Annotated in this window: 109 protein-coding genes, 1 pseudogene and 1 riboswitch (2 of these 111 running past the window's edge); of the genes and pseudogenes, 46 read left to right on the forward strand and 64 right to left on the reverse strand. The window is 65.3% G+C overall.

Annotated features, from left to right (window positions below):
- Positions 1–183: the end of a threonine aldolase family protein gene (locus NGK62_RS11705; protein WP_251878398.1), read on the forward strand. Its footprint begins 873 nt before the window's first position; 183 of the gene's 1,056 nt are visible here — the last part of the coding sequence; its start codon lies off the left edge, out of view; it ends in the stop codon at positions 181–183.
- A gap of 42 nt (positions 184–225) precedes the next feature.
- Positions 226–1,131: an EamA family transporter gene (locus NGK62_RS11710; protein WP_059376407.1), complete on the forward strand. Its 906-nt coding sequence runs from the start codon at positions 226–228 to the stop codon at positions 1,129–1,131.
- 83 nt (positions 1,132–1,214) lie between these two features.
- Here the strand turns inward: NGK62_RS11710 and NGK62_RS11715 are convergent, their stop codons facing one another.
- Complete coding sequence (locus NGK62_RS11715) at positions 1,215–1,511, reverse strand: acylphosphatase (protein ID WP_059376413.1); 297 nt, start codon at positions 1,509–1,511, stop codon at positions 1,215–1,217.
- A 161-nt stretch (positions 1,512–1,672) separates the two neighbouring features.
- Here NGK62_RS11715 and NGK62_RS11720 point away from each other — a divergent pair, with 161 nt between their 5' ends.
- The 4 genes from NGK62_RS11720 (at position 1,673) to NGK62_RS11735 (ending at position 6,026) form a co-directional block, all read left to right on the forward strand.
- On the forward strand, positions 1,673–2,569 hold the full coding sequence (locus NGK62_RS11720) for a phytanoyl-CoA dioxygenase family protein (RefSeq protein WP_054455751.1): 897 nt from the start codon (positions 1,673–1,675) through the stop codon (positions 2,567–2,569).
- Between the two features lie 210 nt (positions 2,570–2,779).
- The gene (locus NGK62_RS11725; protein ID WP_118932747.1) at positions 2,780–3,943 is read left to right on the forward strand and encodes an alpha-hydroxy acid oxidase; all 1,164 of its coding nucleotides are present in this window, start codon (positions 2,780–2,782) and stop codon (positions 3,941–3,943) included.
- Between the two features lie 105 nt (positions 3,944–4,048).
- Entirely contained in the window at positions 4,049–5,113 is a 1,065-nt protein-coding gene (locus NGK62_RS11730; protein WP_059376429.1) for an extracellular solute-binding protein, read from the forward strand.
- A 79-nt stretch (positions 5,114–5,192) separates the two neighbouring features.
- The gene (locus tag NGK62_RS11735; protein WP_118932748.1) at positions 5,193–6,026 is read left to right on the forward strand and encodes an AraC family transcriptional regulator; all 834 of its coding nucleotides are present in this window, start codon (positions 5,193–5,195) and stop codon (positions 6,024–6,026) included.
- A gap of 33 nt (positions 6,027–6,059) precedes the next feature.
- Here NGK62_RS11735 and NGK62_RS11740 read toward each other — a convergent pair whose 3' ends face one another.
- The 5 genes from NGK62_RS11740 to NGK62_RS11760 form a co-directional block, all read right to left on the reverse strand.
- A complete protein-coding gene (locus NGK62_RS11740) occupies positions 6,060–7,340 on the reverse strand; it encodes an amidohydrolase family protein (RefSeq protein WP_059376437.1) in 1,281 nt (426 codons plus the stop codon).
- Positions 7,341–7,503: 163 nt separating this feature from the next.
- Positions 7,504–8,454 carry an ABC transporter permease gene (locus NGK62_RS11745; RefSeq protein ID WP_054455740.1) on the reverse strand — a complete coding sequence of 317 codons (951 nt, stop codon included), beginning with the start codon at positions 8,452–8,454 and terminating at the stop codon, positions 7,504–7,506.
- Positions 8,455–8,464: 10 nt separating this feature from the next.
- Complete coding sequence (locus NGK62_RS11750; protein WP_251878401.1) at positions 8,465–9,538, reverse strand: ABC transporter permease; 1,074 nt, start codon at positions 9,536–9,538, stop codon at positions 8,465–8,467.
- A gap of 49 nt (positions 9,539–9,587) precedes the next feature.
- Positions 9,588–11,117, reverse strand: a complete 1,530-nt coding sequence (locus tag NGK62_RS11755) for an ABC transporter ATP-binding protein (RefSeq protein WP_118932750.1) — start codon at positions 11,115–11,117, stop codon at positions 9,588–9,590.
- On the reverse strand, positions 11,114–12,145 hold the full coding sequence (locus NGK62_RS11760) for a BMP family protein (RefSeq protein WP_059376449.1): 1,032 nt from the start codon (positions 12,143–12,145) through the stop codon (positions 11,114–11,116). Before NGK62_RS11760 ends, NGK62_RS11755 begins: the two co-directional genes overlap by 4 nt.
- A gap of 476 nt (positions 12,146–12,621) precedes the next feature.
- Between NGK62_RS11760 and NGK62_RS11765 the strand changes: the two genes are divergently transcribed.
- The 6 genes from NGK62_RS11765 (at position 12,622) to NGK62_RS11790 (ending at position 17,095) form a co-directional block, all read left to right on the forward strand.
- Entirely contained in the window at positions 12,622–13,551 is a 930-nt protein-coding gene (locus NGK62_RS11765) for a DedA family protein/thiosulfate sulfurtransferase GlpE (protein ID WP_059376452.1), read from the forward strand.
- A 51-nt stretch (positions 13,552–13,602) separates the two neighbouring features.
- Positions 13,603–14,529 (forward strand): 2-dehydropantoate 2-reductase, encoded by a 927-nt coding sequence (gene panE, locus NGK62_RS11770; protein ID WP_251878403.1) that lies wholly within the window; start codon positions 13,603–13,605, stop codon positions 14,527–14,529.
- A 265-nt stretch (positions 14,530–14,794) separates the two neighbouring features.
- Complete coding sequence (locus NGK62_RS11775) at positions 14,795–15,406, forward strand: NAD(P)-dependent oxidoreductase (RefSeq protein WP_251878406.1); 612 nt, start codon at positions 14,795–14,797, stop codon at positions 15,404–15,406.
- Between the two features lie 135 nt (positions 15,407–15,541).
- Positions 15,542–16,000: a nuclear transport factor 2 family protein gene (locus NGK62_RS11780; protein ID WP_118932751.1), complete on the forward strand. Its 459-nt coding sequence runs from the start codon at positions 15,542–15,544 to the stop codon at positions 15,998–16,000.
- A 10-nt stretch (positions 16,001–16,010) separates the two neighbouring features.
- A complete protein-coding gene (locus NGK62_RS11785; RefSeq protein ID WP_054455727.1) occupies positions 16,011–16,580 on the forward strand; it encodes a flavin reductase family protein in 570 nt (189 codons plus the stop codon).
- 5 nt (positions 16,581–16,585) lie between these two features.
- Positions 16,586–17,095, forward strand: coding sequence for a nucleoside 2-deoxyribosyltransferase (locus NGK62_RS11790; RefSeq protein WP_251878408.1), 510 nt, complete (start codon positions 16,586–16,588; stop codon positions 17,093–17,095).
- Positions 17,096–17,116: 21 nt separating this feature from the next.
- Here the strand turns inward: NGK62_RS11790 and NGK62_RS11795 are convergent, their stop codons facing one another.
- Positions 17,117–17,776 (reverse strand): TetR/AcrR family transcriptional regulator, encoded by a 660-nt coding sequence (locus tag NGK62_RS11795; RefSeq protein WP_059376463.1) that lies wholly within the window; start codon positions 17,774–17,776, stop codon positions 17,117–17,119.
- Between the two features lie 149 nt (positions 17,777–17,925).
- Between NGK62_RS11795 and NGK62_RS11800 the strand changes: the two genes are divergently transcribed.
- A complete protein-coding gene (locus NGK62_RS11800) occupies positions 17,926–19,125 on the forward strand; it encodes an arabinose transporter (protein ID WP_059376468.1) in 1,200 nt (399 codons plus the stop codon).
- Positions 19,126–19,164: 39 nt separating this feature from the next.
- On the opposite strand, the gene ribB is transcribed toward NGK62_RS11800, so the two are convergent.
- Both ribB and NGK62_RS11810 read right to left on the reverse strand, forming a co-directional pair.
- Entirely contained in the window at positions 19,165–19,884 is a 720-nt protein-coding gene (gene ribB, locus NGK62_RS11805) for a 3,4-dihydroxy-2-butanone-4-phosphate synthase (protein WP_088143601.1), read from the reverse strand.
- Positions 19,885–19,995: 111 nt separating this feature from the next.
- Positions 19,996–20,150: riboswitch (FMN riboswitch) on the reverse strand.
- Between the two features lie 112 nt (positions 20,151–20,262).
- Positions 20,263–20,784, reverse strand: a complete 522-nt coding sequence (locus tag NGK62_RS11810; RefSeq protein ID WP_118932755.1) for an SET domain-containing protein — start codon at positions 20,782–20,784, stop codon at positions 20,263–20,265.
- A gap of 104 nt (positions 20,785–20,888) precedes the next feature.
- Between NGK62_RS11810 and NGK62_RS11815 the strand changes: the two genes are divergently transcribed.
- Positions 20,889–21,809, forward strand: a complete 921-nt coding sequence (locus tag NGK62_RS11815) for a bestrophin family protein (protein ID WP_059376476.1) — start codon at positions 20,889–20,891, stop codon at positions 21,807–21,809.
- Positions 21,810–21,816: 7 nt separating this feature from the next.
- Here NGK62_RS11815 and NGK62_RS11820 read toward each other — a convergent pair whose 3' ends face one another.
- The gene (locus tag NGK62_RS11820) at positions 21,817–22,287 is read right to left on the reverse strand and encodes an Lrp/AsnC family transcriptional regulator (RefSeq protein ID WP_013390823.1); all 471 of its coding nucleotides are present in this window, start codon (positions 22,285–22,287) and stop codon (positions 21,817–21,819) included.
- 93 nt (positions 22,288–22,380) lie between these two features.
- Between NGK62_RS11820 and ilvB the strand changes: the two genes are divergently transcribed.
- The gene (gene ilvB, locus NGK62_RS11825; RefSeq protein ID WP_251879580.1) at positions 22,381–24,201 is read left to right on the forward strand and encodes a biosynthetic-type acetolactate synthase large subunit; all 1,821 of its coding nucleotides are present in this window, start codon (positions 22,381–22,383) and stop codon (positions 24,199–24,201) included.
- A 37-nt stretch (positions 24,202–24,238) separates the two neighbouring features.
- Here ilvB and NGK62_RS11830 read toward each other — a convergent pair whose 3' ends face one another.
- The 5 genes from NGK62_RS11830 to NGK62_RS11850 form a co-directional block, all read right to left on the reverse strand.
- Positions 24,239–25,018, reverse strand: a complete 780-nt coding sequence (locus NGK62_RS11830; protein WP_059376484.1) for an SDR family oxidoreductase — start codon at positions 25,016–25,018, stop codon at positions 24,239–24,241.
- A 107-nt stretch (positions 25,019–25,125) separates the two neighbouring features.
- Positions 25,126–25,980, reverse strand: coding sequence for an ABC transporter permease (locus NGK62_RS11835; protein WP_059376487.1), 855 nt, complete (start codon positions 25,978–25,980; stop codon positions 25,126–25,128).
- Positions 25,981–25,993: 13 nt separating this feature from the next.
- On the reverse strand, positions 25,994–26,764 hold the full coding sequence (locus NGK62_RS11840) for an ABC transporter ATP-binding protein (protein WP_251878411.1): 771 nt from the start codon (positions 26,762–26,764) through the stop codon (positions 25,994–25,996).
- On the reverse strand, positions 26,764–27,822 hold the full coding sequence (locus NGK62_RS11845) for an ABC transporter substrate-binding protein (RefSeq protein ID WP_118932757.1): 1,059 nt from the start codon (positions 27,820–27,822) through the stop codon (positions 26,764–26,766). Before NGK62_RS11845 ends, NGK62_RS11840 begins: the two co-directional genes overlap by 1 nt.
- Before the next feature lie 141 nt (positions 27,823–27,963).
- Positions 27,964–30,588, reverse strand: a complete 2,625-nt coding sequence (locus NGK62_RS11850; protein ID WP_251878413.1) for a DNA topoisomerase III — start codon at positions 30,586–30,588, stop codon at positions 27,964–27,966.
- Between the two features lie 62 nt (positions 30,589–30,650).
- Here NGK62_RS11850 and NGK62_RS11855 point away from each other — a divergent pair, with 62 nt between their 5' ends.
- Positions 30,651–33,281: a GDYXXLXY domain-containing protein gene (locus tag NGK62_RS11855; protein ID WP_059376505.1), complete on the forward strand. Its 2,631-nt coding sequence runs from the start codon at positions 30,651–30,653 to the stop codon at positions 33,279–33,281.
- Here NGK62_RS11855 and gluQRS read toward each other — a convergent pair.
- From gluQRS to NGK62_RS11875, 4 genes are all read right to left on the reverse strand, one after another.
- Positions 33,268–34,164, reverse strand: a complete 897-nt coding sequence (gene gluQRS, locus NGK62_RS11860; RefSeq protein ID WP_251878415.1) for a tRNA glutamyl-Q(34) synthetase GluQRS — start codon at positions 34,162–34,164, stop codon at positions 33,268–33,270. The genes NGK62_RS11855 and gluQRS overlap by 14 nt on opposite strands.
- A 66-nt stretch (positions 34,165–34,230) precedes the next feature.
- Positions 34,231–34,689, reverse strand: a complete 459-nt coding sequence (locus tag NGK62_RS11865) for a Smg family protein (RefSeq protein ID WP_042795808.1) — start codon at positions 34,687–34,689, stop codon at positions 34,231–34,233.
- 239 nt (positions 34,690–34,928) lie between these two features.
- The gene (locus NGK62_RS11870; RefSeq protein ID WP_059376509.1) at positions 34,929–36,953 is read right to left on the reverse strand and encodes a TRAP transporter permease; all 2,025 of its coding nucleotides are present in this window, start codon (positions 36,951–36,953) and stop codon (positions 34,929–34,931) included.
- A 110-nt stretch (positions 36,954–37,063) separates the two neighbouring features.
- Positions 37,064–38,023, reverse strand: a complete 960-nt coding sequence (locus NGK62_RS11875; protein WP_059376513.1) for a TAXI family TRAP transporter solute-binding subunit — start codon at positions 38,021–38,023, stop codon at positions 37,064–37,066.
- Between the two features lie 253 nt (positions 38,024–38,276).
- On the opposite strand from NGK62_RS11875, the gene NGK62_RS11880 reads away from it, so the two are divergent.
- On the forward strand, positions 38,277–39,416 hold the full coding sequence (locus NGK62_RS11880) for a DSD1 family PLP-dependent enzyme (RefSeq protein WP_251878417.1): 1,140 nt from the start codon (positions 38,277–38,279) through the stop codon (positions 39,414–39,416).
- 76 nt (positions 39,417–39,492) lie between these two features.
- On the opposite strand, the gene NGK62_RS11885 is transcribed toward NGK62_RS11880, so the two are convergent.
- The 3 genes from NGK62_RS11885 to NGK62_RS11895 form a co-directional block, all read right to left on the reverse strand.
- Positions 39,493–39,621: an entericidin A/B family lipoprotein gene (locus NGK62_RS11885; RefSeq protein ID WP_013390837.1), complete on the reverse strand. Its 129-nt coding sequence runs from the start codon at positions 39,619–39,621 to the stop codon at positions 39,493–39,495.
- Between the two features lie 56 nt (positions 39,622–39,677).
- Positions 39,678–39,863, reverse strand: coding sequence for a CsbD family protein (locus NGK62_RS11890; RefSeq protein ID WP_059376519.1), 186 nt, complete (start codon positions 39,861–39,863; stop codon positions 39,678–39,680).
- Positions 39,864–40,003: 140 nt separating this feature from the next.
- The gene (locus NGK62_RS11895) at positions 40,004–41,545 is read right to left on the reverse strand and encodes a PAS domain S-box protein (protein WP_251878419.1); all 1,542 of its coding nucleotides are present in this window, start codon (positions 41,543–41,545) and stop codon (positions 40,004–40,006) included.
- 154 nt (positions 41,546–41,699) lie between these two features.
- On the opposite strand from NGK62_RS11895, the gene NGK62_RS11900 reads away from it, so the two are divergent.
- Positions 41,700–41,951, forward strand: a complete 252-nt coding sequence (locus NGK62_RS11900) for a hypothetical protein (RefSeq protein WP_251878421.1) — start codon at positions 41,700–41,702, stop codon at positions 41,949–41,951.
- A gap of 87 nt (positions 41,952–42,038) precedes the next feature.
- On the opposite strand, the gene NGK62_RS11905 is transcribed toward NGK62_RS11900, so the two are convergent.
- Entirely contained in the window at positions 42,039–43,004 is a 966-nt protein-coding gene (locus tag NGK62_RS11905; protein ID WP_059376525.1) for a Bug family tripartite tricarboxylate transporter substrate binding protein, read from the reverse strand.
- Between the two features lie 210 nt (positions 43,005–43,214).
- On the opposite strand from NGK62_RS11905, the gene NGK62_RS11910 reads away from it, so the two are divergent.
- The 4 genes from NGK62_RS11910 (at position 43,215) to NGK62_RS11925 (ending at position 46,064) form a co-directional block, all read left to right on the forward strand.
- The gene (locus tag NGK62_RS11910) at positions 43,215–44,408 is read left to right on the forward strand and encodes an acetylornithine transaminase (protein ID WP_175163036.1); all 1,194 of its coding nucleotides are present in this window, start codon (positions 43,215–43,217) and stop codon (positions 44,406–44,408) included.
- A 96-nt stretch (positions 44,409–44,504) separates the two neighbouring features.
- Complete coding sequence (locus tag NGK62_RS11915; protein ID WP_251878423.1) at positions 44,505–44,903, forward strand: hypothetical protein; 399 nt, start codon at positions 44,505–44,507, stop codon at positions 44,901–44,903.
- Positions 44,904–44,983: 80 nt separating this feature from the next.
- The gene (locus NGK62_RS11920) at positions 44,984–45,628 is read left to right on the forward strand and encodes a hypothetical protein (protein ID WP_251878425.1); all 645 of its coding nucleotides are present in this window, start codon (positions 44,984–44,986) and stop codon (positions 45,626–45,628) included.
- A 106-nt stretch (positions 45,629–45,734) separates the two neighbouring features.
- Entirely contained in the window at positions 45,735–46,064 is a 330-nt protein-coding gene (locus tag NGK62_RS11925; RefSeq protein ID WP_251878428.1) for a YegP family protein, read from the forward strand.
- A gap of 94 nt (positions 46,065–46,158) precedes the next feature.
- Here the strand turns inward: NGK62_RS11925 and NGK62_RS11930 are convergent, their stop codons facing one another.
- Positions 46,159–47,526, reverse strand: a complete 1,368-nt coding sequence (locus NGK62_RS11930; RefSeq protein WP_251878430.1) for a Fic family protein — start codon at positions 47,524–47,526, stop codon at positions 46,159–46,161.
- Between the two features lie 363 nt (positions 47,527–47,889).
- Between NGK62_RS11930 and NGK62_RS11935 the strand changes: the two are divergent.
- Positions 47,890–48,252 (forward strand): annotated as a pseudogene (locus tag NGK62_RS11935) (tyrosine-type recombinase/integrase); the annotation flags it as partial.
- A 119-nt stretch (positions 48,253–48,371) separates the two neighbouring features.
- On the opposite strand, the gene NGK62_RS11940 reads toward NGK62_RS11935, so the two are convergent.
- A complete protein-coding gene (locus tag NGK62_RS11940) occupies positions 48,372–48,806 on the reverse strand; it encodes a hypothetical protein (protein WP_251878432.1) in 435 nt (144 codons plus the stop codon).
- Between the two features lie 696 nt (positions 48,807–49,502).
- On the opposite strand from NGK62_RS11940, the gene NGK62_RS11945 reads away from it, so the two are divergent.
- The 4 genes from NGK62_RS11945 (at position 49,503) to NGK62_RS11960 (ending at position 52,760) form a co-directional block, all read left to right on the forward strand.
- On the forward strand, positions 49,503–50,312 hold the full coding sequence (locus NGK62_RS11945) for a DNA adenine methylase (RefSeq protein WP_251878434.1): 810 nt from the start codon (positions 49,503–49,505) through the stop codon (positions 50,310–50,312).
- The gene (locus NGK62_RS11950) at positions 50,305–50,931 is read left to right on the forward strand and encodes a hypothetical protein (RefSeq protein ID WP_251878436.1); all 627 of its coding nucleotides are present in this window, start codon (positions 50,305–50,307) and stop codon (positions 50,929–50,931) included. Before NGK62_RS11945 ends, NGK62_RS11950 begins: the two co-directional genes overlap by 8 nt.
- On the forward strand, positions 50,931–52,088 hold the full coding sequence (locus tag NGK62_RS11955; protein WP_251878438.1) for a DGQHR domain-containing protein: 1,158 nt from the start codon (positions 50,931–50,933) through the stop codon (positions 52,086–52,088). Before NGK62_RS11950 ends, NGK62_RS11955 begins: the two co-directional genes overlap by 1 nt.
- Positions 52,089–52,427: 339 nt before the next feature.
- Positions 52,428–52,760: a hypothetical protein gene (locus tag NGK62_RS11960; RefSeq protein ID WP_251878440.1), complete on the forward strand. Its 333-nt coding sequence runs from the start codon at positions 52,428–52,430 to the stop codon at positions 52,758–52,760.
- Between the two features lie 41 nt (positions 52,761–52,801).
- Here the strand turns inward: NGK62_RS11960 and NGK62_RS11965 are convergent, their stop codons facing one another.
- From NGK62_RS11965 to NGK62_RS11980, 4 genes are all read right to left on the reverse strand, one after another.
- Complete coding sequence (locus tag NGK62_RS11965; protein WP_059376551.1) at positions 52,802–53,359, reverse strand: sugar O-acetyltransferase; 558 nt, start codon at positions 53,357–53,359, stop codon at positions 52,802–52,804.
- 57 nt (positions 53,360–53,416) lie between these two features.
- A complete protein-coding gene (locus NGK62_RS11970; RefSeq protein ID WP_251878442.1) occupies positions 53,417–53,842 on the reverse strand; it encodes a hypothetical protein in 426 nt (141 codons plus the stop codon).
- Positions 53,843–53,857: 15 nt separating this feature from the next.
- Positions 53,858–54,232, reverse strand: a complete 375-nt coding sequence (locus NGK62_RS11975) for a glutaredoxin family protein (protein WP_059376553.1) — start codon at positions 54,230–54,232, stop codon at positions 53,858–53,860.
- 157 nt (positions 54,233–54,389) lie between these two features.
- Positions 54,390–54,926, reverse strand: a complete 537-nt coding sequence (locus NGK62_RS11980; RefSeq protein WP_118934036.1) for a DUF4189 domain-containing protein — start codon at positions 54,924–54,926, stop codon at positions 54,390–54,392.
- A 156-nt stretch (positions 54,927–55,082) separates the two neighbouring features.
- On the opposite strand from NGK62_RS11980, the gene NGK62_RS11985 reads away from it, so the two are divergent.
- Together NGK62_RS11985 and NGK62_RS11990 are read left to right on the forward strand one after the other, a co-directional pair.
- Entirely contained in the window at positions 55,083–55,274 is a 192-nt protein-coding gene (locus NGK62_RS11985) for a hypothetical protein (RefSeq protein ID WP_251878444.1), read from the forward strand.
- Between the two features lie 67 nt (positions 55,275–55,341).
- Entirely contained in the window at positions 55,342–55,737 is a 396-nt protein-coding gene (locus NGK62_RS11990) for a YkvA family protein (RefSeq protein WP_251878446.1), read from the forward strand.
- Positions 55,738–55,762: 25 nt separating this feature from the next.
- Here the strand turns inward: NGK62_RS11990 and NGK62_RS11995 are convergent, their stop codons facing one another.
- The gene (locus NGK62_RS11995) at positions 55,763–56,473 is read right to left on the reverse strand and encodes a hypothetical protein (protein WP_251878448.1); all 711 of its coding nucleotides are present in this window, start codon (positions 56,471–56,473) and stop codon (positions 55,763–55,765) included.
- Positions 56,474–56,672: 199 nt separating this feature from the next.
- Between NGK62_RS11995 and NGK62_RS12000 the strand changes: the two genes are divergently transcribed.
- From NGK62_RS12000 to NGK62_RS12005, 3 genes are all read left to right on the forward strand, one after another.
- Positions 56,673–57,146, forward strand: coding sequence for a DUF2846 domain-containing protein (locus tag NGK62_RS12000; protein ID WP_251878450.1), 474 nt, complete (start codon positions 56,673–56,675; stop codon positions 57,144–57,146).
- A gap of 50 nt (positions 57,147–57,196) precedes the next feature.
- Positions 57,197–57,511, forward strand: coding sequence for a YdcA family protein (locus NGK62_RS32420; RefSeq protein WP_082401093.1), 315 nt, complete (start codon positions 57,197–57,199; stop codon positions 57,509–57,511).
- 368 nt (positions 57,512–57,879) lie between these two features.
- Positions 57,880–58,836 carry a hypothetical protein gene (locus tag NGK62_RS12005; protein WP_251878452.1) on the forward strand — a complete coding sequence of 319 codons (957 nt, stop codon included), beginning with the start codon at positions 57,880–57,882 and terminating at the stop codon, positions 58,834–58,836.
- An 81-nt stretch (positions 58,837–58,917) separates the two neighbouring features.
- On the opposite strand, the gene NGK62_RS12010 is transcribed toward NGK62_RS12005, so the two are convergent.
- From NGK62_RS12010 to NGK62_RS12020, 3 genes are all read right to left on the reverse strand, one after another.
- A complete protein-coding gene (locus NGK62_RS12010; protein ID WP_251878454.1) occupies positions 58,918–59,403 on the reverse strand; it encodes a hypothetical protein in 486 nt (161 codons plus the stop codon).
- A gap of 60 nt (positions 59,404–59,463) precedes the next feature.
- The gene (locus NGK62_RS12015; protein WP_118934042.1) at positions 59,464–60,039 is read right to left on the reverse strand and encodes a cysteine hydrolase family protein; all 576 of its coding nucleotides are present in this window, start codon (positions 60,037–60,039) and stop codon (positions 59,464–59,466) included.
- Between the two features lie 201 nt (positions 60,040–60,240).
- The gene (locus NGK62_RS12020) at positions 60,241–61,365 is read right to left on the reverse strand and encodes an agmatine deiminase family protein (protein ID WP_251878457.1); all 1,125 of its coding nucleotides are present in this window, start codon (positions 61,363–61,365) and stop codon (positions 60,241–60,243) included.
- Positions 61,366–61,513: 148 nt separating this feature from the next.
- Here NGK62_RS12020 and NGK62_RS12025 point away from each other — a divergent pair, with 148 nt between their 5' ends.
- Together NGK62_RS12025 and NGK62_RS12030 are read left to right on the forward strand one after the other, a co-directional pair.
- A complete protein-coding gene (locus NGK62_RS12025; RefSeq protein ID WP_059376583.1) occupies positions 61,514–62,392 on the forward strand; it encodes a LysR family transcriptional regulator in 879 nt (292 codons plus the stop codon).
- 90 nt (positions 62,393–62,482) lie between these two features.
- Complete coding sequence (locus tag NGK62_RS12030) at positions 62,483–63,235, forward strand: SDR family NAD(P)-dependent oxidoreductase (protein ID WP_251878459.1); 753 nt, start codon at positions 62,483–62,485, stop codon at positions 63,233–63,235.
- Between the two features lie 72 nt (positions 63,236–63,307).
- On the opposite strand, the gene NGK62_RS12035 is transcribed toward NGK62_RS12030, so the two are convergent.
- The 11 genes from NGK62_RS12035 to NGK62_RS12085 form a co-directional block, all read right to left on the reverse strand.
- Positions 63,308–64,201, reverse strand: coding sequence for a hypothetical protein (locus NGK62_RS12035; protein WP_251878461.1), 894 nt, complete (start codon positions 64,199–64,201; stop codon positions 63,308–63,310).
- Positions 64,202–64,496: 295 nt separating this feature from the next.
- Positions 64,497–66,923 (reverse strand): TonB-dependent siderophore receptor, encoded by a 2,427-nt coding sequence (locus NGK62_RS12040; RefSeq protein WP_251878463.1) that lies wholly within the window; start codon positions 66,921–66,923, stop codon positions 64,497–64,499.
- Positions 66,924–67,023: 100 nt separating this feature from the next.
- A complete protein-coding gene (locus NGK62_RS12045; RefSeq protein ID WP_251878465.1) occupies positions 67,024–68,040 on the reverse strand; it encodes a FecR family protein in 1,017 nt (338 codons plus the stop codon).
- The gene (locus tag NGK62_RS12050) at positions 68,037–68,582 is read right to left on the reverse strand and encodes an RNA polymerase sigma factor (RefSeq protein ID WP_251878467.1); all 546 of its coding nucleotides are present in this window, start codon (positions 68,580–68,582) and stop codon (positions 68,037–68,039) included. Before NGK62_RS12050 ends, NGK62_RS12045 begins: the two co-directional genes overlap by 4 nt.
- Before the next feature lie 129 nt (positions 68,583–68,711).
- The gene (locus NGK62_RS12055) at positions 68,712–69,932 is read right to left on the reverse strand and encodes an MFS transporter (protein ID WP_251878469.1); all 1,221 of its coding nucleotides are present in this window, start codon (positions 69,930–69,932) and stop codon (positions 68,712–68,714) included.
- A gap of 107 nt (positions 69,933–70,039) precedes the next feature.
- Entirely contained in the window at positions 70,040–70,459 is a 420-nt protein-coding gene (locus tag NGK62_RS12060) for a VOC family protein (RefSeq protein ID WP_118934050.1), read from the reverse strand.
- 84 nt (positions 70,460–70,543) lie between these two features.
- On the reverse strand, positions 70,544–72,568 hold the full coding sequence (locus NGK62_RS12065; protein ID WP_251878471.1) for an acetyl/propionyl/methylcrotonyl-CoA carboxylase subunit alpha: 2,025 nt from the start codon (positions 72,566–72,568) through the stop codon (positions 70,544–70,546).
- 56 nt (positions 72,569–72,624) lie between these two features.
- Positions 72,625–74,232 carry a carboxyl transferase domain-containing protein gene (locus NGK62_RS12070; protein WP_059376622.1) on the reverse strand — a complete coding sequence of 536 codons (1,608 nt, stop codon included), beginning with the start codon at positions 74,230–74,232 and terminating at the stop codon, positions 72,625–72,627.
- Between the two features lie 225 nt (positions 74,233–74,457).
- Positions 74,458–75,639 (reverse strand): acetyl-CoA C-acetyltransferase, encoded by a 1,182-nt coding sequence (locus NGK62_RS12075; protein ID WP_059376625.1) that lies wholly within the window; start codon positions 75,637–75,639, stop codon positions 74,458–74,460.
- Between the two features lie 35 nt (positions 75,640–75,674).
- The gene (gene aceK / locus NGK62_RS12080) at positions 75,675–77,531 is read right to left on the reverse strand and encodes a bifunctional isocitrate dehydrogenase kinase/phosphatase (RefSeq protein WP_251878473.1); all 1,857 of its coding nucleotides are present in this window, start codon (positions 77,529–77,531) and stop codon (positions 75,675–75,677) included.
- Positions 77,532–77,542: 11 nt separating this feature from the next.
- Positions 77,543–78,721 (reverse strand): isovaleryl-CoA dehydrogenase, encoded by a 1,179-nt coding sequence (locus tag NGK62_RS12085; RefSeq protein WP_059376629.1) that lies wholly within the window; start codon positions 78,719–78,721, stop codon positions 77,543–77,545.
- A 246-nt stretch (positions 78,722–78,967) separates the two neighbouring features.
- Between NGK62_RS12085 and NGK62_RS12090 the strand changes: the two genes are divergently transcribed.
- Positions 78,968–80,143, forward strand: coding sequence for a M20 aminoacylase family protein (locus NGK62_RS12090; RefSeq protein WP_118934069.1), 1,176 nt, complete (start codon positions 78,968–78,970; stop codon positions 80,141–80,143).
- Positions 80,144–80,201: 58 nt separating this feature from the next.
- Positions 80,202–81,173 carry a Bug family tripartite tricarboxylate transporter substrate binding protein gene (locus NGK62_RS12095; RefSeq protein WP_059376634.1) on the forward strand — a complete coding sequence of 324 codons (972 nt, stop codon included), beginning with the start codon at positions 80,202–80,204 and terminating at the stop codon, positions 81,171–81,173.
- A 112-nt stretch (positions 81,174–81,285) separates the two neighbouring features.
- On the opposite strand, the gene NGK62_RS12100 is transcribed toward NGK62_RS12095, so the two are convergent.
- The gene (locus NGK62_RS12100; RefSeq protein ID WP_118934054.1) at positions 81,286–81,618 is read right to left on the reverse strand and encodes a YnfA family protein; all 333 of its coding nucleotides are present in this window, start codon (positions 81,616–81,618) and stop codon (positions 81,286–81,288) included.
- Positions 81,619–81,628: 10 nt separating this feature from the next.
- Positions 81,629–82,009, reverse strand: coding sequence for a MerR family transcriptional regulator (locus tag NGK62_RS12105; protein WP_059376638.1), 381 nt, complete (start codon positions 82,007–82,009; stop codon positions 81,629–81,631).
- A gap of 72 nt (positions 82,010–82,081) precedes the next feature.
- On the opposite strand from NGK62_RS12105, the gene NGK62_RS12110 reads away from it, so the two are divergent.
- Positions 82,082–83,149, forward strand: coding sequence for an MBL fold metallo-hydrolase (locus NGK62_RS12110; protein ID WP_059376642.1), 1,068 nt, complete (start codon positions 82,082–82,084; stop codon positions 83,147–83,149).
- Positions 83,150–83,157: 8 nt separating this feature from the next.
- On the opposite strand, the gene NGK62_RS12115 is transcribed toward NGK62_RS12110, so the two are convergent.
- Complete coding sequence (locus NGK62_RS12115) at positions 83,158–84,186, reverse strand: Bug family tripartite tricarboxylate transporter substrate binding protein (protein ID WP_251878476.1); 1,029 nt, start codon at positions 84,184–84,186, stop codon at positions 83,158–83,160.
- 181 nt (positions 84,187–84,367) lie between these two features.
- The gene (locus tag NGK62_RS12120; RefSeq protein ID WP_251878478.1) at positions 84,368–84,994 is read right to left on the reverse strand and encodes a LysE family translocator; all 627 of its coding nucleotides are present in this window, start codon (positions 84,992–84,994) and stop codon (positions 84,368–84,370) included.
- 134 nt (positions 84,995–85,128) lie between these two features.
- Here NGK62_RS12120 and NGK62_RS12125 point away from each other — a divergent pair, with 134 nt between their 5' ends.
- Positions 85,129–85,854 carry a nitroreductase gene (locus NGK62_RS12125; protein ID WP_251878481.1) on the forward strand — a complete coding sequence of 242 codons (726 nt, stop codon included), beginning with the start codon at positions 85,129–85,131 and terminating at the stop codon, positions 85,852–85,854.
- 82 nt (positions 85,855–85,936) lie between these two features.
- Complete coding sequence (gene metC / locus NGK62_RS12130) at positions 85,937–87,130, forward strand: cystathionine beta-lyase (RefSeq protein ID WP_059376655.1); 1,194 nt, start codon at positions 85,937–85,939, stop codon at positions 87,128–87,130.
- 21 nt (positions 87,131–87,151) lie between these two features.
- On the opposite strand, the gene NGK62_RS12135 is transcribed toward metC, so the two are convergent.
- The 5 genes from NGK62_RS12135 to argS all read right to left on the reverse strand — a co-directional run bounded on the left by NGK62_RS12135 (position 87,152) and on the right by argS (position 92,611).
- Positions 87,152–88,129, reverse strand: coding sequence for an alpha/beta hydrolase (locus tag NGK62_RS12135; RefSeq protein WP_251878483.1), 978 nt, complete (start codon positions 88,127–88,129; stop codon positions 87,152–87,154).
- On the reverse strand, positions 88,108–89,319 hold the full coding sequence (locus NGK62_RS12140) for an ABC transporter substrate-binding protein (protein WP_119449842.1): 1,212 nt from the start codon (positions 89,317–89,319) through the stop codon (positions 88,108–88,110). The genes NGK62_RS12135 and NGK62_RS12140 overlap by 22 nt, the downstream gene beginning before the upstream one ends.
- A gap of 136 nt (positions 89,320–89,455) precedes the next feature.
- Entirely contained in the window at positions 89,456–90,085 is a 630-nt protein-coding gene (locus NGK62_RS12145; RefSeq protein WP_054455603.1) for a thiol:disulfide interchange protein DsbA/DsbL, read from the reverse strand.
- Positions 90,086–90,166: 81 nt separating this feature from the next.
- On the reverse strand, positions 90,167–90,919 hold the full coding sequence (locus NGK62_RS12150; RefSeq protein WP_251878486.1) for an SPOR domain-containing protein: 753 nt from the start codon (positions 90,917–90,919) through the stop codon (positions 90,167–90,169).
- Between the two features lie 9 nt (positions 90,920–90,928).
- Positions 90,929–92,611, reverse strand: coding sequence for an arginine--tRNA ligase (gene argS, locus NGK62_RS12155; RefSeq protein ID WP_175181657.1), 1,683 nt, complete (start codon positions 92,609–92,611; stop codon positions 90,929–90,931).
- A 320-nt stretch (positions 92,612–92,931) separates the two neighbouring features.
- Here argS and NGK62_RS12160 point away from each other — a divergent pair, with 320 nt between their 5' ends.
- On the forward strand, positions 92,932–93,279 hold the full coding sequence (locus tag NGK62_RS12160; protein WP_059376669.1) for a DUF1840 domain-containing protein: 348 nt from the start codon (positions 92,932–92,934) through the stop codon (positions 93,277–93,279).
- Between the two features lie 89 nt (positions 93,280–93,368).
- A complete protein-coding gene (locus NGK62_RS12165) occupies positions 93,369–93,686 on the forward strand; it encodes a hypothetical protein (RefSeq protein WP_059376671.1) in 318 nt (105 codons plus the stop codon).
- A gap of 75 nt (positions 93,687–93,761) precedes the next feature.
- Here NGK62_RS12165 and NGK62_RS12170 read toward each other — a convergent pair whose 3' ends face one another.
- The 6 genes from NGK62_RS12170 to NGK62_RS12195 all read right to left on the reverse strand — a co-directional run bounded on the left by NGK62_RS12170 (position 93,762) and on the right by NGK62_RS12195 (position 99,797).
- A complete protein-coding gene (locus NGK62_RS12170; RefSeq protein WP_042795754.1) occupies positions 93,762–94,562 on the reverse strand; it encodes a carbohydrate ABC transporter permease in 801 nt (266 codons plus the stop codon).
- Positions 94,559–95,434, reverse strand: coding sequence for a carbohydrate ABC transporter permease (locus NGK62_RS12175; protein WP_059376674.1), 876 nt, complete (start codon positions 95,432–95,434; stop codon positions 94,559–94,561). Before NGK62_RS12175 ends, NGK62_RS12170 begins: the two co-directional genes overlap by 4 nt.
- A gap of 13 nt (positions 95,435–95,447) precedes the next feature.
- Positions 95,448–96,743: an ABC transporter substrate-binding protein gene (locus tag NGK62_RS12180; RefSeq protein WP_059376680.1), complete on the reverse strand. Its 1,296-nt coding sequence runs from the start codon at positions 96,741–96,743 to the stop codon at positions 95,448–95,450.
- Between the two features lie 27 nt (positions 96,744–96,770).
- A complete protein-coding gene (locus NGK62_RS12185) occupies positions 96,771–97,826 on the reverse strand; it encodes an ABC transporter ATP-binding protein (protein ID WP_059376689.1) in 1,056 nt (351 codons plus the stop codon).
- Positions 97,827–97,946: 120 nt separating this feature from the next.
- A complete protein-coding gene (locus NGK62_RS12190) occupies positions 97,947–98,744 on the reverse strand; it encodes a phosphodiesterase (protein ID WP_251878488.1) in 798 nt (265 codons plus the stop codon).
- A gap of 39 nt (positions 98,745–98,783) precedes the next feature.
- Positions 98,784–99,797 carry a LacI family DNA-binding transcriptional regulator gene (locus tag NGK62_RS12195; RefSeq protein WP_059376693.1) on the reverse strand — a complete coding sequence of 338 codons (1,014 nt, stop codon included), beginning with the start codon at positions 99,795–99,797 and terminating at the stop codon, positions 98,784–98,786.
- A 312-nt stretch (positions 99,798–100,109) separates the two neighbouring features.
- Here NGK62_RS12195 and NGK62_RS12200 point away from each other — a divergent pair, with 312 nt between their 5' ends.
- Entirely contained in the window at positions 100,110–101,438 is a 1,329-nt protein-coding gene (locus NGK62_RS12200) for an amidase (protein WP_118934766.1), read from the forward strand.
- A 66-nt stretch (positions 101,439–101,504) separates the two neighbouring features.
- Here NGK62_RS12200 and leuA read toward each other — a convergent pair whose 3' ends face one another.
- Together leuA and NGK62_RS12210 are read right to left on the reverse strand one after the other, a co-directional pair.
- Positions 101,505–103,217 (reverse strand): 2-isopropylmalate synthase, encoded by a 1,713-nt coding sequence (leuA, locus tag NGK62_RS12205; RefSeq protein ID WP_054455581.1) that lies wholly within the window; start codon positions 103,215–103,217, stop codon positions 101,505–101,507.
- 519 nt (positions 103,218–103,736) lie between these two features.
- A complete protein-coding gene (locus NGK62_RS12210; RefSeq protein ID WP_118934763.1) occupies positions 103,737–104,354 on the reverse strand; it encodes a hypothetical protein in 618 nt (205 codons plus the stop codon).
- A 16-nt stretch (positions 104,355–104,370) separates the two neighbouring features.
- Between NGK62_RS12210 and rpoN the strand changes: the two genes are divergently transcribed.
- Both rpoN and NGK62_RS12220 read left to right on the forward strand, forming a co-directional pair.
- Complete coding sequence (gene rpoN, locus NGK62_RS12215) at positions 104,371–105,798, forward strand: RNA polymerase factor sigma-54 (RefSeq protein WP_464091223.1); 1,428 nt, start codon at positions 104,371–104,373, stop codon at positions 105,796–105,798.
- 133 nt (positions 105,799–105,931) lie between these two features.
- Positions 105,932–106,213: a (2Fe-2S)-binding protein gene (locus tag NGK62_RS12220; RefSeq protein WP_054455575.1), complete on the forward strand. Its 282-nt coding sequence runs from the start codon at positions 105,932–105,934 to the stop codon at positions 106,211–106,213.
- A 30-nt stretch (positions 106,214–106,243) separates the two neighbouring features.
- On the opposite strand, the gene NGK62_RS12225 is transcribed toward NGK62_RS12220, so the two are convergent.
- Positions 106,244–107,101: a LysR substrate-binding domain-containing protein gene (locus NGK62_RS12225; protein ID WP_251878490.1), complete on the reverse strand. Its 858-nt coding sequence runs from the start codon at positions 107,099–107,101 to the stop codon at positions 106,244–106,246.
- A 128-nt stretch (positions 107,102–107,229) separates the two neighbouring features.
- Here NGK62_RS12225 and NGK62_RS12230 point away from each other — a divergent pair, with 128 nt between their 5' ends.
- A complete protein-coding gene (locus NGK62_RS12230) occupies positions 107,230–108,144 on the forward strand; it encodes a DMT family transporter (RefSeq protein WP_118934759.1) in 915 nt (304 codons plus the stop codon).
- A 366-nt stretch (positions 108,145–108,510) separates the two neighbouring features.
- Complete coding sequence (bfr, locus tag NGK62_RS12235; protein WP_013390908.1) at positions 108,511–108,987, forward strand: bacterioferritin; 477 nt, start codon at positions 108,511–108,513, stop codon at positions 108,985–108,987.
- 81 nt (positions 108,988–109,068) lie between these two features.
- On the opposite strand, the gene NGK62_RS12240 is transcribed toward bfr, so the two are convergent.
- Both NGK62_RS12240 and NGK62_RS12245 read right to left on the reverse strand, forming a co-directional pair.
- Positions 109,069–109,755: a hypothetical protein gene (locus NGK62_RS12240; RefSeq protein ID WP_187524009.1), complete on the reverse strand. Its 687-nt coding sequence runs from the start codon at positions 109,753–109,755 to the stop codon at positions 109,069–109,071.
- Between the two features lie 24 nt (positions 109,756–109,779).
- Positions 109,780–111,110 carry the 3' portion of a peptide chain release factor 3 gene (locus tag NGK62_RS12245; RefSeq protein WP_054455568.1) on the reverse strand. Its footprint extends 277 nt past the window's final position, so 1,331 of the gene's 1,608 nt are visible here — the last part of the coding sequence; its start codon lies beyond the right edge, outside the window — the gene reads right to left on this strand; the stop codon is at positions 109,780–109,782.

The following is a 111,110-nucleotide window of genomic DNA, read 5'->3' on the forward strand; positions in this document are numbered from 1 at the left end:
CAGGTGGAGACCGCCGGCACGGGCATGAGCAACACGGAGTGGGTGGCGGCCCTGCAGGCGGCGGGCCTGCTGGTGCGCCCCTGGGGCCGCACGCGGCTGCGCTGCGTGACCCACCGCCACATCGGCGATGCCGACATCGACGCGGCTGTGCAAGCCTTCGAAACGGTGCTGAACGCAGGCTGATCTGCTCCGTTCGGCGGCGGTGGCGCGATGCGATAATGCCGCATGACCACGACCCATCTTTCCCGAAAAGACTATTTCTGCGCATTGGCGGTCGTGGTCATCTGGGGCACCAACTTCGTCGCCATGAAGGTCGGCATGCGGGGCCTCTCTCCCATGCTGCTGGGCGCCCTGAGATTCGCGCTGGCGGCCTTCCCCCTGATTCTCTTCGTGCGTGCGCCCAGGCTGCCCTGGCGCTGGGTTGCGGCTTACGGGTTGGTGCAGGGCCTGGGCCAGTTCGGGCTGCTCTTTACCGCCTTGAAGTTCGGCATGCCGGCCGGCATGGCGTCGCTGGTGATCCAGACGCAGGCGTTCTTCACCCTGCTGCTGGCCGCGCCCATCCTGCATGAGCGCGCGCAGCGCCATCACTGGATCGGGCTGGGCGTGGCGGCGCTGGGGCTGGCGGTCATCGCCGGCGGCCGCGGCGAAGGGCCGGGCCAGATGACCATGGCGGGGTTCGTGCTGACGCTGGGCGGCGCGTTCATGTGGGCCGTGTCCAACATCATCGTGCGCCTGGCCAGCCGCAAGTCGCCGGGCTACGACCCGTTTGCCTTCATCGCCTGGAGCAGCGCCGCGCCGGTGCTGCCTTTCCTGCTGCTGGCCGTGCTGGTCGACGGCTGGCAGCCGGTGGTCGGCATGATCATGAACATAGGCTGGGGAGAGATCCTGTCGGTGTTGTACCTGGCGGTGCTGGCCACCTTGGTGGCCTACACGCTGTGGACGCAGTTGCTCACGCGCCACGCCGCCGCCAAGATCGCGCCGTTCTCGCTGCTGGTGCCCGTGGTGGGGCTATGGGCCGCTTCCGTTGCCTTCGGCGAACGCCTGGAGACGCTGCAATGGGTGGGCGTGGCCTGCGTGCTGGCCGGCCTGCTTTTCAACCAGCTCGGCGGGCGCTGGCTGCGCACGCGCTGAGTCTTTCGGCAGGCGCCTTTTTTCCTTTCGCGTCCGTATCGGCCGACCAGACTAGCCCATAACGGCGAGCAGAGGCGACGGCCTCACAGCTGCTCGAAACGGATGTAACGCTTATCGGTGTACTCCCGGCGGGTGGTGATCTCCTGCACGCTGGCGCCCGGGGGGCCGCGCCGCAGCCATTCCAGCATGTGGTCGACCTGGTCGGCGGTGCCCTGCACCATGGCTTCGACCGTGCCGTTCGGCAGGTTCTGCACCCAGCCCTTGGCGCCCAGCATGTGGGCGCGCCGGACCGTGGCGTGGCGGTAGCCCACGCCTTGCACGGTGCCAGTGACCGTGACGTGCACGGTCTCGATATGGGTATCGGCTTTAGGGTCTTGCATCGATTCTCTCTTGGATGAGGCGCCGCGCTCGGCGATGTACGTAGACGGTAGTGACTACGGCGGATGGTCTATAGGCCGGGGGGGGCGCCTGGCGATACGTTAGAGCTCATGTCAAAACGTGCCAGCGGGAACACCCGTTACCAGAGCTTGGAGAAGCCATTATGGAAGAGACCAGTTTGTTGTCGGAAGCCGAGACAGCGCGCTACAGGGAACAGGGCTACCTGGCCCTGAAGGACATGTGCCCGCAGGACGAGGTGGGTTACATCCGCAGGACGCTGCTCGACCTGTTCGCGAACAAGACCGGCTACAACGAGGGGGCGCAGTATGACTTTGTGAGCCGCGACGACCCGTCCAAACCTGCCAAGTTTCCCAGCTTGCACGATCCTCGCCATTATGCCCCGGGCCTCTTGAAGACCGAGTACCACGAGCGCACCCTGGAGCTGGCGCGCCAGTTGCTGGGCCCCGAGGCGGCCCTGTACGGCGAACACGCCCTGCTCAAGCCAGGGCCGCACGGACCGGAAACGCCGTGGCATCAGGACGAGGCTTTCCGCTCGCCGGACTTCATCTACAACGAACTCAGCATCTGGCTGGCGCTGCAGCCGGCCACCACGGAAAACGGCTGCATGCAGTTCATTCCGGGTTCCAACAAATGGGACGTGCTGGAGCACCGTTCGCCGGGCGGCGACAAGACCCTGCATCCGCTTGAATGCTGCGGCGATTTTCCGCGCGACCAGGCGGTGCCGGAGCCGCTGGACCCGGGCGGCATCACGGTGCATGACGCCCGCACGCTGCACTTCACCGGGCCGAATACCTCGCAGGCGCCGCGGCTGGCTTACATCCTGATCTACAACACGCCGCCGGTCTACAAGCCGGGCCGCCGCGAATTCCCGTGGCTGGAAGGCCGCTGGACCGACAGCCAGACCCGCAAGAAACAGTGGCACAAGCGCGGCGGACTGGCCGTGGACGTGATGCGCCGTCTGCCCGGCGCGCGGCTGACCAGCCCGCGCTGGGTGGCCTGGGCCACGATTCGGGCGGTGTCCAAGGTCTGGCCGCGATAACGGGGGCGCAGGGGCCGCAAGAGTCCCTGCGATAAAAGGGGGGGCGCGAACGAGGCCGGCAAGCGACGCTTGCCGGCCTCGGCGCGTATACTGGGCGGCGTTGCGGGGCCTGGGAGGCCCGCGCAATCGCTGGAGCTGCCCGCAGCTGGCGGCCCGGCGTCCAAGAATAACGAGCCGCAGCTGGCGCCCCAACACTCCATAGACCACTCCATGACCGCTAACCTTTCTACGATCACCTGCATCGAAGATCTGCGCGCCATCGCGCAGAAGCGCGTGCCGCGCATGTTCTACGACTACGCGGATTCCGGCGCCTGGACCGAAGGCACCTACCGCGCCAACGAAAGCGATTTTCAGAAGATCAAGCTGCGCCAGCGCGTGGCGGTCAATATGGAAGGCCGGTCGCTGCGCACCACCATGGTGGGCCACGACGTGATCATGCCGCTGGCGATCTCGCCCACGGGCCTGACCGGCATGCAGCACGCGGACGGCGAAATCCTGGCGGCCAAGGCAGCGGCGGACTTCGGCGTGCCCTTTACCCTGTCCACCATGAGCATCTGCTCGCTGGAAGATGTGGCCGCGGCCACCAAGAAGCCGTTCTGGTTCCAGCTCTACGTGATGCGCGACCGCGAGTTCGTCGCCAACCTGATCGACCGCGCCAAGGCCGCCGGCTGTTCGGCGCTGGTGCTGACGCTGGACCTGCAGATTTTGGGCCAGCGCCACAAGGACATCAAGAACGGCCTGTCCACCCCGCCCAAGCCCACCCTGCGCAATCTCATCAACCTGGCCACCAAGCCGCGCTGGTGCATGGGCATGCTGGGCACCAAGCGCCGCACCTTCGGCAACATCGTCGGCCACGCCAAGGGCGTGAGCGACCTGTCCTCGCTGGGGGCATGGACGGCCGAACAGTTCGACCCGAGCCTGAGCTGGAACGACGTCGAATGGATCAAGCAGCGCTGGGGCGGCAAGCTCATCATCAAGGGCATCCTGGATGTCGAGGACGCGCAATCGGCCGCCAATAGTGGCGCCGACGCGCTCATCGTCAGCAACCACGGCGGGCGCCAGCTGGACGGCGCCATGTCGTCCATCGCCGCCCTGCCCTCCATCGCCGACGCCGTGGGCTCGAAGATCGAAGTGTGGATGGACGGCGGCGTGCGTTCCGGCCAGGACATCCTGAAGGCCGTGGCGCTGGGCGCGCGCGGCGCCATGATCGGCCGCGCATTCCTGTACGGCCTGGGCGCCTATGGCCAGGCCGGCGTGACCCGCGTGCTGGAGATCCTGTACAAGGAAATGGATACGACGATGGCGCTGTGCGGCCGTCGCTCGATCGAGCCCGGCGACCGCAGCATCCTGCTGCCCGGAACCTACCCGAACTGAACGGTTCGGCAGCCCATGGGAAAAAGCCTGGATACGGTAGCGTGCCAGGCTTTTTTCGTTGGCGCGCCGATTCGGGAGGTCGCATGAGCCCATGCAGGAGCCAATATGACGCGTAACAAACAAAACGGGCGCCGCCGCGTGGGGGCGGTGCTCGGCGCGGCCCTGGCGGCGCTGTTGTCGGCCGGAGCCGCAGCGCAGCAGACCACACTGTACGTAGGCATGAACGGCGGCGACATGGCACGCGCGTTCTCGCAGTATGTGTTTCCGGATTTCGAGCGCGCCCACGACGTCAGGATCGTGGTGGTGCCGGGCATGTCGACCGAGGTGCTGGCGCGCGCTCAGGCCGACAAGGGCAAGCCGCGGCTGCACCTCATGTTCCTGGACGACGGCATCATGGCGCGCGCGATCTCCATGGGCTTGTGCACGCAGCTCAACGACGATCCGGTGCTGAAGGAGCTGTATCCCACCGCACTGAAGAAGGACCGCATGGCCGCGGGCATCGACATCGGCATGACGGGCCTGGGCTACAACACCAAGGTGTTCGCCGAGCGCGGCTGGGCGCCGCCGACGTCGTGGATGGACCTCGCCGATCCGAAGTACCGGGGCCAGGTCGTGGTGCAGTCGGCTTCCAGCAGCACCTTTGGCCTGCACGCATTCCTGATGATCAACCGCATCCTGGGCGGAGACGACCGGAACTACGGACCGGGCTTCGCGCACTGGCCGGCCGTGGTCGGTCCGAACGTGCGTGCATACCTGCCGGATTCGGCGCGCCTGGCCGATATGGTGCAGGCCGACGAGGCGGTGCTGTTTCCCTGGACGCCCACGGCCATCTCCCGCCTGAAGATGCGGGGCGTGCACGTGGAATACGCGCAGCCCAAGGAGGGTTCGATGATCCTGATGGTGGGTGAGTGCGTGGTCGCCGGCAATAGCGAGCCGGAGCTGTCGCAGAAGCTGGCGTTGTACCTGCTGTCCGAGCAGGCGCAGACGAAGGCGCTGGAGATGGGCGGACACTTCCCGTCCAACCGCAACGTGCTGGCGCCAGCGGGCCACGCGGACGCGTTGCAGCGCTTCCAGGGCTATATGTCGAACGCCAAGATACCGAACTGGGATCAGATCAACGAGACCCGGCCCGCATTCAACGCGCGCTGGAACCGGGAGATCGGGCGCTGACGGCCCCCTGCCCGCGGCCGGCCAAAAAGCGCAAAATCTGCAAAGGCCGGCCCGCTACATTGCTCTCCAAGGAGACCGCATGAAGCCCGCAACCCTGAACCTCTATGGCCAGCGCCTGGAACCCGTCCTGCGCTGGCTGGCAAGCCACCCCGACGCCGACCCGGACCTGTACCGGCTGGCCGAGCTGGCCTGCCTGTCGCCGTACCACTTCCATCGCGTCTACCGCGCCATGATGGGAGAGACGGTGAACGCCACCGTGCAGCGCATCCGCATGCACCGCGCGGCGGTGGCGCTGGGAAATTCCGAGGCTTCCTTGCGCGAGGTGGCGCAGCGCGCCGGCTATGAGTCGGACGCGGCGTTCAACCGGGCATTCGGCGCGACCTTCGGCATATCGCCGGGGCGTTACCGGGCTGTCCGCTCCCGTCCCTTCGACCCACAGGAGCTAGGCATGTATCCCATCAAGATCGAAACCTTTCCGGGCGCGACGCTGGCGGTCCTGCCGCATCGCGGCAGCTATCAGGAAATCGGCCCGCTGTTCACGCGCGCCTTCATGCTGGCCGTCAGCCGCGGCATTGCGCAGCCGGATTCCATCGGCTACGGCGTGTACCTGGACGACCCGGAGCAGGTACCGGCCAGCCAGCTGCGTTCCATGGCCGGCATGTCGGTGGCGCCGGATGCGGACCTGGGGGGCGAGCTGGAGCGCTTCGAGATTCCGGAAGGCCGTTGCGCCATCCTGACGTACACCGGGCCCTACAACGAGATGGACAAGGCCTACAACTGGATGTTCTCGCAATGGCTGCCGGCCAGCGGCGAGGTGCCGGCGGACTTTCCCATGTTCGAGCAGTATCTGAACGATCCGCGCACCACGCCGCCGGCGCAATTGCAGACGCGCATCTGCATGCCGCTGAAGTAAGGCGCGGCGGCGTGTGCGCCGCGCCAGACGTGCTCAGCGCGCCGGCGTCTGGAAGCTGACCTGGGCCGGACGGCCCGGCAGGTTCAGGGTGGCGGTGGCGGGCGGCGTGGTCGCCACCACCTGGCCCGCGCGCAGCACCATCAGGCGGGTGGCGCGCAGGCGCAGCGCTTCGACCGCGTCGCGCGCCTGCAGCAGCACCAGGTCGGCGCGCTTGCCGACCGCCAGGCCGGTTTCGTCCAGGCCCAGGATCTTGGCCGGCGTGGTGGTGACGGCTTCGAAACAGGCGCGCATGGCGTCCTGGCCCGTCATCTGGGCCACGTGCAGGCCCATGTGCGCCACTTCCAGCATGTCGCCCGAACCCAGGCTGTACCAGGGGTCCATCACGCAGTCATGGCCGAAAGCCACCGGCACGCCGGCGGCCAGTAGCTCGGGCACGCGCGTCATGCCGCGGCGCTTCGGATAGGTGTCGTGGCGGCCTTGCAGCGTGATGTTGATCAGCGGGTTGGCGATGGCGGACACGCCCGCTTCGCGCATCAGCGGAATCAGCTTGGAGACGTAGTAGTTATCCATGGAGTGCATGGACGTCAGGTGCGAACCCGTCACGCGGCCTTGCAGGCCCAGGCGCTGCGTGTGGTACGCCAGCGTCTCGATGTGGCGCGACAGCGGGTCGTCGCTTTCGTCGCAGTGCATGTCCACGCGCAGGCCGCGTTCGGCGGCCAGTTCGCACAGGATGCGCACCGATTCCGCGCCGTCCTGCATGGTGCGTTCGAAGTGCGGAATGCCGCCCACCACGTCCACGCCCATGTCCAGCGCGCGCTTGAGGTTGTCCAGGGCGCCGGGGGCGCGCAGCACGCCGTCCTGCGGGAAGGCCACCAGCTGCAGGTCCAGGTAGGGTTTGACCTTCTCGCGCACATGCAGCAGCGCTTCCGTGGCCAGGAGGCGCGGATCGCACACGTCCACATGCGAGCGAATCGCCAGCAGGCCGCGCGCCACGGCCCAGTCGCAATAGGCCAGCGCGCGTTCGACCAGCGCTTCCTGCGTCAGCAGCGGCTTGAGCTCGCCCCACAGCGCGATGCCTTCCAGCAGCGTGCCGGATTGGTTCACGCGCGGCAGTCCGAAGGACAGCGTGGAGTCCATATGGAAGTGCGCGTCGACGAAAGGCGGCGCCACCAGCTGGCCGGCCGCGTCCACGATCTGCGCGGCCTCGGCCTTCAGCGCCGGCTCCAAGGCCGCGATGCGGCCGCCGGCGATGCCGATGTCGATGTTCTGGCGGCCATCGGGCAGCGTGCAGTGTCTAAGAATCAGATCGAGCATGGAATTCCTTGCGGAAGGTTTCTGTTGTTCATGGTACTGCGGCCCCCGTTCTTCGCGTTGAGCTGGCGCATCCCATCCGGGGCGCACGGAGCCGGCTTTGCCGGTCCGTAGCGTCGCCCCCTTGAGGGGGAAGCGCGCAGCGCTTCGGGGGTGGGCCCCTCCGCTACCTCTCTCCTTTGCGGTAGGGCTTCATCAACGCCTGCGGGTAGGCGGCGCGACGCGCCATCACCACCAGGGCGAGGATGGACAGGACGTAGGGCAGCATCAGATAGACCTGGTACGGCAACTCCGGCAGGCCGGGCAGCGCTGCGCCGCCTTGCTGCATGCGCAATTGCAGCGCGTCGAAGAAGGCGAAGATCAGTGCGCCCAGCAGCGCCTTGCCGGGCCGCCACGACGCGAACACGACCAGCGCCACGCAGACCCAGCCGCGGCCGTTGACCATGTTGAAGAAGAAGGCATTGAACGCCGCCAGCGTCAGGAAGCTTCCTGCCACGCCCATCAGCGCGGAGCCGGCCACGATGGCGCCCATGCGCAGGCGCGTGACCGACAGGCCTTGCCCTTCGGCCGCGGCCGGGTTCTCGCCCACCATGCGGATCGCCAGGCCGACCGGCGTGCGGTTCAGCACCCAGGCCAGTATCGGCACCGCTGCCAGGGCCAGCAGGGTCATGGGCGTCTGCCCGGCCAGCACCGGGCCGATGAGCGGAATGCCGTCCAGGAACTTCATTTCTGCAAACGGCGTGATCGTGGGCGGCGTGTTCACGCTGGGGAACGTGACGCGGTAGGCGAAGTAGCTCAGGCTGGTGGCCAGCAGCGTCACGCCCAGGCCGGATACGTGCTGCGACAGGCCCAGCGGCACGGTCAGCACCGCGTGCAGCAGGCCGAACACCGCGCCCGCAAAAGCGGCCGCCAGCACGCCCACATACAGCGGCGCGCCCAGATACACCACCAGCCAGCCGGTGAAGGCGCCGGCGGCCATGATGCCTTCGATGCCCAGGTTCAGCACGCCCGCGCGCTCGCACAGCAGCACGCCCAGCGTGCCGAGTATCAGCGGCGTCGCCAGGCGCAGCACCGCCACCCAGAACGCCGACGAGCTCATCAGATCCATCCATTCCATGGCGCGCTCCTCAGGCCCGGTTGCAGCGCAGGCGGTACTGCGCAAATAGCGTCGCGACCAGCATGGCGAGCAACGAAGTGGCGACGATGACGTCGGCGATGTAGTTCGGCACCGCGATGGCGCGGCTCATGCTGTCCGCGCCCACCAGCATGCCAGCCACGAACAGGCTGGCCAGGATCACGCCCAGCGGATGCAGGCCGGCCAGCATGGCCACCACCACGCCGGTGTAGCCATAGCCCGGCGACATGTCGAGCGTGACGTAGCCGGTGCGGCCCGCCACTTCGATCGCGCCCGCCAGGCCGGCCAGCGCGCCTGACAGCATGGCGGTGCCCAGCATCACACGGTTCACCGGCAAGCCCAGGAAGCGCGAGGCGTGCGCGTTGGCGCCGACCGCGCGCATCTGGAAGCCGAATACGGTGTAGCGGTTCAGCAGCCACAGCCCCAGCGCCAGGCCGGCAGCCCACAAGAGGCCGGTATGGGCGCGGGTGCGCTCGATCAGCTTGCCGAGCTCCAGGTCGCCGTTGAGCGCCACGGACTGCGGCCAGCCCATGGCCATGGGGTCCTTCATGGGGCCGTCCAGCATCATCGACACGAACAGCAGCACGATGAAGTTGCCTAGCAGCGTGGTCACCACTTCATCCACGCCCAGCCGGGTCTTGAGGATGGCGGGGATCAACAGCAGCAAGGCGCCGGCCAGCGCCGCCGCCAGCATCATGCCGGCGAAGAGCGCAGGCACGGGCAGGTCGAAGCCGGTGCCGTCATGCAGGCCGCCGACTGCCACCGCGGCCAGAGCGCCCAGGTATAGCTGGCCCTCGGCGCCGATGTTGTAGAAGCGCGCGCGGAATGCCACCGCACAGGCCAGGCCGGTCAGCATCAACGGGGTCGCTCGGGTCAGGGTTTCGGACAGCGCGAAGCGCGAGCCGAATGCGCCTTCGAACAGCAACGCATAGGTGCGGCCTACGGGGGCGCCGGCCCAGGCCACCAGCAGGGTGCAGACCGCCAGCGTGAAGGCGATGGCCGCGAAGGGCGCCACGGCCAGCGCCAGGCGGCTGGGCTCCGGGCGGCGTTCCAGGATCAGTTTCATGCGAGTAATGCTCGGTAGGTAGTGGAGACGCGCGGGACGTGGCGGGCTTTCATCCCTGCGTGCCCGTCATGGCCAGGCCCACCGTGGCGGGCGTCCATTCGGACACCGGCTTCACGGCGATCAGCTTGCCGCCGCACAGCACGGCGATGCGGTCGGCCAGGGCGAAGATCTCTTCCAGGTCTTCGGACACCAGCAGCACGCCCGCGCCGCGCGTGCGCGCCGCCAGCAGCTGCTCACGCACATAGGCGACCGCGCCGATGTCCAGGCCCCAGGTGGGCTGGTCGGCCACGATGAAGCGCGGTTCGCGGGCCAGCGTGCGGCCCAGGATCAGCTTCTGCATATTGCCACCGGACAGGCTGCGGGTGCGCACGTCGAGCGATGCGGCGCGCACGTCGAACTGCTTGGCCAGGGCCTGCGCATAGGCTTTGCCCGCTCGCGCCCGGACCAGGCCCCAGCGCGCGAAGCGCGGGTCCTTCAGGTCTTCGACGATGGCGTTTTCCCACAAGGGACTGTCGCCGATCACGCCTTCGCCGTGGCGATCTTCGGGGATGCGGCCGACGTGGGCCGCGGTCCAGCCGGCCGGCGTGGTGGGCGCCGCCGCATGCTCGGGACCCAGGCGGATGGTGCCGTCGCTGGGCTGGCGCAAACCGGTCAGCACCGACACCAGCGCCTGCTGGCCGTTGCCGGCCACGCCCGCGATCGCCACGATTTCGTGCTTGTGGACAACCAGGTCCAGGCTGTCCAGGCGCGTCGCGCCGTCACGGCCGTCGCGCACCGTCACTTGCGACAAGGTCACCACGGGCGCGGCCTGCTCGGCCGCAGCCACGGCTTCGGCGTGCGGCATGACGACCTTGCGGCCCACCATCAGCTCGGCCAATTCGGCCGGACTGGTGCTGGCGGTTTCGCGCTCGGCCACCAGCTTGCCCTGGCGTAGCACCGCCACGCGGCCCGACACCGCCATGACTTCGTCGAGCTTGTGCGAGATGAAGATCACCGCGAGGCCTTCGTCGACAAAGCCGCGCAAGGTGGCAAAGAGGTCCTGCACTTCCTGCGGCGTGAGCACGGCGGTGGGCTCGTCCAGGATCAGGACGCGCGCGCCGCGATACAGCGCCTTCAAGATCTCGACCCGCTGCTTCTCGCCGACCGACAGCGTGCCGACGCGCGCGTCCGGATCCACGCCCAGGCCGAAGCGCTGGCCGAGTTCGACCAGGCGCTGGCGGGCCTTGCCGCGGCCGGACGCCAGCTTCCACAGCGATTCCGTGCCGACCATGATGTTGTCCAGCACGGTCAGGTTGTCGGCCAGCGTGAAGTGCTGATGCACCATGCCGACCCCGGCCGCCAATGCGGCGTCGGGCCGGCCGGCGGGCAAGGCCTGGCCGAAGACTTCGATGTTGCCGGCGTCGGCCACGTAATGGCCGAACAGGATCGACACCAAGGTCGATTTGCCGGCGCCGTTCTCGCCCAGCAAGGCCAACACTTCGCCCTGGCGCAGCGTGAGCGATATGTCGTCGTTGGCCGTGAGGCTGCCAAAGCGTTTGGTGATCCCCGACAGTTGCAGGGCGAGAGGCGCGTGGTTCATCGTGCCGAGGACTTGGGTTCTTTGTCGTTGACCTTGACGCTGAAGCTGCCGTCCAGGATGGCCTTCTGCTTGGCCTGGACCTTGGCCATCAGGTCGGCGGGAATCTTGCTTTCGAAGGTGCCCAGCGGCGCCAGCGACGAGCCCTTGTGCTTCATCAGCGAATACTGGCCGTAGTCATCGGCCTTGAACGTGCCGGCGCGCACCTGCTTGAGCGCTTCGTCGATGGTGGGTTCCATGCTCCACAGCGCCGAGGCGACCACGGTCTCCGGATACTGCTGCTGCGTGTCGATCACGTTGCCGATGGCCAGCTTGCCGCGCTCCTTGGCGGCGTCCGATACGCCGAAGCGCTCGGCATAGAGCACGTCCGCGCCCTTGTCGATCATGGCGAAGGCGGCTTCCTTGGCCTTCGGGGGATCGAACCAGGAGCCGATGAAGGTCACGGTGAATTCGGTCTGCGGGTTCACTTCCTTGGCGCCTTCGATGAAGGCGTGCATCAGGCGGTTCACTTCAGGAATGGGGTAGCCGCCCACCAGGCCGATCTTGCCCGTCTTGCTCATGCCGCCGGCAATCATGCCGGTCAGGTAGGCGGGTTCCTGGATGTAGTTGTCGAACACCGAGAAGTTGGGTTGCTGCGGCTTGCCCGAAGAACCCATCAGGAAAGCGGTCTGCGGATAGTCCTTGGCCACCTTGCGGGCGGCGGCTTCCACCGCGAAGGCCTCGCCCACCACCAGCTTGTTGCCTTGTTCCGCGTACTGACGCATCACGCGCTCGTAATCGGCGTTGGTGACGTTTTCCGAGAACGTGTATTCGATCTCGCCGCGATCGCGGGCCGCGACCAGCGCCTTGTGGATGCGCGACACCCATTGCTGTTCGACCGGCACCGTGTAGATGGCGGCGACCTTGGTCTTGGCGGGCGCCTGGGCCTGGGCGGCGCCCGAGAACAGCAGCGCGCCGGCGGCGGCGGCGGCCAGCTTGAGCAGGCCGCGGCGGGCGATGCCGGCGACGGACGGGGTGGAAAAGGCTTTCATGCGGGTGACTCCTGCGAAGGGAGGGAAAGGGATGGGGATTGGTGGCGATGCGCGCTGGGCACCGATCCGCGCGCTGCTGGAGCGCGCGCGCGGCCGCGGCCCGGTTCCATATGGCGGCCGCCGGCAGACGTGCCGGGACTAGCGTACGGAAACGAGGGCGTGGGATCGGTCATCGGATGGGGAGCGCCAGGCGACGCGTCCCATCCGAATGGTCGGGTTCGCTGCCAGCCCTGGCGAAGCAAGTTGTATGCCATGGGGCATTCCCGCGACAAGTCGGGGAAACCTGATGGCCGGGCAGGATTATAGGCACCCTGGCGGGGATTGGTGGCACCAGGACGGTGCGCGGCGTTTCAAGGGGTGGACAGAGCGGCCGTATGGAACGGGCCGTTGCGGCCGCCGATGCGCCGATCCCCGGTCTGCGCGCCTAAAATCGCAGGCATGAGCCGCGCGCGTGGCGCGGCAAGCTGGAAGACCCCATGCAAGATATACAACTGCTGCTGGAACAGTACGGCGGGTGGCTGGTGTTTGCCAACGTGCTGGTCGAGCAGGCCGGCTTGCCGGTACCCGCCTATCCCATGCTGATCGCTGCCGGCGCGCTGGCCGGCGCGGGCGGGTGGCTCGTGCCCTGGATGGCGGCTACGGTCGCCTGCCTGCTGGCCGACAGCCTTTGGTATGCCGCTGGCCAGCGCTACGGCTCGCGTCTTCTGGGCGTGATCTGCAAGATGTCGCTGTCGCAGGATTCCTGCATCCGGCAGACGCAGCGCCTGTACCTGCGCATAGGCGTGCGCGCGTTGCTGGTGTGCAAGTTCCTGCCGGGCGCGGGGGCGCTGTCCACCGTTATGGCGGGATTGACGGGCACGCCCTACCGGCGTTTCCTGGGCTACGACATCGTGGGCTCGCTGATCTGGTCGGGTTCGGCCCTGCTGTTGGGCGGCCTGTTCCACAACGTGATCAACGACGTGCTGGAGATCCTGGGCACCTACGGCGCCATGGGGCTGGGCGTGCTGGCGGCGGTGCTGGCGTTGTACATCCTGGCGCGTTTCCTGCGGCGCCGGATCCTGCTGCGCAGCCTGCGCGTGATTCCGCGGCTGTCGGTGGATGAACTGATGCAGTGGCGCCAGGACGGCCGCAACGCGCTGGTGTTCGACGTGCGCCCCGAAGCGCTGCGCGAAGAGCAGCGCATCCCCGGCGCCATCGCCGTGGACCTGAAAGCGCCCTTGCCTCGGCTGGACGCCCAGGCGCTGGAGTCCGACATCGTGGTGTACTGCGCTTGCCCCAACGAGGTGTCGGCGGCATTGCTGGCGTCGCGGCTGCGCGCTGCCGGTTATCCCAAGACCTGGGCGCTGCGCGGCGGATATCAAGCCTGGCAGGAGCACGAGCACCCGCTCCCCCCGCAAGGCGCATAATGCCGCCATGAGCCCGCGCAGACGGCGGGCAGCCTACAAGGAGAGACAGGCATGCGGATGTTGTTCTTGGGCGCCGGCGGCACCGGCGGATACTTCGGCGGACGGGCGGCTCAGGCGGGCGCGGACGTGACCTTCCTGGTGCGCGAGCCGCGCGCCGCGCGGATCCGCGAACAGGGCCTGCGCATCAAGAGCCCGTTGGGCGACGCCACGCTGCAGCCGCAGCTGGTCACGCAACAGACGCTGCAAGGCAGCTACGACGTGGTGGTGCTGAGCTGCAAGGCCTATGACCTGGCCAGCGCCATCGAGGCCATCCGCCCCGCGGTCGGACCCGATACCGCCGTGCTGCCCATCATGAACGGCGTGCTGCAGTACGACGTGCTGGACCGCGAGTTCGAGCCGCACCGGGTGCTGGGCGGACTGTGCCAGATCAACGCCACCCTGGGTCCCGAGGGCGAAGTGGTGCATCTGGGCAAGTACGCCAACATCGTCTTCGGCGAGCGCGCCGGCCCCGCCCGCAGCCAACGCTGCGTCGCGCTGGAACAGGCCCTGGCCGGCGGCGAATACGTCAGCCGCCTGAGTGCCGACATCTACCAGGACATCTGGGAGAAATACGTGTTCCTGACCACGATGGCCGCCGCCACCTGCCTGATGCGCGGCACGATCGGGCAGATTGCCTCTTCTGATGACGGCATCGACATCATGACCGGGCTGCTGCAGGAATCGCAAGCCGTTGCCGCCGCCTCGGGCCATGCGGTGCGGCCTGAGGCCGACGCCTCGGCGCGCAAGGTGATCGGGGACCGCACCCAGCCCGTGACCGCGTCGATGTTCCGCGACCTGAGCCAGGGCCTGCCGGTCGAGGCCGATCATATCGTCGGCGACATGGTGCGGCGCGCCCGCACCCTGGGCGTGGACGCGACCTACCTGCGCACGGCTTACGCGCATCTGCAGGTCTATCAGGCGCAGCGCGCCGCGGCCTGATCGCTGCGCTTCCCGGCGGCCCCCTGTTCAAGCGGGGCCGTCGGGAGCACACTGGTCTGACGGCGGCGAAAACGCCGGCAGGGCTGCCTCTTCGGTCCGTTGCGGGCGGGTTTGCCAAGTATTGGTGCATAAATTGCAAAAAACTCATCCGGTTTTACGGGTTTTTCGATCGGATTTGTACGAATAGTATGGCTTTGCCTGAGCCAAAACGTGTTGCGCCGCAAGTCGCGGCGGCCCTGGCTCCCCCTACCCAAGGAGCAAGACCATGAAAGTTGCATTGATCGGAATCACTGGCCGCGTGGGTTCGCGCGTGGCGGACGAATTGCTCAAGCGCGGCCACCAGGTCACGGGCATCGCCCGCAACCTGTCCGACGTGAATCCGCAGCTCGGCCTGACCATCAAGCAGGGCGACGCCACCGATCCCGAAGCGCTGACCTCGTTGCTGAAGGGCCACGACGCCGTGATCAGCGCGTCGCGCTTCGTGTCGTCGGACGCCAAGCCGCTCCTGAGCGCCGTCAAGGACGCGGGCGTGCCGCGCCTGCTGGTGGTCGGCGGCGCGGGCAGCCTGCTGGTCGCCCCCGGCAAGATGCTGATCGACACCGCCGAATTCCCCGACGCCTACAAGCCCGAAGCGCGCGCCGGCGTGGTGTTCCTGGACACGTTGCGCCATGAAAAAGTGCTGAACTGGACCTTCCTGTCGCCTTCGGCGCTGTTCGAGCCGGGCGAGCGCACCGGCACGTTCCGTTTGGGCGACGACACCCTGCTGGCCGACGACGAAGGCAAGAGCTGGATTTCGATGGAAGACTATGCCATTGCGCTGGTCGATGAACTCGAGACGCCCAAGCATTCGCGCCGCCGCTACACCGTCGGCTACTGAGTCCGGCCGTCGGCGGGACCACGAAGGGCCTCGGCAAGAGGCCCTTTTCATTGGGGGCCAAGGCCCGGGATCCATGTTTTTGTTTGTAAACTGGCGCACCGCCAGCCGGCGTTCCGATACCTGAGTTTGCCCCGTATGCGTATGAAGTTGAAATCGTTGGCCGTTTGCTTGCTGGTCGCCGCAACCTGTGTGGCTGCCGCGCCGGCAAGCGCGGCAGCGCCTCAGTCCAACAAGGACCTTGTGGTGGCGTTCTTCCGCATGATGTTCCAGGACCGCGATGTCGACGAGGCGGTGCGCCTGTACGTCAGCCCGAACTACGTCCAGCACAACCCCTATATGCAGGACGGCGTCGGTCCCCTGGTGGATTTCTTTCCCGCCTATTTCGAGCAGCATCCGCAGTCCATCGTCGAGATCAAGCGCGTGATCGCCGAGGGCGACCTGGTGCTTATCCACAACCTGTGGCGCGATTCGCCGGAAGACCGCGGCCAGGCCGTGATGGATATCTTCCGTGTGGAAGACGGCAAGATCGTGGAACACTGGGACGTTAGCCAGGAAATCCCCGAGAACCCCGCCAACAAGAACGGCATGTTCTAGGAAGCGCCGCATGTCCAGCATCGAACCCGTAGACCTGTCCCGCGCCTATCTGCTGCTGAACCACGGCCCCACGGTGCTGGTGACCAGCGCTCATGGCGATGCGCGCAACGTCATGGCGGCCGCCTGGGCCATGCCCCTGGATTTCAGTCCGCCCAAGATGCTGGTGGTGGTGGACAAGAACACCTACACGCGCGGATTGATCGAAGCTTCGGGCGAGTTCGCGCTGTGCATCCCGTCGCGTGCGCAGGCGCGCGCCACGCTGCGGGTGGGCACCGATTCCGGGCGCGACGAGGACAAGTTCCAGGCCAGCGGCCTGACGACGTTCCCCGCCAGCAAGATCGGCGCGCCGCTCATCAGCGGTTGCCTGGGCTGGCTGGAATGCCGCGTCGTGCCCGAGCCCCACAATCAGCAGGCCTACGATCTCTTCATCGGCGAAGTCGTGGCCGCGTGGGCCGCGCCGGAAGTGTTTTCCGGCAACCGCTGGCATTTCCCTGACGACGAGCGCCGTTCGGTGCATTACGTGGCCGGCGGCTCCTTCTTCGCCACTGGCGAAGCCTTCAACGTTTCCGATCCGGAGTAACCAACATGCGCAGCGTATATCTGGCGGGTTTCGACGTGTTCCTGCCCGATGCGGCGGCGCACGGAAAACGCTTGAAGGCGCTCTGCGCCACCTATGGGTTCGACGGCCTGTTCCCGCTGGACAACGAGGCGCCGCAGGATCTATCGGGTCCGTCGCTGGCGCAATGGATCTACCGCGAGAACGTCGCGCTGATACGGCGCGCCGACATGGTGATGGCCAACCTGAATCCGTTCCGCGGCGCCGAACCCGATTCCGGCACGGCCTTCGAAGTCGGCTACGCCATCGCCTGCGGCAAGCCGGTATGGGGCTATACCGGCCAGGCCGGTTCGCTGATCGATCAGGTGGCGGTGGGCGCGGCGGCAGACGACGGCGCATCGCGCATGGTCGATGCGCACGGCTACACCGTGGAAGACTTTGGCCTGAACCTGAATCTGATGCTGGCGTGCAGCGCCCGCATCGTCACGGGCAGCGCGGCCGACTGCCTGGCGCAGATGGCCCGCGAACCGGGGCGCTGACGGCCCCGAACCATTGCGCGGCTAGCGGCGCGCAGTCTTCGCCGTCTTGCGCGGCGCGGGACGCGCGGCCGGCTCGCCCAGATACCCCATCACCGCGTCGACCACCGCCTGTTCCAGCTGCCGCGTCGAGAATCCCGCGGGCGGCTCCAGCGCTGCGGCATGCACCAGCGACTCCATGATGCGCAACACCACATAGGTCGCCAGATCCCGGTCCTGCTGCGCGATTTCGGCACGATGCAGTTCCAGCAGATGACGCATGCGCCTGTGGATATCCTGATCCGCGCGGCTGTGCTCGTGCGGCTGGTCGAACAGCGGAAACTCCCTTTCCAGCACGCGGTGCAGCGCGGGCTCCAGCATGTGGGCGTGCAGCATCGCTTCGACAATGGCCGCGACGCGTTCGCGCAGCGTGGCCGCGGGATTGCTGTCCAGGACCGCGTCTATCACGTCCAGCATCTGGTTGTCGTGGCGGTTATGCAGCGCCGCGATCAGGGCGTTCTTGTTGGGGAAGTACTGATACAGCGAACCGACGCTGACGCCGGCCGTCTCCGCGATCAGATTGGTATTGGTGCCAGCATAGCCATGGGTCGCCAGAACGCGAGCCGTGGCTTGCAAAATTGTCTCTACGGTGTGCTGGGATCTGAGCTGACGCGGCGATTTCCGGGGCTGTGGGATGGCAGTCATGGGTACTGTGAAAGGCGAGTATCGAATATGAGCAACGGCTCATAAAATTTCCAGCAGGCAATCCGGTTCATCGCCCGCACACGGCGATTATGCCATCGGCGGTTTTCAAACTGGTTCCGGATTGCGCATCTCTCACTTAAGGAAATTCAATGTCGCATTCATCGACGGCCGGGGCCATGCCCGCGGCCCAGGGGCCCGTGCGCTCCGTTTTCGCGCAAGTGCTGCCGCTGGCGCTGGCGGTATTCGTCGGGTTCTTCATGATCGGCCTGCCCATGCCGGTGCTGCCTCTGTATGTAGACGGCACGCTGGCGTTGGGCGCGCTGGTGGTTGGCGTGGTGGCCGGCCTGCAGTTCGCCGCCGCCTTGCTGTCGCGCGCCTACGCGGGCTCGCTCGCTGACCGCCGCGGCGCCAAGCGCGCGGTGGTGGGCGGTTTTGTGCTGGGCTCCATCGCGGGCCTGTTCTATCTGTTGGCCGACGACCTGTCGGCGCGGCCGCAGGCGGCACTGGCCGCGCTGCTGGCCGGACGCGCGCTCATGGGCTGCGCCGAAAGTCTTATCGTCACTGGCGCGCTGAGCTGGGGCGTGGGCCGCGTGGGGCCGCAGAACGCGGGCCGCGTGATGGCCTGGGTCGGCGTGGCGATCTACGCCGCCTATGCGCTGGGCGCGCCCGCCGGCATGCGGCTCTACGGCGTCACGGGCTTTGCGGGCATTGCCTGGGCCACGGCGCTGATTCCGCTGGCGGCCCTGGCGCTGGTGCTGCCGCTGCGCGGGGTACGCGCGGCGGGGGGCGTGCGCACGCCTTTCTACAAAGTGCTGGGTCTGGTGCTGCTGCCCGGCGCGGGCCTGGCCCTGGCCAGCGTTGGTTTCGGCGTGATCACCGCGTTCGTGAGCCTGCTGTTTTCGCAGCGCGGTTGGGACGGCGCGGCGTGGATGTTCACCGCGTTCGGCGCGGGCTTCATTCTGGCGCGCGTGTTCTTTGCCGGCTTGCCGGACAAGCTGGGCGGCGCGCGCGTGGCGCTCGTCTGCGTGCTGATTGAAGCGGCGGGGCAGTGGCTGATCTGGACTGGAACCACGCCGGCATGGGCCTTTGCCGGTGCGCTGCTGACGGGCGCGGGCTACTCGCTGGCGTTTCCCGCCTTCGGCGTCGAGGCCGTGCGCCGCGTACCCGCGGCCAGCCGGGGCGCGGCCATGGGCGCGTATGTGGCCTTCCTGGACGTGGCTCTGGGTCTGAGCAGCCCGGCTGCCGGCTGGTTGGCCGGCGAGCAAGGTTATGGCGCGGTGTATGCGATGGGCGGCGCGTGCGCGCTGGCGGCGATGGTCGTGGCCATGGCGCTCAGGACGCGGAGGTAAAAAATGGCGGCGCCAGCTTCGGCGCCGCCTGCACAAAGATCAGACCGTCGCGGCCATCTCCAGCACTTCGTCGTCGATCGCTTCGGCCTGGCCGTCCTTCAGTTGTTGCAGATGGTCTGCCAGTTCGGCGATGGTCAGCGCCACCAGTCCGTGCTGCGCGGCATAGCGCTCAAGCGCGGCGCCGCGCATCATCGTGCCGTCGGCATTCATCAGTTCGCACAGTACGCCGGCCGGACGCAGGCCGGCCAGCACGGCCAGGTCCACCGAGCCTTCGGTGTGGCCGCGGCGGGTCAGCACGCCGCCCGGCTGGGCGCGCAGCGGGAACACATGGCCCGGGCTGACGATGTCTTCGCTCTGCGCCGACGGCGAGATGGCGGCGCGGATGGTGGTGACGCGATCCACGGCCGATACGCCGGTGCTGACCCCTTCGCGCGCTTCGATGGAAACGGTGAAGGCGGTGGCAAAGCGGCTCTGGTTGCGCTGGACCATGGGCGGCAGTTCCAGCCGGTCCAGGGTTTCGCCGGGCAGGCACAGGCAAACGATGCCGCTGCCGTCGCGGATCAGCTGCGCCATGACCGGCACGGTCAGCTTGTCGGCGGCCACGATCAGGTCGGCCTCGTTCTCGCGGTCGAAGTCGTCCATGAGAATGACGGGTCGGCCCAGGCGCAGATGATGCAGGGCGCGCTGCAGGCGAGCGGCGAAAGGCTGAGAAGCCAGGCTGGGGATGGGGGACTGCGGGGTAAGGGTAACGTTGGACATTTGAAACGCTCTCGCAAGTTGAAAGGGGCGAAAAACGTTTCAGGGCTACTCGACAGCCGAACGCAATACGGCAGTCCGGGCGCAGGTGCGCCCGGTGCTACCGTTGTGCCGGCACATCTTCTCTCATCCGGACTATGACCGTCGGCCCTGGCATCTCACCAGATCTGCTGACCCCGGTGTCCACAAAGGACGCCGGGCGCTCGCGGGCTCGCCACATTGCATGGCATACCGCCGGTGGGGAATTGCACCCCGCCCTGAAGACGTACTGCATGTCGTGTTAACGACCTGACGGATTGTACGCCTGTCCGGAGCGGGGCCTGGAATACGCTTGCCGCGTCTGGGGTCTTCGGCGTGAGCGGGGTCGGACCCCGCCGATGCTCAGGCGACGGTTTCGGCGGCCTCGGGCGCGTCCGCTTTCTTTTTCTTCTTGGCCGGCAGCGCCAGCATGGTGCCGCGGCACGGCGGCGTGCCACAGAGGCAGCGGTAGCCTTCCTTCAGCTTCTTGGTGATGCGGCCGTCCAGCACCAGGCCGTAGTCGTACGAGAGTTCGGTGCCGCGCGGGATGTCCTGCAGCGCGACGATGTAGACGCGCTTGCCGTGCTTGCCTTCCTGGGCCTCGCAGTTGGGCTGGCAGGAATGGTTGATCCAGCGCGCGTCGTTGCCCTGGTCGCCGCCGTCGATCACGCGGCCGGAGCTGAGCGCGAAGAAAAAGGTGTGGAAGGGATCGTCCGGATTGGTCGGATGACGGCGGTCGGCTTCCTTGGCGCTGATGCGCTCGCCGCCGTACTCGATGATGCGCGTGCCCGCGGGAATTTTGCGCGCGGCGAAGACGCCGTTGCCGTGCAGCTTGGAGCGGCGGACGACATGCCAGGGCTTGATCGGGGTGTCTTCGGTGGTCATTGCTCGGTGGAAGTGGCGGTGAGACGAAACAGAATTATATCGGCGCGTTTTTGACAGCTCGACAGGCGTATAGTGTGCGCCGCCTCGTTCCTTCGGTTAGCACCATGATTGTCCGTCCGCGTCCTTCCGCGCTGGCTTTGTTCTTTGTCTTGCGCGGGTCCATCATCCCGCGGATCCTCAGCCGCATCCTCGTCATCACGGCGCTGTCCTGCTTCGTGGTGTGGATGTACCACCAGGAATGGTTTTCGCCCGCGCATCTGTCGGCGGTGCCGTTTTCGTTGTTCGGACTGGCCCTGTCCGTGTTCATGGGCTTTCGCAACAACGTCTGCTACGACCGCTGGTGGGAAGCGCGCAAGCAATGGGGCGAGCTGATCGTGCAGGCGCGCAGCCTGGCGCGCGAAAGCGCGGTGCTGCTGGCGGCCAGCACCGCCAACCCGGTGCAGGAACGCATCGTGCGCCGTTGCATCGGCTTCGGCTACGCGCTGGCGGCGCGGCTGCGGCAGGAAGACATGGCCAGCGCCGCGCGCCCCTGGGTGCAGCAGGACGAGGCCGAGACCCTCAACGGCTGCCGCAACGTGCCCGACGCCCTGCTCATGGCCATCAACCGCGACCTGGCGGCCTGTTTGCGGCGCGGCGAGCTGAGCGACATTCTGTACCAGGCCCTGACCCAGCGCGTGGCTGCCTGCGCCGCCATCCAGGCGGCCTGCGAGCGCATCAAGTTCACGCCGTCGCCCTTCGCCTATTCGCTGCTGCTGCATCGCACGGCCTGGTTGTTCTGCCTGCTGCTGCCTTTCGGCCTGGTGGGGACGCTGGAATACATGATGCCGGCGGCCGTCACCATCGTGGCCTATACCTTCTTCGGCCTGGACGCGGTGGGCGACGAACTGGAAGATCCCTTCGGCTCCGACGAAAACGACCTGCCGCTGTCGGCGCTGGCCCGGGTGATCGAGATCGACCTCTTGGAAGGACTGGGCGTGCGGCCCCTGCCCGAGCCCGCCGTGCCGGTGGACTTCGTGCTGCGCTAACGCGCGCCTATTCCGCCAATCCGGTCAGCGGCAGCTTGGTTTCCTTCAACCGGCGCAGCACGAAGCAGGATTTGCTGTGCCGGATGCCCGGGATGCGGTAGAGCTGTTCGCGCAGCAGCCGCTCGTAGTCGCGGGTGTCGCGCACCGCGATGCGGATGTAATAGTCGTAGTCGCCCGAGACCAGGAAGGCCTCCAGCACCTCGGGGATCTGCGCCAGCGCCCGGCCGAACTCGTACAGCGTTTCCTCGCTGTGGCTTTCCAGGGTGACGTGCACGATCACCGTGTCCATGAAACCCAGGCTGGCCGGATCGATGTCGACGGTATAGCCGCGGATCACGCCGGCGCTTTCCATGCGTTTGATGCGGTTCCAGCACGGTGTGGACGACAGGCCCACGGCCGCGCCGATGTCGTTCAGGCTGGCGCGCGCGTTGTCCTGCAGCACCTTGAGTATGGCGAGATCAAACTTGTCCAGGTTCATTTTCTTTGATTCCTTAAAATCAAAGATAAATTTACTCCGTTCATCGGTTATCCGTGGAAAAGAAGATAAATATTCTTCCGATCTACGAATAAGATAGATAGCATGAACGATCGCCTGCACCCCACCGCCGCCGCCGCGCTTGCCGCCACTGAACGCCCCGCCGATAACGGGGCGAAAATTCTGCTCGATACGCTGATCGCGTGCGGCGTGGATACCATTTTCGGGTACCCCGGCGGCGCGGTGCTGCCGCTGTACGACGCCCTGTACGCCGAGCCGCGCCTGCGTCACGTGCTGGTGCGCCACGAGCAGGCTGCCGTGCACGCCGCCGAGGGCTACGCCCGCAGCACCGGCCGCACCGGCGTGGTCTTCGTCACGTCCGGCCCGGGCATGGCCAACACCACGTCCGGCCTGCTGGATGCCATGTGCGACTCGATCCCGGTGCTCTGCATCAGCGGCCAGGTCGCCACGGCCGCCATCGGCACGGACGCCTTCCAGGAATGCGACGCCATCGGCATCTCGCGCTCCGTGACCAAGTGGAATACGCAGGTCCGTTCGGTGGACGACGTGGCCGCGGTGACGGCCCGCGCCTTCGAGCTGACCCGCCAGGGCCGCCCCGGCCCGGTGCTGCTGGATTTCCCCAAGGACGTGCAGCTGGCCGTGCCGCGCGACGCGGACGACGATGCCGTGCCCTCGCAACAGAAGCTAGCCGCGCTGCGCGCGCGCCGCCAGGCGGGCAAGCTGGCTCCCAAGCTGCCGCAGTCGGCCGTGCGCCGCGCCGCCGCCTTGATCGCCCAGGCCAAGCGCCCCATCTTCTACGGCGGCGGCGGGCTGGTGAACGCCGGTCCCGAGGCTTGCGAGGCCTTTACGGATCTGGTGCGCCATACCGGCGCGCCCTGCACCCTGACCTTGATGGGCCTGGGCGCATTCCCCGCGTCCGACCCGCAGTTCGTCGGCATGCTGGGCATGCACGGCACGGTCGAGGCCAACCTCGCCATGCATAACGCGGACCTGGTGGTCTGCATCGGCGCCCGTTTCGACGACCGCATTACCGGCAAGCTGTCGGAGTTCTGCCCGCATGCGCGCAAGATCCACATCGACATCGACCCGGCTTCCATCAACAAGGTGGTGCGCGTGGACGTGGCGCTGGTGGGCGATTGCCTGCCGCTGGTGCGCGCCCTGCGCGCCGAACTCGGCGACGATCCCATGGACGCAGCGCGGCTGGCGCCCTGGTACAAGCGCATCGACGCCTGGCGCGCCCAGGACTGCCTGGGCTATACCCCGGCCGCCGACGCGATCCTGCCGCAGCATCTGATGTCGCGCCTGAATGCGGCGCTGGCGGACCGCGACGCCATTGTCTCCACCGACGTGGGCCAGCACCAGATGTGGGCCGCGCAGTATCTGCGCTTCGACAGGCCCAACCGCTGGCTGACCTCGGGCGGCGCCGGCACCATGGGCTACGGCGTGCCTGCCGCCATCGGCGCGCAGGTCGCCCATCCGGACAAGACCGTGGTCTGCGTCAGCGGCGACGCGTCGGTGCTGATGAACATCCAGGAACTGTCCACCGCCATGCAGCACCAGACGCCCGTCAAGGTCGTGCTGTGCAATAACGGCTACATGGGCATGGTGCGGCAATGGCAGGAGCTGATTCATGGCGGGCGCTACAGCCACAGCTACAACGCCTCGCTTCCCGACTTCGTGGCGCTGGCCCGCGCCTTTGGCTGGGGCGCCGCGCGCGTGGATGATCCGGCGCAGCTGGACGCCGCGCTGGCCGAGTGCCTGGCGCACGACGGCCCCTACTTCCTGGACGTGGCCGTGACGGCGCAGGAGAACTGCTTCCCGATGATGCCTGCGGGGCACGGGCATCAGAAGATGATGCTGGCCGAGGGCGTCTGGTATCAGGACGAGACGACCTGACCGCCGCTGGGCTGCCTGTGCAGCCCAGCACCCTGCATCAGAACTGGATCGACAAGCCTCCGTCCACCACCAGCACGTGTCCATTCACGTATGACGCCGCGGGCGACGCCAGGAACACGGCGGCGCCCGCGATTTCCTCCGGTTCGCCCCAACGTCCCATGGGGTTGCGTGTGGCGATGCGCGGTCCCACGTCGGGGTCGGCCACCATGGCGGCATTGGTCTCGGTGGCGAAGGTGCCAGGCGCGATGGCGTTGCTGGTGATGCCGTGACCGCCAAATTCCGCCGCCAGCGCGCGCACCATGCCCGTCAAACCTTGCTTGGCCGCGGGATAGACCGCATCGCCCGAGCGCGCCAGTTCGCCTACCACCGAAGTGATCGCGATCATGCGGCCGCTGCCCTGGCGCACCATGCGTTCGGCGGCGAACTTGGCCAGCAGCATGCCGGCGACCATGTCGGTGTCGATAAGCTCGCGGATTTCGGCGGGGCTGGTGTCGCGCAGCGTCTTGCGGTTGCGCGCGCCGACGTTGTTCACCAGGATGTCCAGGCGGCGGTGGTCGCGGTCTATGTCCTGGAAAGCGCGTTCCATCGCGGCGTCGTCGCTGATGTCGAATGGCAGCGGATGCGCGTCCAGGCCGGCGGCGGTCAATTCAGCCGCCGCGGCCGCGACGGCTTCGGCGTTGCGGCCGTTGATCAGCACGCGTGCGCCACAGCCGGCCAGCGCGCGTGCGATACAGAAGCCCAGCCCGCGGGCCGAGCCGGTCACCAGGGCGACTTGTCCCGTCAGGTCGAAGTTGCGCAGATACGGCAGCGTGTTCATGTCAGTCGTCCAAAGTGCTTGGTCTCAATCAGGGCCGCGCGGATCCGGCTCCGCCGGTCCGCAGCGGCGCTCCCCGGGGGAAGCGCGCAACGCTGCGGGAGATCTACCTATTCCCGGAACTCCGGCGCCCAATGCAGCAGCCGGCGTTCCAGCCAGGTCACACAATAAACCAGCGCGATGCCGACGATGGACAGCAGCGTCACCGCCGCGAACATGTCGGTGGCGTTCAGCGTCGCCAGCGCGGTGATCATCAGATAGCCCATGCCCGTCGTGGACCCCACGAACTCCGCCAGCACCACGCCGATCAGCGCGAAGCTGATGGCATTCGGCAAGGCGGCGAAGGTCCACGCGGCCGCGGTCGGGATGCGCACCCGCCACAGGATCTGGCGCGGCGAACCGCCCAGCGTGCGGCAGAAGTCCACCAGCTCGCGTTCCACGCTGCGTCCGCCCTTGTAGGTGTTGAAGAACACCAGGAAGAACACCACGAACCAGGACGTCACCACCTTGGAAGCCAGGCCCAGTCCGAAGAACATGGTGATGAGCGGCACGAACGCGATGCGCGGCATCGAGTTGAAGGCCACGATGAAGGGGTTGAACACGTCGGCCAGGAAGCGGCTGCGGCTGAGCGTCATGCCCACCACGAAGCCGCTGCCCACGCCCACCAGCAGTCCCACCATGGTGGCCTGCAAGGTCAGCCACAGGTGCGGCCAGACCGAACGCGGGCCGGGCTGCAGCCATTCCCACAGGCGCACGGCCACGCGCGAGGGTTGGCTGATGAAGAAGGGATCGAACAGCGTGTTCTGGGCGAACCAGGGGATGCGCGTGAGTATTTCCCAGGAACCCAGGATGATGGCAAGGATCAGCACCTGCCACATGGTGATGCGCAGCCGGCGCGCGATGCTGGCGCGGCGGTCCAGCCGCAGCTGGTCCTGCAGGGAATCGGCGGAGTAAGAGGTGGTCATGACGCGTAGGGATTCAGGCGGCGGCGCGGAACTGCTGTCCCAGCACGCTCCAGAGGCTTTGCACGTGGGTCACGAACTGCGGCGTTTCGCGCAGCGTGAACACATCGCGCGGATGCGGGATCTCGATGCGCTCGTCCAGCAGCACGCGGCTGGGCGGCCCGGACAGCACCACCACACGGTCCGACAGCAGGATGGCCTCGTCCAGGTCGTGCGTGACCATGACGATGGTCTGGCCCAGCTTGCGCCAGATCTCGATCAGCTCGCGGTGCAGGTGGGTCTTGGTGTGCGTGTCCAGCGCGCCGAAGGGCTCGTCCAGGAGCAGGATGCGCGGCTCGACCGCCAGGCTCATCAAGAGCGCCACGCGCCGCCGCATGCCGCCCGATAGCTGGTGCGGAAAGGCGTCGGCGAACTGGCTCAAGTGGCCCATTTCCAGCAGCTCGGCCACGCGGCGCTCGATCTTGTCGGCGGCCACGCCCTGGAACTTCAGACCCAGCGCCACGTTCTTCCTCACGTTGAACCAGGGCAGCAGCGTGTCCTTCTGGAAGATGTAGCCCAGGGCCGGCGGCACCTGTCCGTCCACGACGCGGCCGTCCACGCGGATCGTGCCGGTGGTCGGGCGCAGAAACCCCGCGATCATGTTCAGCAGCGTGCTCTTGCCGCAGCCGGACGGCCCGACGATGGAGACGAACTCGCCTTCCGGGATCGTCAGGCTGACCTCGCCTACCGCGTGCGTGATCGCCTGGCGGGTCTGGTAGGCCTTGCCTACCTTGTCCAGCGTGATCATCAGAGGCCCCGCGCGCGGCGCACGAAGCTCATGTTCACGCAACGGTCGTAGGGCACGGTCTTGATCTCGTCATTGGAGAACTGGCGGCCGTCGCCCATGATGGCCGTCATGCGGTCATAGGCGTCCTGGGTGATGATGTTGTCCTTCAGGAACACCGTTTCCTTGTAGACGCCCAGCGTCTTCTCGATGGCCGCGCGCGGGAAGGCGTTCAGGTAATCGTCGTAGATCGCGTCGGTGACGGCCGCGGCGCTGTTGGCGCTGATGAAGTCCTGCGCGCGGACCAGCGCCGTGACGAAGGCCTGCACCACTTCGGGGCGCTTCTGGATGGTGTCCTGCAAGGTCAGGGCCGCGATGCCGGGCACGTCGCCGCCCATGAATTCGTTCCACGAGCTTTCAGTCGTGGCGTCGAAGATGGGCACGCCCCAGCCTTCCTGCTGCGCCTGTTCCATCATGGACATGGTGGCCATGCTGGCCGACACGGAGCCGGTCTTGAGCGCGCCCAGCATGGTGGCCAGGTCGCCCAGCGGGCGGATGTCCACCTTGTCGGCCACGCCGGCCTTCTGCATCAGGTACAGCGCCATCAGCCAGGTGCTGGACTGCGGCTGGGTCGCGCCCACGCGCTTGCCGGCCAGGTCCTTCAACGATTTGATCTTGCCGCTTTCGAAGTCTTCGCGGCGCACGATGACGTTGGCGTAGGTGAGCTTGCGGTCAAAGCCGAACACCAGCGTGGCGGGCTTGCCGGCCAGCGTCAGCGCGGGGGCGGCCGTGGCGGCGGTGGCGCCGAACGCGATCTGGCCCGCGGCCAGCAGCTGGTTGGTGCGCGGACCGCTCTGCGAGTTCAGGTATTCGACTTCCAGCCCGCCCTCGCCGAAGTAGCCTTTCTTCAGCGCGACATAACCCGCGGCAAAGAACGGGTCGATGCTGCCCTGTCCGTAGACGACGCGGCCCAGCTTGGGCTGCGCGAACGCGACGCGGCCATTGACCAGGCTGATGCCGGCCAGCGCGCCAGCGGCGGCCAGCACGCGGCGGCGGGTGGTGAAGTCGGGGCTGTTGCTCATGTCGTCCTCGGTATAGGTCTGGTTGCAGCGGTTTGGCGTAGACAATACCCCAGCCACTGGCGTCCAACAATGGAAAACGCCCGGTTGCCCGGGCGTTGTGCGCGATGGTCGGGAGGCGGCGCGCCAGGCGCCGCGCCCGTTTTACGCGGCGGTTTTTTTCGGCGCCGCCTTCTTCACCGCTTTCTTGACGGCCGTCTTCGTGGCCGTCTTGGTCGCGGTCTTCTTCACCGCGGCCTTCTTGGCCGGCGCCTTTTTCGCAGCGGTCTTGGTCGCGGTTTTGGCAGCCGTCTTGGCCGGCGCACGGCCCGGTTTTTCAGGACGCGGCTCGAATTCGAAGCCGATCTTGCCGTCCGGCTGGCGGACGAGGAAGGCCTTGAACTTGCGATTGGTGCGGCTGGAGACGAAGCCGTCGAGCAGGTCGGTGCGGCCGTTGGTCAGCAGCTTTTCCATTTGTTCGCGCGAGATCTCCTGCTGCAGGATGACCTTGCCCGAACGGAAATCGCAGCTCTTTTCGGGGCCGACGGATTTCTCGCAGACGTAGCTCATGCCATGCTCAAAGACGCGCGACTGGCACTTGGGGCAGGAGCCCACCGGCGTATGGCCGGAGAAGTCCACGGCCTCGCTGTCGTCCTCGTCGTTCTGGCCGAAGTCGAATTCCAGTTTGTACTCGTCGCTGATGCGCAGGATGGCGGCGAACGGACGGCCCATCTTGCTGATGAAGCCTTGCAGCGGACCGATCTCGCGCTTGGCCAGCAGCTCTTCCACTTCGGGCAGCTCGAAGGTGCGGCCGCCCGGGTGCTTGCCGATGGAGAAGTCGCAGGCGGTGCAGGCAAAGCGGCGATAGTTTTCCTTCACCACGGCGCCGCACTTGGGGCACGGCGTCTGCAGCGTGGCGTAATCGCCCGGCACCGTGTCGCGCTCGTATTCCTTGGCGCGCTTGACGATGACCTGGGTCATCTGCGCGATCTCGCGCATGAAGGCCTCGCGGCCCAGCCCGCCCTGCTCGATCTGCTTGAGCTTGTGTTCCCATTCGCCGGTGAGTTCCGGCGAAGTCAGTTCGGTCACGTCCAGGCCGGACAAAAGCGTCATCAGCTGACGCGCCTTGGCGGTGGGCACCAGGTCGCGGCCTTCGCGGCGCAGGTAGCTTTCGTTGAGCAGGCCTTCGATGATGGCGGCGCGCGTGGCCGGCGTGCCCAGGCCGCGCTCGGACATGGCCTCGCGCAGTTCCTCGTCGTCCACCAGCTTGCCCGCGCCTTCCATGGCCGACAGCAGCGTGCCTTCGTTAAAGCGCGCCGGCGGCTTGGTGGTCAGGCCGACGGCTTCCACGTCCTCGGTGCGCACGGTCTCGCCGTCCGCCACAGGCACCAGGTTGGCGTCTTCGCCTTGGGCTTCCTTGCCGTAGACGGCCAGCCATCCCGGGCTGACCAGCACCTTGCCGTCGGTGCGGAAGCGGTGCCCCTGCACTTCGGTCATGCGGGTGGTGACGCGGTATTCCGCGGCGGGGAAGAACACGGCCAGGAAGCGCTTGAGCACCAGGTCGTACAGCTTGGCCTCGGCTTCGCTCAGATCGTGCGGGATCTGCAGCGTGGGGATGATGGCAAAGTGGTCCGACACCTTCTTGTTGTCGAAGATGCGGCGGTTGGGCTTGACCCAGTTTTCGCTGACCACCGTGCCGGCGTGGCGGGCCAGGCCGCCCACCGCATTGGAGCCGCCCTGCGCCAATGCGCGCATGGTCTCCTTGACGGTGTTGATGTAGTCCTCGGGCAGGTAGCGCGAATCGGTACGCGGGTAGGTCAGCGCCTTGTGCCGTTCGTACAGGGTCTGCGCCAGCGCCAGCGTGGTCTTGGCCGAAAAGCCGAAACGGCCGTTGGCCTCGCGCTGCAGCGAAGTCAGGTCGTAGAGGGCCGGCGACATCTGGGTCGACGGCTTGGATTCTTCCGTGACGCTGCCGGGCTGTTCGCGGCAGGCAGCCACCACGCTCTGGGCGGCAGCCTGCGACCACAGGCGCGATTCGCGCTTTTCGGGGTCGCGGTCGTCTTTCTTGAATTCCGGGTCGATCCAGCGGCCTTCGTACAGGCCGGCGGCCGCCACGAAGGTGGCGCGCACTTCCCAGTAGTCGCGCGGCACGAAGCGGCGGATGCGCTCCTCGCGCTCGGCCACGATGGCCAGCGTGGGCGTCTGCACCCGGCCGACCGGGGTCTTGAAGAAGCCGCCGTCCTTGCTGTTGAAGGCGGTCATTGCGCGGGTGCCGTTGATGCCCACCAGCCAGTCGGCTTCGGCGCGCGAGCGGGCGGCCGCTTCGAGCGGCTTGAGCTGGACGTCGTCGCGCAGGTTGGCGAAGGCTTCGCGGATGGCGGCCTGGGTCATCGACTGCAGCCAGAGGCGCTGGATCGGCTTCTTCACGCCCGCGTACTGAATGATGTAGCGGAAGATCAGTTCGCCTTCGCGCCCGGCGTCACAGGCGTTAATGATGGCGTCGACGTCCTTGCGCTTGGCCAGGCGGACCAGCAGCTTGAGCCGTTCGGCCGATTTCTTGTCGGTGGGGCCCAGTTCGAACTCGGGCGGAATCACGGGCAGGTGCGTGAAGCTCCATTTTCCCTTGACCGGATCGTTGGGCGCGACCAAGCTCAGCAAGTGGCCTATGCTGGACGCGAGGACGTAACGTTCGCTTTCAAAATAGTCGCCCTCGCGCGCAAAGCCTCCCAAGGCGCGTGATATATCGAGGGCTACCGAGGGCTTCTCGGCAATAATCAGCGTTTTATTCATGTGTATCCAGTGGCGGCAGTCCCGCCGTAGTAGCGCGGATAATAAGATCGGAGATTCGCCAGATGCAAGTCGGCACTGAAAGACAAGCGGGATCCGAACTACACGCCTGGCGTCAATTTCTGGCGCGCAGCACCCTCTGGCTAGGTGTTTTGCTGCTGGGCAGCGCGGCGGTTTGCTGGGTCGCGGCCAACTGGCAGGACATGACCAAAATCCAGCGTTTCGCCGGTATCCAGGGCCTCCTGGCGGTTTGCGCGCTGGCCGCTGCCTGGACCGGACTGCGCCTGCGGGCGAGTCCTGGCGTGCGCCGCACCATACCAGGCGCCCTGCTCGCCCTGGCCGGCATCCTCCTGGGCGCGCTGCTCGCATTACTAGGCCAAACTTACCAGACTGGCGCTGATACCTGGGAACTGTTCGCCTGGTGGGCGCTGCTGCTGCTGCCCTGGGCGCTGGCCGCCGGCAGCCAGGCCGTCTGGCTGCTATGGGCACTGGTGTTGAACGTGGCGGTGGCCTTGTGGCTGGGCGAGCGGGTGTTCTCCTGGGTGCTGATATTCGGCGGCCCGGGCGTGCCCGGCCTGATGATGGCCGGCCTGAACCTGGTGCTGCTGCTGGGCTGGGAGCTGGCTGCCCGCCGCTGGCGCGCCAGCACCCTGGTCGGTCCGCGGGTCCTGGCCGCCCTGGCAATCAGCGTGCTGGTGCTGACCCAGATGCTTGGCGACTTCCTGGGCCGCGGCCTGGGCCTCTATAACGGCATCGCCTGGGTCGCGGTGACCCTGGGCCTGGGCTTCTATTATCAGAAGGGCCGGCGCGACCTGATCATCCTGGCCATGCTGGCCGCCGGCGTCATCTGCGTGTCGCTGCGGGTGGCGGGCGAATGGCTGCTGCGCCTGGAGCCCGGCGTCTGGGCGGCCCTGCCGCTGGCGGCGCTGCTCATGGCCGAGGCCGTCTTGGCCGCGCGCTGGCTGCGCCGGCTTGCCGGCGACCCGCAGACGGCGGTGGCCGCGGCCGCCGATTCCGAACCGGCTGCGGCTTCGGCCGGCAACTCGGTGGACCCGGCCGACGCCAGCGCGCCGGTCGCGCAGCTGGCGCCCGCTCCGGCGCCGCAGGCGGATCCGCCCTGGTACGTGCAGTGCCTGCTGGGCCTGAGCGCCTGGCTTTCGACTGTGCTGCTACTGGTGTTCATCGCGTTCTCGGGCTTTATTACCTCTGAAAGCGGCGCGCTGGTGGCCGGGCTGGTGCTTTGCGCGGCCGGTGTGGCGGTGCTGCGCAGCGATGCTGGCCCGTTCTGGCGCCAGTGCGGCACGGCCATGGCCTTCGCAGGGCAAATCCTGATCATCTTCGGGCTATCCAGCTCGACCTCGTTCGCCAGCGCCTGCGTGTTCGTGCTGCTGATGGCGGCTACGGTCTATGCCGTCGGACCCGACGTCATCCTGCGCTTCCTGAGCGGCTTGCTGATTGCCGCGGCGGGGGCGGGCTTGATCTGGCGCGGCCTGTCGCCCGACCTGAGCGGCGAAGACCTGCTGGACGCATGGCTGGGCTTCGACGCCATGCGCGCGACCTTTGTGTGGCTGCCCATTGCCGTGACCGGCGCCTGGGCCACCGCCGTCATCTTCAGCCTGAGCCACCGCCTGGGCGGCAAGCGCGCCCATGCGCTGCAACCGCTGGCCTGGGCCTTCCTGCTGTCGGTGCAAGGGATGGTATGGCTGGCCGGGGGCATCTCCGCCCAGCAACTGCCCGCCATGTGGCAGCTGAATCCGCACACGGCCGTGCTGGTCATTGCGGGAGCGCTGTTGCCCGTCGCGGCCGCCTTCGCGGTGCTCTGGCCCCGCCGCCATGTACTGACTGCGGGCGTCACCTGGGGTGTCCCGATAGCTCTGCTGATCCTGTCCCTGTTCTGGCTGCCCAGTCCAGGCGTGGGTTTCGCGCTGGCCTGGCTGCTGCTGGGCTTCGGCTTGAACCAGTTCCGCCTGGTCGTGTTCGCGGTGATCAGCCTGCTGGCTTATCTGGGTGTCTATTACTACCAATTGGACGTGCCGCTGCTGCAAAAGGCCTTGTGGCTGGGCGGCGCCGCGGTGCTGCTGTTCGTGTTGCGCGCCCTGGTGTGGCTGGTGCCGCGCCTGATGCGCACCATCGCGCCCAGCCGACGCGGGGCCCTGCCGCCGGTGTCGGCGCCCTTGCGCTGGCGCACGCTGGCCATCCTGGGCGGCCTGGTGCTGGTGCTGGCGGTCGCCAACGGCGGCATCTGGCAGCGTGAAAAACTGCTGGCGTCGGGCAAGGTGGTCATCCTGGAACTGGCTCCGGTGGATCCCCGTTCGCTGATGCAAGGCGACTACATGGCGCTGAACTTCGCGGCCAGCCGGGAAGTCACGCGCCTGCGGCTGGGCGGCGAGCGTCCCGAAGCCGAGGACTCCGTCATGGGTTACGAGCCGGACGGCTATGTCATGCTGCAGACGGACGCTCGCGGCGTTGGGCAGCCGCTACGCATCCAGCCCGATACGCACCCGCATACCGATGCCGAAGTGCCGCTGCGTTACCGCATCCGCGACAACAGCGTGCGCATCGTGACCAACGCCTATTTCTTCCCGGAAGGCCAGGCCGAGCGCTATCAGGTCGCCAAGTACGGCGAGTTGCGCGTGGCGGAAAACGGCGAGGCCCTGCTCGTCCGGATGCTGGACCAGGACCTCAAGCCGCTGTAGCGGCGGGCAGCGGGAAGCGCCGCGCCCACCGCGCGGTGGCTTCCCGCAGGAAATGACCGCGGTCCGCGGCATCGATGGGGTCGAAGCCCAAGGCGCGCCAGGCGGCCATCAGCGCCGCCAGGGGCGCGCCGGTGTCGATGGGCGGGGCGCCGTTCTGCTTGGACAGTTTCAGGCCGCTGGAAGCGTCCAGGATCAGCGGCACGTGCAGGTAGCGCACCGGTGGCAGGCCCAGCAGCCGGCCCAGCACGCGCTGGCGCGCGGTGGAACTGAGCAGGTCCGCGCCGCGCACCACGTCGGTCACGCCTTGCGCGGCGTCGTCCACCACTACGGCGAGTTGGTACGCCCACAGGCCGTCAGCCCGCCTTAGCGCGATGTCGCCCACCGCCTGCGCCACGTCCTGTTCCTGCGGCCCCAGCCAGCGGTCGACGAAATGTTCCACGCCTTCCGGCATGATCACGCGCCAGGCGCGGGCCTCGCGGCCTGGTGGCAAGCCGTGGCGGCAGGTGCCGGGATACGGCCGTTCGCCGTCGGCCCCGGGCGCGGTCTGGCCGCGCAGCGCCGAATCCGCGATTTCGCGCCGGGTGCAGCCGCAGCCGTAGATCAGGCCGCGCGCGGCCAGCGAGTCGAAGGCGGCCTGGTAGGCGTCATTACGGCGCGACTGCCACATGATGTCGCCGTCCCAGTCCAGGCCCAGCGCCTTCAACTGGCCCATGATGACCTCGGCCGCGCCCGGCACCGTGCGCGGCGTGTCCACGTCTTCGATGCGCAGCAGCCAGCGTCCGCCATGGGCGCGCGCGTCCAGCCAGCTGGCCAGCGCGGCAACCAGCGAGCCCGCATGCAGCGGGCCGCTGGGACTGGGGGCGAAGCGGCCGACGTAATTCACGATGGGACGCCCGCGCGGCGCGGCGCGCGGGTAAGGAGTAACGGCATCAAGCGACGCGGATACCGTTCAATGCAGCAAGCGCGTGCCGTCCTCGTCCAGCAGCTCTTCCAGGACCAGATTGTCGATCTCGGCTTCCTGGCTCCAGAGAACCATGAGGGCGATGATCTTGATCTTGGACAGCGGCACGGGCGTTTCCGGCGACGCCAGACCCCGGTCGATGACGATCTCGCGCAAGGGCGCGGGCAGCACGCCGGCCGATTCCAGGAAGGCGATGAAGCCGATGGATTCGGTGCCGAGCTGCTGGTATTCGTTGTCGGTGTAGATCCGGGTGCCGGTGGCGGGGGCCTGGGCGAGATCGACGCAGCGTTCGGTGGTTTCGGCCAGGCCGTAGAGCCAGCCGAGGGCGTCGTCGATGTCTTCGTGCTCGAAACCGGCGGCGGCAAGCCGCTTTGCGAGCACGTCGGCCGCAGGACAGGCTTGCGGCGTGTAGTAATTCTCGTACAGATAAACCAGGATATCGAACATATGGCGCAGTTTTGTGCCTGTTTGCACAGTCGGCCCGCATATCGGCAGACCAGCAAACATGAATTTTACTTTACGCTGATTTATAGGGGTGGGCAACCGGCCGGAGGGTGGAATGTTGTATGGAGTCACCCTGCGCTAATGTGCACACATTTTCACCTTAAAAGCTGCCAATATTCATGATTCGGAGCAAAAAGGGGCGGACCCTGCAGATCCGCCCCTTTTTGTATCCGGGCCGCTGGTCAGGCGGCCTTGGGGGCGCTTTCCAGCTTCAGCTGAGCCAGCTGGCGCATGAATACCGGGATGCAGATCGCCAGCCCGATCAAGCCGCTGGTCAGGCCCGGCAGGATGGTCAGCAAGGCGCCGATGGTGCACAGCCAGCGCTCCCAGCTCTTCATGCCCACCAGCATGAACCGCGAGAACGCCGCCGACAGCAGCACCAGGCCGACCATGCAGCCGAACAGCGTCACGAAGAAGTCGTACCAGGTGAAACCCTGCACCGAAATCAGCAGCGACGGCGAGAACACGAACACAAACGGCACGATCAGCTTGGTGATGCCCAGCCTGAAGGCCGTGTTGCCGGTCTTGAATGGATCGCTGCCGGCCATCCCGGCCGCCGCATACGCCGCCAGCGCCACGGGCGGCGTAATGTCCGCCAGGATGCCGAAATAGAAGACGAAGAAGTGCGCCGCGATCGGCTGCACGCCCAGCTGCACCAGCGTCGGGGCGGCCACCGCCACCATGATCAGGTAGTTCGCCGTGGTGGGCACGCCGCAGCCCATCAGGATGCAGACGATGCCGGTCATGATGAGCGCCGCGATCAGCGTCAACGTCTGCATGTTGGCCAGCGCGTCCGGAATGATCATGGCCGCGCCGCCGGCGAGCGCCTGAGAGGCCGAGATCACGATGTACGAGATCTTGAAGCCCACGCCGGTCAGCGTCACCACCCCGATCACGATGCCCACGGTGCCCGCGGCCGCGCCCACTGCCAGCGCGTACTTGGCGCCGGTCTCGAAGGCTTCGTACAGGTCGCGCAGGCGCAGCCGCTGGAACGGATTCAGCAGGCCCACCACGATGCAGCCCGTGATGCCGGCGAACGCCGCCAGGTAGGGCGTGCGGCCGCTGGCCAGCACGCCGATCAGCAGGACCAGCGGGATCAGCGTCGGCCATCGCATCTTGAACGACTGCTTGAGCTTGGGCATTTCTTCTTCGGTCAGGCCGCGCAGCCCTTCACGCTTGGCCTCGAAGTGCACCTGCATGAACATGCCGAAGAAGTACAGGAAGGCCGGGAAGATGCCCGCGATGGCGATCTGCTGGTACGGAATGCCCAGGAATTCGATCATCAGGAAGGCGGCCGCGCCCATGATGGGCGGCGTGATCTGCCCGCCCGTGCTGCTGGCCGCTTCCACGCCCGCGGCGAAGTGCCGCGGATAGCCGATGCGGATCATCGCCGGAATGGTCAGCGAGCCGACCGTGACCGCGTTGGCCACCGACGACCCCGACAGCATGCCGAACATGGCCGAACCGAACACCGACACCTTGGCCGGCCCGCCGGCATAGCGTCCGGCGACCGTCGAGGCCACGTCCAGGAACAGCTGGCCCAGGCCGATGCGGGTGGCCAGCACGCCGAACAGCACGAAGTGGAAGACGTAGGTCGCGACCACGCCGACCGCCACCCCGTACACGCCCTGGCTGGTCAGGTACATGTGGTTGACGACCTGCGACCACGTGTTGCCGGCATGCTTGAGCAGGCCCGGGAAATACGGCCCGAACATGGCATACGCCATGAACACGATGGCGATGATGGGCAGCGGCCAGCCCATGGCGCGGCGCGTGGCTTCCAACAGGCCGATCAGCAGGATGGAACCCATCAGCACGTCCATCGGCATGGGATTGCCCACGCGGAACGCCAGATCCTCGAAGATGTAGGGGATGTACAGCACCGACAGCGCCAGCGCGATGGCGATGATCCAGTCGTACAGCGGAATGCCGCCGGGCGAGTACCAGGTGGACTTGGGCTGGCGCTGGTAGTGCGACTTGGAAAAACCGAACACCAGGAAGATCAGGCTGAGTACAAAGGCCAGGTGCACGCCGCGGTGCGTGGCTTCGCGCAACAGGCCGAAGCCGGCCGTGTAGTAATGAAAGAGGGACAAGGTGACGAGCAGGCCCGACACGATCCAGGTGGCCGTCTTGTCCAGCGGCCGGAAGCGGATTTCCGAGTCATACTTTTCCGCCAGCTGCTGGGTTTTCTCGTGGTCAATTTCCATCGCGGTGAGTCTCTGGTGATGCAGCAAGCAGGGCCGCTCGTGGCGGCCCTGCTCAAACACGGCGGGTCAGACTGCGCCGTGATCTATCCGTGAAAGAAGTCCCGGCTCGCTTACTTGAGCAGGCCGACTTCCTTGTAGAACTTCTCCGCGCCCGGGTGGAACGGGATGCCCGCGCCCTTGACGGCGTTTTCCTTGGTGATCAGCTTGCCCTTGGCGTGGCCGGCATCCAGCGTCTTGCGCGTGGCGTCGCTGTACAGCGCCTTGGTCACGTCGTACACCACCTGGTCGGGGATCTTGGCCGAGGTGACCATCTGTGCGTTGACCGAAATGGTCTTCACTTCAGGAATGTTCTGGTACGTGTTGGCGGCGATCACGTCAGGCGTGAAGAATTCCTGCTTGCCGCGCAGCGCGTCGATTTCCGGGCCGACCAGCGACACCAGTTCGATATTGCCGGTGGAGGCCAGTTCGGCGATCGCGCCGGCGGGGGCGCCGCCCACGAAGAAGAACGCGTCCAGGCCGCCGTCCTTGAGCTTGTCGCCAGCCTGGTTGGGCTTGAGGTATTCGGCCTTGATGTCCTTGTCGGTCAGGCCGTAGGCGCCCAGGATCAGGCGCACGTCCACCAGGGTGCCGGAGCCCGGCTCGTCCATGGACACGCGCTTGCCCTTCAGGTCGGCCACGCCCTTGATGCCCGAGCCCTTGCGCGTCACCAGGTGGATGCTTTCCGGGTACAGCGTGGCGATCAGGCGCAGGTCCTGGGCCTTGGGCTTGCCTTCGAAGGTGCCGGTGCCGCTATAGGCCCAGAAGGCCACGTCGGATTGCGTGAAGCCCGCTTCGAACGAGCCGCCCATGACGCCGTTGATGTTGGCGACCGAGCCGTTGGAGGCCACCGCGGTGGCGATGAGCTTGCCCGGTTGCGACACGGCGTTGCCGATGATGCCGCCCACGGGATAGTAGGTGCCGGCGGTGCCGCCGGTGCCGATGCGGAAGAACTGTTGGGCCTGCGCCGAACCGGCGGCGCCGACGGCGGCTGCCGCGATGGTCAGGGCGGTGATCCAGGTCTTGAGTTTCATGCGAGCTTCTCCGAATTCTTGCTGACGGGTATCAGTAATGTGATTTCTGCCGATGGGCGAATTCCCCCGGCAAAAATCTGCCTCCCCTCGGGGGCTTTCTTTATGATGAAATTCTGTCATGCCCACCCCCTGTAGCCAATGATTACAGGGCTATGGTTTTCCAGGGGGTCGCATCGCCCAAGGTTATGGGTGGTCCCGCTTTGGTTATGGTGTGCGGTTACATCCCTGCAGTGCTGATAACGGAGTTTCCAAGATGTCCCAGGAAGTCATACGCGGCATTGCGCTGCCCCCCGCCGCCCAGCCGGGCGATCCCCTAGCCCGCGTCGACACGCCCAGCCTGGCGCTCGACCTGACCGCCTTCGAAGCCAACCTGCGCGCCATGCAGGCCTGGGCTGATCGCCACGAAGTGGCGCTGCGGCCGCATGCCAAGGCCCACAAGTGCCCGCAGATTGCATTGCGGCAGGTGGCATTGGGGGCGCGCGGCATCTGCTGCCAGAAGGTGAGCGAAGCCCTGCCCTTCGTGGCCGCCGGCATCCGCGACATCCACATCAGCAACGAAGTCGTCGGCGCGGCCAAGATGACGCTGTTGGGCCAGTTGGCGCGCGCCGCCAAGATCAGCGTCTGCGTGGACAACGCCCAGAACCTGGCGCAGTTGTCGGCCGCCATGGTGCAGGCTGGCGCCGAGATCGACGTGCTGGTGGAAGTGGACGTGGGCCAGGGCCGCTGCGGCGTGTCCGACGACGCCACCGTCCTGGCGCTGGCGCAGCAGGCGCGCGCGCTGCCCGGTTTGAACTTCGCGGGCCTGCAGGCCTATCACGGGTCGGTGCAGCACTACCGCACGCGCGAAGAACGCGCCACCGTCTCCCGCCAGGCCGCGCGCATCGCAGCTTCCTACGCGCAGCTACTGCGTGAAAGCGGCATCGCCTGCGACACCATTACCGGCGGCGGCACCGGCAGCGTGGAGTTCGACGCCGCCAGCGGCGTCTACACCGAATTGCAGGCCGGATCCTATGCCTTCATGGATGGCGACTACGGCGCCAACGAATGGGGCGGCCCGCTCAATTTCCAGAATAGCCTGTTCCTGTTGTCCACCGTGATGAGCACGCCCACGCCCGACCGTGTAGTGCTGGACGCCGGCCTCAAATCGGCCTCCGCCGAGTGCGGCCCGCCCGCGGTTTACGGCGAGTCCGGCCTGACCTGCACCGCCATCAACGACGAGCACAGCGTGGTGCGTGTGGAACCCGGTGCCACGGCGCCCGTATTGGGCAGCGTGCTGCGTCTGGTGCCTGCGCACGTGGACCCGACCTTTAACCTGCACGACGGACTGGTCGTGTTCGAGGACGGCGTGGTGCAGGACATCTGGGAGATTTCGGCGCGCGGCTTCTCGCGCTGAATTGCGGCGCCCAAACGCAAAAAGGCTGGCGCGCGGTTAGCGCGCCGGCCGATAAAGCAGGCTACCGGTTCAGGACTTACTGGGCTTTCTGCTGGATCTTCTCCCCGCCACGTTCGATGTCCTTGCCGGCGCCTTCCATCGTGTTGCAACCGGCCGTGATGGCGGTGATTGCCAGCAGCAGCGCAAGCCAGATTCGATGCGTCATTTTTTTCTCCTTTCGGCGTTCATGGGCGTAGCGGGTCATGCCGACAGGCAGCCGCGCTATTTCTTGTTCAGCAAGTCCCGTGCCTGATCCTTGGCCTCGCCGACGTTGCGCTGCACCTTGCCCACGGTTTTTTCCGCCTTCCCTTCAAGCTCGGTCTCGCGGTTGCCGGTCAACTTGCCTGCCGTTTCCTTGATCGAGCCTTTGACTTCCTTGGCTGCGCCCTTGATGCGGTCGTTATCCATGTTGTCGCTCCTAATTCCAGGTTGCGTGAAACCGCGCGGGAGAGGCCTTCGAAGCCTGGCTCCGGCTGCGGACGAACCCACTATAGGAAGCGCATGGCGCGCGTGTAAGAAGCGCGCGCATCAGATCGACTGGTACTTTTCTACCGAATCCTGTGGACCTGCTTTGTAGTCTGCTTGCCGGGCTGTTTCTGTGCCTGTTTGCGTGCCGGCTTTTCATATCCCACGATGCCGCGCTGCCGCGCCCAGATGATGGCGGCGCTGCGCCGGTGCACGTCCAGCTTGCTGTATAGCGCCGCCACATGATTGCGCACCGTGTTGCGCGACAGATGCAGGCTGGCCGCGATCTCCGGGTCCGTGTGGCCTTGGCACATCAGTCCCAGGATCTCGCGTTCGCGCGGCGTCAGGTCGGCCAATTCGCTCTGCCCCTGCGGGGCGCCCTGGGGCGTGCGGATCTGCGCCAGCTTCTCGATGACGGTGCGGCTGAACCACGAGGTGTCCTGCATCACCGTCTCGATCGCCTCCATCAGCTCGACCTCGTTGCGCTTGCGTTCGGTAATGTCCTGGATCGCCGCCAGCACGCAGGGCTGGTCCTGGATGGACACCGGCGCGGCCGACACCAGGCAGTCCAGCAATGCGCCGTCGCGCGTGCGCAGCGCCATCTCCTGGCTGCGTACGCTGGCGCCCTGCTCCAGCGAGGCCATGGCGCGGTCATAGGCCTGCGGGTCCGTCCATAGCTGCGCCAGCGCATCCTCGTCGCGCGCCAAGGTCTTGGCGTCGTAGCCGGTGGTCGCGACGAAGGCATCGTTGACCTCCAGCAGCTTGCCTGCCGTGGTGCTCAGCGTCATGGGCACGGGCGCAAGACGGAACGCCGTGGCGAAGCGCTGTTCGCTATCGCGCAGCGCCGTCTCGGCCTTGCGGCGCGGCTCCAGGTCGTTGAAGGTGAACAGCATGCAGGGCTGCTCCGCGACCTCGATGGGCTGGCCCGCCACGATCACCAGCTTGTCGCTGCCGCCCTGCACCGCGATGATGGTTTCCGTCTGCGGAATGGTCGTTCCTTCCGCCAGCCGGTGCAGCGCATCCTCGCGCTGCGGCGTGTCGCCCAGCACGTCCAGCTGGCGCAGCGTCTTGCCCAGCACCTGTTCGCGCGTGTAGCCCGTCATGGCCAGAAAACCGTCATTGACCTTGATGTGCCGCAGATCCGCCAGCGAGCAGATCACCGCCGGCGCGGGATTGGCGTTGAAGGTGCGTTCAAAGCGCTCTTCCGCGCTGTATTGCTCGGTCACGTCCAGCAGCACCAGCACCATGCCTTCGGCCGCGCCCTGCGCATCGCGTAGCACCAGATTGCGCACCTGGTGCATGCGGCCGAATTCCGGATCGCGGCGGCTGGTCACTTCCACCACCACATCCTTGAAAGCCTCGCCCGCCAGCGCGCGGTCCAGCGGATACTGCGCCGCGCGCAAGGCGCGACGGTTGCGGTAACGCAGCGCAAATGCCTTGCGGTAGCCGACGGCGGTGCCGCCCAGCGCGGCAAGATCCGTCACGCCGTGCATGGCCAGCGCCGTGTCGTTGGCCCAGACGATACGGCGGTCCTGGTCCAGCAGGATGATGCCCTCGATCAGGCCGTCGATGATTTCCAGCAGATGGCGGCGTTCCGTGGTGAACGCCGTGGCAGTCTTCTTCATTCTGGCTCCTGGTTGAGCAAGAGATAAGAAGAAAGTACTAGATAAAGTCGTCCCGCGTGATCTGGGCGAACGCGAACATGGCTTCTATCGTGGGCTTGCACGATACGCGTGCCGCTGCGCGTGAGCGCTACACGTGAATCTTCAGGAGACATCCATGAACACGAACCAGAAGCCCGGCGATCCCGCCTACCAACCCGGCATCGACCCGTCCCAGCGCCCCGGACAGGAACCCGGCGACGCACCGGAAAAGCAGGCACCCGGCCAGGTGCCGGGCAAGCCTGGTCCGGATGATATTGATCCGGGCCGCATGCCGCCGGAAGTACCCGGCAATCCGGGGCAACCTGCGGAAGAACCCAGGCAACCGGGCGAGCCCGGACGGCCGGGCCAGCCGGGTGATCCGGCTTAAGCCGTCATCGCTTTACCTCAGCCCATCATGCAAACCGCCCCGTAGGTGCGGGGCGGTTTGCTGTGGGCAAGTCGTCTTGCGCGTCCGTCAGTCGACCTGCGCGCCCGACTGCTTCACCGCCTCGCCCCACTTCTTCACTTCGCCGGTGATGAAAGTGCCGGTCGCGTCAGGCGTCAGCGGCATCGGCTCCGCACCGCGGTCGCGGAAAAACTTCTGCATGTCCGGCGAATTCAGCACCTGGCCGATCTGCTTGCTCAGATAGCCCGTCACCTCGGCCGGCGTATCGCGCGGCGCCAGCACCGCCGCCCAGCCGATGGCCTCGAAACCCGGATAACCCGATTCCGCCACGGTCGGCACGTCCGGCAGCTGCGGCAGGCGCTTGGCCGTCGTCACCGCCAGCGCCACCGCCTTCTTGCTCTGCACATGCGGCAGGCCGGCGGTCACCGAGTCCACCATCAACGGCACCTGGTGCCCCAGGAAATCCGCCTGCGCCGGGCCGCTGCCCTTGTACGGAATGTGGCGGATGTCGATGTTCGCCGCCGCCTTGAACATCTCGGCCGACAAATGCTGCGTGCCGCCGATGCCCGCGCTGGCATAGGCCAGCTCGCCCGGATTCGCGCGCGCCTGCGTCACCAGCTGCTTGAGCGAGGTAATCCCCGAAGCCGGCGTTGCCAGGAACATCAGCGGCACCGAGAACACCCCCGATACCGGCGCGAAGTCCTTGGTCAGGCTGTAGTTGATGGTCTTGTACAGCGTCTGGTTCACGGCGGCGGCGCTGCCCGCGATCACTAGCGTGTAGCCGTCCGGCGTCGCGCGCGCCGCCTGCTCCATCCCGATATTGCTGCCCGCGCCCGCGCGGTTCTCCACCACGATGGGTTGCTTGACCGCCGCGCCCAGCTTTTCGGCCAGCGCGCGGGCAAAGATATCGGTCGCCTGCCCGGGCGGGAACGGCACGATCAGGCGGATGGGGCGCTCGGGATAATCGGCATGCGCGGTCGCCGCGGCCGTCGCCAGCGCCAGGCCGGCGGCAAGACTGGAAAGAATACGTTTCATGATTGGTCAGTAAAAAGCGACAAAAGGGCTGCGCGCGGGGTCGCGCCTGTTGCATAAAATAGAGCGCCCGCGTTGTCTGCCCTTTTGAGGCGGCCCGGGCGGATCGGCTGGGGGTGCGTCACGATAGCATCCCCCCGTCGGTGCTAAATTCGCCTATTGGCATCGTCCAATTACTTTTAATCCCTGTTCTCTCATTCCGCAGGAACCGCCATGGAATTCAGCCAGTTCAAGACCAACGCCCTCATGGAGATCACCTCCCGCCCGGACCTCGTGTTCGTGCGCGGCCAGGGATCCTGGCTGGAGGATCACGCGGGCAAGCGATACCTGGACTTCGTCCAGGGCTGGGCCGTCAACACCCTGGGCCACTGCGCCCCGGAAATGCAAAAGGCCCTGCTGGACCAGTCCAAGCTGCTGATGAACCCCTCGCCGGCGTTCTACAACCTGCCCTCCATCGAACTGGCCGAGCGCCTCACCGGCGCCTCGGTCTTCGACCGCGTCTTCTTCGCCAACAGCGGCGGCGAAGCCAACGAAGGCGCCATCAAGCTGGCGCGCAAATGGGGCCAGGTCAATAAGAACGGCGCCTACAAGATCATCACCATGAACCACGGCTTCCACGGCCGCACGCTGGCCACCATGTCCGCGTCCGGCAAGCCGGGCTGGGACAAGATGTTCGCCCCGCAGGTCGAAGGTTTCCCCAAGGCCGAAATCAACGACCTGGAATCCGTGCGCAAGCTGATCGACGACCAGACCGTCGCCATCATGCTTGAACCCGTGCAAGGCGAAGCCGGCGTCATCCCCGCCACCAAGGAATTCATGCAAGGCCTGCGCAAGCTGGCCGACGAGCACAAGCTGCTGTTCATCGTTGATGAAGTGCAGACGGGCATGGGCCGTACGGGCACCATGTTCGCCTACCAGCAATCGGATGTGGTGCCGGACATCATGACGCTGGCCAAGGGTATTGGCGGCGGCGTGCCGCTGGCTGCGCTGCTGGCTCGTCAGGAAGTTTGCGTGTTCTCGCATGGCGACCAGGGCGGTACGTACAACGGCAATCCGCTGATGGCTGCTGTTGGCGTTGCTGTGTTCGACGCGCTGGCTGCGCCGGGCTTCATGGAGTCGGTCAATGCTCGCGCCAAGCAGCTGTCCGAAGGTTTGCTGGCTCTGTCGGCCAAGTGGGGCATGAAGGGTGAACGTGGGATGGGTCTGCTGCGTGCGCTGGTGATGGATCGGGATGATGGTCCTGCCATCGTTGAAGCTGCGCGCAATCTGGCGCCTAATGGCCTGCTGCTGAATGCACCGCGTGGGAATCTGCTGCGGTTCATGCCGGCGTTGAATGTGACGGCTGAGGAAATCGATACGATGCTGGCGCAGTTGGATGGGCTGATTGCTCAGGTGCGTAAGGCGTAATCGGGTAGTCCGATAGCCAGTAGCAAGGGCCGCGTACAGCGGCCCTTGTCTTTTGAACGCCCGCGTACCTATACAGCGACCGAAGAAGCCATGCCCATGAAAACAATCACAGTCATATCGGTTGAGCCGTTCACACCCGGCGACGAAAGCGCCTCCGTGACCTTGCGCAGCCAGGAAGGCGCGGTCGTCACGGCATTCTGCTGGCCCTGCACAGTCAAGGCCGGGGACTCCATCACGAACCGGCTGTCGATCCTGGACGGCGAGATTCGTGCAGCATTCGGTTCCGACTGGCCCCAGCAAGAGCAGGAAGCCCTGTCAGTGGAAAGCCTGGAACGGATTGGCCACTTCAAATACCGAGGAACGGGGCGTGTGATCGATCAGGATGCCGGATTGGTGGCGGTCAACGGCTACGTCATTGAATTTGGAAGTGTGCCGTGTGATGGGTATGCTCAATTCGAAATTGTCCGATTGGATATCGGAGACATCGGCGATTGAACCGTCATGGCGTTGACGAATCGACGTGCTCTGCGCGGCATGTAGCGCACCCATAACCGCACGGCACCCAAGAATTTGAAATGAAGCAAAGCAAACGTAGAACGCCAAGCCCTCAGATAGCCCCAATTCCCACAGTGTTGAAGCGGCCCACCGTCATACGGGCTTGGCGCCTGTTCTTCTGGTTCTATGTTCTTGTCGCGGCGCCATTCGCAATATTGCTGTCCGTCTATCTCTTGTTCGAGATGGCTCATGACCAATGGAATGGCTGGCTTCTGCTGGTTTGCTTGCTGCTGTTTGCAGGGGTGCCCCTGTCTGTGTACGGCCTGATGCCGGCCCTGCGCGCGCAACGCAAGGTACTGCTGGAGATCAGCAACGAAGGCCTCTGGTCACCCCAGACCGGCGCGGTGCCTTGGCCGAAGGTCAGATTCGTGGGCTTTCGCAGTCGTGGCGCCACCGTGACCAGCACATGGCTGGAAGTGTTCGTTTCCAACGAGTCCGAGCCGGACTGCGCCTTTGACCTCGACGATACCAATATCTATCTGACCCGACGCTTGAGGCTGCGGCTCCAGCGGCTGACTACGGTCAAGGTATTTCGCCATGAGCTGCGGAGTTATCAATTGGTGGAGCCATCACGGGCGGCAACTGGAAAGGCCTTGCCGCGTGGTGCCTCGTCGAAGACCAAGGCGGGCGCTTCCTCCACTCCTGTTCGCCCGAAGAACAAGTAGGCAGAAATTTCCTGAACGCGGGACATGGACTATCATCAACCGGCATTCATGCGTGTGCATCGCAGTATCGACCCATTGTTGAACTAGCCAGATATTGGAGGTTTCTATGAGCGGTTACTACGAGTTGAAGCGCAGCGGCGATCAGTACATGTTCAATCTGAAAGCCGGGAATCATGAAGTCATTCTTACGAGCGAGCGCTACACCACTAAAACCAGCGCTCAGGACGGTATTGCATCTGTTCGCCAGAATTCGCCGCTGGATGAACGCTATCAGCGCAAGACGGCAACAGATGGATCACCCTACTTCACGTTGACCGCGGCAAATGGGCAATCCATTGGGCGTAGTGAAATGTACTCGGGTACAGCGGCTCGGGATAACGGTATTGCGTCTGTGAAGACTAACGGACCTAGTACTATGGTGAAAGACAATACCTGAGCGGTCTGGGGCGGAACGTAAGCCCTGATTCGGATCTATCGATGTCGGGAGTAGAGAGCCGCAATGTTCACGGCTCTTGTTCCACTGGCTTGCATCAATGTGGCCGCCCGGCCTCTACCCATCGTTGCACCAGGTCCATCGACAAGCGATAGCGAGCGCAGTTGTACACATCCAGTATGCGCAATTCCTGCGCCAGTATCGGGCGGAATAATTGAACATCGTCTTCGGACAAGCCCAGCGCCGCTGTTGCGGCGTCGGCCGTTTGCTGCTCACGTAGTACCCGGCCAATCGCTTCGTTCAGTTTTTCCCGAAATCGGAATCGCACCGGATCCGGCACGCCCGCAGCGTTCAGTTGTACGGCGTACTTGCGGATCGAGCGCCGATAGGCCCAGGCAAACAGCTCTGTCGCCAGCGTCACGTCACCGTATTCATAGACTCCCAACATGGCATAGACATAGTCCTGTACCTCTACGTCCAGGAAGGACAGCGGTGCGCAGTTGTAAAGCATCAGCGGAATGTTGGCCGACAGGCGGCTGGTGCGCTTGTTGCCGTCTTCGAACGGCTGAAGATAGGCCAGGTTCACCCACAGAAAGAATGCCGCTTCGACCGGGTTCTTGATTAGCCGCGCTTTCTCCACAATCAGGTCGAACATTTCCTGCAGCAACAAGGGCGCCTGGAGCGGCACGTAAGTCGTGTCCCCGATGTTGACCACGATCTGGCGGATGCGGCCAAGACCGTCGGTGTTGGCTAATAGTTCCTCCAGCAGGATCGCGTGAAGGTTGCCGATCACGGCGGACGTCAGGCCATGTGCGGGCACCGCATCGACCAGGAACTCGATGGCCCTCTTATGGTTGAGCAGCATCACTGCATCCAGATCTTCCCCGGCCATGCCGTGCTTGAAGAGTTCCTGCGTGGCCAACAAGGAATACCGGTTGCCTTCCAGTCGAGAGGATGACCAGGACAGGTCGAGCAGCAACGGCTCCAGTACGCGACGCGCGTAAGTCCCGGCTGGCGACTGACCTGGCATGCGGCCTTCGTCGGCCAAGTCTTGAGCCAGCGAAGGCGGCAACAGGAAGCTCTGGTTTGGCACATAGCTTTCCACGAAGGCGCGTTCGTATCCCACAGGTGCACGCGCCGACAACGGCTGCCGAAGCCGGGCCAGCAGGGCTTGACCACGCTCAGACCAGATCATCCCGGTGGCCTCGGACGCCGGCTCCGCCAATCGCATGGTAATGGCCGTTGGGAGTGTCGATGCGGTTGTTTCGTCCGCAATCCGGTAACGGGTTGCCCGGCCCTGGCCCTCGCGCAGCACCAATCCGGCCTGGCGCAGATTTTCCAATTGGCGCTTCACCGTGGACCAACTGACGCCGGTTCGGTAGGCCAGTTCGCTGGAACTCACCCAGGGCAGGTTCTCGTGTTGCTGGGCGCGCAGAAACTGAAGAATGTCTTCGCGGACGGTCATGGCAAGAGCCGAAGATGTTGAATCAGCTCAATTTAGCAGTAATCAGCTCAAGAGATGAGCTGATTTGGTCTGATTTTGAGCTGATCCCAATGCGTCCGCCCGAGGAAATCGATTGCCACGATTGCGTCACTCACGCATCAACGCCAAAACGAGTACTTTGCCGCCAATAGAGATGAGTGCGGCATTCCGACGTGGTTGTCAGCCGCGGTGAGGCTGGTCCGATACGCCACCACGGCGTCCCAACGGCTGTAGCCGGGGCGGGCACGTTGTATGCGGGCAAGCGGGTGCTATGCGCGCATCGCTCCGCCGATGCGCCAAGCATTCAGCGAGCCGGCAGAAAATTGAAGTCTGACACCATTATTTCAGCGTCCGGTCCAATTCGAGATTACGGAGCAAACCCGTGAGAGCCTTGAAGCATTGATCGAAGCGCGAGGGCTAAAGGCGGCGGGTTTTCTGTTTCCGAGCCGGTTGTATACGTCGCCGCATCTGTCGACGCGGCAGTACGCCCGGATTGTGCATCGCTGGGTCGCATCGATTGGGCTCGACGATACCGCATATGGCACCCACACTATGCGCCGTACAAAAGCCTTGCTGATCTACCGTCGGACGAAGAATCTTCGAGCGGTACAGCTGCTGCTCGGGCATACGAAGCTGGAAAGCACAGTTCGCTATCTCGGCATCGAGGTCGACGATACTCTTGAGATGGCCGAGCAAACTGAGGTTTGACACATCCTGGCCGGCGAGCGGTCGCTTGCCGGCCAGGAACTGTCGGTAGCTGCGAGTAAAAGCGGACGCTCAACGATTGAATTCAGCGGCTGCCGAAGGCAGTCCGCTGGAATGACAAGTTAGGCATCAGGCGGTGTTGACACATAAGTCTTCAAGTAGTCCTCGTCACTCCGACGAATAGCAAGATAGCGTAGCACGTGCCCAAGCCCTATGAAGTAGTAGATCAACCCGACCGCAGTAAGCCCGGCCAACACAAGATAGACCAGACCTCCAAAATATTGACTTATTGCCATCGCGCCAATGCTGGGGATGATGGTCAGAATTGAGCCAAAGAGAAATGCTTTGAGAACCTCGAAAAGGTAGTAGTTTGTGATCTCCATGCGAACCTGAATTTTTCGGGTTTTCCAAAGATCGATTTCCAATTTGCGTTTTTCGGCAGCTGCTTGTCGAGCTACCTTTCCCAACCCGGCGGCAGATGACGCAAAGTAGACGACTGCCGCTCCGATGACCGAACCCGCTGCACCCACAGTGAGTTCTCGAACAAGATCCGCCACTAACTACCTCCCTTTGTATGTTGAATGATGGTGTTGTTTAAGGTCTAGTGTAAAGTCAACCGCGGCCAAGCCGCAGACCATGCCAGGCGCGTGCGGTCTAAATTGGCACGAAAAAACGCAGAAAGGGGCTTGCAGCCATCGCCTGAAGGTGCGTTTTCTGTATAAAAACACAGTGCAATAATGGTGTCAGACTACAATTTTGCCGACGATATGCAGCGAAATTGTAGTCTGACACCATTACCGATGCCGAGCGGGCTCTGGCGCTGACTGAAGCGTCGGTGATTGGGTTTTTGCTCGCACCTCACGACACCGCCGAATCAATGGGAGGATGCCGATGAATCCGTGGGGAAACCTCAGAGTCTGACACCGTTATTGTTTAGCGTAGGGATGGTGACGCCGAGAAGCTAGGCTGATTCTATGTTTTTGCAAGTCGCGCGCTAGCTGATGGTTGTCGTGTTTTTGTGTCTGTACCTGGGCGCATTTCAGCGTATACGCGGCATGTGGCCTGGAGAACACTGCGTCACGCTTTCAATGTAACCGTGGCGACTTGTCCGAGAACTTGCATGCGCAGGTGAGTACCCTAGTGCGGAAATGCGCAATACCTAGTAACATCCACAAGGGCGGATAGCAATGTCCGTGAACTATCAAGGCTGCAAAAGTGGCTTTTTGGTCTGTGCCTGAAATGTGAAGAATAATATGGGAAAAGTAGTTCCTTTTCTAAAATGGGCGGGAGGCAAGAGATGGTTGATACCGAGTATTGATCTGCCGAATCTCCAAAAATATGAAAATTATATTGAACCCTTCTTGGGAGGGGGGGCGTTGTACTTTTCTTTGCTGCCCAAGCACGCAATTTTATCTGACAAAAACCCTGATCTTATTGAAACATACGCCGCAATAAAAACTAATCCGGGAAAAATTGCATCGCGGCTGGATGTCCATCAACGACTCCATTCTGCTGAGCATTTTTATCAAGTCAGAGCGGCTGTTCCGGTCAATAAATTTGACAGAGCTGCTAGATTTATCTATCTAAATAGAACTTGTTGGAATGGGTTGTATAGAGTTAATAAAAAAGGACAGTTTAATGTTCCCATAGGAACCAAAACCAACGTTAATCTTGATACGGACGATTGGGTTGAGACTTCAAAATCCTTAAAATCCGCGACCATCACTCATCAAGATTTCGAAATCTCAATTGATATGGCCCAGGATGGCGATTTGGTATTTGCTGATCCACCATATACGGTGAAGCATAATAACAATGGTTTCGTCAAATATAACGAGTCAATTTTTTCATGGCAGGACCAGATTCGATTAAAAGACTGTCTATTGAGAGCGGCACGGAGAGGCGCTACCATCATTTTGACGAATGCAGCTCATGATTCCATTAGGGATCTATATGCGCACGGATTCAAGATAAAGGTTCTCGAAAGAGCAAGTGTCCTTTCAGGTAGTTCTGCATCACGAGGCAGATTCCAGGAACTATTCATAACAGCAAATTATGAGTGACCAAAAAACTGGCGTTAACGCTCCGTCTCGCCTGTATGTATGTCTGTCTCGTACATGGCTGATAGGCACATATTTTGGGATTTCTTGGAAGGAGCGAAAGAACAGTCTATATGAAATTCTCTTTGGTATTTTCATAGGGACGCTTCCGTTCTTATTGGGTGGTATCGCTATTTTTGCCATGGATTCTCGATCCGACGTTGCGACGAATTTGGAGGGGTGGCCAAGATTTTGGCTTTTTCTAAAATCGACCTTCGACAAGGGTGAGCTTCTTCTGTTCGCCGTATCCCTCGTAGCCCCTGCCTTGTGGCTGGCAACACATGAATCCGACAATGCCAGGCCCCTTCCTCATCGGCGGCCGATAATAATTATTACCGTGGCAGTTTGTATTATTAGTTCCTTTCTTTTTGGTTTGGTTCAAGCGGGGGTGGTTAAACGACCATCATTTGTATATCAAATTTCCCTTTGGACGACAGGATTATCTGTGGTCAATATGTACTTGACGTTGAGCTATCATAACTTTCGGTTGTTAAAAGGGGAGCCACCTCGCGTGACGGAAGAGGTGATTCGGAATCGCGCGACCAGCTTTTTAGAACAAATTAACGCCAGCAAGGATCAATAATGATTGATGAGGCTGAACAAGCGTTCGAAATTCCCGCCATTAGGTTGACTCAACCAATGGGTGATTTTTTTATTGCGTCGATTCCGCACGACAAGTTGGTTGAAATCTCGTTTTTTGATGTGAGACGTATGTTGAAGGAACGAGACTTCGAGACTTATTTGGGCATTCAGCGGCCCTTAAACAAAGATCGCACACAGGAATTAAAGCAATACGTGCGGACTATGGATGCTTGCTTTCCAACGGGAATAGTGTTGGCCGTCGATGGCCGGTGTGCCTCTTTTAACGAGGAGACCGGTAAACTCACTTTGTCTAATTACATGGGCGAGGATGGGGGGCAGGTTCTGTACCGTCAAATTGCTCGTGTGCTGGATGGGCAACACCGAATAGCAGGCTTGGAAGATTTTCCAAAAGATAGAAAATTCGACCTCAATGTCAGTATATTTGTTGATATTGAGTTAGAGGATCAGGCTTATATATTCTCGATAGTTAACATATCGCAAACCAAAGTAAATAAAAGCTTGGTTTATGATCTTTATGAGTTGTCTCAGTCGAGAAGTCCTCAGAGGACTGCGCACAATATTGCTATAGGGTTAGATAGAGCTGAGAATAGCCCCCTGTTCCATAGGATCAAGAGATTGGGGGCCGCCACGCCAGGACGCGAGCGAGAGCTCCTCACCCAAGCAACTGTCGTGGAGAGCATACTCCCTCTGATTACGAGAAACTCCACCGGGGATAGGGACACCCTCAAAAGATTAGGGGCGATTTCTACTCCTTCTCGTGAGGAGTTAAAGAAAATGCCTCTTCGTGGCCTCTTTGCTGAAGACGAGGATGTGAAAATATACGAAATCATAAAGAACTATATATCTGCGGTGGCCGATAGATGGGCGGGTGCATGGAGCGACAGTTCAAAGGGTGCTGTGCTTTCTAAAACGAATGGCTATCGCGCGATAATGAGAGTTTTCCCCCAAATTTATCTAAGTTTGGCTAAACCGGGTGAGCCCGTAGCTGAATTTAAATATAGAAGTTTGCTGGACAGAGTGAAGCTGGAAGATGCGGATTTTCATGTGGATAATTTCCCTCCCGGAAGTAGTGGTGAGGCTAAGCTAGCTAATACTCTACTAGTGCAGTTGGGCTTAAGCCGCGGCGACGGTAGATAGAATCAGATATCACCCTAGCGTTGTGTGACAGAGAATCCTTGTTTCGGAGTCGGCCATCGTTGTATCGCAAAAACGTCACGATGGCACAGTAAGCAATCCCTTCTCCCGTATACTCCCCCCACTACCGTCACCACCGGTAGCCCGGAATGGAAGCCGGTAAATTCGTCGGTGCTGACTCCCCAGTCAGCACGCCTTCGCACGCTTCAATGGGCGGGCCTTGGCAGGGGTGCGCTAGCCGCACGCCGGTTCCGACGATCCGGTCTTCCAACCTTGTCCTGTGCCCGCCCGCCTCATTTGGAAGTGGGGCAGCGGGATTTCCCATATCGTCGGAGGAAGTCCATGCAATCCCACCCCCTCACCCAAAACCCCTGGTCCGTCGAATCCGACCCCGAACTCGGCGCAGTCCCCCTATCCCATCTCCACCACATAGACCGCGCCCGCCACGCCATCGAAGCCATCGCCCGCATGGTCGGCAACAGCGCATCCGAACCCGACGCAACCGGCGGGCAGCCGTTGGACGCCTGGACGGTGGCGGCGTTGATGGGTGGAGTGGAAGGCTTGTGCGATCACCTAGGCACCTTGACCGATGCCATGCTGGTGCAGGCGCGCTTTTGCGAAGTGGATGCGGATCTCGGCGACGTCACGCACGGCGCGCCGTCGTCGATCCAGTAGCCAAACTCAGCAGCCAGAGGCGCGGCGCTCGAGCGCCCGCCTTATTCAGCAATTGACCGAATCACCCTGGCCGGATTCCCACCCACCAGCGTATTCGCAGGCACATCCTTGGTGACGACCGAACCCGCCGCAACCACCGAGTTCTCGCCCACAGTCACGCCACCAATAACGGTCGCACCCGCCGCGATCCAGACATTCCTCTCGATCACAATGGGCTTCGCAGTGACGAAATCACGACGCCGCGAAGGTTCGATCGGATGGCCAGATGTAATGAGGCTGACGTTCGGCCCGATCATCACATCATCGGCAATGCTCAGCCCACCCAAGTCATAGAAAGTGCAGTTCTGATTGACGAAGACGTTGCGCCCGACGCTGATGTCGGGGCCGCCGGTCGTATAGAACGGCGGGATCAACAGGAAGCTCTCATCGACCGTCTTGCCGATCAGTTCGCTGAACAAGGCACGGACTTCGGCGGCGTCGTTGAAGGTCAGGCGGTTGAGGGCGGCGGTGATCGTCATCGCGCGTTTGATGTTGGCCGTCATGGCCGCTGATTCGGGCGTTCTTCTGGGAATGATCAGGCTGCGGTCGTCATTTGCCATCTGCGGCCTTCCTTTGAGGTACGGCGTAGTCAGCGCCGGCGAACACCAAGTCCGTATTCAACGCGGCTTCCAATTCACGCCATCCTTGGACCGATACTCCGGCGTTCCCGTGCAACACCCGCCCGCGCCAAACGCCTGCCGCCCCAGGAACGCAGTCACCACCCCCTTGCTCTCGGTCAACCGCTGCTGGACGCAGAGGGTCGGCAGCAGAGAGAAGTCGCCTTCAAGCACCAGCGTCCACTTCACGTTCTCGCCTTCGGCTGGCTCGACCTTGTACACCTTGCATTCATGCACCAGCAGATGCACGGGCTGCCCGGCCAGCACGCCCTTGAACTGCAGCTCCGGCGGCGTGTCGCGCGTGGCGATGGTTTCGGCGTTGAGTTTTGATCCGGGCGGCGCGGGCTTCAAGGACGAGGAATCGCAGCCGGCCAGCGCACCCATGGCGGCCAAGGTGATGAAAAGCAGGCGAGCCACGCGGGTCATGCCCATGCGCTCCCGTCAGGCCACGCTGGCGAAGCGTTGTTCGAGGTAGGCGATGATGTCGCTGGACTCATACATCCAGCGCGTGCCCGCTGCGTCGTCGATGCGCAGGCACGGCACCTTCACTTTGCCGCCGCCCGCCTGCAGTTGCGCGCGCGCTTCGGGATCGCCCTTGGCGTCGCGCAGCGCGATCGGCGCGTTGAGCTTATGGATGGCGCGCCGCGTCTTGACGCAGAAGGGGCAGGCGTGGAATTGGTAGAGCGACAGCTGGGCCGCTTCGGCGTTGACCGCGGCCTGGCCTTGCGCGGAGCGCTGTTGCGGGCGTGGGCGCGTGAGGGCGTCGCCCAGCACGATGATTTGACCCAGGCCGACACGCAGGGCTTTGACTAGCATGGAGTAGGACTCGATAGGGATGGACAGGGGGCCAGTCTACCCTGCGCGATGCGTTCCGGCATTGCGTATGCAGTCAGCCATGACTGCCGCTTGTCGTGCTGCGTGACGTGGCGAATATTCCGTGTCACGTCATGGTTCGGAATTCGCAGCCGGTGCGTTACTGAATCCGTACTGGATAGCTGCAGCCGGTATAGAAGGTCTTGCAGCTCGTGCCGGTGCCCTTCTCGCAAGTCTCGATGGCCAGGGATTGCGCCAGTTCCTTGGTTTCGGCGCTGGCGGAATTCATCAACACGCCCTCGCCTTTGGGCGAAGGGCCATACACCACCGCTACGCATTGGTTGTAGTACGTGATGTTGGTCTCGCAACCTTTGCCGCCTTTGGACGCGCAATGTTCCAGCGCGGCTCGTTCGGCCTTGGCCTTGCTGGTCTTGTCGGCAGCGATGCCGACGGAGCCGGACGGCGGGTCGTAGGCGATTGCGCCCCAGCGGGTGGTCCAGCGTGGCTGGTCGGGCGCGGTTTGCGCGCCGGTGCCGCCCTGTGGGCGGGTCTGGCCGGGAATCGGCACGCATTGCTGGCCCGGCGTGCCGGCGGCGTTGGGCATGAAGCCGTCGGGGCAGCCTTGTTCGGCCTGCGCCAGGCCTGGGATGCCGAGATGCAGCATTGCCAGCAGGAAAACCAGTTTCAAAGCACGCATGTGTCGTCTCGCAGTTGTCGTGTTCTTCAATCCGGGGGCCGTGCGTCCCGCGGGCCGAGCCCGGGCAGGCAGAGCCGTCCGAAGCAAGGCGTCAGGCTGCGGATTCGCCCCGGGGAAGTGTAGTCTGACTTCTTGGTTCTCGATCCGGTCCGCACGATGGACTCGATCACGTTGACGCGCCTGCCGGCGAGCCTGGGGGACTTTCCCCAGGCGCCGGACGCAGGCAGTTTCAAGCTGCCCAAGCTGAATGAGGCGCTGCGCGACCTGGTGTACCGTGCGCCCACGCGGTACTACAAGCCGGAATCTGCGGCCGCGCCGAGCCTGATCCGGGCGGTGGGGACGGAATAGCTGCCCATGCCGCGGCTTCTGTTTCCGGTTGGCCCCTGACGGCTTCACGGCATGTCAGACTACAACCATGAACCTCAGTGATCGCCTGAAAGCCTGGGCCAAGCGCATCAAACGCGACGGCCTGACGCTCTGGTTTGCCGGCAGGCATGCCCGCACGCCCTGGTACGCCAAGGCGCTGGGTCTGTTCGTGGTGGCCTATGCGCTCAGCCCCATCGACCTGATTCCCGACTTCATTCCCGTGCTGGGTTACGTCGATGACGTGCTGTTATTGCCCGGCCTGATCTGGCTGGCCATCAAGCTGTTGCCGCCCGATGTGCTGCAGGAATGCAGGGTTCAGGCGGATGGCTGGATGCAGTCGCAGGGCAAGAAGCCGCGCAGTGTGGCAGGCGCGGTGATGATCGTGACGCTATGGCTGGGGATAAGTGTTGTGGCGTGGTTTTGGCTTGCGCCGTATTTCTGGTAACGCCCTGACCGGCTTGCGCACAGAACTACGCTGAACCTTCTTCCACGAACCCCAAGGTCCGGAGTTCCGCGATCGCGCCCTTCTCCTCCTCCCGCCGCGCCTTGGGCGCGGCCAGCGAGGCGGTCAGCAGCTTGGACTGGTCGGGTGATTCGTCAAAGCTCTGCAGCACGCTGGCGATGCCCGGGAAGGCTTGAATGAAATCTGCTCCCAGCGCCTCATACCCCGGATAACGCCCCTGCTTGTCCACGATGACCTGCGTCTGCGGATCGCGCCTGATCAGGTGCAGCGGCACGCCTTCGCAACGCAGGCCCAGCAGCTTGGCTTCGCTGATGTCCAAGGCCCAATCCGTCTCCGCGTAGAAGGCGGCACGCGCGGATGCGAACTGATCGAGGAGGCGCTCGTCCTTGCAGAACGCGGTGGGCGTCAGGTTGAGATTGAGCTTGCCGATCTTGCTCACCAGTTTGACCCGGCGAAAGAACGAGGCCCACACCAGCAGGATGGGATTGGTGGATAAGTCCTCGATCAGCACGTCTTCAAACATGCAGGGCTGGATCATCGAGTTGACGGCGCGGCATTTCGAGAGGCGCACGTTCTGCACGCGCGACATGCGCTGTGGGATCTTGACCATGGACAGCGCGCAGTTGTCGAAGGTGCAGTCGTGGAAGTGCAGATCGCTGAAGTGCGAGCTGCCCTTGTCGTAGGCCATCAGGAAGGTTGCGCCTTCGGTTCTATTCATGGGCGAGGGAGATGTCAGGCTGCGATGTCGCCGGGGACTCGTAGTCTGCCAGTTCTAATCCCGGAATAGCAGCATTTCCTACTGCGAGATAGCTTATTTGGTATTCATGTGACATTATTAGAATCTCTTGGATACATTTACCCGTTCCCCTGCGGAGGGCAGGAAGCGGCAGATAACTAAGCTGAAGAAGATGAATCACATGAATAAAAAGATGTTGAAGTTGGCGGCCGCTGCCGCTTGCGTGATGACGATCGCGGGTTGCGCCAATGTGCCGATGGCGCCAGCGGAACAAAACAAGCAGGCCAAATCGTTCCCGGCGCCGGACGAAGGAAAGTCCGGCCTGTATGTCTACCGGGATAGCTTCGTGGGTAAGGCGTTGAAGAAGGACGTGTACGTCAACGGCAAGTGCCTGGGTGAAACCGCCGACCGCGTGTTCTTCTACACGCAGGTCGCCGGCAACGAGCAGCACAAAGTTTCCACCGAGTCGGAGTTTTCGCCGAACGACCTCATGGTAATGATGGAGGCGGGCAAGAATTACTTCGTGCGCCAATTCATCAAGATGGGCGTATTCGTGGGCGGCGCCGGCGTGGAGCAGGTGACGGAAGAGGAAGGTCAGCGGGTGATCTCCAAGTCCGAAGTGAACCTGGCGGCCGAAGGCCGTTGCACGGGCTGATCGCAGTCCGCTCCCGCCGCTGTTCTTGCCTACTTGCAATGGGAACAACGATGCGTCTTGGTCTGTTGTTGGCGGCCCTGCTGTTTGCCGCGACGGCCCATGCGGCGAACTATCCCTGCTCAGGAAAGAAGGGCGGCGTGGAGCGTTGCGTCGGAGAACAGTTTCTGTGCCGCGACGGTTCGATCAGCGCATCGAAACGCGTGTGCTCAAGTCCGGATTCCAGCGCACAGCCCCTTGTTTCCAAGCCCTCGGCTTCCGGCTCGAATGGCGCATGTAGCTGCCGTGATGGCCAATACTGCACCGGGCCGCGGGGCGGAACGTTCTGCTATACCGATAGCGGCAAGAAGTCCTATCTCAGGAAATAAGCGCTGCGCTGTTCGAGGCCGTCTCAATAATGCAATGAACGGCCCCTGCACGGGCGGAAACTGTTCGGGCTGATCCAACGGCGCGGAGTACATCTGTTGGCACAGGACGCCGCCGGATATCCACTAGTCTGCCAGCCGCCAGACGGCTTCTTCGCTCACGTGCACGAGCTGGATGCAGTCGCAGGGATTGCCGTCTGGCCTTGCTCCATCCGGGCTCCGTGTCGATGTGTATGGCCGTAATTCCTCCAATTGGTTCGGGCATCCAGCACCTAAACTCACGCTTCGATCAAACAGAATGCGCGAGGAATCTGATGAAGCTCCGGGTCGGTAGATGGTGTTTGGGGACCGTGATGGCGTTGGCGTGGCCCATGCTGGCACAAGCCGCGACACCCGCCATGACACCGCGGCAGCAGCAGCTTCTGGCCGCGGCTGAGAGTTCGAGCCCCGTCTACGCCGCCTGGCGCGAACGGTACGCGGTTCTGATTGCCGTTGAACCGAAGTTGCAGCGTGCGGTTTTGTACACACGCTGCGCGAAGCCTGGCGGGGAACGGTTGCTGGATCCCAACTATCGGGCTTACGCCGAGACCGTGGGCGGGGCTTATCGCCGCTATCTCCAGGATTCGGGCCCAGCCAGCGCGATGGCCAGCACGACGAAGCTGTGGGCAGCAGACCAGTTGACCGAGGCGGAATATCAGCGCTCCCTGCGCTGGCTGACCAGCGCCAATACGCTGCCGCTACGCAATGTGAGGGATGTGGGCACGATCCTGAGTCAGTACCTGGAGAATTCCGTGGACGTGAGCAGCGGCCAGTTGAATCTGGCGGTGTTGCTGGCGATGAAGGATACGCTGGCCAAGGCTGGTCAGCTGGGTCCGGTGGTCAAGGCTTTCGCGCAGGTTGATGCTGCCAAGGCGGCATTGTTCGAGTCACTGCCGACGGAGTTGCCGTTGAAGGACGAGCAGATCCAGCAATGGTACGAGGTGGCTACCTGGCTGGATAAGGCGGGCAATACTGTGCAGCTGGCCTACTGGTTTGCCGTGCCGCAAGAGTCAATCGACGCGATGGCAGAGGATGTGTTCGAAGAACGGGTGAATCAGGGGCTACAGGCATTGCAGGCGTATCAACGCAAGGGACCGGTCGAGGATTCCGACGTGCATACGCTGAACGATGAGCAGAAGTTGGGGCGGAAGATCGCCTACTACTTTGGCGATCTGGCGTCCGACGAGATCGCGCAAGTGTCGGTAGACGCGCACAACTGGATGTCGAAGCAGGCGCAGGCGTACATCGACAAGCATCGGGCTGTCATGTGTTCGTCGCCGAGGCGCTAAAGCGCTCGCGCCGGCGCCTGCATGGCGTGTCGCGCGCTGCCGGACATTGAGGGCCGTAGACTACCGCCGTTGACGGCTATCTCAATAACTTCCGGTGGGCAGCACATCTGCCAAATAGGCGACGGTATCTGGTTCATTGCGCAATACATGCCGCATCCACGCGCCGCGCTCATGCGCGGTCACTTCCAGCTCCCACACGCAGGCAATGAACGGCCCTTGCACGGGCTCGAATTGCTCAGGTCGCTCCAACGGCTCCGAGTACATCTGCTGGCACAGGATGCCGCCGGATATCCACCAGTCCGCCAGCAGCCAGACGGCTTCCTCGCCCACGTGCACGATGCAGAAGCCCAGGCCCGTAGCGCGCGGGTCGCGGGCGGCGTCTTGCAACGCGGCCATTGCGGTCTTGCGGGCGGCTGCGGCTACTTCAGCTGAGAGCAGCGCAACCGTGGGATCGGGATTGCGTTGTATCGCGTAGGCCTTGATGGCCAGACCGTTTTCGCGCCATTGCTCGATGAACGCCATGCGGCGCGGCGCGTAAGGTTCTGCAGGAATCGTTGGAAAAGACATGATGGGCAGCGAGGGTGACCTCTTCGGGCCTATGGAGGCAGGCATTCTTCCGGCAGGCCGCTAGGCCAGCAAGGACAAGGCATCGTCCAGCGACAGCACGGTGGTGCGCGATGCAAAGGCGGTTGCGAACAGATGTTCATGCACGATCGGGTCAGGGTCGTAGCAGCAGTCCTTGACCGTCAGCAGGCGATAGTCCGCATCGCTGGCATGCGCAATCGATGACAGCATCACGCCGGTGGAGGCGACGCCGACCATGATCAGCGTGTCTATGCCTTGCGCGGAAAGCCGCACTTGCAGGTCGGTGCCGAAGAACACGCTGGCGCGGTGGGCGAGGATGATGGGCTCGTCTTCGCGGCGGTCGAGCTCTGGCGAGATGCGGTCGTGGACGAAAAGTCCCAGCTGCTTGATGCCCTGCCCGTTCTTGTTCAAGGGGCTGACTTCAGGATAGCCAGGGCTGAAATGAATCTTGGCGAAATAGACGCTGACGCCGGCGCGCCGCGCGGCGTCGCACAGTTGCCGCGTGTCGCCGAGCAAGGCGGGGGCGACCGATGGGAACAGTTCCATGATGTCGGTCTGGTAGTGCATGACCAGCAAGGCGGTACGCGCCGGAATGATGGCCAGGGTCTGGGTGTTCATGCTCCGCTCCGCAAAGGGTTTGCCATGCGCGCCTTGCGGGTCGGCCTGCTGCCTGGGCGGCCCGCAATGGTGTGACGCTTGGCGAGGTGATGGGGTGCGACGGAAGGACGAACGACTCTACCACGGCGGCCATGGCATAACTGCGCATGGAAAGCGGGTGGAGGTTCTGGCGCCGCGCGATCCCTTGCGCGAGCCCGGGAATTACACCATCGGCAACTGATTCGTCACGCAATGAATCCCGCCGCCGCCTGACGCAATGGCGTCGATATCCAACTGCACGACCTTGCGGCCCGGGTACAGCCGGGCCAAAAGATCGCGCGCCTTCGCGTCCGCCTCCGCATCGCCGAATTCCGGCGCGATGACCGCGCCGTTGATGACGAAATAGTTGATATAGCCGGCCGCGAAGTCGGGGTTGTCGCGCAGGAACTTGCTATCCCGCGGATTGAGCGGCGGGCTCACAGTGTGGATTTCCAGCGGCTTGCCGTCGGCATCCGTTGCGCGCCGCAGGATCTCCAGGTGCTTGCGGGTCAGCGCGTAGTCGTAGGAGTCGGGATCCATGTCGAGGTTGGCGACGACGACGCCTGGCCGCGCGAAGCGGGCGTAGAAATCGACGTGGGCATCGGTGATGTCCTTACCCTTGATGCCGGGCAGCCAGATGATCTTGCGCAGGCCCAGGCAGCGCTTCAGCTCCTCCTCGACCTCTGCCTTGCTCCAGCCGGGGTTGCGGTTGGCGTTGATCCAGCTGCTTTCGGTCATGATGCCGGTGCCGCGGCCGTCGACTTCGATGCCGCCGCCTTCGCCGACCAGTTCGCTTTGCAGGTATTCGGTGTCAGTGACCTCGGTGGTTTCAGCGGCGATCTTGGCGTCGGCTGCATGGCGCTGCTTGTTGCCCCAACCGTTGAAGTTGAAGTCCACGCCGGTGACCGCGCCCCGCCCGTCGAGCACGAAGTTGGCGCCGATGTCGCGCATCCAGATGTCGTCCAGGCGGGTTTCGACGAAGCTCACGTTGTCGGCACCGCAATGGCGTTCGGCCAGGCTGCGTTCGCGGGCGCGGCAGAACACGGTGACGGGCTGGTGCGCGGCGATGGCGCGGGCGATGCGGCCAAGCGCGGCCTGGACGTCGGCGGTGAAGTCTTCCCAGATGGCGTCCTGGGCGCCGAAGGCGATGAAGGCGCGGGCCTGGGGGGCGCCCTCGTCAGGCATGTGCCACCGGGGCGCTTGCGCCGCCCGCGCGCCGGAGGCGAGCAGACCAAGGCCCAGCGAGGCGGCGGCGTGGACGCCCATGAGCGTGGCGGTGTGTTGGATGAGTTGGCGGCGGGTGGGCACGTCGGGCTCCTGGAGTTCGGGATGATCGATAAAAAACGGTTATGTCGGAGTCAACGGTGCGCACCGCTTGAATTGCAGTGTATTTCCCGCCTGGTCGCGTGGACTAGCGATATATTTAGCGGAATTATGATTAGCAGGGCTTATCGATATGCTCAAGCAATGGCCTCCCCTGAACGTGCTGCGCGGCTTCGAGGCGGCCGCCCGCCTCGGCAGTTTCCACAAGGCGGCCGACGAGCTGCACCTGACCCAGTCGGCGATCAGCCAGCAGGTGCGCAGCCTGGAGGACTATCTGGGCCAGCCGCTGTTCTTCCGTCAGGGGCGCGCGGTGTCGCTGACCGATGCGGGCTGGGATCTGCTGGGCACGACGCAGGCGATGTTGCAGCAGTTGGCGGCCGGCATACGCAGGCTGGACCAGTACCGCAAGCCGAATCAGTTGATCGTGAACACCAGCCCGGCGTTTTCGCGGCACTGGCTGCTGCCCAGGCTGGAAGCCTTCCGCACCCTGCATCCCGAGGCGGATCTGTGGCTGTACACCAGCGATGCCGCGCCGGACATGGCCAAGCAGACCATCGATATCGCGCTGCGCGACGATCTGGGTCCGCAAGCCGATTGCGCGTTCCGCGTGCTGGTCGAGGACCGTATGTACCCAGCCTGCCATCCGCGCCTGCTGGCGGCGGACACGCGCGCCACGCTGCATGGCGAGCGCGAGATGGATTGGAGCCATTGGGAAACGCAGGGCGGAACCGACGTGGGCCAGCATGGCCAGGGCATGAATTTTTCCGACCCCGGCCTGTTGCTGGATGCGGCGCGCGAAGGCCTGGGCATGGCGCTGGTCAGTAGCCTGCTGGCCGAGCGCTCGCGCCGCGACGGCGCGTTGGCGGCGTTGACGGAGCAGACCGTGCGCGGCCCGAAGTGGGCCTGGCTGGTGCATCGGGACAGCCAGGACGATCCGCTGACGCGCGCGTTCTGCGAGTGGGTGTCCGAAGAGTTGGAAGCGTCGCGCGAGGACGGCGGCGCGGCAGCCTGAATCTTGCCTCTCAGGTTGGGGCTTTCATCACGGTGTTAAGTTGTAGCCTCGCCGCCGCATGCGGCACATTCCAGAGCAAGAGATTCATCGATGTCCAATCTGCAATCCACGCGTCCCGTCGCCCTGGTCACGGGTTCTACCTCCGGCATAGGCGAGGCCATTGCCCGCCGCCTGTCGCGGGACGGCTATGCGGTGGTCGTGCATTCACGCCGTTCCGCCGAAGCCGGCCATGCCCTGGCGCGCGAGCTGGGCGACGCTATCTACGTGCAGGCGGATCTGGCGGACGATGCCGACCGGGTCCGATTGGTTCGGGAAGCCGTCGCGGCATGGGGGCGGCTGGACGTGCTGGTCAACAACGCCGGAATCAGCCACGTCATTCCCCATGCGGACCTGGCCGCGGCCACGCCGGACATCTGGCATGCATTGCATGAGGTCAACGTGGTGGCGCCGTTTCGCCTGGTGGCCGAGGCGCAGGCCGCGTTGCAAGCGGCGGCGGCGCATGGCCGGCCTGCTTGCGTGGTCAACGTGAGTTCGCACGCGGGCGTGCGGCCCAAAGGCGCGTCCATTCCTTATGCGGCAACCAAGGCGGCGCTCAATCATGTGACGCGCTTGCTCGCGCTTTCGCTGGCGCCGCATATCAGGGTGAATGCGGTTGCGCCGGGTCTGGTGGATACGCCGATGACGGCCGATTGGACGCAGGCTCAGGCATTGTGGCGCGACAAGGCGCCGATGCGCCGGGCGGCCAGTCCGGAGGATATCGCGCAGGCGGTCGCCATGCTGGCCGCGTCGGACTATCTGACCGGCGAGATCCTGCTTTCCGATGGTGGTTTGAATCTTACGTAGCAGCACAAGCCGCGCGGGCATCGCAGCCGTTGGCAAGCCGGCTTGCGTGCCCTGCCGCCATCGACGCTGGCCTTACTTCTGCGCGTACTTCTTGCTGGCCGTGTCGTAGGCGTAGATGACGGCATCGCCCGCGCCCAGCTGGCGGGTCTTGTCCGGTCCGGAGATTTCCGTGCCGCTGCGCTTGACGGTCACGCGCGGCATGTCGCTGCCGCCGTGCGCCGAGAAGACCAGTTCGCCCGAGCTGGCCACGCAGGGCATGACGTCGCCTTCGGCGCAGGCCGCGCTGTTGTCTTCGCCGGTGTTGATGCTGCCCACGTAGGTCCAGCCCGCGCCTTCGTCCGGACCCGCCGGGTTGAAGACCAGCAGCGCGTAGCCGCTGAAGCTGATGCCGTTGTCAAAGCCTTCGGTGGGTACGGCCAGCAGCAGCTTGCCGGAGGGCGTGCGGTATTCCACCGGCTTGCGGCGGGTGTCCACGTCTTCCGGCTTTTCATAGGCGCCGAACTCGCCGACCGAGTGCTTCATGCCGCGGAATTGCCAGGGGCGGTCGGGCGTGGAGCCGGTTTGCGTGAACGTGGCTTCGGCCAGGTTGACCTGGACGCCGGGGCCGACTTCGTCCTCGCCGGGCTTGCCGTAGCGTTCGCGGGTGTCCCAGGTGAAGCCGGTGTAGTAGCGCGTGCCGCCCAGTTCGAAGGCGTGGCCGAACCAGAAGGTGGCGATGCTGCCGTTGGCGACTTCGTAGGAGTCGGCGCCCTTGCCGTCGATCTGGTAGATGGAATACATCACCGTAGCCACATCGGGCGGCGCGATGGCGGCGGCCAGGGCGGTGGGCGGTAGCGTGGCGGCGCTGGCGGATTCGGCGGCGGTTGCGGCGGGGCTGAACAGCGCGGCCAGGGTGGACGTCAGCAGGCCGGCCATGGCGGTGCGGAGCAAACGGCTACGGGGGCGGGTTTTCTGAATGGTTTTCATGTGTCGGACATCTTCTTGTCGGCCTCAGGCGGGAAAGCCTTGTGATCGCCTGTCTCTGTCTGTGCGGCGCCATCCTAATCGCCCGTCGCAATCCGCGTCGGACAACAATTTGCCAATTGTGTCGGACTGCAATGCATGGAGCGCCTGTGGCTAGTCTGCCACGGAATCGGCGTTTTGCTCGGGGATTGGAGGATGGGTGTGGCGCAAGAAAGACGTGGCGGACAGAACTGTCCTGCAACGCGCGAAACCCATCGCCCGTTGCAGCACGGGGATGGGTTTCGCGCGGCGCGTTCTCTCAGTACGTCGCCCGCAGATTCAGCATCACGCTGCGCGGCTCGCCGTAGTAGTTCGATCCATACGCCGCCCACACGCGCTGGTAATAGACCTTGTCGAACAGGTTGTTCACCGTCAGCGTGCCTTCCAGGTGCTTGTTGAAGCGGTAGCCGGCTTGCGCGGAGACGGTGGTGTACGGGCGCTGCTCGAACTTCACCGGACCGTTCAGGCGGTACATGCTGCTGACGCTGCGCGCGCCCGCGCCCAGCGACAGGCCCTCCAGCGTACCGGTGGCGAAGGTGTACTTGGTCCACAGGTTGAAGGTGTGGCGCGGCGTGATGAAGGCGTATTGCTGCGACTTCTGCTCTTCCGTGCCCTTCAGGGTCTTGGTGGTGGTGTAGGCGTAGCCGGCGGTGATGTCCCAGCCCGGCGCGGGGCTGCCGCTGATTTCCGCCTCGAAGCCCTGGCTGCGCATCTTGCCCGCGGCCATGGAGAACAGCGGATTGTCCGGGTCCGTCATCGAGCGATTCTCGTCTTCCATGCGGAACAGCGCGGCGTGGCCGTTCAGGCGCTTGTCCAGGAATTCGCCCTTCAGGCCGATCTCGAATTGCTTGCCGGTGCGCGGGTCCAGCAGCTGGCCATTGACGTCGGTGACGGTCTGCGGCGTGAAGATGCTGGTGTAGCTGGCGTAGGCCGACAACTGTTCGTTCAGGTCCACCACCAAGCCCAGATAGGGCGTGAACTTGCCGTTGATCTTGTCGCTGGTGTTGGTGAACTGGTTGAAGTAGGCGTTGCGGTTCTGGGTGCGGTTTTCCCACCAGGTGTAGCGGCCGCCGGCGATGAGGGTGGCCGCGTCGGTCACACGCAGATTGGTGCGTGCATACAGGCCGTACTGGTCGGTCTTGCTGTCGTTGCCGTTGGTGTACTGGTAGTCCGGCTTGGGGATGTTGTTGTTGGGGTGGTAGAGGTTGGTGTCGGCGTTGTCGCCGCCGCCGTAGCGGAAGTTCTTGTGGACGTTGCGGTAGTCGGCGCCCACGGTCAGCTCGTGCTGGCGGCCGAAGGCTTCGAAGGGCGTGGCCACGAAGGCGTCCAGGCCGTAGGTCTTCCAGTGGCTGCGGTACTTCCAGCTGATGAGGCAGGTGTCGCCGGTGACCGGGTCCACCGCGCAGTCGGACCAGCCGAATTCGCGGCTGGGCTCGTCCTGTTCGCGGTAGATGCCGCTCACCTTGATGCGGCCGCCGTTGGCCAGGCGGTGGTCCACGTCCGCGAAGTACTCGGTGACTTCCTCGGTGATGTGGTTCCAGCTGGGGTCCAGGTTGGTGGAGCGGCGCACGTCCAGCAAGCGGCCGTCGGTGTAGCCGGGCAGGCCGAAGAACGGGCGGCCCTTGTATTGCTGGTACGTGGCGCCGGCGGTCAGGACGGTGTCGGGCGTCAGGTCGAAGCTCAGGGTGCCGTAGAACAGCGGCTTCTCGGTGTACACGCCGTCGACGAAGGATTTGCGGTCGTCATAGGACGCCACCAGGCGGCCGCGCAGGCGCCCATCGCTGTCCAAGGGACCGGTGATGTCGGCCTCGGTGTAATAGCGGTCCCACGATCCCGTCATGACCTGGCCGCTGAAGGCGAATTCCTTCTGCGCGCGCTTGCGCACCAGGTTCACCGTGCCGCCGGGATCGCCCGCGCCCTGGTACAGGCCCGAAGGTCCGCGCAGCACTTCGATGTGATCGTAGATGGCCAGACCGAAGCCCGAGGACAGGTCGTTGCCGGTGCTGGCCGGCGTGTTCACGCCGTCGACCTGGATCGTGTCCAGCGCATAGCCGCGCGAGTAGAAGTTGCCATGGTTGCCGCCGATGCTGCCCGCTTCCACCGTGATGCCGGTGACGGTGCGCATGGCATCGTCCAGCGTGGTCAGGTTCTGGTCGTCCAGCAGCTGGCGCGTCACCACCGAGACCGATTGCGGGATCTCGCGCAGGCTTTGCGCATTCTTGCCGATGGTGACGGCAGGCGCCGTGTAGGACCCGGTGCCTTCGGTGACAGTGAGGTCGCGGCCGGTGACCGTCACGGGCGCCAACGTGGTGGCATCGGCGGACGATGCGTCGGCCGGCCGCCGCACCACGAAACCGGAGCCGCTCTGCACGGCCACCAGACCGCTGCGCGCCAGCAGGCGATTCAACGCGGCCTGCGGCGTCATGGAGCCGGATACGGCGGGGGCGCTCAGGCCGGCCACCACGTCGGGGCTGAACAGCACCTGCAGCTGCGCCTGCCGGCCCAGCGCCACCAGTGCGTCGGCCAGGCTGCCGGCGGGCAGGTCGAAGGTTTGCGCGGCGGCGCTCTGTGCATGAGCCGCGGACGGCGCCAGCGCCTGGACCGCCAGCGCGGCAGTCATGGACAGCGCGCACAGCAGCGCGTAACGGCCGGCGCTCAGCCGACGATGAAAATGGCGTTGCGCCATGGACTTTCCCCAGTCTGGAAGTGGATCTTCAACTGGGGAAGACGCGCCAACCGTCAAAACCCGAACCTGTCTAATTAAAAATAATTCTTAATTCTTGTCTTCAGCGGCTGCCGATCACCGCGACGCCATCCGGCCGCCGGCTTACCGTCACCGGCAGCAGGCCGGGCAGCATGTCCAGGACCGCGTCGGGCTGGCGCAGATCCAGCGTGCCGGACAGGCGCAACCCCCGGGCGCGCTCGTCGGCAAAGCGCAGCGGCGTGTCGCGGTACAGGGCCAGATAGCCGGCCAGCTGCTGCAAGGTGGTGTCGTGCAGCACCGCCACGCCGCCCTGCCAGGCGCCGATCTCGCTGGCGGGCACTTGCTGGCGGCGCAACAGGCGCGCGTCGGCGCGCGACAGCAGCACCGTGTCGCCGGCCTTCAGCGTCTGCGCGGCGGGGGCGTTGGCGCCCTTGGCGTCGAGCCTGACTTTGCCGCTGCGCACCCCGACCTGCAGCACGTCCGGCAGCAGCAGCACGTTGAACTCGGTGCCGATGTCGCGCAGTTCGGCAGCGCCCGCGGCCACGATCAGCGGCCGGCGGTCGGGCGCGGCGTCGATGTAGACCTCGCCGCCGTCGACGCGGATGTGGCGCTCGGCCAGCGTGTAGCGCACGCTCACGCGCGTGCCGACGTTGGCATGCAGGCGGGTGCCGTCAGGCAGGTCCAGGCTGCGGGTCTGGGTGGATGCGTTGGCGACAGTCTCGTAGCTGATGGGCACGTAGTGGTAGGCGGCAGCCGCCATCAGCAGCGTTGCGGCCAGCGCGCCGCCCCAGCGCAGGAAGGCCGGGCGGCGGGCCGGTGCCGACCACGCGCGGGGCCGGGACTGCGGCCGGCTGCGCGGAGGGATCTGAGCGCGGCTGGCGGGTTGCGAATGTGCGCGCGTGGAGTCCGGACGCGGTAGCGCCGCCATGTCCTCCCATACCAGCTCAAGCCGCTCGTACTCTCGCCGGTGCTCGGCCGAAGCTTGCAACCAGGACTGGAAGGCCTGTTCGGCGCCGGCATCGGACGCGCGCTCCCGGCGGCGCATGAACCATGCGCTCGCGGCCTCTTCGACAGCGGACAAAGGTAGGGATCGGGTCATGGCGTTTCGCCGTGGACACGGCGCTTGCAGTGCGCCAGCGCCAGTTGCAGATGCTTTTCGACCGCGCGCACAGAGATTCCCATGTGGTCGGCGATGTCCTCGCAACGCAGCTCATCATACCGATAAAGCAGAAAGGCCTCGCGCTGGCGCGGCGGCATCTCGTCGATGGCGGCCTGCAGCAATCGCAGGCGTTGGCTGGCGTCGGCGCGCGCCTCGGGCTGCTGGCCGGCGGGGGCGGCCAGGCCCACGGCCGTGGGTTCGAAGCCCTGGTCGTCCAGGCTGGCCACCACGTGCTCGTCGCGCACGCTCTCGCGGCGCCAGTGGTCGCGCAGCAGGTTGCGCGCGATCTCGTACAGATAGGCGCGCGGCTTCTCCGGCGGCGTGGCGCCGTCATGCGCCGCCAACCACTTGGCGAAGGTCTCCTGCGCCAGGTCCTGGGCAGCCTCGGGCGAACGCTTGAGCTGGCGGTTCAGGAAACCGACCAGCTCCGCGTTCCACGCCTTGTACGCCTCGGCGATCACGCCGAAGAACCGCTCCCCCATGATGCCCCTGTCGATGTCCGGCGCCGGGTTCTGTGACCTGGGCGCGTAGGCATGGCTTGATCAAATGATAATGATTCTTATTGTATCAAGATTATCAGGCACTGCCAGGAGGAGCCGCGCCTTATCGCTTCAGGGCGTGTGCAAGCTCCTGAGCTTCCTCAACTCGGGAAACCACCGCATCCACAACCCCGCCACGGCAATCGTGCCGACCCCGCCGATCACCACCGCGGGCACCGCGCCGAAGGCCGCGGCCATGACGCCGGACTCGAATTCGCCCAGCTGATTTGAGGCGCCGATGAATAGCGTGTTCACCGCGCTCACTCGTCCCAGCATATGGTCGGGCGTGTTCAGCTGCACCAGCGACGAGCGCACCACCACGCTGACCGCGTCCGCCGCGCCCAGCACCACCAGCGCGCCGATGGACAGCGGGATCGAGGTCGACAGGCCAAATACCGTGGTCGCCAGCCCGAACACGATCAACGCGCCGAACAGCAGCCGGCCGACGTGTTCGCCCAGGCTCAGGCGGGCCAGCGTCAAGGACATGAGCGCGGCGCCGCAAGCGGGAGCGGCGCGCAGCGCGCCCAGCGCCCAGGGGCCCGCGTTCAGGATGTCCTTGGCAAAGATCGGCAGTAGCGCCGTGGCGCCGCCCAGCAGCACGGCGAACAGGTCCAGCGACAAGGTGCCCAGCAGCAGGCGGCGCTGGAAGATGAAGGTGATGCCGGCGAACAGCGTGCGCCAGGTGGTCGGTTCTTTGCGCGGCGGGGCGCGTTCGATGACCAGCGTGGCGATGGAGGCGAAGGCGGACAGGTACAGGGCCGCCGCCACGCAATAGATCCACCCTGCTCCCAGCCCGTAGCCGACGCCGCCCAGCGCAGGACCCGCGATCTGCGCGATCTGTCCGCCGGACGAGGCCAGCGCGGTCGCGCGCGGCAGCCATTCGCGCGGCACCACCGCCGGGATCAGCGTGGCCAGGGTCGGCGCTTCAAAGGCGCGCGCCGAACTCATGATGATGATGGTGGCGTAGATCAGCGTTTTGCCGCCCACGCCGTGCAGGGCCGCGATCGCCAGCACCAGCGTGGCCAGCGCCTCCAGCGCCATGCATACCGCCACGATCTTGCGGCGGTCGTAGCGGTCGGCTACGTGGCCCACCACCAGGGCCAGCGTCGCCATGGGCAGGAATTGCGCCAGGCCGATCAGGCCCAGGTCCAGGGCGCTGCCGCTCAATGCATAGATCTGCCAGCCCACCGCGACGGAGACGATCTGGAAGGCGAGCGACGCGCCGATGCGCGCAAACAGGTAATGCAGGAAGGCGGGACGTTGAAGCGGACTGGGGGAATCGGGGGCGGGCATCAGGGATTGCGCTTTGGGCGCGCGACGGGCGCCGGACCCCGCATTCTAGGGAGAAGTCGCTGACGGGAAACTAAGAGCGGCTCATGTGCCCCCGGCCGTGCCTGCCGTTATGCCTTCGGCCAATACGTCCCGAAGCTCCACAGGTTGCCCTCCGGATCGCGGCAGGCGAACTCACGGCTGCCGTAGGCGGTGTCGTAGGGCGGGGTTTCGATGGTGGCGCCGGACGCCTGGACCTGCGCGTGCAGGGCGTCGGGATCATCCACCGCCAAATACAGCGCGTCGGTGCGGCGTCCTTGCAGGTCGCCTACCAGCTTGCCATGGGCGTCGTCGCGGTCAGGACCCAGCATCAAAAGGGAGCTGCCATAAGCCAGTTCCGCATGTTGCACCGCGCCGTCGTCGCGATAGACGGCGTGTTCGGTGAAACCCAGTACGCCAGTAAGCCAGCGCAGCATGGCGTCCGCATCGCGGCAACGCAGGGTTGGGAACAGCCGGGGCGCCGCGGATTCGGAGGGCATAGCACTCATCATGGGTACTCCTGTGAAAATGCAGGAGCGCCCATGATGCACCCGCGGGCGGCGGGGAGGATGACGATTTTGTTACTGCGCGCCTGGCTACTCGCCGATGGCGACCAGCTCGGCGCCTTCCGTTACCTGATCGCCCACGCCGTAGAACACTTCCGAGACCTTGCCGTCGGCGGGCGCGGAAATGGTGTGCTCCATCTTCATGGCTTCCATCACCAGCAGCGGCTGGCCCTTTTCCACGGTGTCGCCGGCCTTGACCGAGATCGAGATGATCTTGCCGGGCATGGGGGCCGTGAGGCCGCCGCCGTGTTCGCCCTGGGTGTCCTGCGAATGCGCCAGCGGATCGTACAGGTCCAGCACGTGCACGCCGGCTTCGCCGAAGACGTGGGCCTTTTCGGCGTGCAGCACGACGGTGCCGGCGCTTTCATGGCCGTCCAGCGTGATGCGCAGGCCGTAGGCCAGATTGGGGTTGGCGCTGGCGTGGGCGCGCCACAGGAAGGCCTGCGGGCCTGCGCCGCTGTCCAGGGTCCAGACGCCGCCCTGGCGGGCGACGGTGACGTGGCGGGTCTCGCCGTTGTCCACCCATTGCAGTTGGCGTTGGTAGCGGCCGCCCAGGCGCCAGCCGTCGCGCGCGTCCCAGGGGTCGGCGGGCTGCTTGCCACCCGTAGCCTGCGGCTGCGCCAGGCCTTGGCGCACCAGCACTGCGGCGCAGGCCAGGGCCAGCGTGGCGGGATTGGCCGCCTGGGGTTCGGGCAGCAGCGTGGCGCGCTGGCGTTCGATCAGGCCGGTGTCCAGGTCCGCCGCGGCGAAGGCGCTGTCCTGCATCAGGCGCGACAGGAAGGCCACGTTGGTCTGCACGCCCACGGCCTGCGTCTGGGCCAGGGCCTGCAGCATGCGGGCGCGGGCCTGATCGCGGTCGGCGCCGTGCACGATCAGCTTGGCGATCATGGGGTCGTAGAACGGCGTGATGGTGTCGCCCATGCGCACGCCGCCGTCGACCCGGATGTCGCCGTTGGCGAATGCGGTGTGCGCCGGCAGGCCCAGGTAGGCCAGCGTGCCGATGGACGGCAGGAAGCCCTTCTCGGGGTTCTCGGCGTAGATGCGGGCCTCGATGGCGTGGCCCTGGATGCGCAGGTCTTCCTGGCGCGCCGGCAGCGGCTGGCCGGCGGCCACGCGCAGTTGCCATTCGACCAGGTCGTGGCCCGTGATCATTTCGGTGACCGGGTGCTCGACCTGCAGGCGCGTGTTCATTTCCATGAAGTAGAACCGGCCGTCGGGTTCTGCGATGAACTCCACCGTGCCTGCGCCCACGTAGCCCACGGCGCGCGCGGCGGCCACGGCGGCCTCGCCCATGGCGCGGCGGCGCTCTTCGGTCATGCCGGGCGCGGGGGCCTCTTCGATCACCTTCTGGTGGCGGCGCTGTACCGAGCAATCGCGTTCGAACAGGTAGACGCAGTTGCCGTGCGTGTCCGCGAATACCTGGATTTCGATGTGGCGCGGCTTCTGCAGATAGCGTTCGATCAGCACGCGGTCGTCGCCGAAGCTGGAGGCGGCCTCGCGCTGGCATGAGGCCAGCGCATCGAGGAACGCGCCGGACGATTCGACCACGCGCATGCCCTTGCCGCCGCCGCCGGCGCTGGCCTTGATCAGCACGGGGTAGCCGATGGCGTCGGCCTGGGTCTTGAGGAATTGCGGGTCCTGGTTGTCGCCGTGGTAGCCGGGCACCAGCGGCACGCCGGCTTTTTCCATCAGCGATTTGGCGGCGGACTTGCTGCCCATGGCGGCGATGGCGGAGGCCGGCGGCCCGACGAAGGCGATGCCGGCCTTCTCGGCGGCCTCGGCGAAGGCTTCGTTCTCAGACAGGAAACCGTAGCCGGGGTGGATGGCGCCCGCGCCGGTATCGCGCGCGGCTTGCAGGATGGCGTCGGCGCGCAGGTAGCTGGCGCGCGGCTCGGAGCCGCCGATGTACACGGCCTGGTCGCAGGCGGCGACGTGGCGGGCGTTGGCGTCGGCGTCGGAATACACCGCGACGGTGCGGATGCCCATGCGGCGGGCGGTGGCGGCCACGCGGCAGGCGATTTCACCGCGGTTGGCAATCAGCAAAGTGTCGAACATGGATGTCATCCAGGCTGAAATTATTCTTGGGCTGCAATGGGGACGGCCAAGCCGCCCTACATGCGGAACACGCCGAACTTGGTGTCCTCGATGGGCGCGTTCAAGGCCGCCGACAAGGCCAGCCCCAGCACGCGCCGCGTGTCGGCCGGCGCGATGATGCCGTCGTCCCACAGCCGCGCGGTGGCGTAATAGGGATGGCCTTCGCGTTCGTACTGTTCGCGGATCGGCGCCTTGAAGGCGGTTTCCTCATCGGCCGACCACTGGCCGCCGCGGGCCTCGATGCCGTCGCGCTTGACCGTGGCCAAGACGCTTGCGGCCTGTTCGCCGCCCATGACCGAGATGCGGGCGTTGGGCCACATGAACAGCATGCGCGGCGAATAGGCGCGGCCGCACATGCCGTAGTTGCCGGCGCCGAACGAGCCGCCGATCAGCACGGTGAACTTGGGCACGTTGGCGGTGGCCACGGCCGTCACCATCTTGGCGCCGTGGCGGGCGATGCCTTCGTTTTCGTATTTGCGTCCGACCATGAAGCCGGTGATGTTCTGCAGGAACACCAGCGGGATCTTGCGCTGTGCGCACAGTTCGATGAAGTGCGCGCCCTTCTGCGCGGACTCCGAGAACAGGATGCCGTTGTTGGCCACGATGCCGACGGGCATGCCGTGGATGTGGGCGAAGCCGGTGACCAGCGTGGGGCCGAAGCGCGCCTTGAACTCGTCGAACTCGGAGCCGTCCACGATGCGCGCGATGACTTCGCGCACGTCGTAGGGCTTGCGGGTGTCGGCCGGGATGATGCCGTTGAGTTCGTTCGGATCGTAGCGCGGCTCGCGCACCGGGATGGTGGCCAGCGGCTGCGGCTTCTTGCGGTTCAGGCGCGCGACGGCGTTGCGCGCCAGTTGCAGCGCGTGCATGTCGTTGGCGGCCAGGTGGTCGACCACGCCGGACAGGCGCGTGTGCACGTCGCCGCCGCCCAGGTCCTCGGCGCTGACTTCCTCGCCGGTGGCGGCCTTCACCAGCGGCGGACCGCCCAGGAAGATGGTGCCCTGGTTCTTGACGATGATGGACTCGTCGCTCATGGCGGGCACGTAGGCGCCGCCGGCGGTGCAGGAGCCCATCACCACGGCGATCTGCGAAATGCCCTGCGAGGACATCTGCGCCTGGTTGTAGAAGATGCGGCCAAAATGTTCGCGGTCGGGGAAGACCTCGTCTTGCTGCGGCAGGTTGGCGCCGCCCGAATCCACCAGGTAGACGCAGGGCAGATGGTTCTGCGCGGCGATTTCCTGCGCGCGCAGGTGCTTCTTGACCGTCATCGGGTAGTAGGTGCCGCCCTTGACCGTGGCGTCGTTGCAGACGATCACGCATTCGGTGCCGGCCACGCGGCCGATGCCGGTGATGACGCCGGCGCCGGGGGCTTCGCCGCCGTACATGCCGTGCGCCGCCATCGGCGACAGTTCCAGGAATGGCGTGCCCGGATCGATCAGGTGTTCAACGCGGTCGCGCGGCAGCAGCTTGCCGCGCGCCACGTGCTTGGCGCGCGCGGCTTCGCTGCCGCCCAGCGCGGTATGGGCCAGTTGCTGGTCCAGATCGTCCAGCTGCGCCTGCATGGCCTGCGCATTGTCGGTGTAGTCCTGCGACCGCGGATTGATGCGGGATTCGATGATGGGCATGGGGTTCCACCCGTCCTGCTTGTTGGAAATTTGAAGGCGCTCGTGGAGCGGTTTGTCTCGCTGCCCGGTGGGCCGGGCATTCTTGTCGGTCAGGGGTGCCGAAGAGGGATTTCGTTGCGCCTTTCCTGCATGGCGCGCGACCGACCCGTCGCGCTATGACGCCATGCAAGAAAGGCGCAGCGGAATCCATCGAAAGCCGGGAGGCCGAAGCCCCCCGGCGTTGCGTCAGATCATTTCAATCGCCATGGCAACGGCTTCGCCGCCGCCGATGCACAGCGTGGCCACGCCGCGCTTGCCGCCGGTCTTGCGCAGCGCGCCGACCAGGGTGGCCATCAGGCGGGCGCCGGACGCGCCGATCGGGTGGCCCAGGGCGGTGGCGCCGCCGTGGACGTTGACCTTGTCATGCGGCAGCTTGAAGTCGGCCATGGCGGCCATGGTGACCACCGCGAAGGCTTCGTTGATTTCGTAGAGGTCCACGTCCTCGGCCTTCCAGCCGGTCTTGGCGAACAGGTTCTTCAGCGCGCCCACGGGGGCGGTGGTGAACCAGTTCGGCTCTTGCGAGTGCTGGCTGTGGGCGACGATGCGGGCCAGCGGCTTCACGCCGAGCTTCTCGGCGGTGGAGGCGCGCATCAGCACCATGGCGGCGGCGCCGTCGGAGATCGACGAGGAGTTGGCGGCGGTGACGGTGCCGTCCTTCTTGAAGGCGGGCTTGAGGGTGGGGATCTTTTCCGGCATGGCCTTGGTGGGGGCTTCGTCGGTGTCGATCACGGTGTCGCCCTTGCGGCCGGCCACGGTCACGGGGGCGATTTCCCACTTGAAGCTGCCGTCTTCCGACGCGGCGCGGGCGCGGCGCAGCGATTCCAGCGAGAACGCGTCCTGCTGTTCGCGCGTGAAGGAATACTTGGCGGCGCAATCTTCGGCGAACACGCCCATGGCCTTGCCCTTGTCGTAGGCGTCTTCCAGGCCGTCCAGCGCCATGTGGTCATACACGGTGTTGTGGCCGTAGCGGTAGCCCTGGCGGCCCTTGAGCAGCAGGTAGGGCGCGTTGCTCATGCTTTCCTGGCCGCCAGCGACGACGATGTTGGCGCTGCCCGCGGCCAGCAGGTCATGGCCGAACATGGCGGCCTTCAGGCCCGAGCCGCAGACCTTGTGGATGGTGGTGCAAGCCACGCCCAGCGGCAGGCCGGCGCCCAGTGCTGCCTGGCGCGCCGGGGCCTGGCCCTGGCCGGCCTGCAGCACGTTGCCCATGATGACTTCTTCGACTTGCTCGGGCTTGATGCCGGCGCGTTCGACGGCGGCCTTGATGGCGATCGAGCCCAGCTCGTGCGCGGCCAGGCCGGACAAGGCGCCCAGCATGCCGCCCATGGGCGTGCGGGCGACGGAAACGATGACGATGGGATCTGACATGGCTAGCTCCTGTGAGGGTCGGGACAGCTCTGGGGTTACGAGGCCGCGGGTTCGCCCGTAGGGCGTTCCGGACGCAGGCGTCTGTCCGTATCGTAAGGGAAAAATTCTTCAATCCGGCCCTGCGCCACATGGGCGCGGCAGGCCTGCCACCACTCCGGTTCCAGCAGGTCGGAATGGTGACGCATGAAGGCGCCGCGCACGCGCGGGTCGCCTAGCAGAAAGCGTCCGAATTCTTCGGGGAAGACATCATTCGGACCGATGGCATACCAGGGTTCGGACGCCAGCTCCGCCTCTTCGTTGGGGGCGGGCGGAATGCGCCGGAAATTCATTTCGGTCATGCGCTGGATTTCGTCGTAATCGTAGAAAACGACCCGGCCCAGGCGCGTGACGCCGAAGTTCTTGTAGAGCATGTCCCCGGGGAAGATATTGGCCGCCGCCAGCTGGCGGATGGCGTCCCCGTATTCGCGCACGGCTGGGTCCAGCAGCGCGTCCGACGCCTGGCGCAGATAAATGTTCAGCGGGGTCATGCGCCGTTCGATGTAGACATGGCGGATGACCACCGTGTCGCCGGTTTCCTCTATCAGGCTGGGCACCAGGCGGCGCAACTCTTCCAGCAGCGCCGGCGCGAAACGGGCGCGCGGCAGCGCCACCTGTGAATATTCCCAGGTGTCGGCCATGCGGCCGACGCGGTCGTGCAGCTTCACCATCTGGTATTTGCGGCGCACGGTGGCATGGTCCATGCCGTCCTTGTCGATGCGGTCCTTGATGAGCTTGAACACGTAGGGATAGGACGGCAGCGTAAACACGCACATCACCATGCCCTTGATGCCGGGGGCGATGTCGAAAGCGTCGCGCGAATGGGCCAGATGGTGCAGGAAGTCGCGGTAGAACAGCGTCTTGCCCTGCTTCTGCAGGCCGATCATGGTGTAGAGCTCGGCCTTGGGCTTGCGCGGCAGCAGGCTGGACAGGAAGTTCACCACCGCGGCCGGCGTTTCCATGTCCACCAGGAAATAGGCGCGCGTGAAGCTGAACAGCGTGCTCAGGTCGTCGGCGCCCAGGAGCAGCGCGTCCAGCACGACCTGGCCCGCCGGGTTGCGCATCAGCGCCACCGCGAAGGGATACACCGTGCCCTGGTTGATCAGACGGCCGACGATGTAGGCGCCCTTGTTGCGGAAGAACAGCGAGCCCAGCGCGTGGATCTGGCAATCGCTGGCGATGCGCCGGCCGACGTGGCGCGGCAGGATCGCGCGCAGCTGCTTGACCGCGGCGCGCGCCAGCAGCCGGGTGTCGCGCGGCAGGTCTTCGAAGGGCAGCGCCAGGCCGAAATCCGCCACCATGCGGATCAGGCTTTTTTCCAGCCCGTCGGTGGCGGGGTAATACACGCGGTACGACGGGATGCTGCTGTCCAGGTAGTCGGTGGCGATGGCCGGGCGGACGAACAGGAAGGCGTTGTGGAAGTAGTCGCGATGCAGGATGCGGCAGGACACCGAGTTGAAGAACGTCTCGGCGCATTCGGGCTGGCGGTGGTCGCCCAGCAGACCCACGAATTCCTGCTTGATCTGTTGCCAGAACGCGGTCTGCGCATCGCTCAGGGCGGGCGCCGCGCTGCCGTTGGCGCCGACCGCGCCTTCGGGGCGGCCGCGCAGCACGCCTTCCAGTTGGGCGGCGCATTCGCGCACCCGCATGTCGTAGTACTCGATGCGCTCGCGCGACAGGCGCTGGATGCCGTGCCAGTCGCCGGATTCGAACAGCGCCTTGGCGCGCTGGGCGCTGTAGCGAAACAGCGCGTAGTGGCGGTCGAAGCCCGCCAGGATCAGCCGCGCGACGTCCAGCGGCGATGGGCCCGGAGCGGGCGCCTGCTCGATGTGCTGGACGTCGGACATGCGGATCATGGCGGCGTGGCTCAGGCGGTTTCGTTGAACAGTTCGCGGCCGATCAGCATGCGGCGGATTTCGCTGGTGCCGGCGCCGATTTCGTACAGCTTGGCGTCGCGCCACAGGCGGCCCACCGGGTACTCGTTGATGTAGCCGTTGCCGCCCAGAATCTGCACGCCCTCGCCCGCCATCCAGGTGGCCTTTTCGGCGGTGTAGAGGATCAGCGCGGCGCAGTCCTTGCGCACCTGGCGCACGTGCTCGGCGCCCAGGCGGTCCAGGTTCTTGCCGACCTGGTAGCAGAAGGCGCGGCTGGCTTGCAGCGTGGTGTACAAGTCCGCGACCTTGCCCTGGATCAGCTGGAATTCGCCGATGGCCTGGCCGAACTGCTTGCGGTCATGGATATAGGGGACGACCACGTCCATCACGGCCTGCATGATGCCTACCGGGCCGCCGGACAGCACGGCGCGTTCGTAGTCCAGGCCGCTCATCAGCACCTTGACGCCGCCGTTGACCTGGCCCAGCACGTTTTCTTCGGGGATTTCGCAGTCCTGGAACACCAGTTCGCCGGTGTGGCTGCCGCGCATGCCCAGCTTGTCCAGCTTCTGCGCCACGGAAAAGCCCTTGAAGCCCTTTTCCACCAGGAAGGCGGTGATGCCGCGTTGGTGAGCTTCGGGGTCGGTCTTGGCGTAGACCACCAGGGTGTCGGCGTCGGGGCCGTTGGTGATCCACATTTTGGTGCCGTTCAGTACGTAGCGGTCGCCCTTTTTGTCGGCGCGCAGCTTCATGCTGACCACATCGGAACCCGCGCCCGGCTCGCTCATGGCCAGGGCGCCCACGTGTTCGCCCGAAATCAGCTTGGGCAGGTATTTGGCTTTCTGGGCGGGGGTGCCGTTGCGGTTGATCTGGTTCACGCACAGGTTGGAGTGCGCGCCGTAGGACAGACCGATGGAGGCGCTGGCGCGGGAGATTTCCTCCATCACGACCATGTGGGCCAGATAGCCCATTTTTGCACCGCCGTATTCCTCGTCGGCCGTCATGCCCAGCACGCCGAGGTCGCCGAATTTGCGCCAGAGATCCATGGGGAACTGGTCGCTGCGGTCGACTTCTGCGGCGCGCGGCGCGATCTCGGCCAGTGCGAAATTGCGCACCGCGTCGCGCAGCATGTCCAGATCTTCGCCCAGGTCGAAGTTCAGGCCGGGAAGGTTCATCGCTGTCTCCGTGATAGTAGGTACTTACTATTTTGTGGGCGCCCGTGTCCGGCGCCAGCTTGCCGCGCGTGGCTCATGATGCGCCGATCGGCCATCGCTGCGCAATGATGCACCGCAAATATTACGTTTACGTAAACGTAAATTGGAGTCGGGTTATCCCTAGGTAATTCCGGCCTGCCCAGGGAGTTGCGCTGAGTAAGATGCCAGCCGATCCTTGAATCCTGAATCATTGCGATGGAGTCTGCCGTGCTCGAACTATCCAACCTGGACGAAATTGTGGCGCTGCGGCGCGACATCCACATGCATCCGGAGCTCTGCTACGAAGAGCACCGCACGGCCAAGGTGGTGGCGGACACGCTGCGCGGCTGGGGCATCGAGGTTCACACCGGCATCGCCAAGACCGGGGTGGTCGGCGTGATCAAGCGCGGCACGTCGGATCGCGCCATCATGTTGCGCGCCGACATGGACGCCCTGCCCATGCAGGAAGAGAACCAGTTCGAGCACCGCTCGCGCCACGACGGCAAGATGCACGGCTGCGGCCATGACGGCCACACCGCCATGCTGCTGGCTGCCGCGCGCCACCTGCAGGCCGAAGGCGGCTTCGACGGCACCGTGTACCTGTGCTTCCAGCCGGCCGAGGAAGGCGGCGCGGGCGGCCGCGCCATGATCCAGGACGGTCTGTTCGAACGTTTTCCCTGCGAAGCCGTGTTCGGCCTGCACAACTGGCCGGGGCTGCCCGCCGGATCCATCGGCGTCTGCTCCGGCCCGATGATGGCGGCCGCCAACGGCTTCAAGATCACCGTGCGCGGCAAGGGCGGCCACGCGGCCGCGCCGCAAGACTGCAGCGATCCGGTGCCCGCGCTGTTCGCCATCGGCCAGTCGCTGCAGACCATTCTCACGCGCAGCAAGCGCCCGCTGGATGCGGCCGTGCTGTCGATCACGCAGGTGCAGGCCGGCGGCAGCGTCATTAACGTCATTCCGAATAGCGCCTGGCTGGGTGGCTCGGTGCGGGCCTACAGCACGGACGTGGTCGATCTGATCGAACGCCGCATGAACGAGATTGCAGGCAACATCGCCGCCGCGCACGGCTGCGAAGCCGACGTATTCTTCGAGCGCCGCTACCCGGCGCTGGTGAACACCGTCGCCGAAACCGAGTTCTGCATGGAAGTCATGCGCGAGGTCGTGGGCGAGGACAAGGCAATGGTGATCGAACCGGCCATGGCCTCGGAGGACTTCGCCTTTCTGCTGCAGGAAAAACCCGGCTGCTACGTGTTCCTGGGCAACGGCGACGGCGAGCACCGCATGGCAGGCCACGGCCTGGGTCCCTGCATGCTGCACAACGCCAGCTACGACTTCAACGATTCCCTGATTCCGGCTGGCGCGTCGTACTGGGTACGCCTGGCGCAACGCTATCTGGCCTGATGTGCTTCACGCTTTTCGTTTTATCTGACGCAGTGCCACGCAACATTACCAGGACGATATGAAAAAGAAGACATTGCTGATCAAGGCCGCGGGGGCGGCCTTGGCGATCATGGCCAGCGGCGCGATGGCGCAGAACTGGCCGGCCAAGCCGGTGACGCTGGTCGTGCCCTACACCGCGGGCGGCAGCGCCGACGCGATCGGACGCCGCCTGGGCGACGTCCTGCGCAAGGAAAGCAACATAACCGTCATCGTCGAGAACAAGCCGGGCGCGGGCGCGTCCGTCGGCACCGACTTCGTGGCGCGCGCGCAGCCGGACGGCACCACCTTGCTGCTGGCCTCCACCAGCCCGCTGACGATCTTCCCGCATCTGGCCAAGACCAACTACGACCCGATGAAGGACCTGACGCCGGTGGCCAGCGTGGCGGTCGCGCCCGTCGCCATCGTCGCCACCAAGGCGCTGCCGGTGAAGGACTTCGCCGGCCTGATCGACTACGCCAAGTCGCATCCCGACGGCGTGCGCTACGGCACGCCGGGCCAGGGCACCGTGGCCCACATCGGCATGTCGGCCGTCACGGCGCAGACCGGCACCAAGATGCTGCACGTGCCTTACCGCGGCAACAGCCAGGCGTTGACCGACGGCCTGGGCGGCGTGGTCGAGTTGCTGGTGGTCAATAGCGACGTGGTGCTGCCGCACGTCGCCAGCGGCGCGCTCAAGCCGCTGGCCGTGATGGCGCCCGAGCGCCTGGCCGCCTGGCCGGACGTGCCCACCATGGCGGAACTGAAGATGCCGCAGGCGCAGTACTACTCGAACTTCGGCGTGTTTGCGCCGGCCAAGCTGCCGGCGACGGTCGCCCAGCCCTTGCAGGCGGCTTTGGCCAAGGCAGTCGCCAGCGCTGAATTCCAGGATCTGCTGGCCAAGTCGTACTTGCAGCCAGGCACCGCCACGGGCGAGGCCTTCGCCAAGCAGGTGCAGGCGGAATTCGCGAACAATGCGCGGGTCATCAAGGAAGGCAACATCAAGGCTGAGTAAGCCTTGCCCCAACAAAAAGCGCGCGACCCTGTGGGTACGCGCGCTTTTTTTTCGGCCTGTCCCAAGACAGCGGGCGCCCAGTGGGGTCTTTCTTGTGGAGGTTTGTCGCAGCCTACGCGCTGCGCGGCCCGAACATGATCACCAGCATGCCCGCCAGGCACAGGCCCACGCCCAGCCAGTCGCTCATGCTGGGACGCACGCCGTCCACGGCCCACAGCCATAGCAGCGCCATGCCGATATAGATGCCGCCATACGCCGCGTACACGCGGCCCGAGGCCGTGGGGTGCAGCGTGAGCAGCCAGGCGAACAGCGCCAGGCTGGCCGCGGCAGGCGCCAGCAGCCAGATCGAATGGCCCTTGCGCAGCCACAGGTAAGGCAGATAGCAGCCGATGATCTCGGCCAGCGCCGTCAGGACGAACAGCGCGAGGGTTTGCAGGGCGGCCATGCGTGCGCCCCTAGGGCTTTTGCGCGAGCAACTCGCGGCATTGCTGTTCCTGCTGCGCGATCTCGCGCAGGGTATCCTCGATGTCGCGGCGCTGCTGTTCCAGCGTGGCGCGGTGCTGTTCCAGCACGCTCAGGTACTGGCGCAGCTGAACCTCGGTGTCGCCCGGCCCGTCGTACATGTCGATCAGGGTCAGGATCTCGGACAATTGCAGGCCCAGGCGCTTGCCGCGCAGGGCCAGTTTCAGGCGCGTGCGGTCGCGTGGCCCGAAGACCCGGTTGCGTCCTTCACGCGCCGGGCTGACGATCCCCTGGTCTTCGTAGAAGCGGATCGTGCGGGGCGTGACGTCGAACTCGCGGGAGAGCTCTGAGATAGTCCAGGTTGACGGGGACATGCGGCTTGTGGCAGTTTACGTAAACGTAAATTATGATGACTTGACCCAATCGTCAAGCGTGGAGGAGAGGCAATGAATCCGAACGAACAGAAACTGCAGTACCCCTGGGCCGATTTCCAGCCCGAAGCCGGCCGTTCGCACGGGGTGGCGGATGGGGTCAAGTGGATCAGGATGCCTCTGCCGTTCGCGCTGGATCATATCAACCTCTGGCTGCTGCGCGACAACATCGACGGGCGCGACGGCTGGACCATCGTCGACTGTGGCATCACGCGCGATGAAGTGAAGACGCTGTGGGAACGCGTGTTCGAGACCGAGCTCGAAGGCCTGCCGGTGCTGCGCGTGATCGTCACCCACATGCACCCCGACCACATCGGCCTGGCGCACTGGCTGTGCGAACGCTGGAACGCCCCGCTGTGGATGACGATGACGGACTTCATGGTGGCGTCGCTGTGGTCCTCGCGCCGCGGCGAGGCCGGCGGCGGTCCGGGCGGCCAATCGGCGGTGGATCACTTCGCGCGCCATGGCCTGACCGACCCGGACGCGCAAGAGCAGATCCGCCAGCGCGCCAACTACTACCCCAACCTGGTGCCGGCCGTGCCCGCGCGCTACACCCGCATCATGAACGGCGATGAGGTGCGCATCGGCGGGCGCGACTGGCGCGTCATCGTGGGTTACGGCCACGCGCCGGAACATGCCTCGCTGTATTCCCCGGACCTGCGCGTGCTGATTTCTGGCGACATGGTGCTGCCGCGCATTTCCACCAACGTCAGCGTGTTCGATTACGAGCCCGACGCGAATCCCCTGCCCCTGTACCTGCGTTCGCTGGATGGCTACGCCGACCTGCCCGAAGACACGCTGGTGCTGCCATCGCACGGCCGGCCTTTCAAGGGCCTGCACGAGCGCATCGCGCAACAGCACGAACACCATCGCGACCGCCTGGCGGAAGTGCTGGAAGCTTGTGCCGTTCAGCCGCAATCGACCACGGACATCGTGCCGGTGCTGTTCAAGCGCAAGCTCGACCTGCACCAGCTGACCTTCGCCATGGGCGAGGCGCTGGCGCACCTGCACGCGCTGTATTTCGAAGGCAAGCTCAAGCGCGCGCTGGGCGCGGACGGCATCGTGCGGTTCTCGGCCGCCTGAATCCGGCCTCAGTCCAGCGTCACACCTGCGTCGGTGGTCAGCTTTAGAACGATCGGAAGATAGGTCTGGTACTCGGCCTCGGCTTCGTGGGGCAGGTTTCCGATCGGCTCCAGATCCATCGCGAGCAGCCGCTCGCGGACCTCAGGGCTCTGCACCGTGGCGCTGATCTCGCGACCCAGGCGTTCGACGATGTCGGCGGGCGTTTGGGCAGGGGCAAGCAGCGTCGTCGGCGTCACGGTCCGATACGCCTCATCGTCGTAGCCTGCCTCGGCCATGCTCGGTACGTCTGGCAGGCTGCTGATCCGTTTTCCGCCGAGCACCGCGAGGGCGCGTATCTTGCCGGCGGCGAGGTGCTGCCTGAGGGTGTACGCGGAAGCCAGGGCCACGTCGATCTGGCCGGCAAGCAATGCCGTCACGATCGGCAGTTCACCCTTATAGGGAACGTTCAGGATGTCGATGCCATAAGTCTTGTTCATGTAGCGCTGAATGACGTGCGGCGGGGAGCCCGGTCCCCACGAACCCATTCGAAGCGCGCCAGGTTCTTTTCTTGCGTGCGCGATCAGCTCCTCCATGTTCCTTACGGGCAACGAACCGTGGACCACGATCACGCCCGAACTCTTGGAGATATCGGAGATCGGCCGCAACTCGGTGCGCGGATCGTAGGGGAGCTTCTTGTAGAGCACGAGGTTGGCGGTGATCGGCGTGGCAAGGGTCAATAGCAGGGTGTAACCGTCCGGGGCCGATTTGGCGACGTGATTGGTGGCGATGATGCCGCCTGCGCCAGGCTTGTTCTCCACGAGCACGGGCTGGCCGAGCCGCTTGCCCAGGCCTTCGGCTACCGATCGTGCAATGACGTCGACCTGTCCGCCAGCCTGGTAAGGCACGACCAGGCGCAAGGGCTTGGACGGATAGTCGGTCTGGGCGTGCGCAGGCAAGGACAGGCATGCCAGCGCAACGGCAGCCCATCCGGCCCGCCTGGCAACCGTGGCCAGCGCTTGGGTGGGGGCTTTCCTGCGCAAGTGTTTGCTTAGATTCATGGCCACGCTCCTTGCGCCGCAAGGGGGGCTATCGGTGTCCGTGCCTATGCCTTTCCTGGGGCGATGCGGCAATCTTGAACCGCCGGCCCAGGTCCGCAAACGTCAAATTCCACATATGCTCATGAAGAATGCGCGTGGCTCTCTCAGAGCGGGCGCATTTGCGAGGGCCTGCCCCGCCCGTTCAACGCGAGGCCGTCGCCAGCCGCACGGCCAGCCCGACGAACACCAGCGCGGCGACCCGGTTCAGCCAGCGCTTGGCCGTCACCGAACGCTGCAGCAATTCCCCGAACGCGCCCGAGAAGAAGGCGATGGCGCCGAACACCAGCAGCGTCGACACCATGAACACCGCGCCCAGCTGCATGGTCTGCAGGCCCACCCGGCCCAGCGCCGGCGAGGTGAACTGCGGCAGGAAGGCGAAGAAGAACAGCAACACCTTGGGATTGGTCAGGTTCATCACGATGCCGCGGCGATAGAGCGCGCCGGGCTTCATGGGTTCGGGGCGCTTGCCGTCCTCGGCTTCGACCGGCGCGCGCAGGATCTGCCACGCCAGATACGCCAGGTACGCGGCGCCCGCCAGCTTGAGCACGGTGAAGGCCATGGGCGAGGCCGCGAACACGGCCGCCAGCCCGACGGCCACGGCGGCCGTATGTCCCAGCAGTCCCGTGCACAGCCCCAGCACCACGAACATGCCGGCCTTGCGGCCCCAGATGGCGGATTGCATCAGCACGAACAGGTTGTCGGGCCCCGGGGTCAGGGCCAGCAGGACGGCAATGCCGAAGAATGCGATCAGGGTGTCGATGGGCAGCATGGGGGTCGCCTGGAACGGTTCGGCCGGCTCTGGAAGAGCCGGAAGTGGCATCATAAAGGGAAAGACGTGCTCATCATGCATGCCGCATGCGTCCCTGGCGGGCGTGTGCGACCCGATCAGGAGAGACGACCGCCATGCCCTTCACCGCCATGCCGCATTCCCCGCAACCCTTGCAGGACGCAGACGCGCGCCCCGATGCCGCACTCGAAGCGTGGCTGCATGCGCGCCACAGCTGCCGCGCCTTTCTGCCCCAGCCCGTCGCGCGCGGCACCATCGAACGCATCCTGGATCTGGCGCAGCGCGCCGCGTCCTGGTGCAACTGCCAGCCCTGGCAGGTGACGATCACCGAAGGCGCGGGTACGGAACGCCTGCGCGACGCGCTGCAACGCCGCGCGGAACAGTCTGGCTTCACGCCGGATTTTCCGTTTCCGCGCGAATACCAGGGCGAGTACCTGGCCCGCCGGCGCGAATCAGGCTTCCAGCTGTATGGCGCGGTCGGCGTGGCTCGTGGCGACCGCGAGGCATACCGCCGCCAGGAAATGCGCAATTTCCAGTTGTTCGATGCGCCGCACGTGGCCATCGTCACCACCGACGAGGCGCTGGGCGAATACGGCGCGATGGATTGCGGCGGCTATGTGGCCAATTTCCTGCTGGCGGCCCAGGCCAACGGCGTGGCGACCGTCGCCCAGGCATCCTTGGCCATGTATCCGGAAGTGCTGCGCGATGAACTCGGCATCGCCGCGGATCGCCGCGTGGTCTGCGGCATTTCCTTCGGTTATGCCGACACGGCGCACCCCGCCAACAGCTATCGCACCAGCCGCGCACCGCAATCCGAAACCGTTACCTGGATCGGCGAATAGGGACAGGCCGCGCCTGGCCTGATATGGTTCTTCCTGATCGCTTTTATTCCGTCCCTGTCCATACGCAAGCAGTCCACTGAAGATGCCCACCAAACACATCGATACGCTTCTGCAGCACGCAGGCACCGCCCCGTTCAACCCGGAAACCGGCACCGCGCCGGTACCCCTGCCGCCGATGCGGGCCAGCACGGTGCGCTTCGAGAACCTCGCAGCGCTCGAAAAGGCCCAGCGCAGCAAGGCGGCAGGCGGCCGCGCCTCCACCTACGGGCGCATGGGCATGGACACGCATGCGGCGCTGGAAGAAGTCTTCACCCAGCTCGAAGGCGGCACGCATTGCTACCTGGCGTCCTCGGGCCTGTCGGCGATGACCATGGTCATGATGGCCCTGTGCTCAGCCGGCGACCACGCCCTGATCTCGGACTGCGTCTATGGTCCGATGCGCGAACTCGACGACGCGGTGCTCAAGCGCATGAACATCGAAATCACCTACTTCGCGGCCGGCGAGGACCTCGAAGCGCTGGTGCGTCCCAACACCAAGCTGCTGTACGTCGAATCTCCGGGATCGCTGCTGTTCGAGATGCTGGACATGGGCGCCATGGCCGCTTTCGCGCAGAGCCACGGGCTGGTGCTGGCCACCGACAATACCTGGGGTTCGGGCTACATCTACCGTCCCCTGACGTTGGGCGCGCAGGTATCCGTCATCGCTGGCACCAAGTACGTGGGCGGGCACTCCGACCTGATGCTGGGCGCCGTCGTCACCAATGACGAACAGATTGCCCGCAAGCTCAACCGCACGCAGTACGCCATGGGCTATTCGATCAGCGCGGACGACGCCTGGCTGGCTTTGCGCGGCGTACGCACCATGCCCATCCGCATGGCCCAGCACGCGCGCCATGCCTTGCAGGTATGCGAATTCTTCAAGAGCCGTCCCGAGACCGTGCGCCTGTTCCACCCGGCCTGGCCGCAGGATCCCGGCCACGCCCTGTGGCAGCGCGATTGCACCGGCTCCAATGGCATGCTTTCCGTCGAGCTGCGCCTGTCGCCGGCGGCCGCGCGCGTGTTCGTGGATTCACTGACGCTCTTTGGCATCGGCTTTTCCTGGGGCGGCTATGAAAGCCTGGTGCAGCTGGTGTCGAGCAAGGACCTGGCCAAGCACCGCTATTGGGGCGAAGGCGACAACGCCCTGGTGCGCCTGCACATCGGCCTGGAGTCGCCGGACGACATCATTGCCGACCTGACCCAGGCGCTGGAAAAGGCCGCCGCCGTCCAGGGCTGAGCGGCGCAAGGCGCGGCGGCCTCAGGCGGCCGCGCCGCGTATCCACGCGCCGATGCGCGCGGCGATGTCGTCGCTGTTGTCGTCCATCATGGGCATGTGCGAATTGCCGGCAATGCCCATGTCGGCCAGGCGCCAGGTTTGCACGCGGGCGCCTTGGCGCGTCAGCTCATCGGCATAGGCCTGGCCGGTGGCGCACAGCTTTTCCCATAGCGGCGTCGCGTCCAGGTAGTCGCCATAGACGAACAGAAAGGGCTTGTCCGCCACGGCTTGGGCCGTCACCTCGGACGAGTAGCCCGAGGGCTCGATGCCGATGACCCCGCGCACCAGGTCCGGCCGCGCGTGCAGCGCGCGGTAGGCGACTTCGCCGCCGTGGCTGTGCGCCATCACCAGGCACGGTCCGACGCGGTCGAGCACCGCGCAGAACCCCTGCAATGCCGCATCGTTATTGCCCAGCCAGCGCGGCACTGCATGGCGGATGAAGTCGTCGAACGCGGCGACCGGAAAGCGCTGCCCGTCGAACGCACGCCGTGCCGGATAGTCCTCGGCGCGGCCGAAGCGGAACAGCGTCCAGCTTTCCTCGGCATTGCGGATGATGGGCGGCTCGGGCCAGACCTGCGTGAACGGCGCCCAGCCCGCGCGGCCGCGCTCGACGTTGTCCACGACGTACACCGCATGTCCCTGCCGCAGGAAATGCTGCATCCAGCCCGGCCTGCCATCCGGCGTCTGCTCCCACATCGCGCCCGTCATGCCGCCGCCATGCAGCAGCACGATGGGCAGCGGATGCGCCAGCCGCGCCGGGATGAAGTACTGCACGTAGGCCTGCTCGAAGTGATACAGCCCGTTGGGGTCATACGCCAGCGAAGCGCTTTGCGTGAACGCGATATCGCGCCGAGGCAGGCCGTCGATGCGCACCTGCCGCCCGCCCGCGTAGAAGCTGCCGAAGTCGGCCAGGGCCACTGCCTGGGGAACCGCGTGCGTCATGGCTTGACCAGCGGGCATTGGCTTTCCGACAAGGGCCAGGCCAGCGCCGCGCCGGGGATGTTGCGCACGATGTTGTAGTAGTCCCAGGGCGCCTTCGACTGCGCCGGCGTCTTGACCTGCGCCAGCATCATGTCGCGCACCACCAGGCCGTCTTCGCGGATGCGCGCGTTGAGGCTGAACGGGTCGTCGATGGGCAGCGATTTCATCTTGGCCATGACGGCGTCGGCGTCCACCGTGCCTGCCGCCTTCACGGCCTGCAGGTAATGGCGCACCGAGCCGTAGACGCCGGCTTGCAGGAAGGTGGGGGGACGCCCCACGCGGGCCTCGAACTTCTTGGCGAAAGCGCGCGTGCCGTCGTTCATGTCCCAGTAGGACGGCACGGTCAGATAGGTTTTCTGCGCGGCTTGCAGGCCCAGGCTGTGCACGTCGGTGATCAGCAGCAGCATGGCCGCCAGCTGTTGCGCGCCGCCGATGCCGAATTCCGCGGCCTGCTTGATGGCCGAAATGGTGTCGCCGCCGGCGTTGGCGATGGCGATGATCTGCGCCTTGGATGCCTGCGCCTGCAGCAGGAAAGACGCGAAATCCGAGGCGTTCAGCGGGTGGTAGACGGTGCCGACCACCTCGCCGCCGTTGGCCTTGACCACGGCCTCGGTGTCCGCCGCCAGCTGCTTGCCGAAAGCATAGTCGGACGCCAGGATGAACCAGCGTTTGTTGCCCTCGTTGACCACCGCGGTCGCCGTGCCGCGCGACAGCGCATACGTGGTGTAGGTCCATTGCACGCCGTAGGGCGAGCACTGCGCCTGGGTCAGCGCGGTGGTGCCAGGACTGGAGAACAGCACCAGCTTTTTCTTGTCGCGCGCGATGCCCTGCACCGCCAGCGCGACCGACGAGTTGGGCACGTCCACGATCACGTCCACGCCGTCGGTGTCGTACCACTTGCGCGCCATGCCGCTGCCGATGTCGGGCCGGTGCTGGTGGTCGCCCGAGACCAGCGAAATCGGCTTGCCCAGCAGGGTGCCGCCCATTTCCTCGATGGCCAGGCGGGCGGCTTCGACCGAGCCGCGGCCGGTGGCGTCGGCGGTGACGCCCGCCATGTCCGTGAGTACGCCGATCTTCACGCCGTCGGTTTCGTTGGCTTGCGCCAGGCCGGCGGCCAGCGCCAGGCACAGGCCCAGCATTGCGCGTTTGCGCGGGAATCGCTGCTTCATTTGTCTTCCACCCATTGTGTGCCGCTGTTGCGGCGATTTGTTGTGCGGAAAGTGTAGCGCGGGCCCAGGCGGGAACTGCAAAGAAAAACGCCCCGGCCGGCAGGCTCGGGGCGTTGTGGATTCCGGCTGGAACGTATCAGTTGCGCGCCAGCGGGATCAGGCGGGTCACTTCCTTCAGCGCGCCTTCGTAGCTGTTGCCCGCCATGACAGGCGAGGTCATGAACTTGCCGCCGACGGCGAACGACGGGGTGCCGTCGATGCGGTAGGCGTCGGCCAACTGGGTGGCGCGCTGCACCTGCGTCTGCACGCTGAACGAGTCGAAGACCGAGTCGAACTTCTCGCGGTCCACGCCCTGCGTGGCGATCCATTCGCCCATCGCCTTCTTGTCGAACAGGCGCTTGTGCTCGCCGTGGATGGCGGCAAAGACCTTGGGGTGCAGGTCCGGGCGGTCCAGCGCCAGCAGCGTGTAGTAGAGCTGCTGCAGCGGCTTCATGCCGGCGTTGAACGCGATCGGAACCTGCTTGAGCACCACGTCCGGCGGCGCGGTCTTGGCCCAGTCCTCAACCATGGGTTCCATGGCGGCGCAGTGCGGGCAGGTATAGGCGAAGAATTCCAGGACCTCGATCTTGCCCGGGGTGTCCGACGGCAGCGGCGGGTTGATGGCGATGGACTGCTGCGTGCCTTGCGCGTGGCTAGCCGGGCTGAAGAATGCCGTGGCGGTCAGCGCGGCCGCGGCCAGGATGCGGATTATCTTGGGGGACAGCATGGATGAGAGGTTCCTGAGTAAAAAGTTACAGACAGGCCCGGGGCCGGATAAGTTCAATGCTTGCGCGCGCGGCGGCCCACATTACTGGCGCACCACCGCGGTTTCGATCTTGTTCTCGCCCAGGCGGCCGCGTGCCCGGTTCATGTCGTCCAGGCGGGCAAACGGGCCCACCCTGACCCGATTGATGGGCTTGCCGTTCACTTCGGCCTTTTGCACCGCCACCGGCAGACCCAGCAGGATGATGCGGGCCTTGAGGGATTCCGCGTCGTTCTCGCCCCGGAAGGCGCCAGCCTGCAGGTAATACGTGCCGTTGGCCGCGGACGCGGTGGCGGCCGGCTTGGGAGCCGGCGCGGGCGCGGCGGCGGGGGCGGCCTTGGAGATAGGTGTGGGCGCCTGGCTGGGGGCGGCGGACGGCGCGGCCGAAGCCACGGCGGGCGCCTTGGACGTAGGCAGGGTGGCAATCAGCGCGCCCAGGTCGTCCAGCTTGGCGGGGGTATCGTCGCCCTTGGAGGCGGCGGGTCCGGTGGCCTGGCCTGTACCGGCCCCAGGCAGCGGCGCGGGCGCCGTGGCGGTCGGGCCGGTGGACGGAGTGCCGGCGCCGCCGTCGCGGCCGTACAGGCCGGCGTTGGGGTCTGGCGCCTGGCGCGGGTCCGGCAGCTTGCCGTTGTCGCCCTGGCGGCTGGCCCGGTCGACGAAGGGCACTGGCGCCTTGGTGACGTAGAAGGCGACGACGGCGGCCACGATCAGGCCGATGAGCAAGCCGGCCAGCGCGCCGTACAGGGTGCTGCCGCTTTCGCCGGAGGAACGGCGGGTGGTTTTGCGCTTGGTTGCCATGAACCGATGTTACATCCGCTCGGGCGCCGATACGCCCATCAGCTCCAGCCCGTTGGCCAGCACCTGGCGCGTGGTCGAGGCCAGGCGCAGGCGGGCCAGCTTCAGGGCCGTGTCGTCGACCAGCACGCGCTCGGCGTTGTACCAGGCGTGGAAATCCGAGGCGCAATCGCGCAGCCAGAAGGCGATATGGTGCGGCGACAGTTCCTGCGCCGCCAGCGCCACCACGTTGGGGAATTCGGCCAGGCGCTGCATCAGCGCGAATTCGGTCGGGGCGGTCAGCAGCGCCGCGTCGGCCTGGGCCACGTCGGCGGCCGGCATGGCGGCGTTGTTGATGACCGAGCAGATGCGGGCGTGCGCGTACTGGATGTAATAGACCGGGTTCTCGTCGCTCTTGGACAGCGCCAGGTCCACGTCGAACACGAATTCCGTGTCGGCGCGGCGCTGGATCAGGAAGTAGCGCACCGCGTCGCGGCCCACCCAGTCGATCAGGTCGCGCATGGTCACGTAGCTGCCGGCGCGCTTGGAGATCTTGACCTCTTCGCCGCCGCGCATGACCTTGACCATCTTGTGCAGCACGTAGGCCGGGTATTCCTTGGGAATGCCCTCTTCCAGCGCCTGCAGGCCGGCGCGCACGCGCGCCACGGTGCCGTGGTGGTCGCTGCCCTGGATGTTCACGGCGCGATGGAAGCCCCGCTCCCATTTGGCCTTGTGGTAGGCCACGTCCGGCACGAAGTAGGTGTAGCCGCCTTCGCTCTTCCGCATGACGCGGTCTTTGTCGTCGCCCGTGCCCAGTTCGGTGGTGCGCAGCCACAGCGCGCCGCCTTCCTCGTAGGTGTGGCCGCCGGCGATCAGCGCCTTGACGGTCGCTTCGACCCGGCCGGAGGTGTAGAGCGAGCTTTCCAGGTAGTAGTTGTCGAACGCCAGGCCGAAGGCCTGCAGGTCCAGGTCCTGTTCGCGGCGCAGGTAGGCCACGGCGAAGACGCGGATGTCGTCCAGGTTGTCGACGTTGCCCGTGGCGGTGACGTCCACGCCATCGGAGTGAACGGTCGCGCCGGCCTGGAAGTCGCGCGCGATGTCGGCGATGTAGTCGCCCTTGTAGCCGTCGGCGGGCCACTCGGGGGAATCGGTCGTCAGGCCGCGGGCGCGCGCCTGCACGCTGATGGCCAGGTTCTGGATCTGGTTGCCGGCGTCGTTGTAATAGAACTCGCGGGTGACGTCCCAGCCGATGGCGTCGTACAGGCGGCAGATGGCATCGCCCAGCGCGGCCTGGCGGGCATGGCCCACGTGCAGCGGGCCGGTGGGGTTGGCCGACACGAATTCGACCAGGATCTTCTCGCCGTTGCGCGGCGCACGGCCGAAGGCGGCGCCTTGCTCGGCCACGGCGGCGATGACGGCCTGGCGCGCGGCGGCGGTGATGCGCAGGTTGATGAAGCCGGGGCCGGCGATTTCAGCGGACTCGATCAGGCTGGCGGCGCCGGGCTGGGCCATCAGGGCGTCGACGATGGCCTGGGCCAGTTCGCGCGGGTTGCGGCGGGCCGGCTTGGCCAGCTGCATGGCCACGTTGGTGGCGACGTCGCCGTGGGCGGCGACCTTGGGGCGCTCCAGCAGCACATTTGCCACGGCGTCGGGCAGGCTTTGCGCGACGGCGGCCTGGATCAGGGAGATAAGCTGTTTTTGTTGCTCGAGGAGCATGGGCGTCTGGAGAAGTTCTGAGTTAGTGACGGACGCGCCCGCACAGGCCGGGCCTGTCGGGCGGAGCGGACAGGGGCGGCGTAGCCGGGCGGACCGCGCGTGCCGGCTTCATGGCCGCGTCAGGTCCCGCTGTCACGGGAATCTCCTGAATCATAGCTTGATTTGGCCATGGAACCGGCCTGCGCCCTGGGCGGGAACGCCGCAAGGAAGGGTCCGGGGGGACACATGGCGCCGGTCGTCGGACCTGCTTCCCCAGGCCAGTTGGCAGTCCCCTGGTGTTGCGGTAGTGTATGTAAGTAATCAATGTGGGAGACTGGAATATGCTGATCACCTTTCATTCCAAGGTCGTGGCCGAGGTTCTGATGCTGACCGACCATGCCGGCGCGCTGCTGCTGGCGGCGGGCAAGTCCTTCAAGGACAAGATCCCGGAGCGCGGCGTTTTCACCGTCGAGCAGCTGGGGCCGGCCATCAGCGGCATCGAACGCGCGATCGAGGAATACCAGAGCGCCCATGACGGCTCCGAGGAAGAGGACGAGGACAAGGCCCCGGCCTCGCCCATGGCCCGCATGGTGGGCCTGAAGGAGCGCGCCTTCCCCCTGCTCGACATGATGCGCCAGTCCTTGGCGGCAAACGCCGAAGTCACCTGGGAGGTGTCGCGCGGCTGGTAAGCCGGCGAGCCCAATGTCGCCGGGCGGACAATCTGCCCGGCGTTTTTTGCCTACCCTACTCGCCTGACGCCACCCCAAGGAACCCTGACATGCGCAGCGACATCACCATCGTTTTCGATTCCCGCCGTTCGCTTGACCTCTCGGCCAGCGTCGAGCCCTCGCCGCAGCGCCAGAGCGATGCGCGCGACTGGTTCGACAGCGCTTGGGAAACGCTGGGCTGCGAACCGCTGCGTCCCAGCGGCAAGGTCCTGCTGCTGGACAAGGTGCTGGGCGTGGCCGATGCGCTGGGCTACGACACCCTGTCCTCCGACGAAAAAGAGGCGCGCGAGTTCGCGGAGCACCTGGCGCTGGCGCTGGAGCGTCCGCGCATCACCGTGGACTTGCCGGGGCTGACGGTAGGTTACTGAGCGATCCGGCCTCATCCCCAAGAAAAAACTGCCCCATAGGGGCAGTTTTCATTTGGGCCGGTCCCGCAGGCGGGTCTAGCGGATGCCAGCCCGCATGAACGATTGCACGAATTGCCGCTGGAACAGCAGGAAGGCGATCAGGAGCGGCGCCGCCGACATCAGCGTGGCGGCCGTGATGACCGACCAGTCGATGCCCTGGTCGGTTGACGAGAACACCTGCAGGCCCACCGTCAGCGGCCGGGATTCGACCGAGTTGGTGATGATCAGCGGCCACAGGAAGTTGTTCCAGTGGTGGCTGACCGACACCAGCCCGTAGGCCACGTAGATCGGCTTGGCCAGCGGCACATACACCTTCCACAGCACCTGAAGCGCGTTGGCGCCTTCCATGCGCGCGGCTTCTTCCAGTTCCCGCGGCACCGTCTTGAAGGTCTGGCGCAAGAGGAAGATGCCGAAGGCGGATGCAAAGTAAGGCAGGCCGATGGCGAACACCGTGTCGCGGATGCCCAGCTGGCTCATGGAGCGGTAGTTCTCCACCAGCAGCACGTCCGGCATGATCATCAGCTGCAGCAGCACCAGCATGAAGACGAAATCGCGGCCGCGGAACTCGAAGCGCGCGAAGGCGTAGCCGGCCAGGGTCGACAGCACCAGTTGCGCCGCCAGCACCATGGTGACCAGCAGGAAGGTGTTGAGGAAATAACGCGGGAACGGCGCCGCGTGCCAGGCGCGCACGAAGTTGTCCAGCGTCAGCGGCGCGAACAGGTCGAAGCGGGTCGCGTAGGCGGGCGGGTGGAACGCCGCCCACATGGCATAGGCCAGGGGCAGGATCCACAGCAGGCCGAGCGCCCAGGCGCCCAAGGTATCGAGCTTGTCTTTCATTGATAGTGCGTCCTGCGGTCCAGCCAGCGGAACTTGACCAGCGCGGTCAGCGCCAGCACCACCAGCAACACGACGGTCAGCGTGGCGGCGTAAGCCGTGTCCCAGAAACTGAAACCCACCTGGTAGATGTAGTACAGCAACAGCGTGCTGGCGTTATCCGGCCCGCCGCGCGTCATGACCACTACGTGGTCCACCAGCCGGAACGCGTTGATCAGGGCATTGATCAGCACGAAGAGCGTGGTGGGCATGAGCAGCGGCCACAGGATGCGGCGGAAGTACTGCCAGCGCGACGCGCCTTCCAGCATCGCGGCCTCGCGCAGCGACGGCGATACCGTCTGCAGGGCGGCCAGGTAGAAGATCATGAAGAAGCCGGCTTCCTTCCAGACCGTCACCAGCATCAGCGCGGGCAGCGCGGTCTCGCGGTTGCCCAGCCAGTTGGGGCCCGTAGCGCCGAACAGCTGCATCACCTGGGCGATCAGGCCGTACTGCGGCGTGTAGAAGAACAGCCAGATGTTGGCCACCGCCACCATGGGCAGCACCGTCGGCGTGAAGTAGGCCATGCGCAGGAAGCCGCGCCCGCTCAGGTTGCGGTTGACCCACAGCGCCATGACCAGCGCGATGCCGATGGACGTGGGAATGGTCCCCAGCGCAAACCACAGGTTGTTCCACAGCGACTGCCAGAACACCGGGTCGTCGCGCATGACGGCGTAGTTGTCCAGCCCCACGAAGCGCGCGGGGCGCGCGCCCTTGGGGGTGGAGAAAAAGCTGTGCCATAGCGTCGCCACCGCCGGGTAGTGCGTGAAGGCGGCGAGCAGCACGAGGGCTGGCAGCAATAGCAGCCAGCCGTACAGCGCGTTTAAAGAGCGGCTCATCGTGCTTGTCGGTTTACTTGTAGGGACGCAGTATGCGGTCGGCCTCGCGTTGCGCGTCGGTCAGGGCCTGCTGCGGCGTCTTGGAGCCCGTCAGGGCGGCTTGCAGGGCGTCGTTCAGGGTCTTGGTGACACGCTGGTTCTCATGCGTGGAGAACTCGGCCACGCTGACTTCCAGCTGGTCGCGCGCGACCGCAGCGGCCGGCACTTCCTGCGCGTACTTCTTCATCTTTTCGGTCTGCCAGGCGGCCGGGGTCACGGCCACGTAGCCCGTGGCGATGCTCCAGTCGGCGGCGCGCTCGGGCGTGGTGACCCATTGCGCGAACTTCAGCGCGGCCTGCTGCTGCGCCGGCGTGCCGCTCTTGAAGATGTAGAAGTTGCCGCCGCCGGTCGGGCTGCCGCCGCGCTTTTGCTGCGGCATCATGGCCACGCCGAACGGGAAGTCGGCGTTCTTGCGGATGTTGGTCAGGTTGCCCGTCGTGGTCCAGACCATGGCGGCCTTCTTTTCCAGGAAGTCCTTGGGCGTGGTGCCCCAGTCGATGGTGCCGGTCGGCATGATCTTGTGCTTGGCCGACAGGTCGTGCCAGAACTGCGCGGCTTCCACCACCGCAGGCTTGTCCAGATAGACTTCGTTGCCGGCCTCGTTCATCAGGATCGCGCCATTGGGCGTGGTCAGCGCCTGGAACAGCCAGTAGGCGAACGCGCCGCCCGAGGGGATCTCGATGCCCCACTGCGTGGTGTTGCCGGAGGCGTCCTGCTTGGTCAGCTTCTTGCCGTACTCGACCAGTTCGGCCCAGGTCGCCGGCGCGCGCTCGGGATCCAGCCCCGCGGCCTTGAACAGGTCCTTGTTGTAGTACATGACGATGGTCGAACGCTGGAACGGCACGCCCCAGGTATGGCCGCCGGTGCGGCTGTTCTGCATGAAGGCGTCATAGAAGCCGCCCAGCCACTTCTTGTCGGCGTCGCTCTTGGCCAGGCTGTCGATCGGCACAATGGCGTCTTCGTCGATCAGCGTGAACATGTCGGTGGACAGCAACACCGCCAGCTGCGGCGGGGTGCCGCCCTTGAGCGCGGTCAGCGCCTTGGCGATGGAGTCCTGGTAGGAGCCCGCGTAGATCGGCTTGATCTTGATGTCGGGATTTTCTTTCTGGAAATCCGCCACCATGTCGTCGACGATCTTGGTGATGGGGCCGCCGACCGCGACGGGGTAATAGAACTCCACCTCGACGGGCTTGTTCTGCGCTTGCGCAGGCAGCGACAGGCAGGCGGCGGCCAGGCTGGCGGCCAGGGTTTTCAGTACGATGCGACGCATGTTGTTTTCCTTTCCTGTGTACGGGCCCTAGCGGCCAGCGGAGTTGATGACCGCCGAATCGGCGGCAAAGAAGTGCTGCTGGCCGTCCTCCCAGGACAGGCCCAGTGTTTCGCCTGCGCCAGCGCGCAGATGGCCGCCCACGCGCACGGCCACGCCGCTGGTGTCGCCCACGCGGCAGACCACGATGGAATCCGCGCCGAAGTACTCCACGCTTTCCACGGTGGCGGGAACGCCGTCGGCGTCGATGCGGATGTGTTCGGGACGCACGCCCAGCTTCACGGCGCCCGCGGGGGCGCCGGCGATGGCGCGGCTCTGCGTGCCGGCGATGACGGTGGCGCCCTGCGCGGAGGTCAGGCCGATCAGGTTCATGGGCGGCGTGCCGATGAAGCGCGCCGCGAATTCGGTGGCGGGACGCGCGTACAGGCCGTCGGGCGTGTCGTGCTGTTCAATCTTGCCGCCGCGCAGCAGCACCACCTGGTCGGCCATGCTCATGGCCTCGGTCTGGTCGTGCGTCACGTAAACCATGGTGATGCCCAGGTCCTGCTGTAAGGCGCGGATCTCGCGGCGCATTTCATGGCGCAGCTGCGCGTCCAGGTTGGACAGCGGTTCGTCCATCAGGCACACCGGCGCTTCGGAAATCACGGCGCGGCCCAGCGCCACGCGCTGTTGCTGGCCACCCGACAATTGCGAGGGCTTGCGGTCCAGCAGATGGTTCAGGCCCAGCAGGCCCGCCACGCGTTGCAGGCGGCGGTCATAGTCGCGCGCGGGCTCCTTGCGCACCTTGAGGCCGAACAGGATGTTCTCGCGCACGGACAGGTGCGGAAACAGGGCATACGACTGGAACACCATCGAGATGCGGCGCTTGGCGGGCGGCAGCTGGGTGACGTCGCGGTCGCCGATGTGGATGGTGCCGGAGGTGGGCGTGTCCAGCCCGGCAATCATGCGCAGCGTGGTGGACTTGCCGCAGCCGGACGGCCCCAGCAGGACCGTGAAACTGCCGGCGGGAACCGTGAAGCTCACGCCATGGATGGCGGCAGCGTTGCCGTACTGTTTGGTGAGGTTATCCAGGACGATGGATGACATGCTGTCTCGAAGATCTAATAGTTAGATCCGCATTGTTGCCTGTTATGAAAACCTTTTCATTGTGCAGCGCAAACATGACGGATGTATGGCAGGACAAACTTTCGTAGTCTAGCGTCGGCCTCAGCCGAAGGGGTATGGGCCGGGGTATTCCCCAATGACTGCGTGATGCGTGACCAGGTTCTTCCCTTGCCACCAGTGCAGCTGGTAGCCCGGCGGTTCCATGATGTATTGCAGCGTTGGCTGCGGCCCCAGCTCCATTGCGAGCTGGTGCGCGGTGCCCGGACAGGTGGACGCGATGGTGCCGCCGAAACGCTGGAAGATCGTGCGGTGCAGGTGGCCGCAAAGCACGCGCTCCACATTGGGAAAGCGCGCCACGATGCGTTCGAGCTCGGGGGCGCCAGCCAGCAGGCCGATGGCGTCCATGTGCTCGATGCCCGTCAGGAAAGGCGGATGGTGCATCAGGACCAGCGTGGGCCGCTCGGGCTGTTCAGCCAGGCGCGTGGCCAGCCAGTCCAGGCGGTCCTGGCAGAGTTCGCCATGGCTCTTCATGGGTACCACCGTGTCCAGCGCCAGCATGCGCAGCGGATAGGTCTCGATGGCGTACTGGATGAAGGGGCTCTCGCCTTGCAGATAGGCGTGGTCCGGGAAGGCCGCGCGCAGCTGGGCGCGGTCGTCGTGGTTGCCGGGCAGCAGGAAGTACGGAATTTCCAACGCCTGCAGGTGTTCGCGCAGCACTTGATATTCGTGCGGGCGGCCCAGGTCGGTCAGGTCGCCCGTGATCAGCACGCAATCGGGGCGCGGGGTCAGGGCATTGAGCGCGCGCACCGCGGGCGCCAGGAACGCCGCCGGATCGATGATGCCGTAGGCCTTGTCGCCCGGAGTGCGCATGTGCAGGTCGGTGATTTGTGCGATGAGCATGACGCGTATGCAGAAGAATGGTTGTTGTAGAGAGAGGCCTCAGCGGCGCACTGGCGCGGCGGTGCCGCCGACGACGATGCAATGCGGCAGGCGGTCCGAATGCGGCGCTTGGCCCTGGATCTGCGCCAGCAGGTTCGAGCAGGCCGTTTCGCCGATGCCGTCGCTGGGCTGGGCCACGGTGGTCAGGGGCGGCGTCAGCAAGGCGCCAAAGCGCATGCCGTCGAAGCCGCATACCGAGATGTCGGCGGGCACCGACAGGCCCAGGCCCACCAGGTCCGCGATCACGGCGGTGGCCAGCAGATCGTTGGAACAGAACAAGGCGGTGGGCGCCTGCTTGCCGCGCAGCGCCGCTTTCAGGGCGTCGAGGTCGCTGCCCGTGTGCGAGCTCATGGAGATGTGCTGGATGGCGTCCAGGCCCAGGCGTTTGGCGCAGGCGCGCGCGCCCGTCAGCCGGCGGCGGGCGCGGTCCGATGCGGTCAAGGGGCCCGTGACCAGCGCAATGCGCCGATGGCCCAGCGCGGCCAGATGCGCCACCATGTCGCTGGCGGCGGCGCGATTGTCGACCGATGCGAAGGGATGGGCGCCAGATTCGTTGTAGACGAGCACGTAAGGAATGCCGGCATGGTCCAGGTCGTCCAGCGTGGCGCTCTTGGCGGCGTCGGCGACCGTCAGGATCAGGCCGTCGACCTGATGGTCCATCAGGCCCTGGACCGCGGCGGATTCCACCGCGGGATCGTAGCCGGTGGCGGTCAGCATGACGCTGTAGCCCGATTCCCGCGCGCGCCGCTCCGCGCCTTCGAAGCATTCGGCGAAGACTGGGTTGGACAGCGTGGGCAGTATCAGGCCGATGGTGCGCGTGCTGCCGGAACGCAGGCTGCGGCCCACGCGGTTAGGCCGGAAGCCGGCCCGCTTGGCGACGTTGCGGATATGCGCGAGCGTGTCCGGATGCACGATCTCGGGCTGGTTGAACGCGCGCGAAACCGTCGCCGGGGACACCCCGGCCTTGCGGGCCACTTCAATGATGGAAAAGCGGGGCGACGAGCGCGAGGCCATGGCGGGATTGCTGCCGGGATTCGTGAAAACGATTTCATCTTACTCGACAAATATGACCTTTGTGTTGCACGGGTTTGCGCTATGCTGATGCCGACGCAACAACACAAAGCCAAGGCGCGGCGCGCAATTTCCAGGGAAAAATCAGACTTTCTTGGGTATTTCCTAATTGACGCAAGGCGCACAATGGTTGGGATTGGTCCACTTGAACGTCGCGGCAGAAAACCGCGCGGCATGGCGGATCCTCGGTCAAGGGGACCGGGTGCGTAGTTGAGCCGCCGCGCGTAGCGCGGCGCCGGTAAAGAGGAAAGGACCATGTCTACTGCCTTGAACAGACTTGGCGCGCTGGAAGCCGCGCGCAAGCTGCAACGGCGCGAATTGACCGCAGAGCAATTGGTGCGCGCCTGCTTCGCACGCATTGAACAACGCGAAAGCACCATCCATGCCTGGACCGCGTTGCAAAAGCAGGCTGCGTTGGAGCGTGCGCAGGAGCTGGACCGCGGCGCGCTGCGTGGCGTGCTGCACGGCCTGCCCATGGGCGTGAAGGACCTGTTCGACACGGTCGACCTGCCCACGCGCTACGGCTCGCCCATCTACGAACGCCACCTTCCGGGCCTGGACGCGGCCTCGGTGGCGCTGTGCCGGGGCGCGGGCGCGATCGTCGTCGGCAAGACCGTGACGACGGAATTCGCCACTTATCTGGCAGGCCCCACGCGCAATCCTCGCAACGAAGCCTACTCGCCGGGCGGCTCGTCCAGCGGCTCGGCTGCGGCGGTGGCCGACGACATGGTGCCCTTCGCCTTGGGCACGCAGACCGCGGCTTCCATCATCCGCCCCGCTTCCTATTGCGGCATCGTGGGCTTCAAACCCACCTTTGGCAGCATTTCCCGCGCGGGCGTCAAAAGCCTGGCGGAGTCCCTGGACACCATCGGCGGTTTCGCGCGCTCGGTGCCGGACGTGGCGCTGTTTGCTTCCGTGCTGATGCGCGATCCGCGCATGCTCGATCTGGCCTATGACGGCAAGCCGCGTATCGGCATGTACCGCAGCCTGCAATGGCGGCATGCGCTGCCCGAAACCAAAGAAGCCTACGCGCAGGCCGCGGCCATTCTGTCGCGCGCAGGCGCCGTGGTCGAAGAATTGCCGCTGCCGCCAGAGCATTGCGTGCTGGTGCAGCTGCATTCGGACATCATGGCGTTTGAAGCTTCGCAGGCGTTGGCCTACGAGCGCCTGGAGCATGCGGCGCAGCTCAGCCCCAAGATCCAGGCCATCCTGGAAGCGGGCTCGCGCATTACCGCTGAAGAACATCAGAAGAACCTGATGCGCGTCGCCGAGTCGCGCGCGCGCGTGGACACGTGGTTCGACAAATACGATGTGCTGCTTGCGCCCAGCGCCAGTGGCGAGGCGCCGTTCGCGGACCTGGGGACGGGGGATCCGCAGTTCTCGCGCGCGTGGACGGTATTCGGCCATCCTACCCTCAGCCTGCCCTTCGCTACCGGCCCGCAGGGCTTGCCCGTGGGGCTGCAGCTGGTCGGTGCGCGCTATAGCGACCATCGCACGCTGGCGATGGCGCAGTGGGTTCATCAGCGGCTGTTGGCCGCCACTGCGCCGGATATCGGCGCGGCCGACATCTGGCCGCGCGGATAAGCGCGGCGCGCGCTCAAAGAAAAAGCCAGCCCGATAAGGCTGGCGTTTTTTACGCCGGATTGCGGATCACGCGGTTTCGGCGGTTTCTTGCTCGGTTGCGGTCACGGCGCCGGCATTGATGTGGCGGTTGACGGCGCTCAGCACGGCCTGGAACGAAGCCGTCACGATGTCGCGGTCGATACCCACGCCGAAGCCCGTGCTGGATTCGCCGACGCGCAGTTCGACATACGAAGCGGCGCGCGTGTCGGTGCCGGTGCCGATGGCGTGCTCGTGGTAGTCCATGATGCGAACGGGCACGTCCAGCGCGGCCACGAAGGCCGAGATGGCGCCGTCGCCCTTGCCCGTCACGATGCGGCGTTCGCCGTTGTATTCCAATTCGGCCTCGATGCTGAAATGCTGGCCTTCGCCGGCCGACGGATTGCCGTCGATGCGGTGGCGCACCAGCTTCCACGGCGACTTCTGCTCGAGGTACTCGCGGTTGAAGATCGTGTGCACGTCGTCGGCCGTGACTTCGCGGCCGGTCTCGTCGGTGACGCGCTGGATGGCGCGGCTGAATTCGATCTGCAGGCGGCGCGGCAACACCAGGCCGTGTTCCTGTTCGAGCAGGTAGGACACGCCGCCCTTGCCCGATTGGCTGTTCACGCGGATGACGGCGTCGTAGCTGCGGCCGAGGTCGGCCGGGTCGATCGGCAAGTAAGGCACTTCCCAGACGGCGTCGGCCTGCTGCTGGGCAAAGCCCTTCTTGATGGCGTCCTGGTGCGAGCCGGAGAACGCGGTGAAGACCAGGTCGCCCGCGTACGGGTGGCGCGGGTGGACCGGCAACTGGTTGCAGTACTCGGCGCAGCGGCGCACTTCGTCGATGTCCGAGAAGTCCAGGCCCGGATGCACGCCCTGCGTGTAAAGGTTCAATGCGAGCGTGACGAGGTCGACGTTGCCGGTGCGCTCGCCGCTGCCGAAGAGGCAGCCTTCGATGCGGTCGGCGCCGGCCATCACGGCGAATTCGGCGGCGGCCACGGCGGTGCCGCGGTCATTGTGCGGGTGCACGCTGAGCACGATGCTGTCGCGGCGCGCCAGGTTCTTGTGCATCCATTCGATCTGGTCGGCGTACAGATTGGGGCTGGTGGCCTCGATGGTGGCGGGCAGGTTCAGCACCATCTTGCACTCGGGCGTGGGCTGCCATACGTCGGCCACGGCGTTGGAGACTTCCAATGCGAACTCGGGTTCGGTCGTGCTGAAGACTTCGGGCGAGTACTGGTAACGCCATTGCGTTTCCGGGTGCTGCGCCATGTACTGCTTCACCAGGCGCGTGCCGGTGGTGGCGATGTTCTTGATCTCGTCCTTGCTCATGTTGAACACGACCTTGCGGAACGCCGGGGCGCAGGCGTTGTACAGGTGGACGATGGCTTGCTTGGCGCCAGCAGCGGATTCCACCGTGCGGCTGATCAGGTCTTCGCGCGACTGGGTCAGCACGATGATGGTGACGTCGTCGGGAATGCGCTTCTCGTCGATGAGCTTGCGCACGAAATCGAAGTCGGTTTGCGAAGCGGACGGGAAGCCTACTTCGATTTCCTTGAAGCCGATCTTCACCAGCTGTTCGAAGAAGCGGAGCTTGCGCTCGACGCTCATCGGCTCGATCAGGGCCTGGTTGCCGTCACGCAGGTCGGTGCTCATCCAGATCGGCGCCTTGGTGATGCGGCGGCTGGGCCAGGTGCGTTCGGAAAAGTCGCGGGTAAAGGGCGCGAAGGGGACGTATTTGGTGGCGGGGTTGGCAAGCATCATTACTACACCTCGATCGGTTTCTTTTGAATCCCGGGAATGCTTCCCTAGGCGGCTACGCGACCGGATTGCGGTCTTGTGCCAGGAGTTGCCGTGATTGACCGGCAGGATTCAGAGATAAAAGGGGGAAATCGCGTGTGGCAAACGTGGTTGCCGAGCTACCACGGGGACACTAGGCCCGGCAACCGATCGGTAGGTATAGCGATAGCGCGTAGGAGGAGAAACGAGCGCGCAGGCCGGCAACCGGAGCGTCGTAGCGTCCGGTGGCAATCGCGAAGGGGGTGCGGTTAGCGGCCATAAGTTGCTAGTCGAACATATTTTCGCCAGAAGTGCAACTGAATACTCTTTTGTGATGGGGTGGAATACGGGCGCATGACAACGCATTTTGCTGAAGAATATTCAGCAAAATGCGTTGGATGGGGCTGATGGGCGCGCTATGTGGCTGGCCAAGCGTACGGCCGAAACAAAAACAGGCCGCCTGTCGGCGGCCTGCTATGGCATTGGAGGGAAGGAAGGACGGGCTTAGCGGGCCGGGCCGATACGCGGCTCCACGTAGCGTTCGCTGCGCGCTTCGCGGCGGACTTCGTCGCGCGGATCGCGCGGCTGGCGGTCGGACGACTCCAGAATGCGGGCCTGTTCCGCGACCATGGCGATCTTGCCGGCGCGATTGTGGCGAATTTCAGACAGGGAGCGGCGCAGATCGCCCACCGTGAAGGGCTCCTGGCGATCGCCCCAGGTCCAGCGCAGCACGCCCAGGGTCTCGTCGGACAGGTTGGGCGCCAGGTCGGCCAGCACGCTGGTTTCGACCGGCGTGGCGCTGCCGGAAGCCAGGCTGGCGGACAGCCAGGCGCGCATCGTGAAGAACACGATCAGGGTCCAGATGCCGGCCACCACCCACCAGATGTAGGGGTTGACCTTCTGCACCATGTCCATGGTCGGTTGCCCCAGGGAGTGCAGGAACTCGTAGTTCACGGTGCGGCCGAAATTCAGTATCCAGTTGGCGGCCAGATACCAGATGACCACAGCGACGGCGATGACGATCGCACGCAGTATGAGTCGGGGAAGCGCCAGTTTGAGCAGGGTCTGGCCTATGAGGCGACAGTCCTGGCGGACACTTGCGGGCGAAGTCAGATTCATCATGCAAAATATTGTACCTATGACCCGTCCAATTTTAGAACTGCGACCAGGTCAGCATTTGACGCTGACGCCACAACTACAGCAATCGATCCGATTGTTGCAGCTGTCCACGCTCGACCTCGAAGCCGAGATTTCGCAGGTGCTGGCGGAGAACCCGCTGCTGGAGCGGCAGGACGAAGCGCCGTCGGCCGAGGCGCCGGCCGAGTCCGACCGCGAATCCTCGGTGCAGGATGACGAGCCCGCCGTCGAACGCGAGACGCCGGTGGACGAAATGCCGGGCTCGGGCGGGGTCTACCCCGACGAAGATTCCAGCCGCCCCGAGGCCGCCCGGCCGGATACGCTGCGCGAACATCTGCTGGGCCAGCTGATGCTGACGCGCGCCGCGCCGCGCGACGCTGCGCTGGCCGGCCTCCTGATCGACGAACTGGACGAAAACGGCTACCTGGGATCGCCGCTGGAGGAAATCCTGGACTGGTTGCCGCCCGAACTGGAACCGGACATCGACGAGCTGAAGGCGGCCCTGTCGCTGTTGCAGTCGTTCGATCCGCCCGGCATAGGCGCGCGCGACATGGCGGAATGCCTGTTGTTGCAGCTACGCAACCCGGATCTGGATCGGCTGCCCGAAGCGGCGGACGCCGCGGTCCTGGCTTGTGCCCGCCAGATCTGCGCGCAGCACCTCGCGCTGCTGGCGACGGGCAACGCCGCGCGCCTGTGCGCGGCCGTGGGCTGCGATGAGGCCACGTTCCGCTCGGCCCACGCCCTCATCCTGCGCCTGGAGCCCCGCCCCGGGCGTGCCTGGACCGTGCCCGCGGCCGACTACGCGGTGCCGGACGTCATCGTGCGCAAGACGCGCGGCGGCTGGCAGGTCACCCTCAACAGCGCCGCCGTGCCCAAGCTGCAGATCAACGGGCTGTACGCCCAGATGCTGGGCAACCAGAAGGAATCCGCGCATGCGGGGCTGCAATCGCAGCTGCAGCAGGCCCGTTGGATGATCCGCAACGTGGAGCAGCGCTTCGACACCATCCTGCGCGTGGCCCAAGCCATCGTGCAGCACCAGACGGCCTTCTTCAGCCAGGGGCCGGCCGCCATGCGGCCTCTCATCCTGAAGGACATCGCCGGTGAGCTCGGTTTGCACGAATCCACCATTTCACGGGCCACAACGCAGAAGTACATGCTCACTCCGTTTGGCACGCTGGAGCTCAAGCGCTTCTTTGGTACGGGGGTTTCGACGGATGGCGGGGATGCCACCTCGGCCACGGCGGTGCAGACCTTCATCCGCCAGATGGTGGCCGAAGAGAACCGGGCCAAGCCTTTGTCCGACAGCCAGATCATGCAAAAGCTGGCTGATCAGGGGATAGTCATCGCCCGAAGGACGGTGGCAAAGTACCGGGAAGCGCTGCGGATCGCCCCGGCGGCGTTGCGCAAGGCGCAGGCGGCAGCCCGCTGAACGGGTTCTTGAAATGAGGGACGGGGTTGGGAAAATTCGTCCCTAATTTCAAAGACTTGCGTGACACTTTGGTTGCAAATTTATTTGCGCGCGGGGCTTGTCAGTAGCAGAATAATTTTCGATAATTATTCTCATGTACATTTGCGTATGTAATGCCATCACCGAACGCCAAGTCCGCGCCAGCGTGGACGCGGGCGCGACGACGCTTTCCGACCTGCAATTCGAGCTGGGCGTGGCTACGTGCTGCGGCTGCTGCGCGGCTACCGCCACCGAATACCTGCCAGGCGGCCGCTGCTCCAGCGTGTGCGACGTGCGTTCCATTGCCGTTCCGGTCAATCCTCCGGCCGCTTTGGTCGAGTCGGGCGCGCCTGCTGCCAACAGCAGCTTCCCGATTCCCCTGGTCGCGATCGCCTGAGGATAGCCGTTTCTTTCCGGCTCGCTGCCGTCACGCAGCGGGCCGCGTCGCTTCTTTCTCGCAGAATTCCCGGATAGCCATTGCCAGCTGACGCGCAGGCTCGCGCACCGTGTCGGCCAGGCATAGCGCCAGTTCGGTCGACGGCACCGCAGGCAGGCCCGCATCGATGATCCGATGATCCGTCAAGAGGCAGCGCCGCTCCAGCAGCGCCACCCCCAACCCCCCAGTCAATGCCGCTTGCAAGCCCATCAGGTTCGGGCTTTCGTAGGCGATGCGCCAGTGCCGGCCCGCAGCTTCCAGGGCATGGATGGCGCGGTTGCGGTAGATGCAGCCCTGCGGAAACGCGACCAGCGGTACCGGCTCGGTTGCCGGGACGTCCAGCCCCGGGGCGCCAATCCAATGCAATTGTTCGGGCCAGGCGGCCAACGCGGCGCCCGCGCCGGGCTCGCGCTTGAGCAGCGCCACGTCCAGGTCGCCGCGTTCCAGTGCGCGGGTGAGCGCCGAGGTCAGGTCGCAGCGGACCGATAGCCGCACGCCCGGACGGGACCGCGCAAATTCCGATACCAGGATGGTCAGTGTGTCGGCCGCGAAGTCGTCCGGGATACCCAGCCGGATCACGTCCACGCGCTTGCGTCCGCTGACGGCTTCCCGGACCTCCGTGGACAGGGCCAGCATCCGCCGCGCGTAGCCCAGAAGCCGTTCGCCGTCCTCGGTCAGCGAGACCTGGCGGCCTTCGCGCACGAACAGTGCGCATTCCAAGGATTCCTCCAGCTTGCGGATCTGCTGGCTGACGGTGGATTGGCTGCGGTGCACGCGTTCGCCCGCCGCGGTGAAGCCGCCGGCATCCACGACGGACACGAAACTGTGCAAAAGATCGAGGTCTGGCATCGGCCGCTCCATGCATTCATTTTTTAAATACTTTCGATCCGAATAAAGAGTTTGTCAATGGATGGGCGGCCGCGCAGAATTCGTCCATCCGCCGCCACCGCGGCTCAGCGCCACCTTCCGGACTCATCATGAAGGCCTCCTCGACCCTTTCTGCCGCCGCCCTTCCCGCTCAAGCCTCGCCGGGCATCAGTTGGGCGCCCATCGCAGCGTTTTGCTTTCTGTGGAGCTCGGCGTTCGCCGCGGCCAAGATCGCCGTGCGGGACTGTCCGCCGCTGACCTTGCTGACCATCCGCTTCCTGATCGCGGGAGCGTTGATGCTGGGCCTGGCGGCAGCGAGCGGCCGTTGGAAGATGCCGGGCGCGCGTGACCTGGCTGCGCTGATCCTGTTGGGGGCGCTGAACAACGCGCTGTACCTGGGCCTGAGCTGGTCGGGCATGACGACGGTGTCGTCGGCGTTCACTGCGGTGCTGATCAGCACCAACCCGCTGCTTATCGGCGTGCTGGCCGGTCCGGTGCTGGGCGAGCGGCTGGGTTGGCGCAAGCTGCTGGGCCTGTGCCTGGGATTGGCGGGCGTGGCCTTGGTGCTGCGTTCGCGCTTGTCGGGCATGCAGGAGGACCTGCATGGCACGCTGCTGGTCACGGGCGGCCTGGTGGCGTTGGTGGCGGGCACGCTGCTCTACAAGCGTTTGAAGCCGTCCTCGGGCCTGTGGACGTCCACGGGCATACAGTCCCTGGCCGGCGCCGCAGCCTTGCTGCCCTTCGCGTTGATGCACGAGAACATCGGCGACGCGCGCATGACCGCCAGCCTGTTCTGGAGCATGGCCTACATGATCGTCGCGGTGTCGATGGGCGGCTACTACCTGTGGTTCATGATCCTGGGCCGTGCCAGCGCCACGGCGGCGAGCGCGCTGCATTTCCTGATGCCGCCGCTGGGCCTGCTGTTCGGGTGGCTGGTGCTGGGTGAGCACGTGTCGTGGCTGGATTTGATGGGCATCGTTCCGATCGCGTTGGGCATCTGGTTGGCGACGCGGCGCGCCGAGTAACGCGCCGCCGCAGCCGGGGTTGCCGATCCGCAACGAAACGCCGCCGGCCGCAAGCTGGCGCGTTTCGTGCAGGCAGATGGCATATCGGCGCATGCGGTTGTGCCGATCGGACGACGGATTCCGCCGCATCGCGCAGCGTCAGGCCGCGCAGGCATTGATGCGCGTATGCAAGGCATCAGGCACGCATACTCATTCTCATTAGCTTGTCGCTTTCTTGTAGCGGTCCTAAAGCGGTTTACCAAATACAGCGCAAGGCTAGGCGCGGCCCCGCGCCAGATGGTAGTCTGCCGGGGTTGCGTACGCGCGGCATCGTGCGCTCCTTTGTCGCGATGCATCTGCGTCGCGCCTGACTGCAAGGAGTCCATCATGAAAGGCGACAAAACCGTCATCCAGTTCCTGAACAAGCAACTGACCAACGAACTGACGGCCATCAACCAGTATTTCCTGCATGCCCGCATGCTGAACCATTGGGGCTTCGACAAGCTGGGCAAGCACGAGTACGAAGAGTCCATCGGCGAAATGAAGCATGCGGATCGCTTGATCGCGCGCATCTTCATGCTGGACGGCCTGCCCAACCTGCAGGACCTGCACAAGCTGCTGATCGGCGAGGACGTGCCGGAATTGTTGGCCTGTGACCTGAAGCTGGAGCAAGGCGCGCAGGCGACCGTGAAGGAAGCGATCGCGCATTGCGAATCGGTCCGCGACTATGTCTCGCGCGATCTGTTCCAGGACATCCTGGACGACACCGAAGAGCACATCGACTATCTGGAAACGCAGATCGACCTGATCGACAAGGTCGGCATCCAGAACTATCTGCAAAGCCAGATGTCCGTGCCGGAGTAATGTTCCGGTCATAAAAATGGAGCCCCGTGGGGCTCCATTTTTTTTGTCGGTGCCACGCGGCGCATGCCGCGCGCCGATACGTCAATTCGGGCGAGCCGGGCACTCGGCCATGGTGCCCCAGGCGCGGTTGGGCCCGCAGTACTTGTTGCGCGCGGCCCAGGAGCACGAGGGGCGCTCGAAGAAGCCTTGCGTGGCGCAATGCGCGAGTTCGCGCTTGAGCGCGTCCTGCCAGCCCAGGGCGCCGGGCGCCTGAGCGGTGTTCGGGGGCGGCGGGGGCGCCTGGACCATTTGCGGCGTGCCGTAGCCACCGGCCTGGACCTGGCCGCCATTGATGGCGGTGGACGTGCCGGGAGCCTGCAGATCCAGCGTGCTGACGTCAGACGCGCCCGAGGGTAGCGGCACTTGCGAAGCCGCCGCGATTTCGCGGGCCTGATCCGGACTGATGCGTTCGCGCGAGATCTTCACCGCGGGATCGCTGACGCTGTCGAACAGGGACACGGTGTTGACCTGCCACTCGCGGTCGGACGGCTTGTCGGGCACGCCCAAGGTGCCGTCGATGCGCGGCTGCGGAGGCTGGGCCACGTAAGGACGGCCGTTGGCATCCAGCACGGGTTGCTGGGATGCCGCGGCATCCTGGCCAGGAGCGGGCGCGGCCACCGGCGCATGCGCCACCAGCCAATCACCCAGTTGAATACCGCCCCAGGCCGACGCGCCAAGCGCGATCAGGAGCGTTGCGAATAAGAAACGCCAAGACATTGCTACCCTCATCTGCCGTGCGGGACCCCAACGGGTCTACGCTTTGTCTCCGAAAACCTTGCCGCCGTGCTCCCGCATGGCATGGAATTTCACATCGGGATACAGTTCCTCGGCCACGCGCAACTGCGCGGGAGAACCGATCAAAAACGCCGCCGCATCCACAACATCATAGGCGATATGGGCGGCATTGGCATCCATGAACTTGCGCAGCGCCTTGGGGTTTTCAGACGTAATCCAACGTGCCATTGTGTAGCGGGAAGGCAGCATCCGCGCGTCCACGCCGTACTCGGTCTTCAGGCGGTGCGCGACCACTTCGAACTGCAGTTGTCCGACTGCGCCCAGCAGCAGCGAGCCGCCGGCGGCCTCGGGACGGAACACCTGGATGGCCCCTTCCTCGCCCAATTGGGTGAGGCCGGTACGCAACTGTTTGGTGCGCAGCGGGTCCTTCACTTCCACGGCCTGGAACAGCTCGGGGGCGAAGAACGGCAGACCGGTGAACTGCAGCGTCTCGCCTTCGGTCAGCACGTCGCCCAGTTGCAGCACGCCGTGGTTGGGAATGCCGATCACGTCGCCGGCATAGGCCTCGTCCAGCAGCTCGCGCCGCTGCGACAGGAAGGACACCACGTTGTTGGGGCGCATTTCCTTGTTGGTGCGCGCGACTTTCAGGCGCATGCCGCGCTCGAAGCGGCCCGAGCTCACGCGCACGAACGCGACGCGGTCGCGGTGGGCGGGATCCATGTTGGCCTGCACCTTGAAAACCACGCCGGTGAACTTGGGTTCCACGGGCTGCACCAGGCGCTGCATGGACTCGCGCGGGCCCGGGGGCGGCGCCTGTTCGACCAGCGCGTCCAGCACTTCCTGCACGCCGAAGTTGTTGATGGCGGAGCCGAAGAACACGGGTGTCTGCTTGCCGGCCAGGAACTGCTCGCGGTCGAAGGCGGGCGCGGCTTCGTTGATGAGTTCGATCTCGCCGCTGGCCTGCTCGAACGCCGAGCCGAAGCGCCGGGCTATTTCGGGATTGCTCAGGCCTTCGATGAAGTCGTCCTTGTCCGAGCGGCGCTCTTGGCCAGGACGGAACACGCGCATGCGGTCCTGGCGGATGTCGAACACGCCGCCGAAAGCCTTGCCCATGCCGACCGGCCAGGAGAACGGCACCGCGTCCATGCCCAGGTGGCCTTCGATCTCGGACAGCAGTTCCAAAGGTTCGCGCACTTCGCGGTCCATCTTGTTGATGAACGTGATGATGGGCGTGTTGCGCGCGCGGCAGACCTGCAAGAGGCGGATGGTTTGCGGTTCCACGCCGTTGGCGGCGTCGATCACCATGAGTGCGGCGTCCACCGCCGTCAGCACCCGGTACGTGTCTTCGG

Source organism: Achromobacter sp. Marseille-Q4954, assembly GCF_943737025.1.
In the GTDB taxonomy this organism is placed as follows: domain Bacteria; phylum Pseudomonadota; class Gammaproteobacteria; order Burkholderiales; family Burkholderiaceae_B; genus Achromobacter; species Achromobacter bronchisepticus_A.

Bases quoted from the DNA above. Each gene is read 5' to 3' on its own strand.
- NGK62_RS12240 (WP_187524009.1), bottom strand. From the start codon at position 109,755: ATGAGGGTAGCAATGTCTTGGCGTTTCTTATTCGCAACGCTCCTGATC.
- NGK62_RS12040 (WP_251878463.1), bottom strand. From the start codon at position 66,923: ATGGCGCAACGCCATTTTCATCGTCGGCTGAGCGCCGGCCGTTACGCG.
- NGK62_RS11960 (WP_251878440.1), top strand. From the start codon at position 52,428: ATGCAATCCCACCCCCTCACCCAAAACCCCTGGTCCGTCGAATCCGAC.
- NGK62_RS12150 (WP_251878486.1), bottom strand. From the start codon at position 90,919: ATGGCAACCAAGCGCAAAACCACCCGCCGTTCCTCCGGCGAAAGCGGC.
- NGK62_RS12030 (WP_251878459.1), top strand. From the start codon at position 62,483: ATGTCCAATCTGCAATCCACGCGTCCCGTCGCCCTGGTCACGGGTTCT.
- NGK62_RS11950 (WP_251878436.1), top strand. From the start codon at position 50,305: ATGAGTGACCAAAAAACTGGCGTTAACGCTCCGTCTCGCCTGTATGTA.
- NGK62_RS11760 (WP_059376449.1), bottom strand. From the start codon at position 12,145: ATGAAAGCCTTTTCCACCCCGTCCGTCGCCGGCATCGCCCGCCGCGGC.
- NGK62_RS11855 (WP_059376505.1), top strand. From the start codon at position 30,651: ATGCAAGTCGGCACTGAAAGACAAGCGGGATCCGAACTACACGCCTGG.
- NGK62_RS11765 (WP_059376452.1), top strand. From the start codon at position 12,622: ATGCAAGATATACAACTGCTGCTGGAACAGTACGGCGGGTGGCTGGTG.
- NGK62_RS12095 (WP_059376634.1), top strand. From the start codon at position 80,202: ATGAAAAAGAAGACATTGCTGATCAAGGCCGCGGGGGCGGCCTTGGCG.
- NGK62_RS11775 (WP_251878406.1), top strand. From the start codon at position 14,795: ATGAAAGTTGCATTGATCGGAATCACTGGCCGCGTGGGTTCGCGCGTG.
- NGK62_RS12065 (WP_251878471.1), bottom strand. From the start codon at position 72,568: ATGTTCGACACTTTGCTGATTGCCAACCGCGGTGAAATCGCCTGCCGC.
- NGK62_RS12220 (WP_054455575.1), top strand. From the start codon at position 105,932: ATGTACATTTGCGTATGTAATGCCATCACCGAACGCCAAGTCCGCGCC.
- NGK62_RS12000 (WP_251878450.1), top strand. From the start codon at position 56,673: ATGAATAAAAAGATGTTGAAGTTGGCGGCCGCTGCCGCTTGCGTGATG.
- NGK62_RS32420 (WP_082401093.1), top strand. From the start codon at position 57,197: ATGCGTCTTGGTCTGTTGTTGGCGGCCCTGCTGTTTGCCGCGACGGCC.
- NGK62_RS12060 (WP_118934050.1), bottom strand. From the start codon at position 70,459: ATGATGAGTGCTATGCCCTCCGAATCCGCGGCGCCCCGGCTGTTCCCA.
- NGK62_RS11885 (WP_013390837.1), bottom strand. From the start codon at position 39,621: ATGACGCATCGAATCTGGCTTGCGCTGCTGCTGGCAATCACCGCCATC.
- NGK62_RS11995 (WP_251878448.1), bottom strand. From the start codon at position 56,473: ATGAATAGAACCGAAGGCGCAACCTTCCTGATGGCCTACGACAAGGGC.
- bfr (WP_013390908.1), top strand. From the start codon at position 108,511: ATGAAAGGCGACAAAACCGTCATCCAGTTCCTGAACAAGCAACTGACC.
- NGK62_RS11835 (WP_059376487.1), bottom strand. From the start codon at position 25,980: ATGACCACCTCTTACTCCGCCGATTCCCTGCAGGACCAGCTGCGGCTG.
- NGK62_RS11820 (WP_013390823.1), bottom strand. From the start codon at position 22,287: ATGAACCTGGACAAGTTTGATCTCGCCATACTCAAGGTGCTGCAGGAC.
- NGK62_RS12200 (WP_118934766.1), top strand. From the start codon at position 100,110: ATGTCTACTGCCTTGAACAGACTTGGCGCGCTGGAAGCCGCGCGCAAG.
- metC (WP_059376655.1), top strand. From the start codon at position 85,937: ATGCCCACCAAACACATCGATACGCTTCTGCAGCACGCAGGCACCGCC.
- NGK62_RS12210 (WP_118934763.1), bottom strand. From the start codon at position 104,354: ATGATGAATCTGACTTCGCCCGCAAGTGTCCGCCAGGACTGTCGCCTC.
- NGK62_RS11915 (WP_251878423.1), top strand. From the start codon at position 44,505: ATGAAAACAATCACAGTCATATCGGTTGAGCCGTTCACACCCGGCGAC.
- NGK62_RS12105 (WP_059376638.1), bottom strand. From the start codon at position 82,009: ATGTCCCCGTCAACCTGGACTATCTCAGAGCTCTCCCGCGAGTTCGAC.
- NGK62_RS11715 (WP_059376413.1), bottom strand. From the start codon at position 1,511: ATGCAAGACCCTAAAGCCGATACCCATATCGAGACCGTGCACGTCACG.
- NGK62_RS11965 (WP_059376551.1), bottom strand. From the start codon at position 53,359: ATGGCAAATGACGACCGCAGCCTGATCATTCCCAGAAGAACGCCCGAA.
- NGK62_RS12085 (WP_059376629.1), bottom strand. From the start codon at position 78,721: ATGAACCTTCCCGGCCTGAACTTCGACCTGGGCGAAGATCTGGACATG.
- NGK62_RS12140 (WP_119449842.1), bottom strand. From the start codon at position 89,319: ATGAAGCAGCGATTCCCGCGCAAACGCGCAATGCTGGGCCTGTGCCTG.
- NGK62_RS11725 (WP_118932747.1), top strand. From the start codon at position 2,780: ATGACCGCTAACCTTTCTACGATCACCTGCATCGAAGATCTGCGCGCC.
- argS (WP_175181657.1), bottom strand. From the start codon at position 92,611: ATGCTCCTCGAGCAACAAAAACAGCTTATCTCCCTGATCCAGGCCGCC.
- NGK62_RS11975 (WP_059376553.1), bottom strand. From the start codon at position 54,232: ATGCTAGTCAAAGCCCTGCGTGTCGGCCTGGGTCAAATCATCGTGCTG.
- NGK62_RS11750 (WP_251878401.1), bottom strand. From the start codon at position 9,538: ATGAAACTGATCCTGGAACGCCGCCCGGAGCCCAGCCGCCTGGCGCTG.
- NGK62_RS12100 (WP_118934054.1), bottom strand. From the start codon at position 81,618: ATGGCCGCCCTGCAAACCCTCGCGCTGTTCGTCCTGACGGCGCTGGCC.
- NGK62_RS11880 (WP_251878417.1), top strand. From the start codon at position 38,277: ATGTCCCAGGAAGTCATACGCGGCATTGCGCTGCCCCCCGCCGCCCAG.
- NGK62_RS12180 (WP_059376680.1), bottom strand. From the start codon at position 96,743: ATGCGTCGCATCGTACTGAAAACCCTGGCCGCCAGCCTGGCCGCCGCC.
- NGK62_RS12015 (WP_118934042.1), bottom strand. From the start codon at position 60,039: ATGAACACCCAGACCCTGGCCATCATTCCGGCGCGTACCGCCTTGCTG.
- NGK62_RS11795 (WP_059376463.1), bottom strand. From the start codon at position 17,776: ATGACTGCCATCCCACAGCCCCGGAAATCGCCGCGTCAGCTCAGATCC.
- NGK62_RS12185 (WP_059376689.1), bottom strand. From the start codon at position 97,826: ATGTCATCCATCGTCCTGGATAACCTCACCAAACAGTACGGCAACGCT.
- NGK62_RS12225 (WP_251878490.1), bottom strand. From the start codon at position 107,101: ATGCCAGACCTCGATCTTTTGCACAGTTTCGTGTCCGTCGTGGATGCC.
- NGK62_RS11970 (WP_251878442.1), bottom strand. From the start codon at position 53,842: ATGACCCGCGTGGCTCGCCTGCTTTTCATCACCTTGGCCGCCATGGGT.
- NGK62_RS12190 (WP_251878488.1), bottom strand. From the start codon at position 98,744: ATGCTCATCGCACAAATCACCGACCTGCACATGCGCACTCCGGGCGAC.
- NGK62_RS11895 (WP_251878419.1), bottom strand. From the start codon at position 41,545: ATGAAGAAGACTGCCACGGCGTTCACCACGGAACGCCGCCATCTGCTG.
- NGK62_RS12120 (WP_251878478.1), bottom strand. From the start codon at position 84,994: ATGCTGCCCATCGACACCCTGATCGCATTCTTCGGCATTGCCGTCCTG.
- NGK62_RS11865 (WP_042795808.1), bottom strand. From the start codon at position 34,689: ATGTTCGATATCCTGGTTTATCTGTACGAGAATTACTACACGCCGCAA.
- NGK62_RS12135 (WP_251878483.1), bottom strand. From the start codon at position 88,129: ATGCCCGCTGGTCAAGCCATGACGCACGCGGTTCCCCAGGCAGTGGCC.
- ribB (WP_088143601.1), bottom strand. From the start codon at position 19,884: ATGTCCAACGTTACCCTTACCCCGCAGTCCCCCATCCCCAGCCTGGCT.
- NGK62_RS11980 (WP_118934036.1), bottom strand. From the start codon at position 54,926: ATGCGTGCTTTGAAACTGGTTTTCCTGCTGGCAATGCTGCATCTCGGC.
- NGK62_RS12125 (WP_251878481.1), top strand. From the start codon at position 85,129: ATGCCCTTCACCGCCATGCCGCATTCCCCGCAACCCTTGCAGGACGCA.
- NGK62_RS11740 (WP_059376437.1), bottom strand. From the start codon at position 7,340: ATGCTCGATCTGATTCTTAGACACTGCACGCTGCCCGATGGCCGCCAG.
- NGK62_RS12165 (WP_059376671.1), top strand. From the start codon at position 93,369: ATGCGCAGCGACATCACCATCGTTTTCGATTCCCGCCGTTCGCTTGAC.
- NGK62_RS12195 (WP_059376693.1), bottom strand. From the start codon at position 99,797: ATGGCCTCGCGCTCGTCGCCCCGCTTTTCCATCATTGAAGTGGCCCGC.
- NGK62_RS11875 (WP_059376513.1), bottom strand. From the start codon at position 38,023: ATGAAACTCAAGACCTGGATCACCGCCCTGACCATCGCGGCAGCCGCC.
- NGK62_RS11810 (WP_118932755.1), bottom strand. From the start codon at position 20,784: ATGACCACCGAAGACACCCCGATCAAGCCCTGGCATGTCGTCCGCCGC.
- NGK62_RS12110 (WP_059376642.1), top strand. From the start codon at position 82,082: ATGAATCCGAACGAACAGAAACTGCAGTACCCCTGGGCCGATTTCCAG.
- NGK62_RS11945 (WP_251878434.1), top strand. From the start codon at position 49,503: ATGGGAAAAGTAGTTCCTTTTCTAAAATGGGCGGGAGGCAAGAGATGG.
- NGK62_RS11720 (WP_054455751.1), top strand. From the start codon at position 1,673: ATGGAAGAGACCAGTTTGTTGTCGGAAGCCGAGACAGCGCGCTACAGG.
- NGK62_RS11930 (WP_251878430.1), bottom strand. From the start codon at position 47,526: ATGACCGTCCGCGAAGACATTCTTCAGTTTCTGCGCGCCCAGCAACAC.
- NGK62_RS12160 (WP_059376669.1), top strand. From the start codon at position 92,932: ATGCTGATCACCTTTCATTCCAAGGTCGTGGCCGAGGTTCTGATGCTG.
- NGK62_RS11910 (WP_175163036.1), top strand. From the start codon at position 43,215: ATGGAATTCAGCCAGTTCAAGACCAACGCCCTCATGGAGATCACCTCC.
- NGK62_RS11780 (WP_118932751.1), top strand. From the start codon at position 15,542: ATGCGTATGAAGTTGAAATCGTTGGCCGTTTGCTTGCTGGTCGCCGCA.
- NGK62_RS12170 (WP_042795754.1), bottom strand. From the start codon at position 94,562: ATGAAAGACAAGCTCGATACCTTGGGCGCCTGGGCGCTCGGCCTGCTG.
- NGK62_RS12010 (WP_251878454.1), bottom strand. From the start codon at position 59,403: ATGTCTTTTCCAACGATTCCTGCAGAACCTTACGCGCCGCGCCGCATG.
- NGK62_RS12230 (WP_118934759.1), top strand. From the start codon at position 107,230: ATGAAGGCCTCCTCGACCCTTTCTGCCGCCGCCCTTCCCGCTCAAGCC.
- NGK62_RS11710 (WP_059376407.1), top strand. From the start codon at position 226: ATGACCACGACCCATCTTTCCCGAAAAGACTATTTCTGCGCATTGGCG.
- NGK62_RS12175 (WP_059376674.1), bottom strand. From the start codon at position 95,434: ATGAGCCGCTCTTTAAACGCGCTGTACGGCTGGCTGCTATTGCTGCCA.
- NGK62_RS11815 (WP_059376476.1), top strand. From the start codon at position 20,889: ATGATTGTCCGTCCGCGTCCTTCCGCGCTGGCTTTGTTCTTTGTCTTG.
- NGK62_RS11900 (WP_251878421.1), top strand. From the start codon at position 41,700: ATGAACACGAACCAGAAGCCCGGCGATCCCGCCTACCAACCCGGCATC.
- NGK62_RS11905 (WP_059376525.1), bottom strand. From the start codon at position 43,004: ATGAAACGTATTCTTTCCAGTCTTGCCGCCGGCCTGGCGCTGGCGACG.
- NGK62_RS12045 (WP_251878465.1), bottom strand. From the start codon at position 68,040: ATGACCCGATCCCTACCTTTGTCCGCTGTCGAAGAGGCCGCGAGCGCA.
- NGK62_RS11870 (WP_059376509.1), bottom strand. From the start codon at position 36,953: ATGGAAATTGACCACGAGAAAACCCAGCAGCTGGCGGAAAAGTATGAC.
- NGK62_RS12070 (WP_059376622.1), bottom strand. From the start codon at position 74,232: ATGCCCATCATCGAATCCCGCATCAATCCGCGGTCGCAGGACTACACC.
- NGK62_RS11830 (WP_059376484.1), bottom strand. From the start codon at position 25,018: ATGAACACGCTGCCGTATCTGCGCAACTTCGACCTGACGGGACAAGTC.
- NGK62_RS11735 (WP_118932748.1), top strand. From the start codon at position 5,193: ATGAAGCCCGCAACCCTGAACCTCTATGGCCAGCGCCTGGAACCCGTC.
- NGK62_RS11990 (WP_251878446.1), top strand. From the start codon at position 55,342: ATGAACCTCAGTGATCGCCTGAAAGCCTGGGCCAAGCGCATCAAACGC.
- NGK62_RS12055 (WP_251878469.1), bottom strand. From the start codon at position 69,932: ATGCCCGCCCCCGATTCCCCCAGTCCGCTTCAACGTCCCGCCTTCCTG.
- NGK62_RS11850 (WP_251878413.1), bottom strand. From the start codon at position 30,588: ATGAATAAAACGCTGATTATTGCCGAGAAGCCCTCGGTAGCCCTCGAT.
- NGK62_RS11840 (WP_251878411.1), bottom strand. From the start codon at position 26,764: ATGATCACGCTGGACAAGGTAGGCAAGGCCTACCAGACCCGCCAGGCG.
- NGK62_RS12145 (WP_054455603.1), bottom strand. From the start codon at position 90,085: ATGCTGTCCCCCAAGATAATCCGCATCCTGGCCGCGGCCGCGCTGACC.
- NGK62_RS11800 (WP_059376468.1), top strand. From the start codon at position 17,926: ATGTCGCATTCATCGACGGCCGGGGCCATGCCCGCGGCCCAGGGGCCC.
- NGK62_RS11755 (WP_118932750.1), bottom strand. From the start codon at position 11,117: ATGAACCACGCGCCTCTCGCCCTGCAACTGTCGGGGATCACCAAACGC.
- NGK62_RS11745 (WP_054455740.1), bottom strand. From the start codon at position 8,454: ATGGAATGGATGGATCTGATGAGCTCGTCGGCGTTCTGGGTGGCGGTG.
- NGK62_RS11925 (WP_251878428.1), top strand. From the start codon at position 45,735: ATGAGCGGTTACTACGAGTTGAAGCGCAGCGGCGATCAGTACATGTTC.
- NGK62_RS11920 (WP_251878425.1), top strand. From the start codon at position 44,984: ATGAAGCAAAGCAAACGTAGAACGCCAAGCCCTCAGATAGCCCCAATT.
- panE (WP_251878403.1), top strand. From the start codon at position 13,603: ATGCGGATGTTGTTCTTGGGCGCCGGCGGCACCGGCGGATACTTCGGC.
- NGK62_RS11790 (WP_251878408.1), top strand. From the start codon at position 16,586: ATGCGCAGCGTATATCTGGCGGGTTTCGACGTGTTCCTGCCCGATGCG.
- NGK62_RS11730 (WP_059376429.1), top strand. From the start codon at position 4,049: ATGACGCGTAACAAACAAAACGGGCGCCGCCGCGTGGGGGCGGTGCTC.
- NGK62_RS12035 (WP_251878461.1), bottom strand. From the start codon at position 64,201: ATGAAAACCATTCAGAAAACCCGCCCCCGTAGCCGTTTGCTCCGCACC.
- rpoN (WP_464091223.1), top strand. From the start codon at position 104,371: ATGACCCGTCCAATTTTAGAACTGCGACCAGGTCAGCATTTGACGCTG.
- NGK62_RS11785 (WP_054455727.1), top strand. From the start codon at position 16,011: ATGTCCAGCATCGAACCCGTAGACCTGTCCCGCGCCTATCTGCTGCTG.
- NGK62_RS11845 (WP_118932757.1), bottom strand. From the start codon at position 27,822: ATGAGCAACAGCCCCGACTTCACCACCCGCCGCCGCGTGCTGGCCGCC.
- leuA (WP_054455581.1), bottom strand. From the start codon at position 103,217: ATGATGCTTGCCAACCCCGCCACCAAATACGTCCCCTTCGCGCCCTTT.
- NGK62_RS11955 (WP_251878438.1), top strand. From the start codon at position 50,931: ATGATTGATGAGGCTGAACAAGCGTTCGAAATTCCCGCCATTAGGTTG.
- NGK62_RS12115 (WP_251878476.1), bottom strand. From the start codon at position 84,186: ATGAATCTAAGCAAACACTTGCGCAGGAAAGCCCCCACCCAAGCGCTG.
- NGK62_RS12005 (WP_251878452.1), top strand. From the start codon at position 57,880: ATGCTGGCACAAGCCGCGACACCCGCCATGACACCGCGGCAGCAGCAG.
- NGK62_RS12025 (WP_059376583.1), top strand. From the start codon at position 61,514: ATGCTCAAGCAATGGCCTCCCCTGAACGTGCTGCGCGGCTTCGAGGCG.
- NGK62_RS12050 (WP_251878467.1), bottom strand. From the start codon at position 68,582: ATGGGGGAGCGGTTCTTCGGCGTGATCGCCGAGGCGTACAAGGCGTGG.
- NGK62_RS12075 (WP_059376625.1), bottom strand. From the start codon at position 75,639: ATGTCAGATCCCATCGTCATCGTTTCCGTCGCCCGCACGCCCATGGGC.
- NGK62_RS11985 (WP_251878444.1), top strand. From the start codon at position 55,083: ATGGACTCGATCACGTTGACGCGCCTGCCGGCGAGCCTGGGGGACTTT.
- aceK (WP_251878473.1), bottom strand. From the start codon at position 77,531: ATGATCCGCATGTCCGACGTCCAGCACATCGAGCAGGCGCCCGCTCCG.
- NGK62_RS11890 (WP_059376519.1), bottom strand. From the start codon at position 39,863: ATGGATAACGACCGCATCAAGGGCGCAGCCAAGGAAGTCAAAGGCTCG.